We start from the raw sequence: 114,152 nt of genomic DNA, 5'->3' as shown, positions 1-114,152 counted from the left end.
GGGTAAATGACACTTTCGCGCTGCCCCGAGAGTTCTATGATCAAGGTATTCGCCGTTACGGATTTCACGGGTTGAGCTATGAATTTGTAACCGAAGAACTCATGCGTCGCTATCCAGACCTCAAAGACAAGCGGATCATTATCGCTCACCTAGGGAACGGTGCGTCTATGTGTGCGATCAAAAACGGAAAAAGCCGCGCGTCTTCGATGGGCTTCTCGGCTCTTGATGGCCTACCGATGGGAACCCGCTGCGGACAAATTGATCCCGGAGTAATTCTCCACCTCATTGAGCAAAGAGGAATGACCCCACAGGAGGTTACGCATCTTTTGTACCATCAAAGTGGTATGAAAGGTTTGTCCGGAATTTCCGGTGATATGCGTAAGCTACTGGCGTCTGATGCGTCGGCAGCCAAGGAAGCGTTGGATTATTATGTATTCCGTGCCCGACGGGAAATTGGGGCTTTAACCGCAGTTCTTGAGGGCCTTGATGCCTTTGTTTTTTGCGGAGGTGTTGGAGAAAACTCCGCCGTTCTTAGGCAACGTATAACCAGCGGTCTTGGTTATCTCGGCCTCTTCGTAGACCCCATTAGAAACGCCCGAAATTCTTCGCAGATCGGTACAGGACCCGTTCAAGTATTGACGATCCCAACAGACGAAGAATATGTGATTGCTCGCGCGGCGGTGCAATCTTTAAACAGTCTCTAATCAAAGGTCTTTGGTTCATCTGGGACTATTTCCGCATCCTGAACGTCTTCCTCTGCATCCAAGTCGTCGTTACGAATACTCTCGGTAATGAGCGCCAACATTGAAGCAGAATTTGTTGATTCACTTTCGGGTTCCGATGGCGTTTTCCAACTCAATGTATCAATGCTATTGCATTTGGTACAAACTGGCACCCAAACACCGTGCACTTGCCCACAGTTATCGCAAACCCATGCCTCGCTTCGGGGGGCGGTAACTGCTTTTGCAAGCCATCCCCGAACAGTCGCATCGTCCGCGCCTTCACCCCGTTCAATCGCCGCCATCAATGCCAAACTACGGGAGGACGGTGACGTTTCTGCCAATGTCCCCATTTTTCTCCGCGCCGTGGGAAAGTCTTCCGCAGAAATAAGGAGTTCCGCCAAAAGCATTATCGTCTCGGGGTGGCCTGTGCGCTGTGTGGTGAGGGCCTCAAATCGCTTCAACCGCGCTTTTGCATCTTCGTTTGTATCAATTCGAGCAAAGGCTGCCGCCAAATCGGGATGGGGTTGAGCAGCCCACGCTTTTTTCAACAACCGCGCGGCAAGCTTTGGTTTGCCCTGCTCCATATAGACATCCGCGGCTAAAACGGACGCCGGGATTAAGTCGGGAGATTGTTTTTGTGTGGCAATCGCGGCTTCACGTGCCTCGATCGTTGACTTTTCATCCAAAAGGATACTGACTTCGGACAACGCCAATACAGCGTCGCGTCGCTTATAAACATCTCTTGGAATCGCCCCTGTCTTGAGCTGAGATTTAAGGGTGCGGCGCGCGCCTTGCCAGTCGTGCTTTTCGGTCTGAAGCTGCAACAACGTGTTCTGGGTTTCTGTGTGTCGTGGTTTTAAGGCAAAAGCTTTTTCCGCAAGGGCCAACGCTGTGACTGTATCTCCCTGTGCAAGTTTCTGTTTCATTATCCCACGCACGCCAACGAAACGCGTGCGCTCGTCAGTAAGCAACCGCCTGTAAACTTCCTCAGCTTTTTGAGTATCACCAGAGATTTCAGCGGCCTGCGCCGTCAATAGATTCGTCAATTCGGGCCGGTTTAGATACTTGTCAGCACGCGCTGCCTTCGCCATCGCAACGCGACTTTCACCCGACGAAAGCGCCATCATTCCCTGCGCCAGTGCCTCATATCCCTTACGCTCACGGTTGCGATCGAAGTACCGCGAAATCGCGGTTTCGTCGCCACTCAGGAAACGTATGACGGCCACAATAAGTCCTACGATTTTGATCAGGAGCCACACCAAAACAAGGAGAGCTGCCAAAACGATTGCCGCCTGCAACGGCTGCAACGTAAATTCAGTGTTTGCGACCGCAATCCGAATTCCCTCGTTCGACTCAGCTAATATTCCAGCGCCCAGCGCGAGCGCAGCAATAAGAACCACAAAAGATAGAATTTTAACTAGTGACCAAATCATGAGGGCTCTCTTAATTTTCTGAAATTGAGGAAACGAAGGTTTGGATGGCGGCTTGTGTCTCTAATCGGTAAGTTGCGGACTTCACCCAATCCGCCATTGCTTCTTGGCTCGCTGAAGGGAGGGACGCAATTTCTGAAAGCGCCTCTTGGAGGTTTGCATCCCCAACTGCAGCCTCGGCCCTAGAAAGGATGGCATCAGGATCATCGCCGGCACGCGGTTCCAATGATCTCGCTCCAGTTTGACTGCGCAAAAAGGCGCCCAATCGGTCAATCGCACTCTCGTCCGTCGTTTCATACGCAACTGCAGCAATAGCGGCGCGTGCCGCAGATGGGAACGCTCTCCTCAGGTCCGCCACGGTCGCCACGCCGGAAATCGAAGCGGCTTGCAATTGAGCGGATGCTTCTTTTCCGGTTGCTTTTGTAATATCAGCCAAAGCGGCGTCAAAAGAGTTACCGCCTTCAATCGCCGAATTAATATTGGACATTCCAGCCCTTAATAGAGCCGCATTAGCGATCGCAGTTGCCCCAGCCTGAAGCTCTTCGGCTTGGCTTGTGGCCATAGATATCTTGGCTTCCGCCTCTTTGGCAACGGTTTCAATCTGGGATTTTTGCGCCGCCAATGTTTCACGCATAGCTGTCAATTCCCGCTCGTAAGCAGCTACCGCAGCATCAGATGCATCATTGCTAGAAATCGGGCGTTTCTCAAGGTCGGTTAACCTCACCGAAAGCTGTTCGACACTCGCACTCAATGCATCAAGTTCAGCATTTACTCCTACAACATCCTGCTTGCTTTCTTGAGAAAGCGCCGTCAGTTCAGTGGTGTATTCCGCGCTATCGACTTTGCTTCCCAACGCGCTCGCTTGTGTCTCAATCATTCGTCTGAGTTCAACTATTTCGTTTGATTGGGATGCGATCTTGGCGTCCATTTCACTAGTATCTATGCCCGCGACAGGCCACCCTTCGGGCACGAATTGTGCCACACCAAAGCCAAGTATTGCAGCAACCGCACCACCAACAAACGCGGGAACCCCTGCCCTTTTTTTGGCAACTGGTTCGATATGGTCGTCGGCATCCGGTTTTTCCGAAGCCACGTCTGCATCTGGCTCGATATCTGGAATGACAGCCTCATCCTGCGCTTCAACTTCGACCGTTTCAATATCGACCGTTTCGACAACAGGTTCAGATTCCGCGTTCGTTTCTTCAATTTGTGCGTTTTCGGGAGAAGTCTTATTGGTCACGAAAAGTCCCTTTCTAGCGTCACATTAACAATAGCCATCCGTGACGCATATCACAATCAAGTTAGGTCTACGCGCGCGTTGCGAGGTTCAATCGCAGAAATATCGCGCTACAATTTGAAGCATCATATCTCCGGTTGGTAGTCGAGGTACAACAATATTTTTGCGAAAAGGTGTTGGAAGTTGGCTGGCTACATTTTGACTCAGCGCAACGATCTTTATTTTATGAGTGCGCGCAAGAGGAAGAGCGAGGTTTTGAATTTGTTCAGAAAACAATTCGGCCGTTCGTGGCGAAAACAGCGGAGCCACCACAATATCTTCTCCTTTTAAAAGGGATTGCGCCTTTTGCGTCAACGGCAACGCATTTTGCATGTACACAACTTGCTCTAAACACCTGACCCCAGCAGATTTCAATCGACCGGCAACATCGCCACGCGTAAACGCGCCGTGTAGGTGAACGAGCTCCATTTCTGGCGGGTTAGAGACTATTTTTTGCACGAGAGCTGAGGCTGTTTCGCCGACCTCTCGCACGTCAAAGCCAGCCTTTCTCGCGAATTCTGCCGTGATGTCGCCGACGCAATATGCGGGCCTTCCAGCGCCCGCCCCTGCTCCAATAACTCCGTTTCGGGATGAAAAAATCGCAGCTTCAAACCCCACATCATACTGCAAATATTCGATCTCAATAAGAGGTGAGTAAGTCACGTCCTCTTCAGGCCCAAGATTTAGCCTGTTAGCAAAGTCTTGGGCAGCTTGGATGGGACGTGTAAGTAATAGGGCTGGATGTTTTGAAATCATTGACGAACTACTGGATTGTTTAGATTGAGCGGGAATGTTACCTGCGAATAGAAAGGAGCGCCAATGCCAAAGCAACTCACAGTGCTGGGAATCGAAAGCAGCTGCGATGATACCGCCGCGGCAATTGTACGCCACGAAGTTGGTAGCGCCCCACAGATTTTGTCGCAAGTAGTGGTCGGACAGGCCGACCTTCACAAGGATTTTGGTGGTGTGGTCCCCGAGATCGCCGCACGTGCGCATGTAGAAAAGCTCGATTACTGCGTCCAAGATGTCATGAGCCTTGCAGGTCTCAGCTTTTCTGACCTTGACGCAATTGCCGTAACATCCGGCCCCGGTCTTATTGGCGGTGTCATTTCGGGCGTCATGTGCGCCAAAGGAATCGCAGTAGCAGCGGGCTTGCCGCTGATTGGCGTCAACCATCTTGCGGGGCACGCCTTGACCCCCCGCCTGACGGATTCCCTCGATTTCCCCTATCTCATGCTGCTGGTCTCGGGAGGGCATTGCCAATTTTTGATCGTTCGCAGCGAAAACGAATTTACCCGCCTAGGGGGCACCATCGACGACGCCCCCGGTGAAGCCTTTGACAAAATCGCGCGGATTTTGGCGCTACCGCAACCCGGTGGTCCGAACATCGAGAAATGTGCGCTTTCCGGTGATCCGGCGCGTTTTCGTTTTCCGCGCCCGCTTCTTGATCGGCCGGGATGCGACATGTCGTTCTCTGGGTTAAAAACGGCCGTTCTCCGCGCCCGTAATTCCGTGGTTTCCGACAAGGGCGGGCTTACCAAGAAAGATCAAGCCGACCTGAGCGCGGGTTTTCAACAGGCGGTCACGGCGGTGTTGATAGAGAAAACACGCCGTGCCCTTGCAGTTTACTTGTCTGAAAACCCAAGTGTGCCGGCCTTTGCTGTTGCGGGAGGCGTTTCGGCCAATATGGAAATTCGAGCTGCATTAGAGACTGTTTCTGCGGAAAACGGTGCGCGTTTCATCGCGCCTCCGCTTGCCCTATGCACGGATAACGCCGCGATGATCGCTTGGACTGGGCTTGAGAGATTTCGGGCAGGTCACGAGGATGATATGACACTAGCCGCTCGCCCTCGATGGCCACTCGACACCAAAAGTGGTTCAATGCTTGGGTCTGGCAAGAAAGGGGCCAAAGCGTGAGTATTTCTGTTTTAGGTGCTGGCGCCTTTGGCACGGCGTTAGCGATTACATTGTCCAATGCGCGCACCGACGTTACGCTGTGGGCGCGTGATGAAATCGCAGTGAAGACAATGCAAACGACACGGATGAACGCCGCGCGCCTTCCGAAGGCCCGTTTTCCCAAAACCTTGACCGTGTCATCCGACCTAGAGACGGCATGCAAAGCGGACACCATTCTTCTCGTCATCCCAACCCAGAAACTCGCCGCCTTCCTTCATTCGCATGCGACATTGTTGGATGGAAAAACGCTGGTTGCATGCTGTAAGGGCGTAGACCTCGCAACGGGTTTAGGTCCGGTGCAAACCATTGCGTCAACAATCCCATCGGCTCAGGCCTGTATTTTGACTGGGCCGAGTTTTGCAGTAGATATTGCCGCGGGCCTCCCGACCGCCCTCACACTTGCTGGCCCCAAAAATTGCTTGGAACCGCTGCAAGAAATGCTGTCGACACCTGCCCTGCGGCTCTATTGGACAACCGATACGGTTGGCGCTGAACTCGGTGGAGCCCTTAAAAACGTCATTGCAATCGCGAGTGGCGCGGCCATTGGGGCCGGTTTCGGGGAAAGCGCCCGCGCCGCCGTTATGACGCGGGGGTATGCCGAAATTCAACGCCTTGCGATTGCCCTTGGTGCCATGCCGCAAACCCTTGCAGGCCTTTCCGGCTTCGGGGATTTGGCGCTTACCTGCACATCCACAAGAAGTCGCAATTTTAGTTTTGGGTTTGCACTGGGGGCAGAAACGGAATTTGATTCTGGTTTGACGGTTGAAGGCGCGAAAACCGCCGAAGCTGTCTCTAATCTGGCTAAAAAACATGGTATCGAAATGCCCATCACAAATGCCGTGGCCGCAATTTTGGCTCAACGTCTAACAGTTTCCCAAGCGATGGAAGCCCTCATCGCGCGCCCTTTAAAGGAGGAATAACATGTTCGTAGCCCTAATCGCCAAGGATAAACTTGGCTCCCTCGACGTACGCAAAGCCAACAGAGACGCGCACGTGGCCTATCTTAAGTCCACCGGTGTCGCGCAAGCAGGTCCATTTCTGGACGAAAATGGCGACATGTGCGGCTCGCTTGTAATACTGAATGTTGAAACCATCGCAGATGCACAAGCATGGGCCGACCAGGACCCCTATGCCAAGGCAGGCCTGTTCCAATCTGTTGACCTACAACTTTGGAATCGGGTCATTGGCTAATGGCGTATTGGCTGTTCAAATCAGAGCCTAATGCATGGGGTTGGGACGATCAGGTCTCCAAAGGCGGTGTGGGCGAGGAATGGAACGGGGTGCGCAATTATCAGGCGCGCAACAATATGCGGCTGATGGAAATCGGCGACTTGGGTTTCTTTTATCACTCCCTCAAGGAAAAGGCCGTTGTCGGCATTGTTGAGGTCTGTGCCCTCGCGCATCCAGACAGCACAACCGACGATCTGCGCTGGGAATGTGTGGATATTCGCGCTGTGAAACCTGTAGTAAAACCTGTTACCCTCGCCATGTGCAAAACGGACCCGCGCCTTGAAAACATGGCTTTGGTCAAGAATACGCGTCTCTCGGTTCAACCCGTAACAGAGGCTGAATGGACTATCATCTGCGAGATGGCTGGAGTGACTTTTTAAGGTTTGCGAAGTTTTCCGATTGCAATATGGAATTAAGGTTATATTGAGCGAAGAAACTGGAACTCTGACGGAATTGGACACTGCCTTGACCCATGACAACACTGCCGCAAATTCTGTTTATGCGATCGAACGCTGGGGTAAGGATCTAGTCGGCGTGCTTCCCAATGGCGATCTTGGGCTTCGCAACCCCCTCAAGCCAGACGCGCCTATGGTGAGTTTGCCTGTGATTTTGCAGGACCTCGAAGAACGCGGCGTTCATGCACCCCTTTTGTTGCGAGTAAGCTCGTTTCTGGAAAGCAGTATCCGCGCACTCAACGAAAGTTTTGCCTCCGCGATCAAACGTGCAGGATATAAAAACGATTATCGTGCGGTTTTCCCCGTCAAAGTGAACCAGCAAGCACAGGTTATCAGCCGGATTGTTGAATTCGGCAAGCCATACTCCCATGGCCTTGAAGCGGGTTCCAAGCCTGAATTGGTGATCGCCCTCGCCCAACCTTTGGCGCACGACGCGCTTATTGTTTGCAACGGTGTTAAAGACGCGGAATTCATCCGCCTTGCCATTTTGTCGCGTAAACTCGGGTTCAACACCGTGATTGTTCTGGAAAGCCCGAAGGAATTACAGACCGTTCTTGCCGTGGTTAAAGAATTGGGCGAGGAGCCACAACTTGGTGTTCGGGTAAAACTTTCCAACCGAATTTCTGGGAATTGGGCAGAGAGTTCCGGCGATCGTTCGACCTTCGGGATGCACACAGACCAACTTGTTGACGTTGTTGATAGCCTCAAAGAAGCAGGCCTCATTCACTGTCTCAAATTTCAGCACAGCCATTTGGGCAGTCAAATTCCGGACGTAAATGACGTGCGCCGCGCTACTGGCGAAGCATGCCGTTATTTCGTCGAACTCACACGCGAAGGGGCGCCCCTGACTCACCTCGATTTGGGTGGCGGACTTGGTGTTGACTATACGGGCGAGAAATCAACCAACGAGAACTCGATCAACTATTCGGTCGACGAATATTGCACGAACATTGTTGAGACCGTGTCCTATGCATTGGATGAGGCGAAAATCCCGCACCCAATTCTTGTAACCGAGAGCGGTCGGGCCGTTGTTGCGACCTCGTCGATGCTTATTTTTAACGTCCTTGAGGCCACACTTTACGACTCTCACAACCCAACCGTACCTGCGGCTGAGGATCATCACTTTGTTTCCGACCTTGCTGCGGTTTCTGGCTATTTAGAGCCACAACGCCTTCAAGAGTGCATTAATGATTCCAGCTTTTATCGCAACGAATTGCGGGCCTTGTTTCGGCGGGGATATATTGACCTGCGCCAAATGGCGCGCGCAGAGCGTATTTATCTCCACCTCATGTCCAAGATCAAAAGCCTTGCGCCCGAAGTGGGCACGGCCCCAGATGTCGATGCTCATTTGGAGCAGTTGGCGGATATCTATCACTGTAATTTCTCACTGTTTCAATCGCTTCCTGATGTTTGGGCAATCGACCAAGTTCATCCTTTGGTGCCACTACAAATGCTCAATGTTGCCCCCGACAGACGCGCGGTTTTGTCGGATATCACGTGTGATTCCGACGGAAAAATAGACAAGTTCATCCTTGCGGACGGAATTTCGCCTTCGCTTCCTGTTCATACTCTGGACGAAAGCAAACCCTATTACATCGGTGTCTTTTACGTCGGGGCCTATCAGGAAACTCTGGGCGATTTGCACAACCTATTTGGCGATACCAATGTGGCGACAATCGACCTGCGCGACGACGGAAGTTTCGACCTTTTGCACGAACAGGAAGGCGACACGATTGCCGAGGTTCTGTCCTATGTCGAATACGATCCGCGCGATTGTGTCGATGCGTTCCGTGCAAGGATCGACAACGAGATTTCTCACAAGCGCCTAAATCCCAAAGACCGCAAAACACTTTTGGCGGCTTACCGCGACAGCATTAATGGCTATACTTACTATGAATAACAACGAGACGAGGAGAGACGTCATGGGCAAAACATTAGTAATCGGCGCGGGCGGTGTATCGTCCGCCGCTGTGCATAAAATGGCAATGAATTCGGATGTTTTCACCGAGATCACCTTGGCTTCACGGCGCCTTTTCAAGTGCGATGAGATCGCGGCGGGGGTTAAATCCCGCACAGGCGTCACGATCAAGACGGCCCAAGTGGACGCAATGGATGTTCCTGCCGTTGTGGCTTTGATCCGCGAAACGGGTGCGGAATTACTGGTCAATCTTGCGCTTCCCTATCAAGACTTGGTTCTGATGGATGCCTGTCTTGAAGCTGGAATCCACTATCTGGATACCGCTAACTATGAGCCAGAGGACGAAGCCAAATTTGAGTATCACTGGCAATGGGCCTATCAGGACAAGTTTAAGGCTGCGGGTCTAACCTGCATTCTTGGCTCTGGTTTTGATCCAGGGGTGACCTCGATTTACGCCGCTTGGCTCAAGAAACACAAGTTGGATACCATTCGCCAAATCGACGTCCTTGATTGCAACGGCGGCGACAATGGCAAAGCGTTTGCCACCAATTTCAACCCCGAGATCAACATCCGAGAAGTCACCGCAGACGCGCGTCACTGGGAAAATGGCGATTGGGTGACGAGCCCCGCTATGACCCACAAAGTAGCCTTTGATTTCCCAGAAGTGGGCGAGAAGAACATGTACCTCATGTATCATGAGGAACTCGAAAGCATGAAAACCCACTTCCCCGAAATCGAACGGGCGCGGTTTTGGATGACGTTCGGCGATGCCTATATCAATCACGTGCGCGTGCTTGAGGGCATTGGCATGACGTCCATTGAGCCTATTATCCATAACGGCCAAGAAATTATCCCGCTACAATTCCTTAAATCCGTGTTGCCAGATCCGTCCGATTTGGGCGAATTGACCAAGGGCAAAACCTGTATCGGGGATATTGCGACGGGTCTCAAAGATGGCGTGGAAAAAACCTATTATATCTACAATATCTGCGACCACGAGGAGTGTTACGCCGAAGTTGGAAGCCAAGCGGTTTCTTATACGACCGGTGTTCCAGCCATGATCGGCGCGGCTATGGTTCTCAAGGGAATTTGGCGCGAGCCAGGCGTTTGGAATACCGAGCAGTTGGACCCAGACGCCTTTATGGACATGCTCAACGAACATGGTCTCCCGTGGGAAGTCCATGAGCTTAGCGGCCCTGTGGAGTTCTAAACATGGCTCAAATCATGCAAACACAAGCTGGCGACGCAGGTGCCTTTTCGCATTTTGATTTGTCACGCGTTCCCAGCCCGTGTTTCGTGGTGGATGAGATCGCCATCGCACGCAATTTGGCGATTTTGGCTGAGGTTGCGGATCAATCCGGCGCACATATTCTGTCGGCACTCAAGGCCTTCTCGATGTTCGCCTTGGCGCCGATGGTCCGTCAATATCTGCATGGGACATGCGCCTCAGGCCTCTATGAGGCGCGCCTAGCGCGTGAAGAATATGGTGGCGAAGTTGCGACCTATTGTGCGGGCTACAAAGAGAGCGAGTTCGCTGATATTCTCGCTCTTTCCGACCACATAATCTTCAATTCTGCGGCACAGAAAGATCGCTTTCTGCCACAGGTTAGGGCCTTATCACGAGAGGTTTTGGTTGGATTGCGTATCAATCCGGAACACTCAGAGGGCGAAATTCCAAAATACGACCCCTGTGCGCCAAATTCACGTTTGGGAATGCCAATTTCCCAACTGACGCCTGCATGTTTAGAGGGCGTGGACGGACTGCATTTTCATACGCTTTGCGAACAGGGGTTCGCCCCTCTTGAACGCACATGGTCGGCTGTAGAGGCGCAGATTTTGCCGTATGTTTCGCGTCTTAAATGGCTCAACTTTGGGGGCGGGCATCACATCACACGCGGCGATTATGATCGCACGGCCCTTATTCAATTTATACGTGATTTAAGGGCCAAAACAGGCTTGGAAATATATCTTGAACCAGGCGAGGCCGTCGCCCTTGATGCGGGAATACTTGTCGGCGAAGTTCTAGACTTGCCCACAAACGGAATGGCGCTTGCGATTACCGATATTTCGGCCACATGCCACATGCCAGACGTGATCGAAGCGCCCTATAGACCCGCAATGCTAGACGAGGATCCAAATGGCCACGTCTATCGGCTAGGTGGCCCATCTTGTCTCGCTGGCGATGTGATTGGCGACTACGCCCGCGCAGCCCCACTCGCGATTGGTGATCGGATCGCCTTTCTTGATCAGGCCCATTATTCCATGGTAAAAACAAATACTTTCAACGGCGTAGCCCTTCCCTCGATTGCACTTTGGAATTCCGAAACCGACGAATTGACCATGGTGAAGCAGTTCTCTTACGACAATTTTCGCAACAGGCTATCATAACATGAGCATTTTTCTTGAGAGCGAACTCAGCCCCTCCGAACGCGATGAGACGGCGCTGTTTCGCGTCATTCCGATGCCGTTGGAGAGCACGGTTTCCTATGGTGCGGGCACGCAGGCAGGCCCCGCCGCCATCATCGAGGCGAGCAATGAACTTGAGCGACTTTGCCTAGGGATTGTCCCCTGTTCCGAAGGAATTTTTACCGAACCAGATGTGGATTGCAGCGGCCCCTTGCCCGAAATCATGGAACGCCTAGCACAGCGCACCGAATTCGCCGTTCAGAATGGCAAAATTCCGGTCACTTTGGGAGGCGAACACTCTCTTTCCTATGGTGCGGTGATGGGGGTTGCGCGTGCGCTGAAAAAACCAGTCGGGATTATTCAGATTGATGCACATGCAGATCTGCGGATTGCCTATCAGGGGGAAAAACACTCGCACGCGTCCGTAATGCATTTGCTAAGCGAAGAGGGCATTCAACTGGCGCAATTCGGCGTTCGCGCACTGTGTGAACAGGAAGTTGAAAGTCGGGCGCGGAACAAAGTTTTCTTCGTCGATGCGGAAGAGCTTGTTACCAACAATATCCACGCGATCGACCTGCCTGAAGATTTTCCCGAGCATGTGTATATTTCCTATGACGTGGATGGTTTGGACCCGTCACAGATGCCCGCCACAGGTACCGCCGTTCCTGGGGGACTTAGTTATTACCAGTCACTACAACTGGTTGAACATGCCCTCAAAGGCCGGAAATGTGTGGGGATCGACGTGGTAGAGCTTGCTCCAAATGGCGAAATTGCTTGGGATTTTACTGCCGCCCAGATCGTGTATCGATTGATGGCTGCAGCCCTCAAATAAAAAAGGAGGGCTCCGACCCCTCGGAACCCTCCATCACCCCACGCGCTCCACTTTGCACCACACGTGTTATGTTAGGTTCCTGTCGTCCTGACGGGATAGACCAACCCTAGACCGCCCTGCCCCATGTGGCAAGTATGTTTTTAGGGATAACTGTTAAAATTCAACATGTTATAGTTCTATTAACTAAAAAGGCGCACCCGTAGATGAGAACGCCTTTTAATAATAGCTTCTGCGGATTACCCGTAGACAGCTTCTTTTCCAAAATGTTTTACCAGCAAGTAATACACAACAACGCGATATTTGGTGCGCTCGGATTTACCGTAGGTTTCGATGACGGATTGAATGGCCTCCATCAATTTCGGACCTTCAGCGAGCGAGAGCTTTTTGATGAGGAAATTGTTTTTTACCGTTTCAAGTTCGGAGTCCTGAGAGCCTGCAACAGTTGATGCGTCGGCGTTGTAGATTGCCGGACCACATCCGATGGTCACTTTTGTCAAAAGATCCATATCGGGCGTTACCCCACATTTATTTTTCAAGTCGTCCGCGTATTTCGCAATTAGATCGTCCCGTTTTCCCACAGTCAAACTCCATAAATTTCTGGGCAGCACCCGTTAAAATGAACCTTTTCCGGCCCTACGACACGGTAGCCAAGTCGGGGATAATCACAAAGAAAAAATTTCACCAATTGGACGAGAACGCAAAAAGGCGCCCCAATTTGCGTGGGGCGCCTTAAAATACTGATGAATTATACCGCGACAGCTGTTTTAGTAGCGGTAATGCTCGGGTTTGAACGGCCCATCAACGCTGACGCCAATATAGGCTGCCTGCTCCGGAGCCAATTTCGAGAGCTTCACACCGATGCGATCAAGGTGAAGACGCGCAACTTTCTCGTCCAGATGTTTCGGCAGAATATACACGTCGTTTTTATAGTCGTCTCCCTTCGTCCAAAGCTCGATTTGCGCCAGAACTTGGTTAGTGAAACTTGCGGACATCACAAAGGAAGGGTGACCCGTCGCGTTTCCAAGGTTAAGCAAACGTCCCTCGGAAAGAAGGATCAAACGCGCGCCAGACGGCATTTCGATCATATCCACTTGGTCTTTGATATTGGTCCATTTGTGGTTTTTGAGCGCCGCAACTTGGATTTCATTGTCAAAGTGGCCGATGTTGCCAACGATCGCCATGTCTTTCATTTCACGCATGTGCTCGATGCGGATAATGTCTTTGTTGCCTGTTGTGGTCACAAAAATATCGGCCGTCGAAACGACATCTTCGAGAAGGACAACTTCATAGCCATCCATCGCCGCTTGCAACGCACAAATAGGGTCGATTTCAGTAACTTTGACGCGTGCGCCCGCGCCCGAAAGGGAAGCTGAACAGCCTTTGCCAACGTCGCCATAGCCACAAACAACCGCCACTTTGCCGGCCATCATTGTGTCTGTTGCGCGGCGAATACCGTCAACGAGGCTCTCTTTACAGCCGTATTTGTTGTCGAATTTCGACTTGGTGACGGAGTCATTCACGTTAATCGCGGGGAACGGCAAGTGGCCAGTTTTCACCAAGTCATAGAGGCGGTGAACGCCGGTTGTTGTTTCCTCGGAAACACCTTGGATCGCATCACGTTGCTTTGTGAACCAACCGGGCGAAGCGGCAAGACGTTTTCTGATTTGTGCGAAAAACGCCACTTCTTCGTCGCTTGTTGGGACATCGAGAAGGTTGGTTTCGCCAGCTTCGACGCGCGCACCCAGAAGGATGTACATGGTTGCGTCGCCGCCATCGTCGAGAATGAGGTTACATGTGCCGCCGTCAAAATCAAAAATTTTGTCCGCGTAATCCCAATATTCTTCCAGCGTTTCGCCTTTGATTGCGAAAACGGGTGTACCACCAGCGGCGATCGCTGCGGCAGCGTGGTCTTGAGTTGAGAAAATATTGCACGACGCCCAGCGCACATCGGCACCCAAGGCCACCAAAGTTTCGATCAAAACCGCTGTTTGGATCGTCATGTGAAGCGAACCGGCAATGCGCGCGCCTTTGAGCGGTTTGCTCTCGCCATACTCAGTGCGCAGCGCCATCAAGCCAGGCATTTCGGTTTCTGCGATGTCCAATTCCTTGCGGCCATATTCTGCAAGGGCAATGTCTTTGATGATATAGTCGTTCGCCATGGGGCTGATTCCTCATAAATTTAGTTGAACGCCAGATACCACCACAATCGCGTCTAAGCAACAGAGGCCCAACAAACCCGCGTGATCCAGCACGGCTCAAAACCGAGCATCTTTACTTTTGGCAGGTCGGGGTCTAGCCATAACAAGATTGAGCGCGTGTAAAACAGAGGCAAAACAATGGCAAATCAACCCCGCGCGTGGCAACGCATGCTTTCTGGTCGTCGGCTGGACTTGCTCGACCCAACGCCGATGGATATCGAAATCATTGATATTGCGCATGGCCTTGCGTTTGTTGCACGTTGGAATGGTCAAACCAAAGGCGATTTCGCTTATTCTGTGGCGGAACACTCCCTGCTGGTCGAACGTTTGTTTTGCCGCATTGTGCCAAACGCTCCTGCAAGATGGAAGCTGGCCGCGCTTTTGCATGACGCGCCAGAGTACGTCATTGGCGATATGATTTCCCCCGTAAAATCCGCGGTTGGAACGGGTTACGAAGCCTTGGACACGCGACTTACTGCGGCGATTCATCTTCGGTTTGGCCTGCCCGCGTCGATCCCTGTATCGGTTAAGAAACAGATTAAAAAGGCAGATAAAATCTCGGCCTGGATGGAAGCGACCCAGATTGCTGGCTTCTCAGAACGCGAGGCAGACAAACTCTTTGGCAAACCAGACGCCGCAGTTTTAGAAGGGCTAGCGATTGAATTGCGTTCACCGCTCCTCGCACGCAATGATTTCACCGCGCGTCACGAAGAGCTTCTTGCCGAAATATAGAGCCTAACGCGGCGATCTTTTCGCCAAAATGCGTTGAAGCGTGCGCCGGTGCATGCTCAAGCGCCGCGCGGTTTCGCTCACATTTCGGTCGCATAATTCGTACACGCGCTGGATGTGCTCCCAACGCACCCGATCCGCAGACATTGGATTTTCTGGCGGCGGGGGAAGCGCATCTTTTTTTGCTAACAGCGCTCCAAGAATGTCATTGGCATCTGCAGGCTTTGACAAATAATCCGTCGCCCCGATTTTAACCGCAGCAACGGCCGTCGCAATGGCGCCGTACCCCGTTAAAACAACGATCTTCGCATCTGGCCGCTTTTCGCGTAGCAATTCGACAACGTCGAGGCCGTTGCCATCTTCAAGGCGCAGATCAATCACCGCATAGGCGGGTGGCCGCGCCGTGGCGATCGCGCGCCCAGCGGCCACTGAACCAGCCATTTCAACCACAAACCCGCGTTTTTCCATTGCGCGCGCAAGACGACGCAAAAACGGTTCGTCGTCATCAAGGAGCATGAGAGATTTGTCTTCGCCGATGTCCTGCAATTCACGATCTTTCATTTAAGCGCCCTAATTTTATCTCTGCCCCCCTGTTCTATGCAGAACCGCAAGGCAGGTCAAATATCGTTAAACCTGAATGGATGGAAAATCAGGAGTTTTCGACAAAACACGCGACTCGATTGGCCATTTCCTCTGGTGTATCATCGCGATTGAAATACTCCACGACCCCGTGTTCGGGCAGATAGAGATAGGTGAAGGTCGAGTGATCGACGAGATAATATTCGTCATCGCCCTCGTTCTTTTTGTAATAGGTTTTATAGGCCCGCGACGCCGCTTTTACGTCCTCTTCGGTCCCTGTGAGGCCAATCATACGATCATGCATCACGTCGGTATATTCGGCCAAAACCTCTGGCGTGTCGCGCGCGGGATCAATTGAAATAAAGATCGGAGTGGTCTCGATACCAACTTCATCCAGCAAATCCACCGCTGCCGCATTGCGCGCAGAATCCAGCGGACATACGTCGGGACAGAACGTATAGCCGAAGTAGATAATCGACGGTTTGGTCAAAACGTCAGTGTCGGAAACGCGGGTGCCCGTTTCGTCAATAAGCGAGAACGGCCCGCCAATGGAGGACGTACCACCGGCAATTTTGTTCACACTGCATTGCTCAAACTCGGATTCGCCCGAACTCATTTTCAGATAGGCGGTTGAGCCCAGTAAAATAGCGGCAACACCAACTGCGGCAAATGCGAAAATCCGACCCATTGTTCAATCCTTTTTGGTTTCGCCGCTTGATCGCTGTGTTTACCATGACAATCAACTGTGCAACTTGCCGCACAACATGGGGTGCCAATGATCGAAACACAATCGCTCTTCATCAATCAATCCGCGCGCAGCGATTGGATTCGGCTGCGCACGCTGATTGTCCTGCGCTGGGTTGCGATTGCGGGGCAAATAATTGCAATTTCGGTTGCACGGAGCCAGTTCGACATCCAGCTCGATTTGGGCCTTTGTTACTTAGTGATTGCGGCCTCGGTTATCGCAAATTTAATTGCAATTTTCGTCTACCCAGAGAACAAACGCCTCAGCGAGGGGCAAGCCGTCTTGATGTTGCTCTTCGATATTTCGCAACTCATGCTACTGATTTATTTAACCGGTGGGCTGCACAATCCCTTCGCGCTTCTAATTCTCGTTCCAGTCACAATTTCGGCAACGGTTTTAACCCTCCACTCCACAATTCTTCTGGGCACGGTTGCTTTGTGCCTCACTACCCTTGTCGCTCTGCGGAGCACCCCCCTTCAAAACAGCGCGGGTCGCATTTTTCAGGCCGATCCCTTCCTTCTGTTTGGGTTTTGGCTGTCTATCGTCATCGGCACAGTATTTCTCGCCATGTATGCGCGGCGGGTGACCAGCGAGATTCACTCCATGTCCGAAGCACTTTTGGCGACGCAAATGGCACTGGCTCGCGAGCAGAAATTGACTGATCTCGGGGGGGTTGTGGCTGCAGCAGCGCACGAATTGGGCACCCCTCTCGCGACAATAAAACTCGCGGCCTCCGAGATGCTAGACGACCTTGAGGACGGCTCTGACCTTATGGCCGACGCCTTGCTCATCGGCGAGCAAACAGACCGATGCCGCGAGATTTTGCGTTCCATGGGGCGGGCAGGAAAAGACGACCTCCATATGCGTACTGCGCCATTTGAGGCCGTGGTGCGCGAAGCGGCAGAGCCTCACACGAAACGCGGTCGTGACATTCATTTCAACATCGGCCCTGCCCCAAGTGGTCTGCGCGAACACCCCGAAATTCATCGAAGTCCAGAGATTATTCACGGCTTGAGGAACCTCGTTCAGAATGCGGTGGATTTTTCACAGGCAAATGTTTGGATTGATCTCGCATGGACGAACAACCGCATCCAAATTCGAATTGCGGACGATGGCCCCGGTTTTCCGCCGCATTTGATTGGCCGTATTGGGGAGCCTTTTGTCAGACGCCGCGATGCAGGGGTGAAACCGCGCCGCCCGGGTTATGAGGGGATGGGACTCGGACTTTTTATAGCGAAAACACTTCTTGAGCGCACGGGGGCCGAACTAATTTTTGCCAACGGATCGGACCCCTTTTTAACCGAGCAAGAGCGGCCCCTTAAGTGTGGTGCCGTGATCCAAGTTGTCTGGCCTCTCGATGTTCTTGTTGCGTCTGCGGAGGCAACGCGTGGGCGTCTTGGTGAAAACAGTCTTTTTGTACCAAAAGCATAGCCATAGACTCCTTTTTTAAGAAACCTTAATAAGGCGTTAACCTTTCCGGAGCGAATATCCTCCCGTACCCATCAAATGGAATGATTCCTTGTCTGTGCTCTCTTCAGAAACCCTTTTACTGGTGGCGCTCTCTTCATTTTTCGCCGCGGCATGTGGTGTATTCGGTGTGGGTTACTTTTCCGGTCGTGGAAACAAACAATCACATCGGGCACTCCTTCAAGGGGCGGAAAACTCCTTGGTTTTTCTCTTCGACGACGAAAAATTGGTCGATGCCACGACGCGCGCCCGCGCCTTGTTAAATTCCCGCCCGCAAGGGTCATCAGAATGGCGCCAATTTTGCGTTCTCGCCCAGACCCGCTTCCCGGATTTGCCCCTCGAAATGGCAGAGCTGGCGAGTGAGGGTTCCCTCACAATCCAAGCGAGCGATCCCGCCGACTTTGCCGAAATCCGAGCTGAATGGTGGAACGGTGTGGCCCGAATTGAGCTGGTCGAAGACGCAACCGCAAGCACTGAAACGGTAGTTGACCCTCACAGTATGAATGCCATGAAGCGAGAGTTGGAGACTTTGCGTGGGACGGCCGAAATGTCCCCGTATTACGTCTGGCAGCAGACAGTCGACGGCTTGATTACATGGGCTAATTCGAGTTACTTCACCCTGTCGCAAGAATTTGATGGCAGTGCAGAGAAGCCCGTTCAAACATGGCCGCCCTCGCGTCTCTTCCAATCTGTCTCACTCGCCCAAGGCTCGCCCGAAGGACGGGCACATCGTGTTTCAGTGAAATTCCCCGAAGAGACAAATGGTCGTTGGTATGAAGTTTTCAGCACAACTATTGGCGACGAGTCATTGCATTTTGCAACGAGTGCCGACGGGGTTGTTCGCGCCGAAACCGCTTTGCGGGATTTCGTTCAAACGCTGACAAAAACGTTTGCTCACCTCCCGACCGGATTGGCCATTTTCGATAAAAAACGTCAACTCGCGCTCTTTAACCCTGCCCTCACCGACCTCACGGGCCTTCAGCCTATGTTTTTATCCCTTCGTCCAACGCTGGTTAGTTTTTTGGATAAATTACGCGAAGGGCAAGTGATCCCCGAACCTAAGAACTACAAAGGCTGGCGCGCTCAAATTTCCGCACTTGAGGCCGCAGCAGTCGATGGCACCTACTCTGAGACTTGGACGCTCCCGTCGGGCCAAACATATCGCGTAACGGGCCGCCCTCATCCGGATGGGGCTGTCGCGTTTCTTTTTGAGGATATTTCCGCAGAAGTGTCTCTCACACGGCGGTTTAGGCGGGAACTCGAGATCGGACAGGCCGTTCTCGACAGCTTCCGCGAGGCGATTGCAGTTTTTGCATCTGACGGAATGCTCACGATGTCAAACTCTACCTATACATCCCTTTGGGGTGTCGACCCAGGAACCACTCTCGGCGAAATGAGTGTGGTTGACGCAATGGCGCACTGGCGCGCCAAATGTGAGGACAGCCCATTGTGGTCGTCCATTCAAAGCTACATCGCAACAAATGGATCTCGCGAAGAAAAGAGCTTCAAACTTCGCTTGTTGGAAGGCGGTAATTTGACTTGCCGACTTGCCCCAGTCGCTGGTGGAGGAACCCTTATCGCATTTGCGGTAATAAGCAGCCCTGCACTTACCCCTTTGGAACCCATCGAACCCAAAGCTCTCGACACGGAGGAGGTCCCACACGCGGATAGAGCTTCAAAACCAAAGGAGCCACTTCTTTTCAAAATCGAAGCATGATCTCCCTTGCGGTTGGATGTGGCTGCGTTAAATTCGCTACATGTTACCGTTTTCACATCAAATTTCACTTTCCTCTCCTGAGGAGACAGAAGCGCTCGCCAACCGTCTAGCGCCGCATCTTACGTCTGGGGACACAATTCTTCTTGAAGGGCCTATCGGGTCCGGGAAAAGCCTATTCAGTCGATCCCTCATTCTGTCAATTCTAACCCATCCCGAAGACATTCCTTCGCCAACCTTTACACTTGTTCAGGTTTATGATGGGCCTAAGTTTCAGATCTGGCACTGTGATTTGTATCGCCTAGCCCATCCCGACGAGGCATGGGAACTTGGTCTAGAAGAGGCATTCGACGCCTCGCTTTGTTTGATAGAATGGCCAGATAGGCTCGCGGGGCAAGAACCCAAAGACGCCCTGCACATCACTTTTGTTCCCGAAAACGATGAAGTTCGTCTTCTGAAATTTCAATCTCATTCGGCGCGTTGGAACATTTTGACAGAGGTTTTGAATGCCTGATCGCTTTGCACAACTCCTCTTTAGCCCAAGTGGTGTGACCGTAACGCCTCTCGCGGGTGATGCATCCGGTCGCAGATATGCGCGCTGGCGCCACCCTGCATTTGGCAGCATGATCCACATGGACGCCCGCAATGATCGTCCTGACGGCGTTGCGGACTTTATCAAAATTGATATTCACTTGCGAAGCCTCGGCCTCTCTGCACCAGTTATTTTGGCGCAATCTGAGGAAGAGTTACTCCTTGAAGACCTCGGCGACGAGCTCTTTGCCAATATTTTATTGCAAAAGCCAAAGATGGAGACCGACCTTTACATTGGCGCTGCAAACCTTCTCCTCGAAATTCAGACAGCGCCGACGCCAAAAAATCTACCAACGCTTGATCCAGCAACCATGGCAAGGGCCATTGCTCCGGCTTTTGATGCCTATCTCTTGGGCGCAACCGGAAAGGAAAATCCGAGTGCTCAAAGCGCGATATCCCTCGAATTGGAGCGCGTATTGGTTAGGTCTAATTCAAAAGAAACCAAGCTTTTGTTGCGTGATTTCCACGCAGAAAACCTGCTCTGGCTTCCAGATCGCTTTGGTGTTGCCCGCGTTGGTGTTTTGGATTTTCAGGACGCACACGTGGGACACTCGTGCTATGATCTCGCATCATTGTTGGAAGACGCGCGCCGCGATGTTAGCGAGACGACTCGCAAATTCGTTCTCGACCACTTTCTCGACCATTCAAAGCTTGATCCAGATATTTTCCTTGAGGGATTTTGTGCTCAAGCCGCGCAAAGGAACCTTCGTATTTTGGGTGTTCTGGCGCATCTGTCACTTAACAAAGGAAAGCGGCGATATCTAGAGTTTTTACCCCGTGTCTGGGGCCATTTGATGCGTGATCTAGAGCACCCTAACCTTACCAATTTGAAGGCGATCCTCATGGATACCTTGCCGCCGCCATCGCCCGAGGTGCTTTGCCGTCTGGAGGGTCCAGATGCCTAAATCGATCATGATTTTCACGGCTGGCAAGGGCACACGCATGTTGCCCCTTTCCGAAACCCTTCCAAAACCGATGATTTTGGTGAACGGCAAACCACTCGCCGACTATGCTTTTGCACTCGCGCAGGATGAAAACCTTCAAACCGTGATGAACCTTCATTACCTTCCAGACAGTATCGTCCAACATTTCGGACCAAAAGGCGTTCAGTTCTCGAACGAAAAATCCCAACTTCTTGAGACAGGTGGGGGCCTGCGCAAAGCCCTTCCAATTTTACAGAACGCCCCCGTTTTTACCCTTAATTCTGACGCCATTTGGTCCGGCCCCAACCCGCTGACCCTGTTGCGAAAGACTTGGAATCCTACCCAAATGGACGCGTTATTGATGCTCGTTCCCTTAACTCAATCCTTTGGGCACCACGGAAGTGGAGATTTTTCGTCCGATCAAAATGGGCACCTAACGCGCGGTGGCCCCCTTCTTTATACGGGCGCACAGATCATCAAAACCGACCGCCTTGCGGAAATTTCAGAAACCGCATTTTCACTAAACCTATATTGGAATCTTCTCATGCAAAGCGGCCGCGTTTTTGGCGTTACTTATTCAGGGAAATGGTGTGACGTCGGGCAACCCTCGAGTGTGCCTATCGCCGAATCTCTCCTGAAACGTGCCCACGATGTTTAAGCCGAACATCTATGGCATCGCCCCTGGATGTGATTTCCCGGCGGTACTGGTTCATGGCCTTCTGGACCGATATCGCGACAAGCCTCCAGAAGAACTGGCGCGCGTCCAGTTAGTCGTCAATACCGAGCGGATGAAGCGGCGGGTTGTCAGCCTTTTTGCTGCTCAAGGTGCAATTCTATGTCCAAAAATCGGCCTCGTTACGGACCTCGCGTTTGGGGCCGCGGCGGGTATAGAAAAGGCGGTTTCGCCCCTGAGAAGGCGGCTCGAACTCACCCAACTCATCGCCCAACTCCTTGATCAGCAACCAGACCTTGCCGCGCGCGATGCTCTCTATGACCTTGCTGACAGTTTGGCGACTTTGATGGATGAAATGCATGGCGAAGGCGTGGAACCCTGCCGCATTTCGTCCCTTGATGTGTCTGATCAATCGGGGCATTGGGCGCGTTCCCTTGAATTTATTGGTATCGTTGACCGGTATTTCGACAACACCACCGAACCACTGGACAAAGAAGCGCGCCAACGCCTCGTTATCGAAGCGCTTATTTCTTCATGGCAAGATAATCCGCCCAAAAACCCAATTATTCTTGCGGGTTCAACGGGATCGCGCGGGGCAACCCATAAGTTAATGCGCGCGATTGCGGAGCTTCCCAACGGGGCGGTTGTGCTTCCGGGGTTTGATTTTGACATGCCCGCCGAGGTTTGGTCCGGGCTCGATGACGCCCTAACAGCCGAGGATCATCCGCAATATCGGTTCCACCATTTGTTGCAGTCGTTTGAAGTGACCAGCGACAGTGTTTCACAGTGGAGCCTAACACCTGCTCCAAGCCCAGAACGCAATGCACTCATTTCGCTGGCTCTGCGTCCCGCCCCCGTAACCGACCAGTGGATGTCCGAAGGCAAACATCTACCAAGCCTCGCGTCAGCCTGCGAAAACGTCACTTTGGTCGAGGCCTCCTCGTCTCGCGAGGAGGCGGGAGCTATAGCGCTTAGGTTAAGAGAAGCTGTTGATAAAGGCCAGAAAGCGGCTCTAATAACGCCTGATCGTGTGTTGACGCGACAAGTGACCGCCGCCCTTTCGCAGTGGAAAATTGAACCCGACGATAGCGCGGGCACGCCACTTGCTCTTTCCGCTCCCGGTCGGTTTTTACGCCATATTTCCGCGCTAATGGGGCAGAAATTGACATCAGAGGCTCTCCTCACCTTGCTAAAACACCCGCTGACAAACACGGGAAGTGGGCAACGGGGCGCGCACCTCAAGTTGACACGCGAACTTGAACTCAAGCTGCGCAGATTTGGCCCGCCCCACCCGCACGCGGATGACCTACAACTATGGGCCTCCACGCTGAAGGGCGACGAAAACGCGAGCCTCTGGGCCGAGTGGATCATAGGTTGTTTATTTGAACTTTCGAGTGTTGGGACGCGGAGTCTTTCGGAGCAATTGGATTTTCATCTGGCGATCGCCGAAAGGCTCGCAAACGGCCCCGCCCCACAGCATCAAAGCCAGTTGTGGTTGAAAAAAGCTGGTGAAAGCGCGCACCAAACCGTTGAAACATTGAAGTCTGAAGCGGGCTATGGCGGCGATTTTGCGCCCAGAGATTACGTCGACCTATTTCGATCTGTTTTGGACAAAGAAGTGGTTCGCGATCCGATTCAACCCCATCCAAACATTATGATTTGGGGAACACTTGAGGCCCGCGTTCAGGGCGCCGATCTGGTTATCCTCGCCGGATTGAACGAGGGTGTTTGGCCGGAAACGCCGAAACCCGATCCATGGCTGAACCGGAAAATGCGCGCCGATGCAGGTCTATTGTTGCCTGAACGGCGGATCGGGCTCTCGGCGCATGATTTCCAACAGGCCGTTTGTGCGCCAGAGGTGTGGATTACGCGGTCTATTCGCAGTTCAGAAAGTGAGACGGTTCCGTCGCGCTGGGTGAATAGATTGGTGAACCTATTGGATGGTTTGCCAAAAACTGGTGGCAAAGAAGCCCTTGATCAAATGCGACGTCGTGGGAATACCTATTTGGCCCTCTTCAAAGCACTTGAGACACCAGAAAAACGGATTGAAAGCGCTAAGCGGCCCTGCCCGCAACCACCAGTCCATGCGCGGCCCAAAAAGCTTTCCGTAACCCAGATCAAGACACTTATTCGCGACCCCTATGCCGTTTACGCGCGCCATGTGTTGCGACTCAAACCGCTGGATCCCCTGCGACAAGTTGCGAGTGCGCCACTGCGCGGAACGGTTCTGCATAGTATTTTCGAGGCAGTCGTGCGCGACATCCCCCTATCCAAACTGAATACCGCCTCCCTTATGGCGGTGGCCGACAAAATCCTGGAAGCTGAGGTTCCTTGGCCCGCAGCGCAACGTATATGGCGCGGGAAATTGGGTCGCTTGGCCGAGTGGTTTGTCGCAACGGAGCACGATAGGCAAAGCAAAGCCACGCCAACTTATTTTGAAAAACGAGGCGAATTGAGGCTGGATAGGCTCGATTTCACGCTTTCTGGAATCGCCGATCGCATCGATGTTGCTCCCGATGGGCGCGCCGTGATCTACGACTATAAAACGACGCCGCCCACTGCAAAAGTGGAACATCTCTTCGACAAACAGCTCTTGCTTGAGGCGACAATGCTTGAACGCGGTGCCTTCCTTGGCGTTGCGGAAAACAGTGTTCAACGCGCGAGTTACATTGGCATCGGCTCATCCCCTGAAGAACGCGACGCGAAACTCGAGGAAACTTCTACGACCGACATTTGGGCGGAGCTGCACACATTGATTGAAAGCTATTTCGCACCCGACCAAGGTTATACCTCGCGTCGCGCTACGAGTGTCGTGGCCCACTACGGCGATTACGACCATCTTGCGCGTTTTGGCGAGTGGGAAGAAAGCGACGCCCCCAACCGTGAGGTGGTATCATGATGCGCCGCGATCAAGCCTCAGAACGCCAAGTCCAAGCGGCCAGCCCCAAAGATTCAACGTGGCTCTCGGCGAACGCAGGGTCGGGGAAAACCCGTGTGCTGACGGATCGCGTTGCGCGCTTATTGCTCGATAAAGTTCTTCCCCAACATATTCTGTGCTTAACTTATACAAAGGCTGCTGCCAGCGAAATGCAGAACCGTTTGTTTGCCCGTTTGGGCAGTTGGGCCATGTTAGAGACGGACGAGCTAAAGGCCGACCTCAAAAAACTTGGGTTCGAGGGGCAAGTCGGCGACGCTGAACTGAAAGAGGCCCGCCGCCTTTTTGCCCGTGCAATCGAGGCTCCCGGTGGATTGAAAATTCAAACAATCCACTCGTTTTGCGCTTCACTGCTGCGCCGTTTCCCTCTTGAGGCAGGCGTTTCGCCCCAGTTTGTCGAAATGGATGATCGGGCAGGCAACCTTCTGCGGGAGGAAGTAGTCGATGAAATGGTACTTGCCGGTGACCAATGGACCGTTGATGGCGTCGCTGCATTACTCACGGATCAAGATTTGACCAAGTTCACTGCTGAAATCTCTAAATACGCCGCAAATTTTCCAACCAGTCCGGATGCAGATGATATTTGGGCGCGATTTGAATTGACCGAAGGGTTTTCGCTGCTCGACCTCGAAGAACGCACGTTTTTGCCCGACGACGGTGCCCTCCTAGAAAGCCTAATGCCCTATTTGGAGGCGGGATCATCTAACGACCACAGAACTCACGCACACCTTCGCGGACTCAACTTTTCGACTCTATCAATTTCCGACCTTGCAATACTCGAAGGCACTTTCTTGACTGGTCAAAAGACAAAGGAACCGTTTACCGCAAAGATTGGTGCCGTTCCAACCAAGCCAGTTCAGAAGCAATTCAGTGACAGCATGGATCGGCTGAATAACTTCATGATGCGCATTGAAGATGCACGCGACACTAAAAACAGGCTCTATGCCGCGCGAAAAACCCTCGCACTGCAGGAATTTTCCGCCGCATTTTTACCCCGATATCAGGCAAAGAAACTCTGGAGGGGTTGGTTGGATTTTGACGATCTCATTCTAAAAGCACGCGATCTTTTGACCGATCCCTTAGTCGCGCAATGGGTCTTGTATCGTTTGGACGGCGGAATTGACCACATTTTGGTGGATGAGGCCCAAGACACCAGCCCCGCGCAATGGAGCGTTATTGAAAACCTTGCCCAAGAATTCACCAGCGGTGCAGGCGCGCGTTCAGACCAAACGCGTACAATTTTCGTGGTTGGCGACAAAAAACAGTCAATTTATTCGTTCCAAGGTGCCGATCCGTCCGAATTTGACCGCATGCAAAAGCACTTCGCCGCGCGTTTGACCCAAATTGGCGTGGGCCTCCAGAGTTTGCAATTGGAACACTCCTTTCGGTCTTCCAGTTCCGTTCTTTCTGTTGTGGACCACAGTTTTTCGGCGCGCCAAGGGCACGGCGTGGGTGGCGAAATGACCCATATCGCCTTTAAGGACGCGATGCCGGGCCGCGTAGATCACTGGCCGATCATTGAGAGTGTTTCGGACGAGGATGATCGCCATTGGGCCGACCCCGTTGATCGTCTTTCTCAAAATCACCACAATGTTCAACTCGCGCGGATGATCGCGGGTGAAATTCGCCGGATGATCGATGAAAACGTCACTATTCCGCAAGAAATTGGCATTTCAGGAACCTATGCGCAACGCCCTGTTACCGAGGGCGATTTCCTCATTTTAGTGCAGGGTCGGAGCGGTATTTTTCCGGAAATCATCCAAGCCTGTAAGGCTGAAAAGCTGGCAATTGCGGGGGCGGACAGGTTTCGGATTGGCGCAAGCCTTGCCGTGAAGGACATCACCGCGCTTCTATCCTTCCTTGCCACGTCCGAGGATGACCTCTCGCTCGCCGCGATTTTGCGCTCGCCGCTCTTTGGTTGGAGCGAACAAGATTTGTATGACCTAGCTCAGAAACGGACGCAAAAGTATCTCTGGCGCGCGCTTCAGGAACGTAAAAAGGAATTCCCCGAAACCGTCTCTATCCTCGAAGACCTCCGCGATTCAGCCGATTTTCTTCGCCCCTATGAACTAATTGAACGCTGCTTGACGGATCATAAAGGCCGCATAAATCTGGTTGCCCGCCTTGGGGCAGAAGCCGAGGATGGCATTGATGCCCTTTTAAGTCAGGCGTTGAGTTTTGAGCAGATGGAAATCCCGAGTCTTACGGGTTTCCTCACGTGGCTTCAATCTGAAGAGGTTGAAATCAAACGGCAAATGGACAGTGCAAGCGACCAGATCAGGGTGATGACTGTGCACGGGGCGAAGGGGCTTGAGGCACCAATCGTTATCCTTCCAGACACACATGCACGCGCAAATGTTGTGAAATCTGAGCTTATACCGCTTGAGGATGGGTTGGTGACGTGGAAAATGCGGGCCACCGAAATGCCGCCCAATATGGCCGATGCCATCGACACGAAGAAGGAACTTCAAGCGCAAGAAAAAATGCGCCTTTTGTATGTGGCGATGACGCGGGCCGAAAAATGGCTCATCACCTGCGGCGCTGGCAAGCTGAACAAAGACGGCCTCGCGTGGCACCAATTGATCGAAGAAGGCATGAAGCAAGCGGGCGCGGTGACGCATACGTTTCCGTCAGGGTTAGGACTTCGATATCAGAGCCTATCTTGGGACGATCTGCCGCAATTGCCATCTAAACAAGCTTCGGAAATGCACTCTCCAATCAAGCCTAACTGGGCAATTACTCCCGCACCCGCGCCCATAAAAAATGTCAAACCGCTTTCGCCATCAGACCTAGGTGGCGCAAAGGCGCTCGCAGGCCCAAGCGGGCTGAGTGAGGATGAAGCCAAGGAACGGGGCACGTTGATTCACCTCTTGTTGGAGTACCTTCCTGAGGTTTCAGAGGATGAGTGGCCCGCACGGGCGGAAATTTTGGTTGGTGAGATGTTTACTGAGTTACTGCCTGAGGCCGTGCAATGCTTGAAACACACTGATTTGGCGTTTCTATTCTCGGGCAACGCTCTTTCGGAGGTGAATATATTTGCCACCCTACCCGAATTGGCAAAGGGCAATTATACGACGGCGGAGATCTCGGGCTCGGTCGACAGACTGGTGATTGATGAAACTGAAATACACGTGATCGATTTCAAATCCAACGCCGTCGTTCCCGCATCGGCTGATGACGTGCCCGAGGGATTGATGCGCCAAATGGGCGCCTACTGTTCCGCCCTAAGCCAGATTTATCCGAACCACACACTCCGACCCGCGATTTTATGGACTAAAACCGCGACCCTCATGCCGCTCAGTCACGCGAGTGTGACAGATGCCCTTGCGCGTGTGAACATGCCTTGACGATGCCGCGCCGCGTACCTAGGTTTGAGACCTAACAAATTTCCTCTAGGAGAGAGCCGATGGCTACAGTTGCCGTAACCGACCAAACTTTTGACGCCGAAGTCCGCCAGTCTACCGTCCCTGTTGTTGTAGATTTTTGGGCGGAATGGTGTGGTCCATGTAAACAAATCGGCCCTGCTCTTGAGGAGCTTTCCGCCGAATACGGCGACAAAATCAAAGTCGTTAAAGTAAATGTCGATGAAAACCCACAGTCCCCTGGTCAAATGGGCGTGCGCGGGATTCCGGCATTGTTCCTGTTTAAAAACGGCGAAGTTTTCTCCAACAAAGTTGGCGCTGCCCCTAAAGCAGCATTGAAGAGCTGGATTGACGAAGCACTTTAAGCCTTCTTGAATTCGAGTATTAATTGGGCGTCCGTTTGGGCGCCCATTTTCGTTAAAGTTCCCAGCCACTTTTTCGCATCGCGGCCAAAATGCGCGCTTCTGCATTTTCATTTCCTGCATTGATCGCGGTTTTACGCAGAAACCACAGGAGATAGCTGTCATAACTCTGCGCGGGTTGGTGCACATGTCGAAACGCGGCCTCCAACCCAACGCGACCCACGTTTCCTGCGATGTGGTGAAAATCAATCTGGGCAAACAAAACGGCTGGCTTCTGCAGGAAAAACCCTTTTAGCGCGACCGATGAATTTTGGGTCACAACATAATCGCAGGACGCCAAAAGCGCGTCTGACGGCGTGTCGCTTAACCGAAACCGAGTGTGTTTACCTTCCAAGGCACGCAAACGCGCCAAATCACCTTCAGAATAGGCCTCATTGGGGTGCAGACTGGCGATCACAGAGCGAGTTGCATCAGTGGCAAGTGTTTGTTCAATCATCTCAAGCGGCGAGCAGGATTGAAAGCTTCGGTGTTTCGAAATTTTACCCTGCAATGGCATGAAAATATGCCCCTCACGGGTGACAGGCTGATCGCCAAAATGCCGCTTCCGCATCGAGTTTGCGAACGTTTTTGCCATGTTGGACTCTTGTTTGTCGGCGGGGTAAGGTATACCTGCGACCCGAAAATTCCACCGTTCGGCAACTTTCTCAATGCGCCAAAATGGATAGAAATACGCCCGCCGAAGATTAAGTGCGCGATCATGGAAGGGATCCTCCATGTGAAACAGTGAATACCCTTGAAAATCCTGCGACGCATTTCTATTTTTGGCCGTGTTCAAATGGTAATCGACCGATACCCCAACACTCGACATCGCTGTTTCAATGCGGTTCATGAGATTGTGGGCACCATTTTCAGCGCTTTTTTTAAAGCCCTCTTCGAGGAAGATATGTAGCGTTTTCAAGGAGTCCATGCTGCAGAACTTAGGTCGCCTTCGGAATATTTCCAAGCAAAGAACTTGTGGGATAGCCCCTAGACGGCCATATACCTAGAAACGACGAGGGGTTTTATGTCAGACGATCAATTTCCAGGGTGGCACGGCACCACAATCATCGGTGTGAAAAAAGACGGTAAAGTTGTGATTGCGGGGGACGGACAAGTCAGTCTTGGACCCACAGTTATCAAAGGGACTGCGCGCAAAGTGCGGCGTTTGTCGCCCGGTGGACATGATGTTGTGGCTGGGTTTGCCGGTTCTACGGCGGACGCGTTTACGCTTCTTGAGCGGCTTGAGGCCAAACTCGAAGCAACCCCCGGACAATTGGCGCGTGCTAGTGTGGAGTTGGCAAAGGACTGGCGCACCGACAAATACCTGCAAAAACTCGAAGCGATGCTGATCGTGACAGATGGTACCGATATTTTGGTTATCACGGGAGCGGGCGATGTGTTGGAGCCAGAACATAACGTAGCCGCCATCGGATCAGGCGGGAACTTTGCACTCGCGGCTGCGCGGGCTCTGATGGATTCTGATCTGGACGCCGAAGCGATTGCGCGCAAGGCGATGTCCATCGCGGCCGATATTTGTGTTTATACCAACGGTAAATTGACCGTTGAAACCATCGAAGCTGTATAAATGGCCGAGTTGACCCTAGATGATGTGCGCGCCGCAGTGGCCGCTGGTGTCCTCAACGAAGTGCAAGCGTCGAAATTGATCACCATGGCCCAATCGCGTCAGGGCGTGCGCGATTTCCTCTCCGGAGAAGACGAGCCGTTCGAGTTTTTTCGTGGCTTCTCTGAAATTTTTGTGACCGTCGGCTTGGGCCTGTTATTCTCGGGCCTGCTGGCGATCACATGGCTAATTGGCGGCGGGGTTTTCGTGCCGATAGTGGGCGTCGTCCTCACGGCACTTTTCGCGATCTACTTCACGAAAAAACGCCGCATGAGCCTGCCAAGTATCGCGTTATCTGCCGGATTTGGCTTGTTTCTGGCCGTCTCGACGGTAACTTTCCTTGGGATTTCGGGAGCAACCACACCAAATGCGAGCCAAGGATTAACGATTGGCCTTGTCGGCATGGTGGGCATGGCTTGGTATTTCTCCTATTTCAAACTCCCGTTTTCGATGTTCGTCCTTGGTGTTTTTGGAATTGTCAGCGTCCTTTCTATTGCAGGAATAGTGTCTGACGACCGGCGCTTCATCTTTGATTTACCCACGTCGCTGTTTGATTTGGGCGCAGGATCGGCCATGGCTTATGGATCGCTAATCTTCGGCCTTCTGGCATTTGCGGGCGGTATTTGGTTTGATCTAAAAGACCCCTATCGCATCAGCCGCTACGCATCTTCAGCCTTTTGGCTGCACATATTGGCCGCCCCTGCCCTTGTGAATGTGATCGCGCTATCGCTTTTTAATCTGGGTGGTACCTTGGGCGCATTGCTCACGGCTCTCGCTCTCGTGCTGGTAACAATCTTGGCTTTGATCATCGACCGACGCTCTTTTTTGACCGCTGGAATTGGGTACATTGCGATCCTTATTTCTATGGCCATTCAAAACTCCTCCGACGGCGATATCTCTATCGTTGCTACTCTGCTCTTGCTTGGTGGCGGCATTACAATTCTCGGCACATGGTGGGTGCAAATCCGCGCAACCCTCATGCAAAAGCTTCCCGATTTCCCCCTTAAAAACCGCTTCCCCCCCTACTCGGAGTCCGTATGACCGACCTTACGCCCCGCGAAATTGTATCCGAACTTGACCGTTTTATCATCGGCCAGAGTGACGCCAAACGCGCCGTTGCCGTGGCGCTTCGCAGCCGCTGGCGCCGCAATCAGTTGTCGGACGATCTGCGCGATGAAGTTTACCCTAAAAACATCCTGATGATTGGGCCAACTGGCGTCGGAAAGACCGAAATTTCCCGCCGTCTGGCAAAACTGGCGAAGGCTCCGTTCATTAAAATTGAGGCCACCAAATTCACTGAAGTTGGATACGTTGGCCGCGACGTAGAGCAAATCATTCGCGATCTCATGGATAGCGCTATTACCCAAACCCGTGATTTCATGCGCGAAGACGTCCGCGCAAAGGCCCGCGAAGCCGCAGAAGAGCGCGTGATCGAGGCCATTGCCGGCACCGATGCCCGTGAGCAAACCCGCGAGATGTTTCGCAAGAAACTTCGCTCCGGCGAGTTGGACGACACCATTATTGAACTCGAAGTCGCGGACACTTCGAACCCGATGCAAGGTCTCGACATTCCCGGACAACCGGGCGGTGGCGCGACAATGATGAATCTTGGCGATCTATTCGGGAAAGCCATGGGCGGACGCACCACCCGTAAGAAACTAACCGTCGCTCACAGCTTTGAAGTGCTTCTTGGTGAAGAGGCCGACAAGCTTCTGGATGATGAAATCGTGGTTAAACGCGCGCTCGAAAGCGTCGAAGAAAACGGCATCGTGTTTTTAGATGAAATTGACAAAGTCTGCGCACGCTCTGACGCGCGGGGCGCTGATGTTTCGCGCGAAGGCGTGCAACGTGATCTCTTGCCGCTAATCGAAGGCACCGTCGTTTCTACAAAACATGGCCCTGTTAGAACGGACCATATTTTATTTATCGCATCCGGTGCATTTCATGTGGCAAAACCCAGCGATCTTCTGCCAGAACTTCAAGGCCGCCTCCCTATTCGGGTTGAGTTACGCGCCCTAACCGAAGAAGATTTTGTGCGTATTCTGACTGAGACCGAAAACGCACTAACCCTGCAATACACGGCTCTCATGGCGACCGAAAAAGTGAACGTGACCTTTGCCCCAGAGGGTATCGCTGCGCTTGCAAAAATCGCGGCGGAAGTGAACCGGACCATTGAAAACATCGGGGCCCGTCGACTTTACACTGTTTTGGAGCGGGTTTTTGAGGAGCTTTCGTTTACAGCACCCGACCGAGCCGACGAACATATCGTGGTCGACGCCGAATTCGTTGAACAACATCTTGGTGCGTTGGCAAAATCGACCGATATAAGTCGATACGTCCTCTAGGACTAATAAGGTTCAAAATATGCGCGTTCTTTTTGCCTTATGGTTGGTCGTTTTGTCTGGTTGTGCAATTCAAAACGACCTGAGCTACACTGGTCGCGCCGATGTGGGGGCCGTGGTGCCGATCTACGTGGGCACCACGCGCAATCCTACCAACGATGGAACTTTCAACAGTTCACTCGCGGACGCCACCAATTACGTACGCTATGATGTATCCATTCCACCCCTGCATGAGCCAGGAAAAATTGAATGGCCATTGGGTAAAACACCTAATCCCGAAAAGAATTTTGCGGTTACGGCGAAATACACCTACGCGGACGACACTGCGTTCAAGGCATCCCTGCGTAAGCAAATTATAGAAAAATCGCCCGTAAAAAAGCGCGTGTATGTCTATGTACATGGTTTTTACAACACATTTGGCGACGGGCTTTACCGTGCTGCTCAAATTTCAAATGATTTTTCAGTGAATGCTGTTGTTACGCATTTCGCTTGGCCCAGCACCGGAAGTGCTTTTGGATACGCCCATGATCGCGATGCCGTTTTGACTGCGCGCGACAGCTTTCTGGAATTTCTCGAAACTGTAAAAGACGCGGGCGCTTCTGAAATCGTTATTGTAGCGCACTCGCTCGGGGCCGCCCTCACGATGGAAACCTTGCGCAGCATCGCCATTGAGGACGAAGGCGCAGTCACGCGTATGATCAAGGGGGTCGCCTTAATTGCCCCTGACCTCGATGTCGATTTATTCGTAAGTCAGGCGTCGCGCATTGGGAAACTTCCCGATTTCTTTGTGATTTTCACGTCCTCACGTGACCGCGCTCTGCAACTCTCGGCGCGCGTGTCTGGCGAGACCGCTCGCCTCGGAAATATTCAGGATGTAACGCCAATCGCGCATTTGGAAACAGTTGTTTGGGATATCTCGGCTCTGGATGGAATTCAAAAGAGCAACCACTTGGCAGCCTTCGAAAATCCCGAAGCGCTTGAGTTTATTCAACTCATTCAAGGGCGTGAGGCCGTTCTTTCGGTAAGTGGGAAAACGCTTCCCGGCCCGTTCCCGAGCGTTGCGATTTCAATCAACAACCTAACGCGTATCGTGCTGTCACCCGAGAGCGCTAACAATTAGGGCTTTTCGCTCCGCGATCTTTGCGCCACAAGGTAGGCTCCCTTACAGCAAAGTTATGGTATGACTTACCCCTCTTTTTTACTGGCCAACGCCCGTTGGCTTTCCGCCGGATTTTTGATCGCATTTGTTTCAAGTTTTGGGCAAACGTATTTCATCGCAATTTTCGCGGGCTCAATACGCGCTGAATTTGATCTTTCTCATGGGGCTTGGGGTGGGATTTATCTTATTGGAACGTCTGCTTCTGCCATCCTGATGGTTTGGGCGGGTGGTTTGGTAGACCGTTGGCGTATCCGTACTTTATGCGCGGGTATATTTGCACTGCTGGCGCTAGCATGCCTCGCGATGGCCACGGTTCCAAATGCGACAGCCCTCATCTTCGTGATCTTTGCTCTTCGATTCACGGGTCAGGGCATGTTGGCGCACGCTGCAATGGTTTCAATGGCGCGCTGGTTCGTTGCAACGCGTGGGCGGGCCTTGGCGATTGCTTCGCTTGGCTTCAAAACGGGCGAGGCCGCGCTCCCGATTGTTTTCGTGTTCCTTATGACGTGGATGTCGTGGCGCGGATTGTGGGTTTTGGCTGCAGGCTTGACCTTTATCATTCTTCCAATTGTCCTTGCCCTCCTCAGTAACGAACGAACTCCACAATCCCTCGCCAAAATGGAACATTCCAAGGGGATGAATGGTGTGGATTGGACGCGCAACCAAACGCTGAAGCACTGGCTTTTTTGGCTGATGATCTTGGCTATTGCTGGGCCGCCCTGCTTCATAACGACATTCTTTTTTCAACAGGTGCACATTAGCGAAGTTAAAGGGTTTTCTCATATTAGTTTTGTGGCACTTTTCCCCATTTTCACGGTCGTAAGCTCCCTTTCGATGATCGCCGCGGGTTGGGCGATTGACCGGTTTTCAACGCCCCGCATCTTGGCCGTGTACCTCGTCCCGATGATCGTCGGATTCATACTCGGTGCGCAAAGCGGCACCTTGTTTGAAATGGCGGTCGCTATGTCCTTTTTAGGGCTATCCCAAGGGGCGGCGTCCGTGCTTTTGCCCGCGTTTTGGGCCGAGTTTTATGGGACGCGTAACCTTGGCTCAATCAAAGCAATGGCGGCGGCCGTTATGGTAGCAGCATCGGCGATTGGACCCGGATTATCGGGGGTATTGATTGATCAAGGAATTGATTTTTCAAAACAAATGATTGGAATTGCGATCTATTTTGTCGTCGCAATTGTTGGGGTATGGATCGGAATGTTCCGTGCCACGCCTTTGTTATCTGTGGCGCCGTAGGTACACATAATAGGCGCCACCGCCGCCATGTTTGAGATGGGCTTCGCTGATTTGGAGTACGGCGGAGCGTAGAGGTGGCATCATCAACCACTGTGGTACTTGATGCTTGAGAACCCCATAGGGAACCGGAATTGGGCCGGGCTCATCACGGTACTTGCCCTTGCCCGTCACAACCAAAACCAGACGTCTTCCATCGGCATATGCATCCAGAATAAACCGATTTAGGGCGGGGTGGGCGTTGGCCATTGTCATCCCATGTAAATCCAGTTTTCCTTCGGGCGAGAGCCTGCCTTTTTTCATTTTGCCAAAGGTTTTGTGATCCATTTGAACGGGCGCTTGCGAAATACGGTCCGCGAGACTTGGGAGCAGGGCATGCCCCTTAACATGCGGGATTGCCGTTTCACCAATATGGAATGCCCGTAGCCCTGATTTGTTTATTTTCAACGGTTTGCGCGTGGCTTGCACGGTTCTGTCGCTCAACGATTGTGGTTGGCGGATGGGGTGAAGGGGGTTGGTTTGAATGGCAACCGTTTGCCATAATTCTTCTTCATCCGGCCTTAAGCCGCGAGGTTTTTTCATTCCTGAGCCCCCTCCGGAGCCATGGCAAATGCCAGTTGAATGGGCATCAGAACAACCATCCTGCCACCATCTTTGGTTTGCCCTGCAATTTTCCCCGCAACCTCCCCCGTGCCGAAGAAAATATCTGCGCGTTGAGCACCTTTAATCGCTCCACCTTTATCTTGAGCGACCATAAGCCGCTGAAGGCTTGGGCTGCCTGATTTTTCAATCCAAACTGGCGCACCGAGGGTGGTGTATAGAGGATCAACAGCCAAAGATCGCATAGATGTAAGCGGACGGCTCATCGCGCCGTGCGGCCCCTTGTGCGACGGTAGAGACAGTTTGCGAAAAAAGACATACGAGGGGTTCGACCAAAGAATCTGCTGCCCAAAACCTGGGTTTCGGCCAAACCAATCGCGAATCCGCGCAGCTGAAGCTTGGCTACGAGGTATAATCCCCTGATCAATCATCGTCTGAGCGATGGAGCGATTTGGGTGCCCGTTTTCGCCGCTATAGCCCACGCGGATACTGCTTCCGTCGGTCAGGTTCACACGGCCAGACCCTTGAATTTGCAGGTAATAAACATCGATGGGATTATCGACCCACGCAATCTCAAGACCGCGCAGCGCTCCCGTTTCATCTATCTGTTGGCGTGTGTAATTAAGGAAGGGTTCTTGTGGCCTGCGATACAACGGGTAGCGATAAACACTGTCTTGAAACCGCGCGCCGTTTAATTCGGGTTCAAAATACCCCGTAAAAAGGGTTGGAGTCCCGTTTTCAATTATGACGGGCCGAAAGAACAACTCAAAGAAAGCTTTTGCATCCGGATTCGATTGGGCAAACGCGCAAAGGCTGGCCCATTCCTGATCCTCCATCCGTGAACAGGTCCCTTGATACGCTTCAAGGGCAGCTTGGTGATTGTCCGAATGCCAACCAGAAAGAGAATCAAACGATAGAACACGCGCGGTCGCCTCGGCTGAAGCCTCAGAAACAACAAAGGGTGCCAGAAGCACCCCAAGTCCTATTTTTAGCCGCGATATCACGCGTTATCCGCCCGTTTGTACAAGCTGCCAGTTGGGATCGGCGGCACCTAAGGTCCGAGCAAACGTCCAGACATCTTTCTGACGTTTCACTGTGGTCGCATCGCCCTCAATAATTTCACCCGAATTATCGCGTACAATAGATGTCAATTCTCCGGTAAACTTAATCGTTACTTCACCAACTGAGCTTTTCGGATCAAATTCAGCGCCAACAAGCGCCAAGTCACGCACGCCGATGAACTGCGCTTCGATGGTCAAACCACGATCTTCGCGATCCGCGATAACATCCACAAAGCTCTGATGAACATCTTCAGAAAGATAAGGCGCAATATCGTCCAAATCCCCATGCTCAAAGCCCATTAGAATCATTTCATACGCACCGCGTGCGCCGCCTAGAAACTCTGTAATCGAAAGATTTGGTTCAATCTTTTTCATTTGAGTGATCGCGGCGATTGTGTCGGCGTCGTCCGTGTGATCGACGATGTCTCGATCTGGCCCACCTTCAATCACCGAAAAAGTTGGCCCTTTGACAGCTTTCGGCGCAAGGGTGTCCTCGCGAGGGGGCTCAAACCCGTCGCGTGTCCCAAGCACATCTTTCAGCTTGAGAATTAAAAATATCGCGATTCCAGCCAATACCAGAAGTTGCAGTCCGCCACCGTTCATCGAAACCTCGTCCAAAATGGAAATAGTTGGAAACTTTCCTTGTGAGAACATATGTAAGGTACCGAAGCACTAGAAACAACTGGTGCAAGCAAAGTCTTAGGGGGTCTTATGTGGCTTTTAATCGCTTTTATCGCAATTCCGATAATTGAAATCACACTTTTTCTCGAAGTTGGCGGAATTATCGGGACATGGCCGACAATTGGCATCGTAATTCTGACCGCTGTTGTAGGGTCGTATTTGATGCGGGTGCAGGGTGCGATGGCGCTTTCGTCGCTTCAGGCGTCCTTTCAGGAGATGCGCGACCCCACGGTTCCGATTGCAAACGGCGCGATGATCTTGCTGGCCGGGGCGCTCCTCGTGACGCCTGGATTTTTCACCGACAGCATCGGGATTTTGCTCCTGCTGCCGCCGTTTCGGGCTTTAGTGATCAAATTCGTCGGGTCCCGGATGAACGTTCAGAGCTTTAGCACGTCAGGCTTCTCAAACAATCCGCGCTACAAATCCGACGAAGAGGGAGTCATTGACGGCGATTATGCGCGCGTTGAACCGGATGCGCCCCATATTGACCCGCCTTCAAACGGGACCAAGGATTGAGCGTCGCCCACCAACCTGATACATGAAATTAGAATTTACGATTTTTAGGAGAACTAAGGAATGACCGAAGAAACAACCGGTGCACCAGAAGCGCCAGCGGCGGCGGCACCGACTGCACCCGCGATGCAAGTTTTAGCTCAATTCATCCGCGATCTTTCGTTTGAAAATATCGTGGCGCAGAAAGGTATTACCAGCGCTTCGCAGCCTGATGTGCAAGTTCAAGTGAACCTAGATGCGAAAAAACGGACTGTGGATAAGCAATTCGAAGTTTCCATGAAGCTGAAAATCACCAGCAATGTTAAAGAATCTGGCGAGCCAATGTTCCTTATGGAGCTTGATTACGGCGGAATATTCCACATCGACAATGTGCCAGAAGATCAACTGCACCCGTTCTTGTTGATTGAATGCCCACGGATGTTGTTCCCTTATGTGCGCCGCATTGTTGGCGACGTTACACGGGATGGTGGCTTCCCACCGCTAAACCTTGAAACGATTGATTTTCTTGCTCTTTACCGTGCCGAACTTACTCGTCGCGCACAAGCTGAAGCAGCGGCGAGCCCCGCTCCAGTTTCCTAAATCAGAGCTTTTTCCAAAGCGCGCCGTCGCCTATTTTGTTGATAAATTCAACATGGGCGGCGGCTTCTTCCTCGGTTAGGCGGCTTGGCAAAGCTGTTTCTCGCCGCTTCGGACGCCAAGAATCTCCATTCGAACCGTCATTCTGCGATTGCTCGCTGGTTTTTAGGGCGAAATCAGGCTGACGACCGCCAATAAGCTCCAAATACACTTCCGCGAGGATCTCAGAGTCAAGAAGTGCGCCGTGAAGGGTGCGCGACGAATTATCGATGCCAAATCGACGGCACAGCGCATCGAGGGAGGCGGGCGATCCGGGAAACCGTTTGCGCGCAATTGCCAGAGTATCCAGCGCTTGTGACATCGGTAGGAGAGGGCGGTTAACCCAGCCCAATTCGGCGTTCAAGAACTTCATGTCAAAAGCCGCGTTGTGAATGACCATGCGGTCATTGCCAACAAAATCCACGAAATCCTGCGCGATATCCGCAAAAACTGGCTTATCTGAAAGGAATTCAATCGACAGGCCGTGAATCTCGAACGCCCCCTGCGGCATATCCCGTTTTGGGTTAATATATTGGTGATATGTCCGGCCTGTTGGCAATTGGTTCATCAGTTCGACAATGCCAATTTCAACGAGGCGGTCGCCCTCTTCAGGCTTAAATCCTGTGGTTTCTGTGTCGAGCACGAGTTCACGCATGGAACGTCCCTTTTTTTATCCGCTTTACAATATCAGCAACGATTTGCCTTGTCTCGTCGATGTTCAGGGTAGGGATGACGATATCTGCACGCGCACGTTTTTGCGCATCGGGCATTTGTTTGGAGAGGATTGTGTTGAATGTATCTTCGCTCATCGTGCCACGAGCCAAAACCCGTTTGCGCTGAATTTCTGACGGGACTGAGACCACAGCAACCGCGTCCATCTGCATTTGTGTACCGTTCTCAAACAAGAGAGGGATATCCAAAACGATGATGTTGGCGGTATTTTGTTCAACAAAGGCTTGCCGATCTGAAGCTACAAGCGGATGCACAATCGCTTCGATGCGGGACAGGGCCTTAGAGTCTGTGGCAATCCACTCCTTCAAGCGGTCCCGGCTTACGGCACCGTTTACAACCGCCTTAGAATGGATTTCGGACAAGGGTACAGCGGCCAATCCGCCCTTTTGATACAGGCGCGCAACTGCCGCATCTGCATCCCAAACGGCACACCCCAAGTCAGCAAACATTTGGGCGGTTGTCGATTTACCCATGCCTATTGAGCCGGTTAGACCAAGTATGAAGGGATTTTTCACGCTTCTAGAACTGCGCGGCGCAATTCATCGTCAACTTCGGGGCGCACGCCAAACCACCGCTCAAACGCAGGGGCGGCTTGATGCAGGAGCATTCCCAAGCCATCCACGGTGTGGCATCCCATTAAATCGGCATCATCAAGGAATTTGGTGCGCAGCGGGGTATAAACAAGGTCGGTTACGACCGTACCTTTGCGCAACCCGTCTAGAGGAATTCGAAACTCAGACCCACCCGTCATCCCTAACGACGTCGTGTTTACGACGGTAGCGGCATCTTCGAGCATGTTGCCCGCCTGAACCCAATCAACCACGGTCACCTTTTGCCCAAACTCACTTCGCAACGCTTCTGATCGGTTTTTGGTGCGATTGGCGAGGAGAATTTCCGGAACGCCAACCTCAAGCAAGCTGGCAATCACCGCGCGCGCCGCACCACCAGCCCCGATAACGGCTGCGGGGCCGAGTTTTGGTTGCCACGTGGGTGCGCCCTGTTTCAGGTTTTCGATAAAGCCGTACCCGTCGGTGTTATCAGCATGAACTTTGCCATCTTTGCGAAAAATCAGAGTGTTGGCTGCGCCGATGAGCGACGCGCGATCGGTAACAAGGTCGGCGAATTCCAGAACGGCTTCTTTATGGGGGATCGTCACATTAATCCCAACGAACCCAAGCTTGGGCAAGGTTTGGATCGCTTCCCCAAGGTCCGCGCGTTCAATGTGCATCGGGATGTACTGCCCCGCGATCCCATATTTTTTGAGCCAATAGCCGTGAAGGGCAGGGGAGCGGCTGTGAGCAATAGGGGCGCCAATGACGCCGGCGAGGGGAATTCTGGTCTCGCTCATGAAGGAAGGTCTCCGCGTAGGGTTAGAAAGGACAGGACTTGGAGTAGGGGCAGGCCGAGAACGGTGAAGTAGTCGCCCTCAATACGGGTAAACAGGCGCACGCCTTCTTTTTCAAGCTGATATCCGCCGACACAGTGGCGAATTTCTTCCCAGTTCCGCTCTACATAGGACTCTATATAGGTGTCGGATAAAGTGCGCATTTGCAGGCGGACAACGCCCACATGCCGCCACAAGGGTTTCCCGTCGAGATAGATGACAGCCGCCGAGAGAAGTTGATGTTTCTGACCTGACATGGCTCGCAATTGTGCAATGGCCTCGTCCTTGGTCGTGGGCTTGTTGAATATGGCTCCCTTAAAGTCGAGAACTTGATCGCATCCAAGCGTCAGCGCATCTGGATTTTTCTGACTGACCTTGCGGGCCTTATACTCGGCGAGAGCATCGGCAATATCCCTTGGTGCTGCTTTTTCGGCAACAAGAGCGGCTTTTATCGCCTCTTCGTCCACACGCGGCTTTTGCGCGGTAAATTCAACACAGGCGTTCGTGAGCATCTCAGCACGAATTTGTGAGCCTGAGGCCAAAATGAGTGGAGAGGGCATGTGGACGATCCTGTGGGCGAATCCCCCGTTTAATCAGGGGTTGAATTGTTGATAACTGGGGCTCTTCTCGAAAACAGGCAATCTCACTGAGTTTGTCAAGGTTCACAAAGCATTTATGCACTGTGGATGAGGATAACTTGTCGCGGTGTACAACTGAAAAATGCAAGAGATGTCTACATTCTATACTCAAGCTATCCACATTTTAACTTCTCAAATGCTACTAATTATATGGCGCAATGGGACTTACCCACAGGCAAGAACGCTTAGACTATCAAAGAATCTGAACTTGTATGAAACTGGGGAGAAATCAATAATCCACAGAAAGAGCGACCCCTACTTAATCATCATCCTTCTATAAATACTTTATTATTATTATAGGGAGGATATGAAACCTCGAGGTGCCCATGTTTGATATTCTCCAGTCGATTTACCCTTGGGTGAAATCCCTGCATGTAATTTCGGTTATCGCTTGGATGGCTGGAATGTTCTATTTACCACGATTATATGTCTATCATGTCGAAAGCGTTAAGAAGGGCAGTGAAACAGATGCGCTTTTTCAACTTATGGAGCGACGCCTTCTCAAGGTCATCATAAACCCAGCAATGATCGCCACATGGGTGTTTGGAATATTACTCGCGCTTACCCCAGGTATTGTTGATTGGAGCGCTGTATGGCCCTATGCGAAGTTTGCGAGTGTTTTGGGATTAAGTGGCGTGCATGGAATGCTATCAAAGTATCGCCGCGCCTTTGAAGCTGGCGAAAACGTAAAATCCGGTCGGTATTTTCGGATGCTGAATGAAGTTCCGACGGTTCTAATGGTTATTATCGTCGTATCAATTATTGCGCGCCCATTCTAAAATATTGACTTAAGCAAAGATGCGTCCTATTTAGCCCCTAGGCGGCCGTCCGGCCGTTTGCTTTCTGTATCCATAACCTAAATGCCCGCGTGCCAAATCTTTGGCCGGACAAGGACGTACCCCCCATGAGTGAGAACACCCTTAATCTTTCTGAACTTAAGGCGCTTAAGCCCAAAGACCTGTTGTCTATGGCGGAAGAGCTTGAGATCGAAAACGCCTCTACTATGCGCAAGGGCGAGATCATGTTCCACATTTTGCGCGAACGTGCGGATGATGATTGGGAAGTGTCGGGCGACGGCGTTCTTGAGGTTTTGCAGGACGGATTCGGATTTTTGCGCAGCCCAGAGGCAAACTATTTGCCCGGCCCAGATGATATTTACCTGTCTCCAGAGATGATCCGCTCGTTTTCCATGCGCACCGGCGACACGGTAAATGGGGTTGTGAAGGCTCCCGGCGACACAGAGCGTTATTTTGCGATGACAAAAGTGACGTCAATCAATTTCCAAGAGCCTGAACGCAATCGTCACAAAATCAACTTTGATAACCTGACGCCGCTCTATCCTGATGAGCGTTTGATCATGGAAACCGACGATCCAACCACAAAAGACCGCTCTGCGCGGATCATTGATTTGGTTGCGCCGATTGGTAAAGGTCAACGTTCGTTGATTGTTGCGCCGCCACGGACCGGTAAAACGGTTTTGTTGCAGAATATTGCGTCTAGCATCGAGAAAAACCATCCTGAGTGTTATTTGATCGTTTTGCTGATCGATGAACGCCCAGAAGAGGTGACGGACATGCAGCGTAGCGTGAAAGGCGAGGTTGTTTCCTCAACTTTTGACGAGCCTGCAACGCGTCACGTCGCCGTTTCCGAGATGGTGATTGAAAAAGCCAAACGCCTTGTCGAACATAAACGTGATGTTGTGATCCTGCTGGATTCCATCACCCGCCTTGGTCGCGCCTTTAACACGGTTGTACCGTCCTCGGGTAAGGTACTGACAGGCGGTGTTGACGCGAACGCCTTGCAGCGCCCTAAGCGCTTTTTTGGTGCCGCACGTAACATCGAGGAGGGTGGAAGCCTGACCATTATCGCGACTGCGCTTATTGACACGGGCTCGCGTATGGACGAGGTCATCTTTGAAGAATTCAAAGGCACGGGTAACAGCGAGATTGTTCTCGATCGCAAGGTGGCTGATAAACGTGTCTTCCCTGCGATGGATATTCTGAAGTCTGGTACGCGCAAAGAAGAACTTCTGGTGAATAAAATAGACCTCCAGAAAACCTTTGTTCTGCGTCGCATTTTGAATCCAATGGGCACAACCGATGCCATTGAATTCCTGATTTCCAAGCTGAAACAGACCAAAACAAACTCCGACTTCTTTGATTCGATGAATACCTGAGCCTTTTTGGTTTTCATCACTTATTGTTTTAAAACAATGGGTTGTATATATGGACACGATCTACGCACTTGCGTCGGCGTCGGGTAAAGCTGGCGTCGCAATCGTTCGGATTTCCGGACCTGATGCGCATTCGGCGCTTACCCATTTTGGTGCGCGCATTCCAAAAATGCGGGAAGGCGTAGTTCGGAAACTCGTCGATTCTCAGAAGGTGCTTTTGGACGAAGCCTTGGTTTTGTGTTTCGCGGCGGGAAAAAGTTTTACCGGCGAGGAGATTACCGAATTACATTTGCACGGCTCGCAAGCAATTATCCGCGCGGTTTTGAAATCCCTTTCTGAATTTGAGGGTTTTCGCCTCGCAGAACCTGGAGAATTTACCCGTCGCGCCTTGGAGAATGGCTGTTTGGATTTAGCCCAAGTCGAGGGCTTAGCAGATCTGATCGATGCAGAAACCGAGATGCAACGCAGGCAAGCGTTGAGAGTTCTATCGGGTGCGCTGGGCGCAAAAGCGGAGGAGTGGCGTCGGAAACTTATCCGTTCGGCGGCTCTACTCGAAGCGACGATTGATTTTGTCGATGAAGATGTTCCGATTGATGTAACGCCAGAAGTGCTTGAACTAATTAATGGCGTTCAGGAAGAGTTGAAAGCCGAATCCGCAGGAAGCCATATTTCTGAGCGTATTCGTGAGGGGTTTGAAGTGGCTATCGTCGGCCCACCCAATGCTGGAAAATCTACATTGCTGAACGCACTGGCGGGCAGGGATGCTGCGATCACTTCAGAATTTGCTGGCACAACGCGGGACGTTATCGAAGTTCGGATGGACCTTGAGGGGTTGGCGGTTACGATTTTGGATACAGCGGGTTTGCGCGAGACAGAGGACTTTGTCGAAGGTATTGGCATTGAACGGGCCATTGAGCGTGCCAACAGTGCCGACTTGCGCGTACTTTTATCTGTAGACAATTCTGGCTATCCAGGGTTAATTCAGCACCCCGATGATATTCTCATTTCTGGTAAGGCTGACCTTTCTGGGAATGGAGGTGTTTCAGGAAAAACGGGGCAGGGTGTTTCTAGTCTCGTTCACCAAATATCGCGTATTCTATCTGAACGTGCACAAGGTGCAGTAACCGCGACCCATGAACGGCATAGGATTGCGATTGAGCATGGAATTGGGGCTTTAGAATCGGCGCGAGCTGAGGTATTGCAAGGGTCTGAACGGGCCGAATTTGCAGCTGAAGAACTTCGGTCTGTGGTGAGACGGCTTGATGCGATTGTTGGCCGTGTTGATGTTGAACATCTGCTGGATGAGATATTTAGCAGTTTTTGTCTTGGTAAATAGGGAGTGTTTCACGTGAAACATTCGGATTTTGATGTAATTGTTGTTGGTGGTGGACATGCGGGCACAGACGCTGCGCATGCATCAGCACGTATGGGCGCCCGAACTGCGCTGGTAACGCTTAATTTGAGTGGGATCGGAGTTATGTCATGTAACCCCGCGATCGGTGGTTTGGGAAAGGGGCATTTGGTTCGCGAAATCGATGCTCTCGACGGACTCATGGGGCGCGTTGCCGATAAGGCAGGGATCCAATTTCGATTGCTCAATCGCGGTAAGGGCCCTGCTGTACAAGGACCGCGCGCGCAAGCGGACAGAAAAATTTATCGTACCGAAATGCTTAAAGAAATTCAGGCAACCCAGAATTTGACGGTGGTCATCGGAGAGGCAATTGATTTTGTAATGGATGGCCATAAAGTGGCTGGCATTGTGCTTCAGGATGGATCCGAACTCTCATCAAAGTCGGTTATTTTGACTACGGGTACATTCCTCCGCGGAGTCATTCATATTGGCGACGTGCGTCGGCCAGGTGGACGTATGGGAGATAAACCCAGTGTTCAGCTTGCAGAGCGAATGGACTCATTTGGGTTGCCGTTGGGACGCCTAAAAACAGGCACGCCCCCTCGGTTAGATGGGCGATCTATCAATTGGGATATTCTTGAAAAACAGCCGGGTGACGATGAGCCAGTTATGTTTTCGTTTCTTTCCAAAAGGGTGTCCGCGAAACAAATATCTTGCGGCATTACCCATACCAACGAAAAAACGCATGATATCATTCGCGAAAACCTGGGTCGTTCCGCGATGTATGGCGGCCATATTGATGGCGTAGGTCCACGATATTGCCCGTCAATCGAAGATAAAGTCGTTCGCTTTGCCGACAAAAAATCGCATCAGATTTTCTTGGAACCCGAAGGTGTTGACGATTTCACGGTGTATCCGAATGGAATCTCGACTTCATTACCTGAAGATGTGCAAGAGGCGTATGTTCGATCGATTGTTGGACTTGAAAAGGTTGCAATCCTTCAGCCTGGGTATGCGATTGAATATGATTACGTAGACCCATTGGCGTTAAAACATACATTGGAACTTAAGGATGTACCGGGACTTTTCCTTGCTGGGCAGATAAATGGTACTACTGGGTATGAGGAAGCGGCGGCACAGGGTCTTGTTGCGGGTTTGAATGCAGCAAGGCGAGCCTTTGACAACGAGGAAGTAATTTTCAGTAGGGCGGAGTCCTACATAGGCGTCATGATCGATGATCTTGTGACGCTTGGTGTTTCTGAGCCTTATCGAATGTTTACTTCGCGGGCAGAATTCAGGTTGTCTTTACGCGCTGACAACGCCGATCAGAGACTCACGCCTGTTGGTATTGAACTCGGATGTGTCGGAAATGCTCGTCGAAGTGTTTTTGAAGCTAAAATTGAACGTTTGAAAGCGGCAACTATCCGGTTGGAAAAAATGTCAGTTACATCGAGGGCGATCGCCGAACTTGGAGTTAATATTAATAAGGACGGTGTCCGTAGGTCGGGATCAGAAATGCTTTCGATTGCGGGTGTCAATTTCGAGCATTTGGTTTCTCTCCAACCGGATCTGATCGATATTGACGATGAAATACAGATTCAAGTTGCCCGCGACGCGTTGTATTCGGTATATATTTCTCGGCAACAAAAGGATGTCGAGGCTGTAAAGCGGGATGAAAACCTTAGAATTCCAGAAAATATAGACTTCGCGTCATTAGCAGGTTTGTCCAATGAAATTAGGGCTAAACTAATTGAAATTCGACCTCAATCGATTGGCCACGCGAGTAGAATTCGAGGGATGACCCCCGCAGCATTGACGTTGGTCTTGGCGCGTGCAAGGCAGTTAGATCGGAAAAAGGCCTGATGGATCAAGAGGGCCGGAAAAACTTTTCACAGCATTTCGATGTTTCACGTGAAACAATGGACCGATTGGATAATTTCGTAGCACTTGTTGAAAAGTGGAACCCTAAAATAAACCTGATTTCAAAAAAATCAGTGGATGATATTTGGGGTCGCCACGTTCTAGATAGTGCGCAAGTGTTGGAATTTGGCAATAAGTCCGGAAAATGGGTGGATATAGGTAGCGGTGGGGGGTTTCCTGGTATTGTCGCCGCCATTCTTGCATGTGACGTGTCGCCGGAATTGAAATTCGTTTTGGTAGAAAGCGATCAGAGAAAAGCAGCCTTCCTAAGGGCCGCAGCGCGAACGGCGGATATTAGCCTCGAAATTATTGCCCAGAGGGTGGAAAATATCCCTTCTCTTGAAGCACAGACACTTTCAGCCCGCGCATTAGCTCCATTGGATAAACTTTTGGAATTTGCTAATCTGCATCTGGCCCCGAATGGGGTTGCGCTTTTTCCCAAAGGGGCTTCCTACAGGTCAGAAGTTGAAGATGCCCGTAAAAGATGGAATTTTGAACTGGAAGATATTTCAAGTAAGACAGATAGTGACGCAATGATATTGAGAGTTGGAGCTATCACAAATGTCTAACGCTTTGAGTCACAGTCAGCCCAAAATAATTGCGATAGCAAATCAAAAGGGCGGCGTTGGAAAAACCACTACATCCATTAATTTGGGAGCAGCACTGGCTAAAACTGGCTACAGGGTGCTTCTAGTTGATTTGGACCCTCAGGGAAATGCTTCGACGGGTCTAGGAATTGGAAGCGAAAAGCGAATTTCTACGACCTATGATCTCTTAGTTCATGATGCGTCCCTTTCAGAAGTTATTCAGGCTACGGCCGTCGAAGATATGGATATAATCCCTGCGACTACAGATCTAAGTTCTGCGGATATTGAGCTTTTGGCTAATGAGAAGCGCAGTTTTCTGCTTCACGATGCGTTACGGCAGCCGGCAATTTCCTCATACGACTACGATTATGTTCTTATTGATTGCCCACCGTCACTGAATATACTAACCGTGAATGCAATGGTCGCCGCGCACTCGGTACTCGTTCCCCTACAAAGCGAATTTTTTGCGTTGGAAGGGTTGTCTCAATTAATGATGACCGTACGCGAAGTCCGGGAAACCGCAAATTCCGGTCTTCGTATTGAGGGTATTGTACTGACAATGTACGATAAAAGAAATAATCTATCGCAAATGGTGGAAGCAGATGCGCGGGAAAACTTGGGCGATCTTGTGTTCAAAACGGTCATTCCACGAAATGTTCGGGTCAGCGAGGCACCATCTTACGCGATGCCTGTTGTAGATTACGATCCGAACTCCAAGGGGAGCTTGGCATATTTTGAAGTCGCGCGAGAGCTTGTTTCAAGGCACAACAGTTTAAAAACAAAGGTTTAACACATGGTGCAAAAAAAAAATGAACGGCGCGGTCTTGGGCGTGGACTTTCTGCACTCATGGCGGATGTAAACATTCCTGCGCCGCAAGATGAGAAAGAAGCACCAGTTAGGGCCGAGCAAACGATTCCAATTGAGCTTATTGAACCAAATCCAGATCAGCCACGTCGGCATTTTGACGAAGAGGCGCTTCAGGACCTGGCTAGATCGATCACGGAAAAGGGCGTAATTCAGCCACTTATCGTTCGTCCGAACCCAAGAAAACAGGGTTTGTATGAGATTGTCGCTGGTGAACGTCGCTGGAGAGCCTCTCAGATCGCGCAGCTGCATAAAGTCCCGGCAATTATACGCGAGCTGGACGACACAGAGGTGTTGGAGGTTGCTATTATCGAGAATATTCAACGTGCTGACTTGAATCCGGTCGAGGAAGCCATTGGGTATCGGCAATTGATGGACAGATTTGGGCATACACAGGAAAAAGTGGCGTCAGCCCTTTCGAAAAGTAGAAGCTATATCGCAAATCTCCTTCGGTTACTTCAACTTCCAGAGGATGTTTTGGCCCTACTTCGTGACGGCTCGCTGACCACAGGTCATGCGCGCGCTTTGATTACGGCCCCGAATGCTTCTGAATTGGCTAAAAAAATTGTAGCTGAAGGGCTATCCGTTCGCCAAACCGAAAAGCTCGTAAAAATTGGGGACAATAGTACTAAGAATCAAAAGTCCCCAAAGGCTTCGAAGGATGCTGACACTGTGGCAATCGAAGGGGATCTTTCGGCGGCGTTAGGGATGGATACAGTGATCGACCATTTGGCAGGAAAAGAGAGCGGTAAAGTCTCAATCAAGTATAAGTCCCTGGAGCAATTAGACGAAATTTGCCGTATATTGTCGTCTACGCGCTAGGCCTGGACCACAAGAAAGCCATTACGCATAGGAGGCAAACAGCCTGAATGCCTAATACTAATGGCTTAAGGTCAAAGAACACCGATAGCGCAAAGGTGAAAATTACCGAGAGAGTTGCATAGATTTTTGCTCTTATATTGATTGATCCATGCTCGTTCCAATCTTGAATGGGGGCTCCCAATTTCGGATGGTAAATGAGCCAGTTGTGGAGATTTTCAGATGAACGAGCAAAAAGAAACGCCGCTAGAAGTAGAAACGGCACCGTTGGCAGAAGGGGTAAAGCTATTCCGATAATTCCAAGCGTTAGTGCCGCGATACCCAGTATCAGCCATACGGTCTTCAATTAAACATCCGCCAATAACGCGCGTAGAACGGCGTTGAGTATTACACGCCCTTGTTTCGTGGCTCTGAGACGTTCGCCGTTGTTAACAAGCATTCCCATATCGACCAAGTCGTCAATTTTTATGCGACTTAGAGTTTTCTTAGAAAGCGACGCAAATCGATCGAGAGAAATTCCTTCCTCCAACCTAAGCCCCATCATTAGCATCTCTGTTGCTTGCTCTAGCTGGGGAATTGTATCTCTCAGTGATTCACCAGTGCCACGCGTTTCGACGCTAGTCAGCCACTTTTCAGGCTGCCGAAAAGTTTCGACCGCGAATTTTTGCCCCCCGAGAGTTAAGCGACCATGGGCACCGGGCCCGACCCCAACGTAATCTCCATAGCGCCAGTAAATGAGGTTGTGGCGGCTTTCAGACCCTATTCTGGCATGATTAGACACTTCATAGGCCGACAAGCCAGCGGCGTCACAAAGTTCTTGTGTGACAAAAAACATGTCAGATGCGAGGTCATCCGATGGAAGACCGCGTAGACCTCCGCGCGCTAGTCTATCTCCGAAGGCGGTACCGTCCTCGATCGTAAGTTGGTACAGAGAAAGGTGATCTATGGACAATTCCAGCGCTTCTTTCAATTCGGCCTTCCATTGATTTAGTGTTTGATCCTGACGGGCATATATCAAGTCAAAACTCACTCTATCGAAATTTTGTCTAGCAATATCAAATGCTTGCTTGCCTTCTTGGACGGAATGAAGGCGCCCCAAACGTTTTAAGTCTATGTCATTCAGAGCCTGAAATCCCATAGATATACGGTTCACACCGCCATCCCGAAAACCAATAAATTTCCCAGCTTCAATTGAAGTGGGGTTGGCCTCCAGTGAAATTTCTATGTCATTTGCCATAGGCCATAGGTGCTTAGCGCGCTCGATAATTGCACCGACGACTTCAGGGTCCATCAAGCTCGGCGTGCCGCCGCCAAAGAAAATTGTATTTAGAATGCGTGGTCCGATTTCGGCGGAAACCCTGTCTAATTCAGCCAAATAGGCTCTAAGCCAACGTTTTTGATCTACCTCAGCAGAGACGTGGCTGTTGAAATCGCAATAGGGGCACTTGGATTGGCAGAAAGGCCAATGGACGTAGAGTCCGAAACCGCCGTTCTGCCAATCTTCCATATCAAACTTTCATCGCCGTTACTTCGATTTCAATCTTCATTTCCGGTTTGATCAAATCGGAAATAATCATGGTTGCCGCAGGGCGCACTTCGGACAATGCCGCGCCGAGCTCTGGTAGCAATTCGTCTATCAATGCAGCGTCTGTGAGGGTGTATTGAACGCGTACGATATCTGACATTTCAAAGCCGCCTTCGATCAAGGCCGCGCCGATGGTTGCGAAGCAGTTACGGGCTTGTTCGGCCACGCTGTCTGGCATCACCATCGTTGCATAGTCGTATCCCGTCGTGCCGGATACAAAGCACCAATTTCCCTTCACGATGGCGCGAGAATAGCCAAAGGTTTTTTCAAAGTCGGAACCGGTCGAAATCCGCTTCATACAGAAGTCTCCAGAATTTTTTTAAACTTTGCAAAGGCATTGGCACGATGGGACATATCGTTTTTCTTAGCGGGGTCCATCTCGCCAAACGTCTCGAATTCGCCGTTTGGGGTAAAGATGGGGTCGAATCCAAACCCGAGTTCGCCGCGTATTGGCCATGAGAGCGTGCCGTCGACTTTGCCCGCAAAGATTTCGTCGTGACCATCAGGCCACGCCAAGCAAAGCGTGCAGTTGAAAGCGGCGCTCCGTGGGTGCGGCGCGCCATCGGCCTCTAACATGTCCCAAACCTTTTTCATCGCCATCGGAAAATCGCGGCCATTTGGTGTTTCGGCCCAATCGGCGGTGTAAACACCAGGTGCGCCATTAAGGGCTTCGACTGACAATCCGCTATCATCCGAAAGCGCAGGTAGGCCTGATGCTTTGGCTGCGAAATGCGCCTTAATCCGCGCGTTACCTTCGAACGTGTCTTCAGTCTCCGCAGGCTCCTCAAGGCCAAGTTCACCTGCGGACACAACTTCGATGCCATAGGGCAGAAGCAGCGCTGCAATTTCCCGCAACTTTCCCGCATTATGGCTCGCAAGAACGACTTTTTTCTCGGTCAAACTGCGCATTAACTTGTGGCTGCTTTTTGAGCGGCGACGAGTTCGTCGACACCTTTTTGAGCCAAGTCCAACAGGCCGTTCAATTGCTGGCGTGAAAAGACCGAACCCTCGGCTGACATTTGGATTTCGATAAGTTTACCAGAGCCGGTCATAACAAAATTTCCGTCCACGCCCGCTTCGGAATCTTCAGGATAGTCGAGATCCAAAACCTCTTGGCCGGCGTAAATACCACAGGAAATGGCGGCAACCGGATCAGTGAGGGGGTCGGAAATGACGTCGCCAATTTTCATCAACTTGTTTACAGCAAGTTTTAACGCCACCCAACCGCCAGTGATTGACGCACAACGGGTTCCGCCGTCGGCTTGAATGACGTCACAGTCGATTGTGATCTGACGTTCGCCCAAGGCAACACGATCTACACCCGCCCGCAGGGAGCGGCCGATCAGCCGTTGAATTTCTTGCGTGCGTCCCGATTGTCCTTTTTTTGCTTCACGTTGCATACGCGTGTTAGTGGCGCGTGGAAGCATGCCGTATTCGGCCGTTACCCATCCAAGGCCAGAGTTTTTCATGAAAGGCGGTACACGCTCATCAATCGTCGCGGTGCAAAGCACATGCGTATCGCCGCACTTAATCAGACAGGAGCCCTCTGCATGCTTGGTGACATTGGTTTCGATCGAAATCGAACGCATTTGATCTACATTTCTACCAGAGGGGCGCATGGGAAAATCCTTTATTATGGGCGTGTCCAGATACCCTGCTTTCCTTAGATTTTGCAAGGGCGATTGACGTTCTCCCATAAACCCATCTAATGTAGATCGCCAACTATTGTTGGCTGAATGCGGGAGACTATGAATACACAATCCGAAATTCTTAAGGATATGAACGCGAGAAGTCGGGAGGTTTTCCGTCGGGTTGTTGAGGGGTACTTGAACAATGGCGAACCCGTAGGTAGCCGCACTTTGACGCGGAGTATGACCGAGAAAGTATCGGCTGCGACTATTCGTAATGTGATGCAAGATCTCGAAATTTTGGGGTTGCTCGGCAGTCCTCACGTCTCTGCGGGTCGTATTCCTACGCAATCGGGCCTGCGAATGTTTGTAGATGGGCTTCTTGAGGTTGGCGACCTTGCGACCGAAGACCAGCGGCGCATTGACGAAACCCTAGGAAGCAACGAGCGCGATATGACAAGCATGTTGGATCGGGTCGGTTCCGCACTTTCGGGCCTAACGCATGGGGCGAGCCTTGTTTTGTCGCCAAAACATGAAGCGCCGATTAAGCATATTGAATTTGTCAGCCTTGGGCCGGATCGTGCGCTGGTTGTTCTCGTTTTTGCCGACGGACACGTCGAAAACCGCGTTTTCACACCCCCGCACGGGCAAACGCCGAGTTCGATGCGCGAAGCGGCAAATTTCCTCAACGCAGTCGCCGAAGGCAAGACACTGAGTGAACTTTCGGCCGTTATTTTGCGAGAAATTTCATCGCGACGGCAGGAACTCGACGTTCTCGCACGCGCGATGGTCGAGGACGGTTTGGCGCAGTGGGTGAATAAAGGTGAACGGCATGAGCGCCTCATCGTGCGCGGTCGGTCGAATCTTCTTGAGGGGGAGGTCGATGAAAAGGACTTGGAGCGTATACGTTCGCTCTTTGATGATCTCGAACGCAAGCGGGATATTGCCGATTTTCTTGAATTAACCCAAGAAGGCGAAGGTGTTCGCATCTTTATTGGCTCGGAAAACAAATTATTTTCACTTTCGGGTTCCTCTTTGGTGGTTTCACCGTATATGAACGCTGAGCGAAAAATTGTGGGCGCGGTAGGGGTCATAGGACCGACGCGCTTAAATTATGGACGTATTGTGCCGATTGTGGACTACACGGCGCAACTTGTTGGTCGCCTGATTTCAGATCAAGGCTAAGGAAAAGTAAGATGGCAGAGCCTAGAAACGACGAATTTTTAGATGATCCAGAGGCCGTGGAGGCCGAACTTTATGCGGACGATATTTTGGAGGCGGACGCTGAGGCGGACGAGCTTTCAATTGTTACCAAAGAACGGGACGATTTCCGGGATCGCTTTATGCGCGCCCTTGCGGATGCGGAAAATGCGCGCAAACGGTCGGACCGCGATCGCCGGGAAGCAGAGAATTACGGCGGGTCTAAATTGGCACGCGATATGCTACCGGTTTACGATAATATGAAGCGCGCACTTGATGCGATTGATGAAGGCCAGCGGGCAACGAACGCGGCCCTTTTGGAAGGTATCGAGTTGACGATGCGCGAGCTTCTTAACGTATTCGCCAAACATGGAATTGAACGGATTTTGCCAGAAGTTGGCGAGAGATTTGATCCGCAACGCCACGAAGCGATGTTTGAAGCGCCCGTTCCAAACACGGTTGCTGGCGACATCATTCAGGTGATGGCCGAGGGCTTTATGCTTCATGATCGGCTCTTGCGTCCGGCTCATGTTGGCGTGAGTTCACAGCCTAAATAATTGAAAAACCATTGAAGTTTAGGGCGCGACACTTAGCTGGGTCGCGCCTTTTCTTTTAGGACATATAGTGCTTGAAGCGCTTCTCTCGGCGTCATTTCATCTGGATGAATATCCGCCAATGCCTCCTCTATTTCGCTCGAGTTTTGCACGATCGGCGGAGGGGTGGGCTGGATTGAAAACAACGGAAGATCGTCAATAAACGCCCTTTGTTTGCCGCCCTCCCGTTCGCCTTTTTCCAACGCATCCAAAACAACGCGTGCACGATTGACGACGGACTCCGGAAGACCTGCAAGCTTGGCGACCTGAACCCCGTAAGATCTATCCGCGGCGCCTTTTTTGACCTCGTGCAAAAATATGACGTCGCCCTCCCACTCCTTCACGGTGACTGTCGCGTTTTCCACCCCCTTTAGCTTGTCCGAAAGAGCGGTCATTTCATGGTAATGCGTGGCAAACAGCGCGCGGCATTTGTTTGCGTCGTGTAAGTGTTCGAGCGTTGCCCAAGCGATGGAAAGCCCATCATATGTTGCCGTGCCGCGCCCGATTTCGTCCAAAATAACAAGCGCGCGGTCGTCTGCTTGATTGAGAATCGCAGCGGTCTCGACCATCTCGACCATAAACGTTGATCGCCCCCGCGCAAGGTCGTCACTGGCGCCAACGCGGGAGAAAATCTGGCTCACAAGGCCGATTTTAACACCGTCCGCAGGAACAAAACTGCCCACCTGTGCGAGCAGCGCAATAAGGGCATTTTGGCGAAGGAACGTCGATTTACCCGCCATGTTCGGACCTGTCAGTAGCCAAATCTGCGCGCCATCAGCCTGCGTTGTCAGTTGGCAATCATTAGCCACGAAAGGCGCGCCGCTTTGCTTGCGTAACGCACGTTCAACGACGGGATGCCGTCCTGCGACAACCTCAAAACACCGGCTATTGTCGACCAAGGGTTTGCACCAGTTCTCGCCAGTCGCAAGATCCGCAAAAGACAGCGATAAATCAAATTCTGAAAGCGCCGACGCGGCGTTTCCTATGGGGCCGGATTCCGCAAGAATCGACTGTGTTAGGCTAGAATAGAGCCGCTTTTCAATTTCCAACGCGCGTCCACCAGCATTCAGAATTTTGGTCTCCATTTCTGAAAGTTCTAGGGTCGTGAAACGGACCTGGTTCGCGGTTGTCTGGCGGTGAATGAATTTTTCCGAGAGAGGAGCCGCGAGCATTTTATCCGCATGCGCCGCCGTTGTTTCGATGAAATACCCAAGCACATTATTGTGCTTGATTTTTAAGGCGGATATCCCCGCAGTCTCGATATACTCAGCTTGAAGCGCAGCAATAACGCTTCGCCCTTCGTCCCGAAGCTTTCGTGCTTCGTCTAGGTCTTCGTTATATCCTGGTGCGATAAAGCCCCCATCACGAGCAAGGAGCGGCGGTTCTGCAACGAGAGCCTGTTCGAGAAGATCAATTAGCGCAGTGTGATTTTTAAATGCGTCCGCTGCCACCTGGAGTAGTTCGGGTAGGGTCGACGGCAAAGATTTCCCGATCTGCTCCGCTTGGTTCAACCCGTTGCGAATGGCCGCCAAATCTCGAGGGCCACCGCGCTCAAGGCTGAGGCGCGAAAGGGCGCGGTCCAAATCGGGTGTGCGACGAAGGGCTTCGCGGATGCTGTCGGCCACAGCGCCGTTTTCAAGTGTAAAGGATACGGCGTCTTGTCGGGCATGAATGGTTTTGAGGTCGGTGGATGGGGCCGAAAGACGACGCGTCAGAAGGCGTCCCCCTCCTGCGGTGAGGGTGCGATCAACTGCAGAAAGCAGAGAACCTTCGCGTCCCCCCGACATGCTTTGCGTGATCTCGAGATTTCGACGGGTCGCCGCATCGATCTGCACCGTTCCACCGGCTGTCTCTTTTTGCGGGGCGCGAAGGAGAGGGAGCTTGCCCTTTTGGGTGATCTCAAGATAGTCGATAATCGCGCCAAGAGCCGATATTTCAGCGCGGGTAAAGGCTCCAAACGCATCCAGAGAGCCAACCTTGAAAAGCGCCAAAATGCGTTGTTCGGCGGCGGAGCTATCGAAACTGGCTCGGGAAAGCGGCGTGAGCGAAAGACCAAAATCAGTCTCTAATTCGAAGTAATCCTCAATATTTGACTCAGAAACAACCAGTTCGGACGGCATCAAACGTGCCATTTCCGGCCCCAATCGAGTGGCGTTTGTTTCAATCACATGCAGCGCACCCGTTGAAATATCGACCCAAGCCAAGGCTGCCTGATCCCGAACCTCAGAAAAAGCGGCAAGGTAGTTGTGTTTGCGCGCGTCCAACAAGCTGTCTTCAGTCAGGGTTCCTGGCGTGACCAGCCGCACGACATCCCGCCGGACAATCGCCTTATACCCGCGTTTTTTGGCTTCTGTCGGGCTTTCCATTTGCTCGCAAACTGCGACGCGAAATCCCTTTTTAATTAGGGTATGAAGATACCCTTCAGACGCATGTATCGGGACGCCACACATGGCAATATCATTGCCTTCATGCTTTCCGCGCTTGGTAAGAGCAATATCCAGCGCCGCGGCCCCCGCAATCGCATCATCAAAGAACATCTCATAGAAATCGCCCATGCGATAAAACAGCAGCGCGTTCGGATATTGCGCCTTCAGATCAAGATATTGCGCCATCATCGGTGTCACAGTTGTATTTGCAGTGCTCACGGCCTCGTCCCCAGATAATTCTGGCCCAACTCTACAAAGCCAGCCGTCCTTACGAAAGGCGAATGTTGACCCTTGGCGCGAAGTTCTATTGGATGAAAGTCTTGCAAAAGGATACAGGCCCAAATGTCCACAAAAATGACAATCACAGACGCCGACGCACTCGCATATCACATGGAGCCCAGACCGGGAAAATTTGATGTCTCGCCGTCTACCCCTATGACCACCCAGCGCGATCTATCCTTGGCGTATTCGCCCGGTGTTGCCGTTCCGTGCGAGGCCATCGCCAAAAACCCAGACGCTGCGTATGACTATACAAACAAGGGAAATTTGGTCGCGGTTATTACGAACGGAACGGCGGTTTTGGGGTTAGGAAACCTTGGCGCCCTCGCGTCTAAACCCGTTATGGAGGGTAAGGCCGTCCTGTTTAAACGCTTCGCGGATGTGAACTCGATTGATATTGAGTTGGACACCGAGGACCCCGAAGCCTTTATCAATGCTGTGCGTTTGATGGGGCCCAGTTTTGGCGGGATTAACCTTGAAGATATTAAAGCACCCGAGTGTTTTATCATTGAACAACGCCTCAAAGAGGAAATGGACATTCCGGTTTTCCACGACGATCAGCACGGAACAGCGGTTATTTGCGCGGCTGGATTGATCAACGCGTTGAAAATCTCTGGTAAGAAAATAGAGGATGTCCGCATTGTTTTGAACGGTGCTGGAGCTGCGGGTATTGCCTGTTTTGAGTTGATAAAATCCATGGGTGCGCAGCACAATAATTGCATCATGTGCGACACAAAAGGTGTTATTTATCAAGGCCGTACCGAGGGTATGAACCAATGGAAATCCGCCCATGCGGCCCTAACCGACCTACGAACTCTGGAAGAAGCGATGCAGGACGCCGATATCTTTTTGGGCGTGTCCGCAAAGGGCGCTGTGACCCCAGAGATGGTCGCGAGCATGGCGAAAGATCCCGTAATTTTCGCCATGGCCAACCCTGATCCGGAAATCACTCCCGAAGAAGCCCACGCGGTGCGCCCCGACGCCATTGTTGCCACGGGTCGCAGTGATTACCCGAACCAAGTTAACAACGTGTTGGGGTTTCCGTACTTATTCCGAGGCGCGCTCGATATCCGTGCTCGCGCCATCAACGATGAAATGAAAATTGCCTGCGCACATGCACTCGCGGACTTGGCACGTGAAGAAGTTCCTGACGAGGTTGCGATGGCTTATGGTCGGAAACTTCAATTCGGGCGCGATTATATTATTCCGACGCCGTTTGACCCGCGTTTGATTTATGTCGTGCCGCCCGCCGTTGCAAAAGCGGGGATGGACACGGGGGTCGGGCGACGTCCAATTATCGATATGGTCGGATATGAGGAAAGCCTGCGGGCCCGAATGGACCCAACAGCCCACATTCTGCGCTCGATTAATGCACGTGCTAAGGCCCGTCAGGCCCGTATGATTTTTGCCGAGGGCGACGATATTCGCGTATTGCGCGCCGCCGTTAATTACCAACGATCGGGTCTCGGTAAAGCGCTTGTCGTTGGCCGCGAAAGTGGTGTGGAGGAGCTTTTGGGGTCCGTAGGAATGGGGGATGCTTTCGGCGAGTTGGAGATTGTTAACGCCGCGAACACCCCGCATCTGGATACTTATAAAGACTATCTTTACAATAAGTTACAACGTAGCGGTCATGATCGTCAGGATGTGAACCGACTTGCTTCTCGGGATCGCCACGTCTTCTCTGCGCTTATGTTGGCACATGGGCATGGTGATGGTTTGGTGACAGGGGCGACCCGAAAATCTGCGCATGTTTTGGGGCTTCTCAATCATGTATTTGATGCACGTGCCGAGGATGGTGCCGTGGGTGTGACGGCGCTTTTGTTGAATGGGCGCATCGTGTTGATCACAGATACACTGGTACACGAGTGGCCAGATCAGGAAGACTTGGCAACGATTGCGGAACGCGGCGCAGAAGTTGCGCGGACGCTTGGACTAGAACCCCGCGTTGCCTTCGTGAGCTTTTCGACCTTCGGTTCCCCTGTTTCGGAACGCGCAGAAAAAATGCACCAAGCGCCGAAAGTTTTAGAACAACGTGGCGTAGACTTTGAGTTCGAAGGCGAAATGACCGTCGATGTGGCGCTGAACCCACAAGCTATGTCGCATTATCCTTTCAGTCGCCTGTCAGGGCCCGCCAACGTCCTTGTGGTCCCGGCGCGCCATTCCGCGAGTATTTCGGTGAAGCTGATGCAGGAGATGGCCGGAGCAACCGTAATTGGCCCAATCCTCACCGGAATTGACCAATCCATCCAGATTTGCTCAACAGTGTCCACATCGAGTGACATTCTAAACATGGCGATACTTGCTGCCTGTAAGGAGAAAAAATGACGGTCTTTAATCTAGGATCCATAAACGCGGATCACGTTTATTCAGTACCGCATTTGCCATTACCTGGGGAAACTTTGGCGGCGACGGGTTTTTCGATCGGCTTGGGCGGGAAGGGCACAAACCAGTCCGTTGCCGCAGCGCGAGCGGGTTCGGATGTTTTTCATATTGGTGCCGTAGGTCCTGATGGTGTTTGGGCGCGGGAAAAGCTTGCGGAATTGGGCGTAAATGTGGACGGGGTTTCGCAAATTCAAACACCCACAGGGCATGCAATTATCAATGTCGATGCAAACGCCGAGAACGCGATTGTTCTCTTTCCGGGCGCCAATGTTTCCCTCAGTGAAAGCGAGATTTCACGGGCTTTGGAGGCAGGGAAGGCGGGAGATACTCTATTGTTGCAGAACGAGACATCCCACCAAGCGTTTGCAGCGGAGTTGGCCCAAAAAAAGGGTATTCGGGTCGTGTATTCCGCTGCGCCATTTTCCATTGAAGCGGTGCGGGCAGTTTTGCCTTTTGTTTCGATGCTTGCGATGAACGAAGGCGAAGCAGCACAGCTTTGTGCCGCGTTAGGGACGAATATTGAAAACCTACCAGTCCCAGAGACCCTTGTGACGCTCGGGTCAAAAGGCGCTCAATGGCATGGAAACGGATCAAACTTAAACGTCGAAAGTTTTTCGGTTATTCCTGTTGATACCACAGGCGCGGGGGACACATTCGCGGGGTATTTCGCGGCGGCGCGCGATCAGGGAGCTGACGTCGCGCAGGCCTTGAAGTTGGCGTCAGCAGCGGCAGCGATCAAAGTTACCCGCGCGGGTGCAGCTGAAGCCATTCCCGCACGTGTAGAGGTCGATGTTTTCCTTAGTCAGCAAAGTTAGTGGCCCTGCGCAAACGGCGCGGCGCTACCCCAGAGTGCTAGGACTTTGGCGTCGCGGCCGCATCCTTTGCGGTATTTTTCATAGGCAGTGGACTGCTTCACAGGACCAAAACGTGTAAGAACCCGTTTGTTGCCTTTGTAATAATTCTGGTGGTTCGCTTCGGCCACATAAAAGGTTTTTGCGTTCAATACTGGTGTGACAATCTTTTGTCCAAGTTCCGTTTGAGCTTTGGAAATGGCGGCGTTGGCGATGTCCAATTCCGCCTGATTAGAGACGAATATCGCGGTGCGGTAACTGTCGCCACGATCACAGAACTGACCTCCCGCGTCCGTAACATCGACGGAGCGCAGAAAGAGATCCAGCAATTTGGAACGGTCAATTTTTGCGCTGTCATAAGTGATTTTGACCGCTTCAAAGTGACCGGATCCACCCTTAGAAACGATTTTATAGGTCGGGTTGGCGATAGTCCCGCCCGTATAGCCGGACACCGCCTCTATTACGCCCGACACCGATTCAAAATCGCTTTCGACACACCAAAAACAGCCACCGGCAACCACAAGCGTCTCGCTTTTTCCAGCACTTGCGGGATCGCAGTGAAGGATAAACCCAAGCGTTAAGGCAATTGCCAGAGTGATGGATTTAAAGCTGTACGATAGGTTTTTCATATTGATCTCCTCGTTACCCAATCTTTTTGCTCATTTTGGAATCATTGCAATCCCTTGAAACAGAATGTCACGCAAGCTTGAGCAGTCTTTACTGGATGAAATATGGGGAGTCGGGGTTCTAAAATCACTTAGGTCGAAAAAATGGGCTGCCAAAATCAATTCGGCAGCCCATGACATTATTTAAGTGATTTAACGCGGCGATTGCGCATTGCGATAAGTTTTAGGCGCAAGGCTTGAAGCTGAATGAAGCCCGCTGCGTCTTTTTGATCATAGGCGCCAGCATCCTCTTCAAAAGTCACATGACTCTCGGAATAGAGGCTGTGATCCGACCAGCGGCCGACGGTGCGCGAAAGACCTTTATAAAGCTTGAGGCGTACCGTTCCGGTCACGTGTTCTTGAGAATGGTCGATCGCGGCCTGCAGCATTTCGCGTTCCGGAGAGAACCAGAAACCGTTGTAAATGAGCTCGGCATATTTTGGCATCAACTCGTCTTTGAGGTGCATCGCGCCACGATCCATTGTGATGGATTCAATGCCACGGTGCGCTTCAAGCAAAAGCGTGCCGCCGGGTGTTTCGTAAATACCGCGGGATTTCATGCCAACAAAACGACCCTCAACAAGGTCGAGGCGCCCACAACCATGTTTGCCGCCTAGTTCGTTGAGCTTGGTCAGGATTGTTGCTGGTGACATTTCAACGCCATCAATTGCCGTCGCATCGCCTTTTTCAAAGGTAATCTCAATGAATTCGGGCGTGTTCGGCGCATCTTCGGGGTGAACCGTGCGCTGGTACACATAATCGGGCGCGTCAATGGCGGGGTCTTCGAGGACTTTGCCTTCGGAGGACGTGTGCAGCAAGTTCGCATCAACCGAGAAAGGCGCTTCACCGCGTTTGTCTTTGGCGATTGGGATTTGGTGCAGTTCCGCAAACTCAATGAGCTTGGTGCGGCTTTGTAGATCCCATTCGCGCCAGGGGGCGATCACTTTGATTTCTGGGTTGAGCGCATAAGCGGCAAGTTCAAACCGGACCTGATCGTTGCCCTTACCTGTCGCTCCGTGGGCGACCGCGTCGGCCCCAGTTGAGGCGGCGATTTCGACCAAACGCTTGGAAATCAGTGGACGCGCGATAGACGTACCCAGAAGGTAAAGCCCTTCATACTGTGCGTTTGCGCGGAACATTGGGAAAACGAAATCGCGCACGAACTCTTCGCGCAGGTCTTCGATGTAAATATTCTCAGGCTTCACGCCCAAAAGCTCGGCCTTCGCACGTGCGGGCTCAAGCTCTTCGCCTTGGCCCAAGTCGGCGGTGAAGGTTATAACCTCGCAGCCGTATTCGATCTCAAGCCATTTAAGGATTATCGAGGTATCAAGGCCACCGGAATAGGCCAGAACAACTTTCTTGGGGGCGGTTTTGGGCGCAGACATGATCTTCTCCATATGGGTATCGCCGTGGCGTTACAGGGTTTTGTGCGGTGGGGCAAGTCTAGCGAATGAAAGTGGGAGAATTTCGAAAAGGTTGATGTGCGTTGACCTGAAGGTTTTCGGCCTGATAGAGCTATCTGATTGAAAAATTTTGTTGGAGAGACCATGCTTGGCTGGAAAATGTTTACCCATTCTATAAGAATGGTTTTTAGTGATTTCAAAGCATCCTTGCAGATTTCTGGCGTTCTCTATGCGGCGGTTCTTGCCGCACAATATTTTCTTCTTAAGCCGTTGGTTGAAATGGCCGAAGTAGGAGGCGAATTAACTGCCCCAGTACTCCTCTCGAGTTTGGCTGGTATCATAATTTCCATTGTGGCTGGCCTTTGGATTGCAGTGTCTTGGCACCGCTATGTATTGCTTGGGGAAAATAGCGGCGGGGTATTGCCACCTTTCGAAGGACGCGTAGTGCTCAGTTATTTTTGGCGGGGCATATTGATTGGATTGGTCGGTTTCGTTGTCATGTTTATTATAGGATTTATAGTAGGAGCGATAATGTACGTGCTAAGGCCATTATTGACGTCCCTTGGGCTAAATGCCGAAATGATACTCATATTTCTTCTTTATATTCCAGCCTTCGCCGTATTCTATCGCCTTTCTCCGGTTCTTCCTGCGGTGGCGTTGGGTAAATCTATGTCGTTGAGGGAAGCGTGGAACGCGACGAGTGAATTGCGCGGGGCGATTTTGACGCTCGCGTTTATTGTATTTGCCGTATCAGTCGCGCTTTATTGGTTAACTGGGCTACTTTTCCCCACGGGGCTGATCTCTATGATAATCCAGAATGGTGTGATCGGTTGGATCAGTACGATGGTCGGCGTGAGTATATTGACCACAATTTACGGCATGGCGATTGAAGGACGCGAATTGCCTTAGGGCCTTGCTCTGAAGTGCAATTCGCGCGACATCTTGGGGCATGAACGATTTTTCCCAAAAAGCCCGTGCGGCAACCGAAGCAATGCGGGCGCTCTTTCCCGCGACGCCGTTATTGCGCAATGATCACCTCTCTGCGAAATTCGACGCCGATATTTGGCTCAAACGCGAAGATTTAAGCCCCGTCCGGAGTTATAAAATTCGTGGCGCGTTTAATGCGATGTCCAAGGTGCGGGCCAACGATCCAGCCCAAGAGTTGTTTGTATGCGCGAGTGCGGGAAACCATGCACAGGGCGTCGCGTTTGTTTGCCAGCATTTTGGGGTGAAGGGCGTGATCTATATGCCCGTCACAACACCGTAACAAAAGATTCAGAAGACTGAAATTTTTGGGAAGGATTTCGTCGAAATCCGTTTGGTGGGCGATTATTTTGATGCGACTTTAGCCGCGGCTCAGGTGTATTGCGCACAGGCGGGTGGTCATTTCCTCGCACCATTTGACGATGAGGATGTGATCGAGGGGCAAGCGAGTGTTGCCGTAGAGGCTTTGGCCCAACTCGGTCGTGCGCCTGATATGATGGTTCTCCCTGTGGGAGGAGGGGGGCTTTCTGCTGGGGTTACCAAGTATTTTGCGTCTGAGGCATCCGAAACATCGCTTAAATATATCGAACCCGAAGGTGCAAAAAGCCTAACCGCCGCTCTCAATACCGGAGCACCGGTCACTTTGGGCCGAGTAGATAACTTCGTGGACGGTGCTTCAGTCGCACGTATTGGAGCGTTGAATTTTGTGGCTCTTTCAACGGTTGAGTTGGAAAACGTCTTGTCCGTACCCGAAGATCGCATTTGTTCGACCATTCTTGAAATGTTGAATGTAGAAGGAGTTGTTCTTGAGCCCGCAGGGGCTATGTCTATCGATGCTCTGGGAGATATTGCGGGTGAAATCCGAGGGAAAACAATAATATGTGTGACGTCAGGGGGAACTTTGATTTTGAGCGACTCCCCGAAGTTAAAGAGCGCGCTCAACGGTTTTTGGGAGTGAAAAAATACTTCATTCTTCGGCTTCCGCAAAGACCAGGAGCGCTTAAGGATTTTCTGCTTATGCTGGGACCAGACGACGACATCGCTCGATTTGAGTATATGAAAAAGTCTGCTCGAAACTTTGGAAGCGTGCTTATTGGTATTGAAACCAGAAGCGCCAGGAATTTTCCTATTTTGTTGGGAAAAATGGAAAAGGCTGGGTTTGCATATCGGGATATAACGTCCGATCAAACGCTTGCAGAATTCCTAATTTGATGCGACAGCTATGGCTGATTTGCAAGGAACTCCACTTTGGAGTCTTCATACGCCTTAAATAATCGAGGCAAATCGACTTCCTCTTTTCGCCCACCGGATGCCGCCTTTTCTCCTTGCTGGCAAACTTGTCCCATGAGTGTGAAGCCCAAGTTAAGGGCGCTGCCTTTTAAAAAATGCATCTCTTCTTCGAGGGAGATTGTACCGTTAGTCGACTTCAACCGTTCAATTACCTCATCGACTTCCTCCAGAAATAGGTCGGCTACCTCCTGAAAGTCCTCGATGCCCACTTCTTCTCGAAGTTCATTTACGCGATCCCAATCGATCATTGTCTACTCCAAAAGCTCATCTCTAATTATTGCCGGAACCAATCCTATCGAAGAATATTTATTGGACTAAACTTAATAATACGTAACTGAAATTACTAAATCCTATCGAATTTTAGGCTTCATCGACTGTTAAGCTGCATGTGTCAGGAGGGGAGGTAGAACCCCTAGGAGCGACCAAAAAAATGTCCGCAATTATGTCTAGCAACATAGAAAAAGCCGCCATACCCAAAGCAGTTGAGGGCGCAATAAAACGTATTTTGGTGGTCGACGATAGTCGTGCACAGCGCCGCCTCCTTTCGACGATGTTGAAGCGATGGGGGTTCTCTGTTCTGGAAGCCGGATCTGGCGATGAAGCCCTTGAAATCCTTCAGACTCACAGCGCAGATCTCATTCTAAGTGACTGGATGATGCCGGGAATGAGTGGAGTGGAATTTTGCCAAATATTCCGCCAGTTAGACAAGAAAAAATATGGGTACTTCATCCTTTTGACTTCCAAAAGTGAGAAGGAGGAGGTTGCGCATGGCCTCGAAGTTGGCGCCGACGATTTTTTAACAAAGCCCGTTTCATCCAATGAGTTACGTGCGAGAATCACTGCTGCTGAGCGAATTTTGAGCATGGAGCGCGAGCTGATTGAAAAAAATGCGTTGGTCTCCCGCACTCTAGAGGAAATATCAGCGCTTTATGACACGTTGGATCGTGACCTTATTGAAGCAAAAAAACTCCAGCAGTCCCTAGTGAAGGAAAGATATCGAAGCTTCGAAACAGCTCAAATATCCCTATTGTTAAGGCCTTCTGGGCATGTTGGCGGGGATTTGGTTGGCATGTTTCCTATTAGCGACACAGAAATTGGGATTTATGCAATTGATGTGTCGGGGCACGGCATTACTTCGGCCCTAATGACAGCCCGATTGGCGGGGTATCTTTCTGGCGCCTCCCCCAAGCAAAACGTTGCGTTGGAGAAAAATGGCAAAGGAGGTTTTGCAGCAAGGCCACCAGCTGTGGCGACAGAACTTCTCAATCGCCTATGCCTAGAGGAAATGGATACAGAACACTACTTCACGCTGGTTCTCGCCATTTTGAATTTGGTCACGGGTGAAGTGGTTTTAACCCAAGCCGGCCATCCTCATCCCGCGATTCAAAGGGCGAACGGTACAATAGAGTATGTCGGCAATGGAGGGATGCCCGTAGGGCTTATTGAAGGCGCGACCTATGAAGAATGTCGCGCAACATTGTTGCAAGGTGATCGATTATTGATCCTCTCTGATGGTATTACGGAGTGCCCAAATGCTCTTGATGTGATGCTCGAAGAAGAAGGCTTGGAAGCACTTCTGTGGAGAAACCGACATGTCCAAGGGCCAGCGATGCTAGAAGCTCTCGTTTGGGATTTACAAGAATACGCGGGAGAAAAGGAATTTCCCGATGATGTTTCGGCAGCCATGGTGGAATTCGGCCCCCCACCACCCGTCTCGCTCAATGATCAAGACGACTAACGAAATACCTGTCCCCTTCGTTACCCAAAAGGGACGACGCTTCTCTAATCGTCATCCAATGAGCGGTATGAAAAGGTTCAGTTGGCGCACTCAATCGATAGACGGGCTGGGCTGCGAAGACATGACAAAGTTTTTCTGCCCAGATTTCATATTCGGGCATGAAAACAAATCGTCGAAAAGACCCAATGAATTTTGGGGAAGATATTTTCCAACCAGTTTCTTCACGCACTTCGCGATGCAAGGCGGCAATTCCGTTTTCTCCAAGATCAATGCCTCCACCAGGCAGCTGAAATTCTACGTAGGGTTTGGATTGTAGGGTCACAAGCAGCTTGTTACCACGCGCCAAAATACCATAGGCTCCGGGCCGTAAGACATAGGTTTTTCCCCGCAGTGGCGCTTCTCCGAACCGTCTAATCATCATTCTACCCTTGGACTGTTGATTGCACCCCTTATATAGTCGCTGTAAGCCAACGCAACGAGCGTAAGGAATCCCCATGACTATTGGAAATAAAATTGCTTGGGACGACACAGTCCTCCCTTTTCAACTTGACCGCGCCGACATCCGTGGACGCGTCGCGCGCCTTGATGGCGTGTTGAATTCCGTTTTGGAACAGCACGACTATCCGCCAGCTATTGAGGCGTTGGTTGCGGAAATGACGTTATTGACGGCGCTGATCGGTCAAACGATGAAATCGAACTGGAAACTGTCGCTACAAGTCCGCGGAACTGGTGGTCCTGTCCGCTTGATTGCGACCGACTATTACGGCCCTTCAAAGGAGGGCGATGCGGGACGTGTGCGCGCCTATGCAAGCTATGATGCGGAGAGAGTTGACCCAAATGGCCCCGCCTTCGCGCAGCTTGGTAGCGGATATTTTGCGATCCTGATCGATCAGGGCGCAGGATCGAAACCCTATCAGGGGATCACTCCGATCGCTGGAAATTCTCTCTCGGAATGTGCCGAAACGTATTTCGCGCAATCCGAGCAACTTGCCACGCGGTTTGAATTGATCTTCGGGCGTTCGACAGAAAAGGGCGGCGTTGAAGGCTGGCGGGCTGGTGGTATGATGCTGCAACATATGCCCAAAGCGAGTCCGTTTGCGAAAAAAGATGAGGCGAATGGCGATCAAGGGCTTTTGACGGCAACGGATATGTTGGATCCGGATGAAGAAGACAATTGGAACCGCGCAAACATTCTGTTGGATTCAGTTGAACAGCTAGAACTGATTGGGCCAATCGTGTCACCAACCCAGCTACTGGTGCGGTTGTTTCATGAGGAAGCGCCACGCGTTTATGATCCTCAGCCGGTCGAGTTTGGTTGTACGTGTTCGGCCGAGCGGGTCGCGACAACCCTGTCGATCTATTCGCCGAAAGACCTTGCGTATATGACAAAGGATGACGGGTCTATTACTGCGGACTGCCAGTTTTGTGGCGCGCATTATGTGTTGGATCCAGCTACTGTTGGGCGCGATGTCGTGAAAAATGCGGATGAGGCAAGTGCCTAGAGACCTTCTACAAGCAATTCTGGATGCCGCCTCACGGGGCGGCTCCTCTGACTTTGATCTCAATAGAAATGTCGTTTTGCCCCCGAACCGTCCCTTGCGTGAAGCGGCTGTCCTTGTGCCTGTGATTGAAACTGACCGTGGGTTTCAGCTTATTTTGACCAAACGGGCATCTCACCTTAAGCACCATCCCGGCCAAATTGCCTTTCCTGGCGGGAAGCGCGATGCCGAGGATGACACCCTCGTTACGACGGCCCTGCGAGAGGCGCAGGAAGAAATTGGACTTTTGCGCGACAATGTCGAAGTTTTGGGCCAGATACCACCGCATGAAACCGTCACTGGCTTTACAATGACGCCTGTTTTAGGCCTTGTTAGAGCCGAATTCGTACCAAATCCGGAACAGGGTGAAGTGGCTGAAGTTTTTCGAGTGCCTCTTGCGCATGTGCTTGATATTGAACGCTACCAAGTACAGTCTAGGAGCTGGCGTGGTGTTGAGAGAAATTATTATACAGTGCCGTTCGGACCCTATTATATCTGGGGTGCGACCGCGCGTGTTTTACGGCGCATGGCGGACGGTTTGAACAATGCGCATTGAGGGAAGTTGGCTAGATAATCCAAAGACACAAGCCATTTTTACGATGCTTAAGAGTGGGGGCCATCAGGCGTATTTTGTAGGCGGATGCGTTCGCAATGCCTTGCTGGGGGTTGCGACAAATGACATTGATATCGCGACAGATGCAGAGCCAACCCGCGTTTTAGCGCTCGCGCAAGAGAACGGTATTCGTGCCGTTGAAACAGGTATCGAGCATGGGACTGTTACACTTGTTCAGGGGAAAACACCTTACGAGGTCACCACATTTAGGCGTGATGTCGAAACGGATGGTCGACGGGCTGTTGTAGCGTTTTCGACCAATATTAAAGACGATGCGCGGCGACGCGATTTCACGATGAACGCGCTTTACGCGGATTCAGCGGGGACTGTTGTGGATCCATTGAACGGGTTGCCAGATTTACTTGCGCGTCGGGTTAGGTTCATCGAAAACGCCGAAGACCGCATTCGCGAAGATTATCTCAGAATCCTGCGCTTTTTTCGGTTTTATGCGTGGTACGGCGATCCAAATACAGGAATTGATGCTGAAGGTTTGGCGGCCTGTAGCGCGAATTTGGCTGGAATAGAGACTTTGGCCAACGAACGTATCGGCGCTGAGATGTTGAAGCTTTTGGCGGCCGCTGATCCTGCGCCGGCCGTGGCCGCTATGGCTCAATCTGGCGTTCTAAGCGCGCTTGTTGTGGGTATGGACGCAAAGACACTACCGATTTTGATTCACTTTGAAACTCAAAACGATGTGAAACCAAAATCCATAAGAAGGCTAGCCACCCTTGGCGGGCAGGAGATCGAACAATCGCTGCGTTTGAGCAAGAGAGATGCAAAGCAATATAATACTTTGAGGAATGAGATCGGCTCAACGAGCGGCGCTGCGGCGCTTGGGTATCGGCTTGGTGCCGGGTCTGCTTTGGATGTGCTGCTTTTGCGCAGCGCAGTTTTTGAAACACCACCGCACCCTGATGCCAAATCTGAGGTTGCTCGAGGTGCGGCACAGGTTTTTAATGTAAGTGCGGCGGATTTAATGCCAAACTTATCTGGGGCCGCGCTTGGCAACGCTCTCAGAAAATTAGAACAAGAATGGATTAATTCGGATTTTGTATTGTCGCGACACGCACTTATTGAACGCGTGAAGGATTTTTAATTACAGCCAGTTAATTTGGGAATAAAATGAAACTTGATGAGATGATCGACCCTTTCGCACCAGCGTCTTCACCGCCTCCGCGGAAGCTCGGAAAATTCATTAACTGGTGTTTGTCCGGCAGCTATAAACCTCTGGGTATAGGAGCGGGGATTTCCTCCTTGGCGGGGATTACCGAGGTTTCGACCGCGTTATTTTTGGGGATGGTGATTGATGCAGCGCTCGCTGGAGATCCAAGTAGTTTTTTCTCCGGAAATTCCAGCCTTTTATTGATAGCGCTACTCTTCCTAATCGTTTTGCGGCCAATTCTATTGGGTCTATCGGCTCTTATGCAGTCTGTTGTCATCGCTCCTGGGGTTTTTACGCAGGTATTGACGCGATTAAACCGCTGGACCTTGGGTCAAACGGTGACCTTTTTTGACAATGATTTCGCCGGTCGAATTTCCCAAAAGCAAATGCAGGCTGCGGGGTCTATCACAGAGGTCGTTGTCGAAACCCTCAACACATTAGTGTTCGCCGCAACCTCTGTGATTGGGGCTGCTGTTGTCATTACCGACGTGGATTACCGGATTACATTGGTATTTGGGCTTTGGCTTGTCATGTATTGGTTGTTTCTCCGACACTTTCTGCCACGCGTCAGGGTGCGTGCGCGCGCCCGCGCCGGCGCGCGCACGGGGGTCACGGGGCAACTTGTTGATACAATTTCAAACATCAGAACCGTTAAATTATTTGCGCATGCTGATCACGAAGATCGTGCCGCGATCCAAGCGATGAAGGAGTTTCGCGCAAAGGCCACGCACTTTGGCTATCTTTCTGCGCAATTTCGTTTTGGACTGATGATCATCGCAGGTATTTTGCCCGTTGTGATGGTTGGCGCCACGCTGTTTTTCTGGACTCAGGGCACCGCGAGCGCGGGTGATATCGCCACCACCGGTTCCTTGGCCATTCGGTTTGCCCAAATGACGGGTTGGGTTTCGTTTACGTTAATGGGCGTGTTTTCCCACGTGGGAGAGATTGAAGACGGGATGAACACGCTGACTGTGCGGCCAGTGTTGGTTGATGCGGATACCGCCACAGAGCTCGCGGTTCCAAGGGGAGAGATTCAATTTGAAGGCGTGACGTTTGCCTATGGCGGTAAAACGGGCGGGATATCCAAGACCAATCTTACCATTCACGCGGGCGAAAAGCTGGGGATTGTCGGGGCTTCGGGGGCAGGGAAATCGACGTTGGTTTCCTTGCTGTTGCGGCTCTATGATCCTGAGAAGGGGCGTGTTTTGATTGACGGGCAGGACCTGTCGAAAGTGACGCAGAAAAGCCTTCGGCGCCAAATTGGTATGGTGACCCAAGAGACAGCGATGTTTAATCGCTCGGCCATGGATAACATTATGTACGGCAAGCCTGATGCCGGCGAGCATGAGGTTGTCGATGCGGCCCAACGGGCAGAAGCGCATGGATTTATTCAGGATCTCGTCGACTATAAAGGGCGGGAAGGCTATGGCGCATTCCTAGGGGAGCGTGGCGTGAAGCTCTCGGGGGGGCAACGTCAGCGCGTGGCCTTGGCGCGAGCCATTTTGAAAGATGCGCCAATTTTGGTTTTAGACGAGGCGACAAGTGCGCTGGATTCTGAGGTTGAGGCGGCCATTCAATCGGCGCTTGAAAACGTCATGGAGGGTAAAACCGTGTTGGCAATTGCCCACCGCCTTTCGACAATTGCAAAGATGGACCGCATAATAGTGCTTGATCAAGGGCGCGTAGTCGAGCAAGGAACCCATTCGGAATTGTTGGAGCAAAATGGGATGTACGCCCAGTTTTGGAATCGACAGTCCGGTGGATTTATCGGCATTGAGGAGACGGCAAGGTGAAATTAACAATCGAACGTTTGGGACACTTGGGCGATGGCATCGCTGCAGGCCCCGTTTTTGTTCCCATGACCTTGCCCGGAGAAGTGGTGGAGGGTGATGTCGTTGATGGCAAGATGCCAACGCCGCGAATCCTCACTCCCTCTACTGACCGCGTGAAGCCGATTTGCAGCCACTACAAGTCCTGTGGCGGGTGTAGTTTAATGCACGCGTCGGATGATTTTGTTGCAAATTGGAAACAGGACGTCGTGAAAACAGCTTTGGAAGGGCAGGGCTTGGAAGCCGAATTTCGGCCCATTCAGACCTCACCTCCAGGATCCAGGCGGCGCGCTGGGCTGGCTGGCAAGCGAACCAAAAATGGCGCAATGATTGGCTTTCATACCCGTGGGACGGGGACAATCATTGAGGTCCCAAATTGCCAACTTTTGGATCCGGCGCTCAAAAAAGTCATACCCGGGTTAACGGAATTAACTGTTGCCGGTGCGTCGCGCAAAGGCGAAATCAGCTTCCTTGTTACCCAGTCTTTGGGCGGTGTTGACGTTGTCGCGAAGGGTGGCAAACCACTGGATGAGGCCGCCCGCGTTGAGTTCGCGCAGATCGCTAACCGTCATGAATTGGCGCGCCTCACGTGGGACGATAACATCGTTTGCGAAATAAATGCACCAATCCAAATGTTTGGAAATGCGCGCGTAAATCCTCCCGGCGGTACGTTCCTTCAGGCGACGAGCGAAGGTGAAAAAGCATTGGTTTCTGCTGTGTTAGAAATTGTTTCTGGCTCCAAGCGCGTGCTTGATCTGTTTTCCGGTTGCGGCACGTTTTCTCTTCCGGTCGCGAAGATAGCTGAAGTTCATGCTGTTGAAGGCGACGCAGAAATGGTCGCTGCCTTGGATCAAGGGTGGCGATTCGCGACAGGGCTAAAGCACGTTACAACCGAAGCGCGCGACCTTTTTCGGCGGCCCCTTTTGCCAGATGAATTTAAGGGTTTTGATGCGGTCGTTATCGACCCTCCTCGAGCCGGTGCAGAGGCTCAGATTGCCGAGGTCGCGGTAAGCGGTGTGAAAGCGATCGCGATGGTTTCATGTAATCCCGTGAGCTTTGCACGCGATGCAGTAGTTCTCAAAAACGCTGGGTACGAGATAGATTGGGTTCAAGTTGTGGATCAATTTCGGTGGTCGCCCCACGTGGAAATTGTTGCAAAATTTTCGAAGCGGCGCGCATAGGAAGGCTTTGCGTTGCGCAAAATTTGTAGTATCAGCAAAGAAAAGAAGAACGAGTAGGCAAAAAAATGCGGGCAGTGATCTTTGCGCTTTTAGGCGTAGTGGTATTGATTTTGGCAGGCTGTTCCAGCGCGGTCCAACCGTATACTGGCCCAGAAGTTACCCGCATTGCGGTCTATAAAGACGCGCGAAAAATGTTCCTTTTGAATAATGGCAAAATCCTCAAGTCTTACAATATCGATTTAGGCTTTGCGCCCATCGGTGACAAAGAATTTGAGGGCGACGGCAAGACGCCAGAGGGTTCGTACCGCATCGATCGCCGGAACCCCAACAGCGATTTCTACTTGTCGATTGGGCTAAGCTATCCGAATGTAAATGATGTCGCAGAGGCGCGCGCCCAAGGCAAAAGCCCTGGTGGAGATATCTTTATCCATGGCGAGAGTCGCAACAAAAATTTCCGCGGAACCGATTGGACTTGGGGCTGTATCTCGGTCTCTAATCAAGAGATGGTCGAGATTTACCGAATGGTTAAGCTCAACACAATAATCACCGTCGCCCCTTAATTTTCGGCGAATGTATAATTGAAGTCGCCGAAACTATTGCGGCCCGTCACCATTGCCCACCATATTTTACCGCTTGGTTCTTGGTACCACGAAAAGCCCATGTCCTTAGCTTCGGGATCCAGAATGACGCGGCGGCTGTCGGCGGTACCCATCCATGCGGACAGAGTTTCAAGCTCGGTTTCATATGTCTCTGATATGTTTTCGCCCGCAAGGATTCCGTTGTATCCTGTACGCGCAACGCGATCTAGCGGCGAAGATCCATCAGACCCAAAATGCCACGCGCGGTTTTGAACTGCCATATCGCGAGCATGAGTGGCGGCGGCCGCAGTCAATTTGGAATCCAAACTCAGGGGGGCTGCTCCGGAAGATTGGCGCAGCAAGTTTACAGAGTCCAAAACGGTAAACTCTACTTCACCTGAACTTGGTACTTTATAAATTGGCGGAAGGGGTTTACCATCTGCTCCAATTCGTACCACATTCGTTGGTTCGCATGCGGCGAGCGCAACAATTGAAACGGCCGCAATGAGCACAGATATTTTCATGACATTTTTCCCAAATTCACATCCACTGTCTTTAGCAACGATTTCCCAAGCAATCAAATGAAGTTAAGCGATTTTTGGCCTGATGACGTTTGTTTGAATTGCGACTGCGACTTTAGCGCCATATTATAGCACCTGAACAGAAAAGTGAGTCGAAGTATGCCTGAACAGAAGAATAAGTTTGTGAACCGTCGCAATTTCATCGGTACTTCGGTCGCACTCGCGGGCAGCTTGGCGTTGCCAGCCTATGCGCAAATCGCTGTTGAACCAGAAATTGACGATACGGTACGGCATAATATATCAAGTTTCCGGTCCCTCGACTGGCGGCCGTATTTTTCCGACACGCGCAACGGTGCGATTCTGGTCGACACACAATCGCGGGCTTTGCACTTCTGGTCCGAGGATTTGTCGGTCTATAAATTGTACCCGACATCTGTGCCGCAATCGGACGATCTCACACGTCTTGGGCGTACGTCCATTATCCGCAAAGTTGATGGGCCAAGCTGGTCGCCAACGCCGAATATGTTGAAGCGCAACCCCGAATGGCCGCGTTATATCGGTCCAGGGCCTGATAATCCACTCGGAACGCATGCGCTCTATTTGTCTTGGCAGTATTACCGTATTCACGGCACCCAAGACACACGCAAAATTGGCCGGAAATCGTCCAACGGCTGCATTGGGCTCTATAATGAGAATATCGAGACCCTTTTTGGTCTGACCAAGAATGGAACTCAAGTTCTGTTGATTTAGGTTTCTTTTGGTAGCAGTAATGTACGGCATGGAGGCAGAGAGTTTTCTCTGCCTCTTTTTATTTGGTGACCCAGCCTGCTAGGTTTTCCTGAATGATCGTTGTAAGCGCGGCGATGTGCGATGCATCATCATTCAGGCAGGGAATATAAGTGAAACCTTCACCGCCTGCGTGAACAAAAGCTTCCTTAATTTCCTCATTAATTTCTTCGAGGGTTTCAATACAATCCGCCGAAAACGCGGGTGCAATGACGGCAATGCTTTTGTTTCCCGACTGCGCCTGTCGCGCAACCTCTTCGACTGTCGCTGGCTTAAGCCATTCCTCTGGGCCAAACTTGGATTGAAACGTCGTCATGATTTGGCTTTCGTCCCAACCTAAAGCCTCCCTTAGAAGGCGTGTCGTTTTTTGGCATTGGCAATGATATGGATCGCCCTGTGTCAAATAACGTTCGGGCATTCCATGATACGACGCGAGTAAAATGTCGGGTTTCCTGTCCATTATGTCATACGCTTGCCGAATCGAGCCTGCGAGAGCCTCAATGTATTCAGGGTGGTCGAAATAGGCAGGAACGGTGCGGGCCGCAGGTTGCCAAACTTGTTTGGCAAGGGCGGCGAAGAACGCATCATTTGCGGTTGCGGATGTCGCGCCCGCGTATTGTGGATAGAGTGGGAAGAATAGAATTTTGTCGCAACCGGCGGCGACCATTTCATCCACTTTTGATTGAGTCGACGGATTGCCATATCGCATACAGAAATCGACCATAACGGTGTCGCCAAAAGCCTCAGACAGGCTCTGTTTCAGGGCTTTTGTCTGGTTTTTGGTGATCGTCAGAAGCGGGCTTTCGTTTGCTTCGTGGTTCCAAATACTTTTATACGCCGCGCCCGATGAAAAGGGGCGTTTCGTCAGGATAATGGTTTGAAGCAAAGGCTGCCACTTCCACGCGGGGTAGTCGATCACGCGTTTGTCCGACAGGAACTCCGATAGATAGCGGCGCATAGACCAATAATCGTAATTATCAGGCGTCCCGAGGTTGGCTACTAAAACGCCAATTTTACGGCTCGGCAAGGATGGGTGGTTGGCTGGTTTCATTTACTGGCTCTCCTGTCGCTTGGGCTAGACATGAGGTTTTTAACATGCGTGGTCAATCCGGTGATTTCGTCGCAGGGTTCATGTCTTGCGCGGTATCTCAAATTCTACAGTATTGAGGGCATCCGCAAGGCGCGTCTGAGCAGACCCAGGTCGCAACGGTTTTTGCTGGCTTTCATCGGGTGCCCAACCCGTAAGGAACACGAGTTCAAATGTGGCTCTAATCCTTCCAAAATCCGCCGGAAAGTGCGTGGCGTAGGCCGTGTTTACGGCTTCAAGTTCGCGTCTGGTAATTGGCCGCTTGTGGCGATGCTCAAGGGCGTTTGTTTCTGCCATCTCGCGTAAATCCCGCATGAGATGGAGCGCGTTCCTATAACTCACAGTTTTTGTGACACAATCCGCCACTGGCAACGCAAGGCCCGCGCGTTGTAGCAGGCCGCCCAAGTCACGAATTTCCGCCATGGGCGCAACGCGAGGCGACAGCCCGCCCGTCAATTTCGTCTCAACTTCGGCCCAAACTGAGCGCAACTCGGAAAGTGTTTGCCCGCCAAACATCGCCCCAAGGAACAGCCCATCAGCCCGCAACCCACGGCGACATTGCACCAACTGCCCCACCAGATCGTTCGCCCAATGCAGCCCCATGGCATGAATTACCAAATCATGAGCACCAACCTCCAGCGCTAAAACGTCCTCTTCGGGTACTATTTTTGCGTTTGGGAGTATTTTTTCCCAAATTTGCGGGAATCCCGTCACCAAAGCGGGGTTTGTAAACGATCTGTTAACCTCACTCAGTCTCTCCTCAATCTCATCGGCGGCCACTTGTTGCAAAAACAAGGCGTCCGTTCCTCGGATGCGATTGCGATGCAGGGCGAGAGCTTTGGTGTCGGTAAGTTTTGGGGGTGTGTTGGTCATTTGGCGTCCTTTGCTGGGCGCAATTTAGAAAGGTTTTGATGAAATGCAAAGTCCTGTGCGCCTGTTCTACCCATCTCAATGCATTTCTTGTGGGGATCTTGTCGATTCCGAGGGGGCGCTGTGTGGATCATGTTGGCGAGATACGCATTTCATTACGGGCACAATTTGCGATTGTTGTGGGGTGCCCCTTCTTGGCGACAGTGCACCAGACGAAATTTTGCAGTGTGACGGATGCCGCGATCATCCACATGTTTGGGATCGGGGTCGTGCGGCATTTGTGTATAGAGACACTGGCCGCAAGCTGGTTCTTGGATTGAAGCATGGAGATCGTCAAGAACTTGCCGCACCTGCCTCAAAGTGGATGGCACGGGCGGCAGAGGGTATAGTTGACGAGGATACAATTGTTGTGCCAATTCCCCTACATTGGTCTCGATTTCTGAAGCGGCGATACAATCAGTCGGCGCTTTTGTCGCGCGGGATCGCCACCCAGCTGGGATTGGAGCATTGCCCCGACCTGCTTAAGCGCATGCGCCGAACAGTGAGTTTGGACGGGCTTAGCCCCAAGGAACGCAATGCTACTGTCAGCGGGGCGATTGCTGTAAATCCGAAACGGCAACATTTGATTGATGGACGTCCGATCCTGCTGGTGGACGATGTTTTGACCACAGGGGCAACCTTTGACGCGGCGGCAAGGGCCTGTTTCGCATCACAGGCTTGCGAGGTAAATGTAATAACCCTAGCGCGCGTTGCACAGGATACCTAAGTGTCTGTATAGTTCCGAAAACGAGGGAAATATCATGAAGACCGTCGAGCTATACACTAAAAACACTTGTGGATTTTGTCATGCTGCCAAGCGGCTTTTGTCCAGCAAATCCATTACATTTATCGAATTTGACGTGGCGCGCGATCCGGCAAAACGTCAGGAAATGATTCAACGTGCCAACGGTGGCCGTACGGTGCCGCAAATTTTCGTGGGCGAAACCCATGTCGGAGGTTGTGACGATCTCTTCGCGCTAGAGCAGGGCGGCAAACTTGACGCGCTTTTGGCCAGCTAAATGCGCATCGCCCTTTGCCAGCTAAATTCAAACGATACTCCGGTGAATAATTTGCCGGAGACGGTGGGATTTGTCCGACAAGCAATTGCGCAAGGGGCCGAGTTCATTGCCACACCCGAAGTTACGAATTGTGTTTCAAATTCGCGGGCGCATCAGGTCGCTGTTTTGCAGTTCGAAGAGGATGATATCACCCTTGCCGCGCTCCAACAGGAAGCCAGAAATGCAGGGGTTTGGATTTCCATTGGGTCGCTTGGGATAAAACTTCCCGATGAGACGCGCTTTGCCAATCGCTCGTTTTTGATCAACCCACAGGGTGAAATTGTCGCGCGATATGATAAAATCCACATGTTTGATGTCGAGATTTCACCGACCGAAACCTACAAAGAAAGCGCAGGTTACCGTCCGGGTGATCGGGCCGTCGTTGCCAATACAGATTTTGGCGGGATGGGTCTGACGATTTGCTATGACGTTCGTTTCGCGCATTTGCATCGCGCATTAGCGAAAGCGGGTGCGAAAATCATCCTTCAACCTGCGGCATTTTCGACTGTTTCTGGCGCGGCGCATTGGCATGTTTTGTTGCGCGCGCGGGCCATCGAGACAGGCTGTTTCATCATTGCCGTAGCGCAATGTGGCGATCACCTGCAATCGAATGGCTCCAAGCGTAAAACCTATGGGCATTCGCTCGTGGTTTCGCCATGGGGTGAGGTTCTTGCGGATGCCGGGGACGAGGCTGGCGTTACGATTGTGGATATTGATTTGAGCCAAGTTGATGAGATGAGGCGCAAAATTCCCTCGCTAAACAATGACGTGGCGTTTACAAACCCCACATGAACGACTCTAACAATTCCTTGGCAATATCTCTATTTAGCGAGATTTTCATGGCTGACCAGCTAGCGCGCAGCCGTCTTGCCAAGGCGTTACCCCGTGGGATGGAGCTGTCGCACTTCACTGTCCTCAATCATTTATCGCATGTAAGTGGCGAACGCTCGCCCGCACAATTGGCCAAATCGTTTTCCGTCACGCGCGGCGCGATGTCCAATACTTTGAGCAAGCTAGAAGCCGCAGGACATGTGCATATTCGCCCTGACTGGGATGATGCTCGTCGTAAATTCGTGGCGATCAGCCCATCGGGTAAACGCGCCTGCGAAGCCGCACTTACCGCCATTGCTCCATCGGTCGCCGGATTGGTTGGTGACCTTGGAGTTGAACGAGTGCGCGCCGCTCTTCCGATTCTGCGCGAATTACGCGTCCGGTTGAGCGACGAAAGCTAGACGGGTTTAACGCTTGCGGTCACATAGTTGACCGAGAGGTCTTTGTCCGAAAGCGACCATGTCCACAAAATCGGGTTAAAAACGAAACCCTTGCGATCGACCGGCGATAGGTTCGCGCCTTCGATTAATTTGTAAAGCTCATCTGGTGTGATGAATTTACTAAACTCATGGGTCCCTTTAGGCAGCCAACGCATGATGTGTTCGGCGCCGACAATTGCCATCAGGAAACTTTTCGGATTGCGGTTGATCGTAGAGCAGAGCATCAAACCTCCCGGTTTAAGCAGCGAATGACAGGCTCTGAGAAATCCTTGTGGGTCGGCCACGTGCTCGACAACTTCCATATTGAGGACGACGTCGAATGTTTCGCCAGCGTCGGCTATCGCTTCGGCCGTCGTGTGGCGATAATCTATGGCAAGGCCTTGGGCTTGGGCGTGAACCTGTGCAACGGGGATATTTCCCGCGGCGGCATCCGCACCGACCACAGTCGCGCCAAGGCGCGCCATGGGCTCTGACAAAAGCCCGCCGCCACAGCCGATGTCCAAAATCCGCAAGCCCGCGAAGGGCAGGTCCTGTGTTAAATCCCGATCAAATTCCGCACCGATTTGACGCGTGATGTAATCAAGCCGACAGGGGTTGAGCATATGCAGGGGTTTGAATTTCCCGTTTGGGTCCCACCATTCGGTGGCCATGGCTTCAAATTTGGCGACTTCATTTGGATCGATGGTGTTGGTGGCGGTTTCCATATGTCCCTCCAAGGATTTCATGCGATTTGCCATGGGCAAGGCGGCTCCTGCAACTATATAGTCAATCTATGGACAGAATCTCAGGCCAAAACAGCGCATCCGACTATCTATTTCCGCCGATTGAACCGTTTCATCGGCAAAAGTTGGATGTCGGTGATGGACATGAAATATATGTCGAACAGTGCGGCAACCCTGTTGGGGTGCCTGTTGTGGTTCTGCATGGCGGCCCCGGTGGGGGATGTTCGCCGATGATGCGGCGGTTTTTTGATCCTTCTGTCTATCGGATTATCCTGTTTGATCAGCGCGGTTGTGGCCGGTCGCGCCCGTTTGCCTCGGTTGAAAATAACACGACTTGGGACTTGGTCAGCGACATGGAGAAGATCCGCACCGCGCTGGGTATTTCACGCTGGATCGTATTTGGTGGCAGTTGGGGGGCGACCTTGGCGTTGATTTATGCCCAAACCCACCCTCAGAGCGCTGCTTATCTTGTGTTGCGAGGGGTTTATCTCTCAACGCAGCGCGAACTTGATTGGTTTTATGGAGGCGGTGCTGCGCGTTTTTACCCCGAAGCTTGGGACGCCTTTGAGCGGATTATCCCCCAAGAAGAGCGTGGCGATATGATCGCAGCCTACCATCGACGACTCTTTGGCGACGATATGGCGGTTCAAACGAAATACGCTCAAGAATGGGCTGCTTGGGAAAATTCACTCGCGACAATCCGCTCTAACGGGACTTCTGGTGGCGCACCCGGAGAGTATGCGCGCGCTTTTGCGCGGCTCGAGAACCATTATTTCATGAACAAAGGGTTCCTTGAAATTGACGGGCAAATTGAGCGTGATTTGTCGAAAATCGATCATATTGGTGTTTCAATCGTTCAAGGGCGACAGGATATGGTTTGCCCCCCAGAGGCGGCACAACGTATCGCCGCGCGGTTGCCCAAGTGCGAATTGACCATGGTTGCGATGGCTGGACACGCGATGTCAGAGCCAGAGATTACGCGGGCTTTAACTCGGGTTATGCATGGTTTGGGACCACAAAAAGCAATGCTTGGCCTCTAGGCAGATCTCTATCTTGAACTTCTTACTAAGCAGCTTATTTATAACGAGTATTTATTATATTTTGGAGCTATCACATGGCCGCAGGCGCAGGTTTTTGGAATATCATGGCGAAAAACTATGCCAAGTCCCCGATTTCGGACGAAGCGTCCTATCAAAAAAAGCTTGAAAAAACGCGCGCATGTTTCCGCGCTGGCATGGATGTCTTGGAAATCGGGTGCGGGACAGGGTCGACCGCTCTTTTGCACGCGCCACTTGTGAAGACATATGAAGGTGTGGATTTTTCCAAAAACATGGTGGCGATTGCCAAGGGAAAACTCAAAGGGTCTGGATTGAAAAACCTCACCTTTACGTGCGAGCCGATTGATTCGATTTCGCGCCAACCCAATTCAGTTGACATGGTTTTGGCAATGAATATTTTGCATCTTTTGCCTAACCATAAAGAGGTGATTGGCCACGTTTATGATTTGCTCAAGCCCGGTGGAATGATTGTGTCGAGTTCGGCGAGTCTAAAGAATATGAACCGCGTCATGAAGCCAGTGATGCAAGCGGGTATGCTTATTGGGCTCCTACCGCCCCTTCAGTTCTTTGACACCGCGTACCTTAAAAAAATGCACGAAGAGGCTGGGTTTGAGGTTGTTGAGTTGTGGGAGCCGAAAAAAGGCGTGGTTTTTATCATAGCGCAAAAACCGGCTTAATTCGCTTGAAAGTTGAGTTCTGCAAGGAAGGCCTTGCAGACTCAGATAAACCTGCGTATATGGCTCTCAACAGCGGCGCGTTAAGTTCCAAACTTGATGCCCACCGAACTTCACAACGGGCCGCGCAGCCCGTTTTTTTGTGTCTAACATCAAGGAGCCAAATTGTCTGATCTCGTTGCAAGTTCCGCGATTGATCGCCGTCTCGCCGGCATGATTCAACCCGTCATCGAAGACTTGGGGTATGAATTGGTGCGCGTACGGTTGATGGGTGGCGACGAAAAAACGCTGCAAATTATGGCTCAAAAGGCAGACGGCAGCATGGAAGTGGACGATTGCGCCAAAGTTTCGACCGAGGTTTCGGCGACTTTGGACGTGGAAGACCCGATTGATGGCGTTTACGCGCTTGAAGTTTCCAGCCCCGGTATTGATCGTCCTTTGACACGTTTGAAAGATTTCGACCTTTGGAACGGCTATGAGGCCAAGCTTGAATTGACCGATGCCATTGATGGCCGTCGTCGCTTTAAGGGTATTCTGGCCGGTACGGCAGATGGCGAGGTTTTGATCACCGTCACTGAAGGCACAATTGGCCTGAAGTTTGAGTGGTTGGCTGATGCCAAGCTTATTCTGACGGATGAGTTGATTACGGAAATGCTCAAGCAGCGTAAAGCTGCGGGCATCGTGAACGAAAACGATTTTGACGAGATTGAAACTGAAACTGACGTTTCTGAGGAGCAGTAGACATGGCAATTACTTCAGCCAACCAGCTAGAGCTTTTGCAAACCGCCGATGCGGTTGCACGCGAAAAGATGATCGATCCTGAACTGGTTGTTCAGGCGCTTGAAGAATCTTTGGCTCGTGCGGCGAAATCTCGTTATGGCGCCGAAATGGACATTCGTGTTCACATCGATCGTAAAACAGGCCGGTCCAAGTTTACCCGTGTTCGCACAGTTGTTGCCGACGATATGGTGGAAAACCACCAAGCCGAAGTGACCGTTGCGCAAGCACGTGAATTTCTAGAAGCGCCAGAAATTGGCAACGAAATTATCGACGAAGTGCCCCCCGTAGAAATGGGCCGCATCGCGGCGCAATCCGCCAAGCAAGTGATCCTGCAAAAGGTTCGCGAAGCCGAGCGTGATCGTCAGTTCGAAGAATTCAAAGACCGTGCTGGTACCATCATCAATGGTGTTGTTAAGCGCGAAGAATACGGCAACGTCATCGTGGATGTGGGTGCTGGCGAAGGCATTTTGCGTCGCAACGAGAAAATCGGCCGCGAGAGCTATCGCCCGAACGACCGTATTCGTTGCTACATCAAGGATGTGCGTCGCGAAGTGCGTGGGCCTCAGATTTTCCTCAGCCGGACAGACCCCCAATTCATGGCGGAACTGTTCAAAATGGAAGTTCCAGAGATTTACGACGGTATCATTGAAATCAAAGCCGTTGCGCGTGACCCAGGTTCGCGTGCGAAAATCGCTGTGATCTCGCATGATAACTCCATCGACCCTGTTGGGGCCTGTGTGGGTATGCGCGGTAGCCGTGTTCAGGCTGTTGTAAACGAGCTTCAGGGCGAGAAAATCGACATCATTCCTTGGAATGAAGACGCGCCAACTTTCCTTGTGAATGCGTTGCAGCCAGCCGAAGTTACCAAGGTTGTTCTCGACGAAGAAGCCGAGCGCATTGAGGTTGTTGTGCCTGATGAGCAGCTTTCCTTGGCGATTGGGCGTCGTGGTCAAAATGTGCGTCTTGCGAGCCAACTTACCGGCTTGGACATCGACATTCTAACGGAAACCGAAGAATCCGAACGCCGTCAGAAAGAATTTGCAGCGCGCACCGGTCTCTTTATGGAAGCGCTTGATCTGGACGAATTCTTTGCCCAGCTCTTGGTGTCTGAAGGCTTTACGAACCTCGAAGAGGTTGCCTATGTGGACGTCAGCGAGTTGACCGTGATCGAAGGCATCGACGAAGATACGTCGAGCGAACTTCAAGCGCGGGCACGGGATTATCTCGAAGCGGCCAGCAAAAAAGCGCTCGATACGGCACGTGAGTTGGGTGTTGAGGAATCGCTTATTGAATTTGACGGTTTGACACCCCAAATGATCCTTGCGCTTGCGCAGGACGGTGTCAAAACCCTCGAAGACTTCGCAACTTGTGCGGATTGGGAACTGGCCGGTGGCTGGACGACCGAGAACGGCGAGCGTAAGAAAGACGAAGGTGTTCTTGAACCTTTCGACATGTCGCTCGAAGAAGCACAAAAGCTTGTAATGACGGCTCGGATTACATTGGGTTGGGTTGATCCTGCTGATCTCGCTACTGAAGAAGGCGAAGATGATGCGGATGATTCAGAAGAGGAGGCCGAGGCTTAAGGGCTTCGGATTTCGCAAATGGCGCGCGGCGGTCGAAAAAACGAACGGGAAAACCCCGAACGGCGATGTATCGCAACAGGTGAGGTTCAGCCCAAGGGCGGGATGATCCGCTTTGTTGTGGGCCCGGAAAACAAGATCTATGCGGATATTTCGGGTAAATTGCCCGGCCGTGGAATCTGGGTTCTTTCTGACCGCAAGGCGTTGGCATTGGCAATGAAAAAAGGGCTTTTTGCCCGCGCCGCCAAACAGGCGGTCGTGGTGCCAGAAACTCTAGTAGAAGACATCGAAGCGGCACTTGTGCGGCGGCTGGTGGATCACATCTCGCTGGCACGCAAGGCTGGCCGGGCTGTGACAGGATATGAAAAAGTTAAAGGCTGGCTTGAGACCGAAAGAGCTTCGGTTTTGATTCAGGCTTCAGACGGGTCAGAGCGCGGAAAATCCAAGCTCCGCCCCCCGCACGATCGCGATCTCTATATTGATATGCTTACGGCACATGAATTGGGAATGGCCTTTGGACGGGAAATTGTGATACATGGCGCGCTTGCGACTGGTGGACTCACCAAAAGTGCGGTAGAGGAAGCCAAACGCCTTAGAGGCGTGCGCGCAAATGGCGGTGGAATATCCACCGAGAAGGGTACGAAGACCACATGAGCGATAGTGACGGCAAAAAAACACTGGGTCTGCGCACTGGCGCAGGACGTCCTGGAAACGTAAAGCAGAGCTTTAGCCACGGACGCACCAAAAACGTTGTTGTGGAAACGAAACGCAAACGCGTTGTCGTGCCAAAACCTGGTGCAGGTAAAGCAAATGTAAGCAGCGCGTCTGTAGGGGATCCTTCACGGCGTCCCGCAGGCATCTCTGATGTCGAAATGGACCGTCGTCTTGCGGCGTTGAAACTCGCGAAAGCCCGCGAAGTTGAAGACGCAGCGAAACGCGAAGCCGACGAACTGGCTCGCGCTGAAGAGCGCGCCAAACGTCGTGCGGATATCGACGCCAAAGAAGCTGAAGAGCGGGAACGCGAAGAGCGGATCAAAGAAAAAGCAGCTGAAGAGGACCGCATCAAGAAAGAAGCGGAAATCGCGAAAGAGCGTGCTGAAAGCGCTGCGCAAGCGGCTAAGCCTACGCCACGTGCGGCGGCAACTCCCGCGGGAGAAGCTACGGACACGACGAACACCCATCGTGGGGCTCCGGCGCGTCCATTCTCTGCACCGCGCAAGACGGATCGCGACAACCGCGCCGACAAGCCAGCAGCGAAGGCCGCTGAAGACAAACGTCGCTCGGGCAAACTGACGCTAAATCAAGCGCTTCGTGGTGGTGACAATCGTCATCGCTCCATGGCATCGATGAAGCGCAAGCAAGAGCGCGCGCGTCAAAAAGCAATGGGCGGTCAAGTCGAGCGCGAGAAAATTGTGCGCGATGTTAAAGTTCCTGAGGCAATCGTTGTTTCCGAACTGGCGAACCGTATGGCCGAACGCGTCGGCGAAGTTGTGAAATCGCTTATGAAAATGGGCATGATGGTAACGCAAAATCAAACCATTGATGCGGATACAGCCGAGTTGATCATCGAAGAGTTTGGCCACAAAATCGTGCGCGTGTCTGCATCTGACGTGGAAGACGTCATCGCGGCAGTTGTGGATGATGAGGCCGATCTGGTTGCGCGCCCTCCAGTCATTACGGTTATGGGTCACGTTGACCACGGTAAGACGTCGCTTCTTGACGCGATCCGGAAGTCTAAAGTTGTGGCTGGTGAAGCTGGTGGGATTACCCAACATATTGGGGCTTATCAGGTTACGGCCGAAGACGGCTCGTTGATGAGTTTCCTCGACACGCCTGGTCACGCGGCCTTTACATCCATGCGTTCGCGCGGTGCACAAGTGACGGATATCGTTATCCTTGTGGTCGCAGCTGACGATGCTGTTATGCCACAAACAATCGAAGCCATTCATCACGCGAAAGCGGCGGGTGTGCCGATGATTGTTGCCATCAACAAAATCGACCGTCCGGATGCAGATCCAGACAAAGTGCGTGTCGCTTTGCTGCAACACGAAGTTATCGTCGAGAAAATGTCTGGTGACGTACAAGACGTTGAGGTTTCGGCCATCAATGGAACGGGCCTTGATGATTTGCTTGAGGCGATTTCGCTGCAAGCGGAAATTCTTGACCTCAAAGCCAACCCAAAACGCTCGGCGACTGGTGCGGTTATTGAGGCTCAGCTTGACGTTGGACGTGGTCCAGTTGCGACGGTTCTGGTTCAAAACGGAACTTTGCGTCAGGGTGATATCTTTGTTGTTGGTGAACAATGGGGTCGCGTACGCGCCCTTATGGATGACAAAGGCGATCGTATCAAAGAAGCTGGACCTTCGGTTCCTGTCGAGGTTCTTGGCCTCAACGGAACACCAGAGGCTGGCGATGTTTTGAATGTTGTTGAGACTGAAGCTCAGGCGCGTGAAATCGCAGATTACCGTGCCCATGCCGCTAAAGAGCAGCGCGCCGCCGTTGGTGCCGCGACAACTCTTGAGCAACTTATGGCGAAGGCAAAAGACGACAAGAGCGTTTCCGAGCTTCCGATCTTGGTGAAAACCGATGTTCAGGGTTCGGCAGAGGCAATCGTTCAAGCCATGGAAAAAATCGGCAACGATGAAGTTCGGGTTCGTGTTCTGCACTCTGGTGTTGGCGCGATCACGGAATCAGATATCGGTTTGGCTGAAGCTTCCGGCGCACCGGTTATTGGCTTTAACGTGCGTGCAAACGCATCGGCTCGCAATTCTGCGAACCAAAAGGGCGTCGAGATCCGGTACTATTCGGTAATCTACGATCTTGTGGACGATGTTAAAGCTGCTGCCTCTGGTCTTCTTTCTGCGGAAATTCGCGAAAAGTTTATTGGGTATGCGTCGATCAAAGAGGTCTTCAAGGTTACTGGCATTGGCCGCGTTGCGGGTTGTATCGTTACCGAAGGCGTCGCACGCCGCTCCGCAGGCGTTCGCTTGCTGCGCGACAACATTGTGATCCACGAAGGTACGCTGAAAACGCTGAAACGTTTCAAGGACGAAGTCAAAGAAGTCAATTCGGGCCAAGAATGCGGTATGGCATTTGAAGCTTACGAAGACATTCGTCCTGACGATGTTATCGAGATCTTTGAGCGCGAAACAGTTGAACGCAACCTCGCCTAGTGCTTGTTGTAACCAAAACTTAAGGGCCGATCATTGAGTTGATCGGCCCTTTTTTATGTCTGGATGTGTCTGCGTGGAAAGGAGCTAAAGCCAGTCGCGCAATATAGGGATCAACGGAATGTCCGCAGGTGGCATCGGGTAGCTTCTTAAGTCCGCCGCCTTAACCCATTTGAGCGTTTGCCCTTCTTGAGGGCGCGGCGTTCCCTGCCATTTGCGGCACGCGAAAAGCGGCATCAAAAGGTGGAATTTTTCATAGGCGTGGCTGGCAAAGGTAAGGGGGGCAAGGCAGCTTTGCCAAGTTTCAATCCCAAGCTCCTCAGACAGTTCCCGAATGAGAGCCACCTCAGGCGTTTCGCCTGCTTCGACTTTTCCGCCTGGGAATTCCCACAGCCCCGCCATGGATTTCCCTTCGGGGCGTTGTGCCAGAAGGACCCGACTGTCTCGGTCAATCAAGGCGACCGCCGAGACGAGAAGCACACTCAAGACCGATAATCCGCGTTGATTTCGATATAGCGGTGGGTGAGGTCACAGGTCCAAACGGTGGCCACACCCGATCCGATGCCCATATCAACCGCGAGGACGAGGGAATCGCCCTTCATATAGGTCGCACCTTCTTCCTCGGTGTAGCTCGGGGAAACCCAGCCCTTTTCCGCAACCAATATATCGCCAAACGAGATCGACAACAGATCACGATCTGCAGCGGCGCCAGATTTCCCGACAGCCATAACAACACGACCCCAATTGGGATCTTCGCCTGCAATCGCGGTTTTCACCAATGGGGAGTTTGCGATCGCCATGGCCACGAGATGGGCGTCGGAATCGCTCATGGCACCCGTTACCGCAACTTCGACGAATTTCGTAGCACCCTCACCATCGCGCACAACTTGATGCGCCAAATCGAGCATCACACCGTGGAGGGCCGCTTCAAAGGCAGCTTCGTCGGTAACTTCGGGGCCTTTGCCCGTCGCCGCCAAAAGCAATGTGTCACTTGTGGAGGTGTCGCTGTCGACCGTGATACAGTTGAAGGTTTTGTCCGTCAGGCGGCTGAGGATTTTCTGAAGTCGTGGTTGGGCGATTTTGGCGTCGGTGAAAATATAGACCAACATTGTCGCCATATCGGGCGCGATCATGCCAGACCCTTTGGCAAATCCGCTGATGGTGATGCCGTCGACGGTGGCAAAGGCGCCCTTGGGAAAGGTGTCAGTCGTCATGATGGCACGCGCCGCGCGACTGGCTTCGTTTGGGGATAGGCCTGCCTTGAGTTCAGCGAGTTTGTTGGTGATACGAGCTGGATCCAATGGTTCGCCGATCACGCCTGTAGAGGACATGAAAACACGGTTCTGAGGCACGTTGCAAATCTGTGAAACAGATGCGGTAACGGCATCCACAGTGGCAATACCGCGACCGCCTGTGAAGGCATTGGAGTTGCCAGAGTTCACGACAAACGCCGCCTCTTCGCCGCTGTCTGCGCCGAGCTTGGCCTCGCAATCAAGAACAGGTGCGGAGCGGGTTGCGGAACGTGTGAACACGCCCGCAACCGCCGTGCCCGCGCAGAGGTGAGCAAGCATCACATCGTCGCGGCCTTGATATCGTACACCCGCAGCAATGGCGGCAAAGGTTACACCTTCAATAACCGGAAGATCAGGAAAACCGCCCTTGGGCGCTAGTGGAGAGAGTGTCATAGGTTACTTTCCGACGATTTCTGGGTCTTGGAGAACAGTGGGGTCGATGACCACTTCGGTGCGTGTGATTTCGGCGTTACCCTCGAGGGCTTCGACGGCTTCTGCAAGTGCGCGTTGTTGCAACTCTGCTTCAAGTTCGTCGCGAACGTCCTCAAAAGTTGGGGCGTCTTGTACGCGGCTTTCAATTCGATGAATGACGTGCCAGCCGAATTCGCTCTCAACGGGTGCGGAATAGGTACCGTCTTCAAGCGCGATAACGGCTTCTTCAAATGCCGGAACCATCGCCCCTTTCGAGAACCATCCAAGGTTGCCGCCATTTGGGCCGGACGGACCGGTAGATTTCTCGCGTGCGAGTTCGGCAAAATCACTTCCGGCGTCAAGCAGTTGGACTACAAGATCAGCTTCCTCTTTCTTCTCCAAAAGAATATGGGCCGCATTAAACTCCATCTCGGGTTCGCCGCCGATATATGTCTCGTTGAAAAGCGCCTCAAGTTTTTCTTGCGTGACGGCCGTTGCTAGAACCGCGTCAACGGCGGAACCCGCCATATAGGACCGTGTCTGGTTGTCCATCGCAGTTTGGTCACGAAGGGAAACATTGCCTTTAACGGATTGTGCCAGGATGTTTTGTTGGATCAAGTTTTCCAAGATCCCCTCAAAAAGAACGCCGTCTTCAAGGGTGAGGTATTGCTGTGGCAGCGTTTCACGGGCGATAATCATATGGCCGATTGTGATATCCATGCCATTCACTGTTGCCACAACCGTTCCCCATTCGGGTTTTGGAGGTGTGTCTTGGGCAACAGCGACGCTCGTGGTCGCCAGAAGTACTGCAAAGATACCGATTTTAGTGTGTTTTAACATCAATTCACCCTTAGATTTGTCCATTAGGCCCCCTAACATTGACAGTGTCCGGTTGGACCCTTACATCGCCAAAGTGCCTTGTCGTTTCGTGCCAGTCATTTGGCCCTTGATAAGCCCGCTTTTAAGGCGGATCAAGGCAAGGTTCAAACGAACCAACCAATAGAAGTGTTCAAGCGGAGAATTTATGCTGGGTATCGGAAAAATCACCAAAAAAGTCTTTGGTTCACCGAATGATCGTCTGGTCAAATCGACACGCCCGCTTGTGCAAAAGATCAATGATCTTGAGCCTGAATTTGAAGCCCTGACCGACGAAGGCATCAAAGAGAAAACACTGGAACTGTCCGAGCGCGCTCAAAAGGGCGAAAAGCTCGATGACCTTCTCCCCGAAGCCTTTGCCAATGTGCGGGAAGCCGCGCGACGCGCGTTGGGTTTGCGGGCTTTTGATACCCAGTTGATGGCCGGTATTTTTCTACATCGCGGCAATATCGCTGAGATGAAAACGGGCGAGGGGAAAACCCTCATGGCGACCTTCGCGGCCTACTTGAACGCCTTGACGCGGGAGGGTGTTCACATTGTGACGGTGAATGACTACCTCGCCAAACGCGACGCCGAGTGGATGAGCCAAGTTTACAGTGCTTTGGGTATGACAACGGGTGTGGTCTATCCACAGCAGCAGGATGAAGAGAAAAAAGCCGCGTATAAATGCGACATTACCTATGCCACGAACAATGAACTGGCGTTTGACTATCTTCGCGACAACATGCGGTCCGAATTGGGCCAATTGGCACAGCGCGGCCACCATTATGCGATTGTGGATGAGGTCGACTCCATTTTGATCGACGAAGCACGGACACCGTTGATTATTTCCGGACCTGCCCAAGATCGCAGCGAGTTGTACATTTCCATCGACAAGCTGATCCCAAGCTTGACCGAAGAGCATTTCACGCACGACGAGAAAACCAAAAACGTTACTTTCTCTGAAGACGGTAACGATTTCCTCGAAGCCTTGTTGCATGAGCACGGTATCTTGCCCGCCGAGCAATCGCTCTATGATCCGGAAAGCACGACCGTGGTGCACCACGTCAACCAAGGCCTCAAAGCTCACAAGCTTTTTACCCGCGATAAAGACTATATCATGCGCGATGGCGAAGTGATGTTGATCGACGAGTTTACCGGTCGGATGATGGCGGGGCGTCGTTTGTCTGACGGCTTGCATCAAGCGATTGAGGCCAAAGAGGGCGTCGATATCAAGCCCGAAAACGTCACCCATGCTTCGGTGACGTTCCAGAATTATTTCCGCTTGTATGGCAAACTCGCCGGCATGACGGGAACCGCGCTTACTGAGGCGGCTGAGTTCGCCGAAATTTATAATCTCGGCGTTGTTGAAGTGCCAACAAACCGCCCGATTGTTCGGATTGACGAGCATGACCAAGTGTTCCGGACCGCAAAAGAGAAATTCGCAGGCGTTGTCATCGCTATTGAAGAAGCGCACGCAAAGGGTCAGCCGATCCTTGTGGGGACAACTTCGATCGAGAAGTCGGAATTCCTCTCGGGTCTACTCAAAGAAGCGGGCGTTACACACAACGTTTTGAATGCACGCCAGCACGAAAAAGAGGCGCAGATTGTTGCCGATGCAGGCCGTTTTGGCGCGGTGACGATTGCGACGAATATGGCGGGGCGTGGTACCGATATTCAGCTTGGCGGCAACGCCGACCTACGGCTGGAGCAGGCGCTTGACGCCGACTCAAACACAGATAAAGAGGCGCTTCTAGCCGAGATTGCAGCAGAGAAAGAAAAAGTCAAAGAGGCCGGTGGTCTGTTTGTGTTGGCAACTGAACGCCACGAAAGTCGCCGGATTGATAACCAGTTGCGTGGCCGTTCAGGTCGCCAAGGCGATCCAGGCCGCTCGTCGTTCTTCTTATCTCTCGAAGATGATTTGATGCGGATTTTTGGTTCAGAACGTTTGGACAAAGTTTTGTCGAGCCTCGGGATGAAAGAGGGCGAAGCCATTGTGCACCCCTGGGTCAATAAATCCCTCGAAAAAGCACAAGCCAAAGTCGAAGGCCGTAACTTTGACCAACGGAAACAACTTCTGAAATTTGACGACGTGATGAACGACCAGCGCAAAGCGATCTTCTTTCAGCGCCGTGAAATTATGGAATCTCAAGACCTCTCTGAAATCGTGCAGGACATGCGCCATCAGGTCATTGATGATCTGGTCGACATTCACATGCCAGCGAAATCCTATGCCGAACAGTGGGATACAGAGGGCCTCTATGCTGAGATCCTTAAGAAAATCGGGGTGGATGCTCCGGTGATCGAATGGGCCCGCGAAGAAGGTGTAGATGATTCCGATGTGCGGGAACGTTTGTGTGATGCTGCCGACAAATTTATGGCCGCCAAGGCTGCGGATTTTGGCCCAGAAGAAATGCGCGGGATCGAAAAGCAGATTTTGCTGCGGACAATCGACGGGAAGTGGCGCGAACATCTCCTGACTTTGGAACACCTTCGTTCGGTCGTTGGGTTTCGTGGGTATGCGCAACGGGATCCATTGAACGAGTACAAAACTGAAAGCTTCCAACTGTTCGAGATTTTGCTCGACACCTTGCGCGAAGAAGTCAGTGAGCAACTCGCACGATTGCCCTCGCGCGAAGAAATCGAGACCATGCAGCGCGCACAACTGGAGCAATACAAAGCCCAGCAGCAAGCGGCTGTGGCAGCGCAACAGGCCGCATTGCCGAAAGCGACCACTGAGGGGTTTGACGAAAACAATCCAGAAACGTGGGGCGACCCCGCGCGCAATGATCTCTGTCCTTGTGGTTCTGGTGAGAAATTCAAACATTGCCACGGTAAAATCTAAGAAGCGCGTCGCTCAAGTCTTGGGCGGCGCAATCTCCAGTCATGGCTCTCAATCCCTGTCGCAATCTGAGAATGGCCCAAAGTGCGCCCAAATTCGGCCTCATTTTGGGTTGAATGATAGGAGTCGAGTAAATCGATTGGAGGAAGCCATGCGTTTGAAGGGAAATTTCGTTTACGTGCTTGCGAGCTTTGCCGCAGCGTTTTCCATTGGCTATGCGCTTCAGAACAGTGAGGGCAACAATGCGATTTTTGCACCCTCCGACTCCGATCAAGTGAGCACAGGCGCTGGTGTTTCGTTGGTGGATCCAAAAACGGTCCAACACACGTCTGCCCCTGCAAACGACCCTCACGGGTTGCCTTTTGCTCCCGAGGCGACCATGGCGCATCTTCTATTGAAAAGTTATACGTCGAATGTATCGGCACGGATGCTCGATACCCTCGGCCCCAACCCAGTTAAAAAAGCGCCGACATACAGCGCCTATGGCGTGCCTTGCTCCACCAAGCTCGAAGCTCTAGCGGGCCCGGCGGCAATGATCACAGTGAAGCTTTCGGCGAGCTGTGCGCCAAGCGAAACGTTTGTGCTTCGCCAAGGGGAACTTGCGGTAACGGGGGTAACCACTACGGTCGGTTTGGCCGAGCTTTCACATCCAGCGATGTCAAAAGACCCCACTATTTCTGTCACGTTCGCGGGTGGTCAAAGTGCGGTAACGACCTTGCACGTGAGTGATTTTGACGATTTTGAGCGGGTTGCATTACAGTGGAAGGGCCGCACGGGCTTAGAAATACATGCGCTGGAGTTTGGCGCCGACTATGGCCAAGCAGGACATGTTTGGAAGAATTCTTCTCGAAAAGTTGCTTATGCTACCGGAGCGCTTGGTGGTTTCATGACGCAAATTGGCGAAGGGGATAGTCCCGATTCAATGCACGCAGAAGTATATAGTTTCCCGTCTGGGGCTATTCGCCGTGACGGTGCTGTCCGTCTTTCTGTCGAAGCGGAAATCACTTCCTTTAACTGTGGCCGCGAGATTTTGGCCAAAGTAATGCAACCAAAATCGACAACGGGTGTAGAAGTGGTTGATTTAGGGCTGACAATGCCGGATTGTGACGCCATTGGCGACTTTTTGGTGTTGAATAATCTGCTTCGGGACCTAAAAATCGCTCTGAACTAAATTTTATTTCGGGCATGCGTATGAACATCCTTCGTGCGGCGGTTTGCGCCGCACTTTTCGTATTTACGCCCCTGTTGGCGCACTCCCAAGATGTGACTTTGTCATCTCTTGATGGCGGCGTTACTTTATCTGGGGCTCTGGTCAGTTATGACGGTGAATTCTATCGCGTCGACACTGAATATGGTGTCCTGACCCTCGATGGATCGGGCGTTTACTGTTCGGGGCCCGCCTGTCCGAACCTCGAAGGGTATGTTGCGGAACTTTCCATCGCAGGAGCGCAGGGAGTGGCTGGAATACTGCTCCCGTCTCTTTTTGAACGGTTTGCGCAAAAGCACGGGTATGATGCGGCGCGTGAAGTTACCTCGGACACCGATTTCACGATTGTTCTGGCCCAAAAAGATGGCGGAACGGCGGTCGCTCGTATTCAGTTTGATCTAGGAACTTCCGATTACGGGATGGAGCAATTCCTCGCAGAGGACGCCGATCTTGCGGTTTCCCTTCGGGAGGCTACCGCCGCCGAGCAATCAAAGGCCATTGAAACGGGCCTCGGGAATCTCAATCTTGCGAAAAATGCAAGAATTCTCGGGCTTGATGGCGTCATTCCGATCATCGCAAAAAATAATCCAGTTGCCGCCATTTCTCTTGGTCAACTTTCCAAAGTTTTGTCAGGAGAGATTTCAAATTGGCAAGAATTGGGGGGAATCGACGTTCCCATTGAGCTTCATCTAAGGGACGCTGGCGCAGGTTTGCTCCAAAAAATCTCCAGCGAGATGTTGACGCTAGATCAGCAATTCGCACCGTCCGCACAGCGCCACACCCGCGACGAAGCACTGAGCGACGCCGTTTCTCGCAGCCCCTTTGCGCTGGGTTTGACCGGCCTTTCAAGTTTGGGAAATAGCGTACCTATGTCGCTTTTGGGAGGCTGCGGGTTTCCGTTTCAGGCGACACATGAAGCTGTAAAAACGGAAGACTATCCCCTTACAGCCCCGTTATTCCTTTATGTCCCCAATCGTCGCTTCCCGAAAGTCATCCGCGAGTTTTTTGCATTTTTGTCTACACCAGAAGCCGCCCAAATTGTGGCCGATGATGGTTTTGTGAACCAAACCCCGTTGGAGATACCGATGAATTCACAGGGGGAGCGACTTGCGAATGCAATCCTGCAGGCAGGCAATGAAACCTCGCTTTCCGATCTCCAAGAAATGGTTGCTGAGTTGCGAGACGGACAGCGGGTGACAACAACCTTTCGGTTTGAGCCGGGCTCCTCGCGTCTGGATGCACAGTCACGTGCGAATGTTGAACGCTTGGCCGAGGTCCTTGAGGCGGGCATCTTTGGCGACCGTTCCGTGACATTTGTTGGATTTAGCGATGGAGACGGAGGAGCGGCGGCAAACCGGAAAATCGCGCTTCGCCGTGCACAGGTCGTGGAGACGGCAGTGCTGCGGGAAGCGACTTTGTTTGATCCCAATCGCATGGGCGTCACGTCCAAAGGGTTTGGCGAGGCGATGCCCATGGCCTGTGATGAAACGGAATGGGGCAGCAGGGTCAACCGGCGTGTTGAGACTTGGCTTGGGCCCCTCCGCCCGCCAGAGCAACCTGAACCTCCCTTGGAAGCATCCGAAAATTCTGCTGCTACAGATAGCCCTCAGCCCGAAAACTGAGTTCACGGGATTTTCCCACGATAAGGTGGTCGTGCAATGTGAGCCCCAAAGCCAGCGCCGCGTCATTGATTTGCGCTGTGACTGTGATGTCCGCTTGTGATGGGGTGGGATCACCCGACGGGTGGTTGTGAACCAGAATGATCGCCGAGGCGTTGAGTTCAAGCGCTCGCTTTACGACTTCGCGTGGGTAAACTGGCACATGATCCACGGTTCCGCGCGCCTGCTCCTCGTCAGCAATCAGAACGTTCTTGCGATCAAGAAACAAAATGCGGAATTGCTCGGTCTCGCGGTGGGCCATTGTCGTGTGGCAATAGTCCACAATGGCGTCCCATCCCGATATCACATGTTGCTGCATGATACGGCTGCGCGCGAGGCGCTGTGCGGCAGCTTCAATGATTTTAAGCTCACAAATGACGGACTCTCCAACGCCTCGGATTGGTAAAAGCCGCTCTCTTGGTGCTGAAATCACACGATTAAAGTCGCCAAACGTCTCGAGCAGAAGACGGGCAAGCGGCTTTACATCTTGTCGGGGAATGGCGCGGAACAGGACAAGTTCGAGCATTTCGTAATCGGGGAGGGCAGTGGCCCCGCCAAGGAGGAACCGTTCCCGCAAGCGTTTCCGATGGTCGCGAATATAGCTTGGCTGTTTTTCTTGAGAGTTTTCTTGCCGATGACTGGGCTTTCTACCCTGCGCTTGCGAGTTCCTCGGCTGGCGCACCTCATCCACATCCATATCGAACATGGGCAGGGGTCTTTCGGAAAAGAATCGTTTCAAGTTCATAGGTCTAACTTGAAACGATTCTCTAAAAATTTAGTTAATTTGAGTTAACTCTTCATACCGTCCCAGAAGGTTTTCACTTTGGAGAAAAAGCTACTCTCTTCGGGGCTATTATCGGCCTCAATGCCACCGAATTCCCGAAGGAGTTCTTTTTGGCGACTTGTGAGGTTTACCGGCGTTTCAACGGCCAACTCGATAAACATATCGCCGGTTGGCCCACCGCGAAGTGCGGGCATACCCTTGCCGCGAAGACGCATTTGGCGACCAGATTGGCTTCCCGACGGGATCTTAACCCGACTGCGTCCGCCGTCAATTGTTGGTACCTCAATGTCACCACCAAGCGACGCAGAAACCATACTTACCGGAATGCGACACTGAAGGTTTACCCCATCGCGTTCAAAAATCGTATGATTTTCAACTTCGATAAAGATATAGAGGTCGCCAGCTGGCCCGCCGCGCAAACCGGCTTCACCTTCGCCAGAAAGGCGGATGCGATTACCAGTTTCGACGCCTGCTGGGATATTCACAGACAAGGAACGGTTCTTTTCTGTCCGTCCAGCCCCACTACATTCCGTGCAGGGGTTTTTGATCAATTGACCGGTACCCGAGCACGTTGGGCAGGTGCGTTCGACGGTGAAAAACCCTTGTTGGGCGCGGACTTTACCCATGCCAGAGCAGGTCGGGCACGCAACTGGCTCAACGCCGCTTTCCGAGCCCGTTCCAGAACATTTTTCACAGCCCACAGATGTAGGAACCGTGATCGTTTTCTGCAAACCTGTGTAGGCATCTTCTAGGTTAACGCGCATGCTATAGCGTAAATCGGACCCGCGTTGGGCACGGGTGCGCGGGCCACCGCCGCCACGTCCGCCCATAAAATCGCCAAAAAGGTCGTCGAACACATCGGAGAAAGCAGAGGCAAAATCGCCATTGCCCTGTCCAGGATGTCCCTGACGCGCGCCGCCCATTCCGCCTTCAAAAGCTGCATGGCCATAACGGTCATAGGCGGCTTTCTTTTCGGCGTCTTTCAGGACCTCGTAAGCTGCATTCGCTTCTTTGAATTCGGACTCAGCATTGGGATTGTCGGGATTGCTATCTGGATGTAGCTCTTTGGCTTTCGTACGAAATCCTTTTTTGATTTCGTCCGCTGAAGCACCTTTGGCGACGCCAAGAGTTTCGTAAAAGTCACGTTTTGACATGTTATTATCCCCTTTGGGAACGCAAAAACCGGCCCGACTTGTTTCGGGCCGGTCTTAAAGGCGAGCGCCTTATTAGGAGCGTTTATCGTCGTCCAAGTCTTCGAAATCGGCATCCATGATGTCGTCATCACCCTTGCTACCAGCTTCGTCGACCCCAGAAGGCTCTTCTTGGGCTTCTTCTTGGCTAGACTTGTAGATTGCCTCGCCCAGTTTCATCGAAGCTTCAGTAACGTTCTGAACCCCAGATTTGATTTTCTCGGCATTGTCAGTCTCAAGATCATCTTGCAACGCTGCAATGGAGAGTTCGATAGCTTCGATCGTTGTTGGATCGACTTTATCTTTGTGCTCTTCCATGGCTTTTTCGGTGCTGTGGATCAAGCTTTCGGCTTGGTTCCGTGCTTCGATAAGCTCTTTGCGCTCTTTGTCAGAATCCGCGTTCTCTTCAGCGTCTTTCACCATTGCTTCGATATCCTCGTCTGAGAGGCCACCCGAAGCTTGGATGGTGATTTTGTGCTCTTTGCCAGTGCCTTTGTCTTTGGCGCCCACTTCAACGATACCGTTGGCATCGATGTCGAAGGTCACTTCGATCTGGGGCAGGCCACGTGGCGCTGGTGGAATGTTCTCTAGGTTAAACTGGCCGAGGATTTTGTTGTCCGCTGCCAATTCGCGCTCGCCTTGGAACACCCGCAACGTCACAGCGTTTTGGTTGTCTTCGGCAGTCGAGAAGATTTGCGATTTCTTGGTTGGGATCGTTGTGTTGCGATCGATCAAGCGTGTGAACACGCCACCAAGTGTTTCGATACCAAGCGACAGAGGCGTCACGTCCAAGAGTACAACGTCTTTGACGTCGCCCTGAAGAACACCCGCTTGAATTGCAGCGCCCATGGCCACAACTTCGTCTGGGTTCACACCTTTGTTTGGCTCTTTGCCAAAGAACTTGGACACTTCTTCGATGACTTTTGGCATACGAGTCATACCGCCAACGAGAACGATCTCGTCGATGTCACCAGTCGAGAGGCCAGCGTCTTTGAGAGCATCTTTACAAGGCTTCAAGGAAGCTTTGATCAAATCGCCTACAAGGCTTTCCAATTTCGCGCGTGTCAGTTTGAGCACGAGGTGAAGAGGTTGGCCGGATTTTGGATCCATCGAAATGAACGGTTGGTTGATCTCAGTTTGGCTCGCGGAGGAAAGCTCGATTTTTGCTTTCTCGGCAGCTTCTTTGAGACGTTGCAACGCCATCTTGTCTTTGGTCAGGTCAACGCCGTTCTCTTTTTTGAACTCACCCGCGAGGTAAGTCACGATACGCATGTCGAAGTCTTCCCCACCAAGGAAAGTATCGCCATTTGTGGATTTTACTTCAAAGAGGCCATCGTCAATTTCTAGGATGGTAACGTCGAATGTACCGCCACCAAGGTCATAGACCGCGATGGTTTGTGTTTCTTTTTTGTCCAGACCATAGGCCAGCGCCGCAGCGGTTGGCTCGTTGATGATCCGCAGCACTTCAAGACCAGCGATTTTACCAGCGTCTTTTGTGGCTTGGCGCTGTGCATCGTTGAAGTACGCGGGAACGGTGATAACCGCCTGTGTCACTTCTTCACCAAGATAGCTCTCGGCGGTTTCTTTCATTTTTTGAAGGATGAAAGCGGAGATTTGGCTAGGTGAGTATTTGTCACCCTTAACTTTGACCCAAGCGTCACCATTGCCACCGTCGATCACGTCGAAGGGCAGGTTCGCTTTGTCTTTGGCCAAATGCTTGTCATCAGCGCGACGGCCAACAAGGCGCTTCACACCAAAAATTGTGTTCTCTGGATTGGTGACGGCTTGTCTTTTTGCGGGCTGGCCCACCAGACGTTCATCGTCGGAAAACGCAACGATCGAAGGCGTTGTGCGTGCACCTTCTGCGTTTTCAATTACACGTGGTTGCGATCCATCCATGATGGCGACGCAAGAGTTTGTAGTTCCAAGGTCAATGCCGATGACTTTAGCCATATTGTAGTACCCCTTTTGAGTTAGGCGATGTTGCGGAACGCGGACCCATGCTAGGCATCTCGGCTCCGATTCAATTGGTAACCAGAGTTGCCCCTGATCAAGCTTCTTTGGGTATATAGGGCTGGGTCCTTAGGCCTGCAAGCCGTTGAACCCAAAAGCAGCGAGTTTTTTGTGGAAAAAAACGAGTCATGCCACCTTTTTCAACGGACAATTCTCTAAATTTTTAGCGAACGATGGTGACGGAGGGGTGACTATCTACCAGCGCTCCAACTGATCGACGCATGTTTGCGCGTATAGAACTCTCCCATCAACCCAATCATCGTGAGGGCTATGGTGACTTTGACTGGGTAACTGATGGAACTCACCGTCGCGATGTAATTGATAAACACAAAGCCGCGGCATTGATCGATAACGTGAAAGAGGGGGTTCCAGTCGAAGAGGGAAAGCATCCATCCAGGGAGCGTTTTGGCGAGAAACATTTTGCCGGAGGCGATCATGTTCGCCCGAGCATAGATCGTGGCTGCAAGTCCGATAAAGCCTGGAGCCCAAGGCTTGGCGGCGAGAAACACCATTCCAATTGACACACCAGTCGCCCAGGCCAACAACAACATGGCAAAAGCACCGGCGGGTTGGTTGATCGTGATTGGAGTAATCGCCGTGTGGTATAAAAACAGGACGACACTCACCGACAGAATTTGAATATACAACGCCGCCAAAGCAGACGAGCAAATGGCGACAACAGTGTTCATCGGCGCATGAAGCATCATCGCAGAGGTAGGTCCAGGGGCACCCACAACAGCGCCCATCGCCTTGGTGTGGGTCATGAAAAGGAAAATTCCCGACATGATATACAACAGGAAGTCGCCACGGATGGCGCTTCCTCGCAGGCCTAAAACCGAAAACATCACATAGAATGCAACAACCAACACGACGGTTTGCATCATATTCAATAAGAGGCCGATAAGGGCATTTCCGTGTGATTTCCGAACTTCGCGCACGGTCGAATGGTAAATAAGTTCGAGGATAGCAATGGCTGTGTGAAGGCCTTTGTGTTTTTGCGGTTGTACCTGAAACATATTTTAGCTGTCCTGCCGAGGGCTGTAAGGAATGAATTGCGCTACTATCGCAAGGAATTCTTGCTGTTCCTTTACCATGAGATATTAAGGGGGCGATAAAGAAACACAAGAATACACTGTTTTAGGAGAAACCTCTTGGATTTTGACCACCTTAACCTCGTTTTTCGCCGTCTGGCGCTCGAAGCGGGCGACAAAATTATGGAAATCTACAATTCAGACGATTTTGAGGTTAAAACCAAATCGGACGACAGCCCAGTGACCGAAGCCGACGAAGCGGCGGACGCAATTATTTCCGCAGGTATTCGCGCGGAATTTCCCGATGTGACGCTCGTGACGGAGGAGCAAGCGGACTCCCATGCACAGAAAGCGGACACTTTCATTATTGTGGACCCCCTCGATGGCACAAAAGAATTCGTCCTTCGCCGTGGTGATTTCACGGTAAATATTGCCTATGTTGTTGACGGGAAACCCATTCGCGGCGTTGTCTATGCCCCCGCGAAAAACCGGCTATTCTATACCGGTGCTGATGGGAAATCCGTGGAAGAAACGGGTGACTTCGCCAAGGATAAAGTGGGGCCAACTAAGGCAATATCCGTCTCTAACCCTAACAATTCTGGCTTGATGATCGTTGCCTCCAAATCGCACCGTGATCAGGCGACTGAGGATTACATCAACAAATACGCCATCAAAGACAGCAAGAGCGCGGGGTCGTCGCTTAAGTTCTGTTTGATCGCAACAGGCGAAGCTGACCTTTACCCCCGCGTTGGCCGCACGATGGAGTGGGACACAGCGGCAGGCCATGCTGTTTTGCTCGGCGCAGGGGGCGATGTTGTTCGTTTCGATGACCACACCCCATTGACCTATGGCAAAGCAGAATACGCCAATCCGTTTTTTATTGCCTATGCACCGGGCGTCACGTTGAAAAAGGCTTAAATGAGCACACCCGCCGCAAGCATTATTATCGTCAGCCGCGAGCGCCCCAAGGCTCTCGCGCGCTGTCTTTTGGGGGTTTCTCAACTTAACCACCCAGATTTCGAGGTGATCGTCGTGGCGGACGTGGCTGGGCTGGATGTTGTGGCTGACCTCCCGTTTAGCGCGCAGATTAAGACAGCGTTTTTTGACGAAGCCAATATTTCCCAAGCCCGCAACTTGGGGCTCGCGATGGCCGCCGGAGAGATTGTTGCCTTTATCGATGACGATGCGGTTCCCGAACCGAGTTGGCTGATGCGCCTAACCGAACCATTCGGGGATCCAAATGTGGCCGCCGCCGGAGGCTATGTTCGGGCGCGCAACGGCATTTCGTTTCAGTGGCGCGCGAGCAGTGTTGATACCGCTGGGCGCACGCGCCCTCTGCGGGTCCCAAGTCGGAACCCTATGGTTTTTTCTCCGCCCGAGTGTCAGGCCGTAAAAACCGAGGGTACAAACTGTGCGTTTCGGCGAGATATATTGATGAAAATGGGCGGGTTTGACCCTGTTTTTGCGTTCTACCTGGATGAAACTGACGTGAATATGCGCTTGGCTATTGCGGGTCGATCCACGGCAATCGTTCCACTTGCGCAGGTCCACCATGGGTACCTTCCTTCCAAGCGTCGCAATAGCGAGCGGGTGCCGAAATCTCTGTTCGATATTGGCCGGTCGATTGCGCTGTTTCATCGCAAATATGCCGATCAAGTTGATGCGCAAATGGCGTGGCGTGTGGAGCGTATTGAGCAACGAAAGCGTCTCCTTCGGTTTATGCAAAGCGGCGCGCTAGAGCCAAGTGATGTGCTTGGCTTGATGCGGTCTTTGGAGGCGGGGCATCAATCCGGTTCGAATGCAAAACTGATTTCGCTTCCGGAATTGCCGACCAACGGCGCGGTTTTCGAAAAATTCATGCAGACCCCGTATAACCATCACGTGCTTTCGGGTCGTATTTGGCAAAGAAAACGCCTCCGTAAACAAGCAAAAATTCTTGTATCGGCCAAGAATAGGGTCACATTGGTGGTTCTCAGTCCAACTTCCCTTTTCCACCGTATTACCTTTACCGAAGACGGGTTTTGGGAGCAAAACGGAGGGATTTTCGGCAAGTCGAACCGAAACCAGCCGTACTTCCAAATTTATGGTTTTCGCAGTCGGGTTAGGGACGAGGTAGCGCGCAGCAATCAGTTTCGCGCTTTTTGAGTGACATATATTCCGAGTGGGGAATTTGTGGGTCCTATGGATGCAAAACTGTGTTATCACGCCCCGAATGATGTAGAGGTACATTCCTTTTTTACTTTTAAGCGGTTAAAGTAAGGCCAGCTCGTTTGGCATGAGTGACTGTTTAAAACAATTTTCTGAGTTGAATATGAAACGTAAAGTTACAAAAGCAATCTTCCCTGTAGCAGGACTGGGGACACGGTTTCTTCCGGCGACGAAATCGGTGCCAAAGGAGATCATGACTTTGGTCGACCGTCCGCTGATCCAATATGCAATTGATGAAGCACGTGCTGCGGGGATTAAAGAGTTTATTTTTGTGACGTCGCGCGGCAAAGGCGCTCTGGAAGACTATTTCGACCACGCTCCGCAGCTCGAAAATGAATTGCGCAAGAAGGGCAAAGACGAACTTCTTGAGGTGCTAAAAGACACTAACATGGAGAGCGGCGCGATTGCCTACATCCGTCAACACAAGTCGATGGGGCTTGGACATGCTGTTTGGTGCGCGCGTCGCCTTGTGTCGAACGAGCCTATTGCGGTCATTCTTCCCGACGATGTTATCGCCGCCGAAACCCCTTGTTTGCAGCAGATGGTCGAGGCCTACGAAGAAACGGGCGGATGCATGGTTGCGGCTATGGAGGTACCGCCGGAGAAAACGTCGTCTTATGGGATTTTGGACATATTGGATGACAAAGGTCAGCTCGTTTCGGCTAAGGGGATGGTGGAAAAACCCCCTCTAGGAGAAGAGCCGTCAAACCTTGCCGTTATTGGGCGTTATATTATCACCCCAGATGTTTTGCGAACTTTGAACAAGATGAAGCAGGGTGCGGGCGGTGAAGTGCAACTTACGGACGCGATCGCCGAAGAAATCACCCATGGGCGAGATGTCCATGGGTTTCGCTTCAAGGGGGAGCGATTTGATTGCGGCTCTAAAGCAGGGTTTCTGCAAGCTACGGTCGCGTTCGGTCTTGCCCGCGAAGATTTGCGCGATGAATTGTTGGCCTACATTACGTCGATGATGGCCCGTCGCAAAGCTGCTCAGTTAGGGGCGGTTGGATGACAAATGTTTTGGTCACGGGCGGTGCTGGCTATATTGGCTCGCACGCGTGCAAAGCATTGAAAGCCGCAGGCTATAATCCCGTAACCTTTGATAATCTGTGCACGGGGTGGGAAGACGCCGTTAAATTCGGGCCATTTGAACGCGGAGAATTGACGGATAGGGCCGCGTTAGACAGTGTTTTCGCGCGCTATAACCCCATTGCCGTCATGCATTTCGCCGCGCTTTCTCAAGTTGGCGAGAGCATGTCTGACCCTGGAAAATATTGGCACAACAATGTCGCGGGCAGCTTGGTATTGATCGAAGCGACAGTCGCGGCAGGCTGCAAGAATTTCGTATTTTCATCCACCTGCGCAACCTACGGCGAGCAAGACGACGTAACTCTCGATGAAAATTGCCCGCAAGTCCCGATTAATGCGTATGGCGCGAGTAAACGAGCAATTGAAGATATTCTTGCTAACTTCGGGGCAAGTTACGGGTTGAACCATGTCATTTTCCGCTATTTCAATGTTGCAGGGGCGGACCCCGAGGGCGAAGTTGGGGAGTTCCATCAGCCAGAGACACACCTCGTACCGCTGATGCTCGATGCGATCGACGGAAAGCGGGACGCTTTGACTGTTTTTGGGACTGATTATGATACGCCGGACGGCACCTGCATTCGCGATTACGTTCACGTTTGCGACCTTGTTGACGCGCATGTTTTGGGTCTTAAGTGGCTGGAAGAAGAAAAGGGTAATCGCGTTTTCAATCTTGGAACGGGTGTGGGATTTTCTGTGCGGGAGGTGATCTCGAACTCAAAAATGGTCACCAATCGCGAAGTCCCTTTTTTCGAGGGACCGCGACGGGCGGGGGACTGCACGAAGCTTGTTTCTGGCAGTGTTAGAGCCGAAAAAGAACTTGGATGGACCCCGACGAGGTCAACTTTGGAGGCGATGATTACTGATGCTTGGCGTTGGCACCAAAACGGACACTACACGAAATAATCCTCCTGCAAGATTGCTCGACTTATCTCGTCTCGTGAGCCGTGTAGGGCGTGGGCCACTGACAGGGGTGGATCGTGTCGAAATGGCCTATTTGCATGCATTATTGCGTGATCCGATACCGCTCTTTTCCCTCATACGAATTTCGGGTGGCTTTACCCTCCTAAGCGAGGAGGGCACGCTTGAACTTCTCTCTCGGATGACTGGAAAAACGCCTTGGGGGCGGCACGATCTAAAGAGTGTGTTTCGGTTCAAACAAAGCCCTATTCAGCTGCGCGTGCAGTCAGATTGTCGACGCTTGGCCGTCGCATCCGCCAAGGACGTGCGCCGTTTGGTCGATGTTTTACCGCGTGGGTTTTCCTATTTGAATGTGGGGCACAGCAACATCAGTGATGTGGTGTTTCGCGCTATACAAGCAAACGGCGGACAAATTTCTGTACTCGTTCACGATACAATTCCTTTGGATTATCCAGAATTTCAAAGGGATGGTAGTGTTGAGAAATTCAAACAAAAAATGTCCCGCGTGTCGTTGTTTGCCGACCTCGTGATTTTTAATTCCGAGCAAAGCAAATTGGACGCGACACGCCATTTTTCAAAAATGGGTAGAGTGCCTAAATCTATCGTAGCGCATTTGGGGCTTACGACACCCACGCCACCAGAGGGCGCGCTTCCGCCGGAAATCGACCCCAATAAGGGATATTTCGTGACGGTTGGCACCATTGAGCCTAGAAAAAACCACGCCCTACTGCTGGACATATGGGAAGGGTTGGAAAATAAAACGAATTCGCCGCAATTGGTCATTATCGGGGCGCGCGGCTGGAAAAACGAAGCAGTGTTCAAACGACTGGATTTAAAGCCGAGAAACGTGGTCGAGTTTAATAATTTGTCGGATCGGGCCGTTGCCCAGATTGTGGAGCGGTCAGCGGGCATGCTCTTCCCCTCCATTGCTGAAGGCTATGGGCTTCCTCCAGCGGAGGCCATTCTTCAGCAAACCCCCGTTATTTGCGGAGATTTGCCGGTCTATCGCGAGTTTTTGGGTGATATACCCATTTACGCAGACACTTCAGATCGTTATTTATGGGAGCTAGCGATACAAAAACTTGCGCGTAGAAAGCGAGAAAAAACAGCGTTACAATTTGATCTAAAAAAAATGCCCACATGGGAGGCGCATTTCAATAAGGTCTTAAAGGTCGCGTGATATTGATTTGCAGGTAAGACAAACACTTGTGATGTTTTGGGGAACGTATTGGGCATAGCTACATCATATCGATTGCGTGTTGAGCGCAAAAGGTGGCGCTTGAGGGCGATGCGCAAAAAGAACGAACTGCGCAGTGTTGTGGATCGCACCGCGCTCATAAAACCTGGCGATATCCTGTCTTTCTCGACAATACGAAACGAGAAAATCCGCCTGCCCTATTTTTTGCGTTATTACAGAAACATGGGTGTGAACCATTTTTTCTTTGTTGATAACGACAGCGATGATGGATCCCGTGAGTTTCTTGCCGATCAGCCGGACGTTTCGGTATGGACCACAAAGCACAGTTACAAACGGTCGCGTTTTGGCGTTGATTGGCTGAATCATCTACAAATGAAATACGCGCACGGCCATTGGAGTCTTGTGGTCGATGTTGATGAGTTTCTAGTTTTCCCATTTTGCGATTCCCGCTCCATAAGTGCCCTTACGGATTGGCTTGACGCATCCTCGGTGAAGAGTTTTTCCGCAACGTTGCTAGACATGTATCCTAAGGGACGCATCGACGCCGTTCCGTATCGCTCTGGTCAAGACCCGTTTGAAATTGCGAGCTGGTTTGACAGTGGGAATTACACCTACAAAAAGAACAGCCAGTATGGAAACCTGTGGATTCAGGGGGGGCCGAGGGCACGGTGTTTCTTCCCCGATGCGCCGGAACGCGCGCCTGCGTTAAATAAAATTCCTCTTGTGAAATGGGACAAGAAATACGCCTACAAAAGCAGTAGTCACATGCTTTTGCCGCGCGGGCTAAACCTCGTTTACGACGAATGGGGTGGGGAGAAGGCGAGCGGTTGCCTGATGCACGCGAAGTTCTTGGACACGTTTGGCTCGAAGGCGAGCGAAGAACTTCAGCGCAAACAGCATTACGCCAATAGTCATGAGTACAAAGCTTACGCCGCCAATCTAGCGAAAGATCCCGACCTTTGGTGCAAATGGAGTGAGAAATTCATCAACTGGAGGCAGCTCGAAATTTTGGGTTTGATGTCGAAGGGGAACTGGGCATGAGCGTTGGCATTGTCATGCTTGTTCACGACGACCTGCACCGCGCAGCCCAACTTGCTCGCCATTGGCAGGCCAGCGATTGTCCCGTCGTTATTCACGTTGATAAGTCGGTCGGACAGGAGGGCTATAAGAGTCTCGTGCGGGCTTTGGCGGACCTTGAAGACGTTATGTTTTGTGAACGACATCGGTGCGAATGGGGGCGGTGGTCGTTGGTTGCTGCGTCCCAAACCGCGTCGGAAATGATGCTCGCGAATTTTCCGGAAGTTCGCCATGTATATCTTGCGTCTGGATCATGCCTCCCACTTCGGCCCGTAAGTGAGTTGGTAGACTATTTAAAAGAGCGACCGCGAACGGATTTCATCGAAAGCGCAACCACTGACGATGTCCCATGGACCGTCGGCGGGTTGGATAAAGAGCGGTTTACCCTGCGGTTTCCCTTCTCTTGGAAACACAATCGTCGCGCCTTTGATAAGTACGTTAAGATTCAGCGGCTCCTAAGGTTCAAACGCCGTGTTCCCCTCGGGTTGGTACCACATATGGGGTCTCAGTGGTGGTGCCTAACACGTCAGACACTCTCAGCAATTTTGGAAGATCCAGATCGTGAAAAATATGATCGCTACTTTAAACGGGTTTGGATTCCGGACGAAAGTTACTATCAGACGCTTGCACGTATTTATTCATCTAATATTGAAAGCCGGTCTCTCACACTTTCTAAGTTTGATTTTCAGGGCAAGCCACACATTTTTTATGACGATCACCTACAGCTTTTGCGCCGCTCTGATTGTTTTGTGGCACGGAAAATATGGGCAAAGGCGAACAAGCTTTATGACGCGCTCCTCACGGATTCAGAACATGCGATGAAGGTCGCCGAACCAAACCCAGGTAAAATTGACCGTATTTTCTCCAAAGCAGTGGAGCGTCGCACGCAGGGGCGTGCCGGCCTTGTGATGCAAAGTCGACTTCCAAACGAGGGCTGGGAAAACGGTGTCACTGCAGCCCAATATACTATTTTGGAGGGGTTTTCGGACCTCTTTCTGGACTTTGAGGATTGGATGGCGCGGGCGACTGGTGCGCGTGTCCACGGGCACCTTTTCGGACCTGAACGCGTTGAATATGCGGGGCGCGAGAGAGCCTTTGCGGGATGCCTCTCTGATAGTGCAGAGCTTCGGGATTACGCGCCAGCAGATTTTCTGCGAAACCTGCTTTGGAATACACGGGGTGAACGGCAGGTTTTTCAATTCGGCCCGCGCGATTCTCAGGACATCAGTTGGTTCCTTGCCCGTGACCCAAACGCGAGTGTTACCGTGATTTCCGGAGCATGGTCGGTGCCCTTGTTTAACTCGAATCTGAACTTTTCTGAAATCCGCAAAGTCTCTGCGGAGCAACAGAAAATTGAGGCCGATCATTTGGATATTCTGCGGTCATATTACACGAAGGCGCGCGTTCATATCTATACGATGGCGGATTTTATTCAGTCACCCATGGAGCCGTTGCAAATGATCATTGATGACATAGGATCGCGCTCAAACCGGCGCCTTACAGAGGCGCCACGTATGGTCGATTTGACTGGATTTAGCCAGTTCTTGCAAAACTTGAAAAACCAGGGGATGCACCCCTATTTGATGGGGGATTTCCCCTCTGGGAATGATCCTCGCCATAGCGCTGCGGCCACGCGCAAGCCTTACCTGGTGAAATAGAGCCTTATGAATAGCAATTTTGACTATTTCGTTGTCTTGGCGGAAATGCGAACTGGGTCGAATTTCCTAGAGACGAACATCAATGCCTATGACGGCCTTACCTGTGTTGGCGAGGCCTTCAATCCGCATTTTATCGGGTACCCGAACAGGGATGAGCTGCTCGGTATGTCCCTCGCTGAGCGTGAGCGGGATCCATTAGGGCTTCTCCATAAAATCGTCGACGCCCCCGGTCTGGCGGGGTTTAGGTTTTTCCACGACCATGATCCACGGGTTATCGATCCAATCTTGCAGGACCAAAAATGTGCAAAGATCATTCTGACGCGCAATCCGGTGGAAAGTTACATCAGTTGGAAAATTGCCAAGGCCACAGGTCAGTGGAAACTCACGAATGTCACCCATCACAAAACGGCCAAGATAAAATTTGATGCCACTGACTTTACAGTCTTCCTCGGTCGACTGAAAAGTTTTCAACTGCGCATACTTCATGCACTTCAGGCAACTGGCCAGACAGCGTTTTATATTGGATATGAAGATATTCGTGATTTGGATGTCATAAATGGGTTGGCTAAGTTTCTGGGCATTAAACAGGAATTGGCAGGGCTTTCTAAAAACTTGAAAAAGCAGAACCCGAGCCCACTGCTGGAAAAAGTCTCTAATCCAAGAGAAATGGAATGCGCGCTGCAATCGGCGGATCATTTCGGACTTTCGCGCACCCCAAACTTTGAGCCCATTCGCGGTGCGAGCGTGAATCGGTATGTCATAGCGAATGGTATTCCGCTTCTCTTTATGCCGATGCCATCTGGGCCCAATACGCGGGTCAGAAATTGGCTCACAGAGCTTGGGAACGGGGTTTTGGAAGAGAAATTTACCCAAAAGGGCCTTCGCCAGTGGAAGCGCGAAAACGTGGGTCATCGTAGTTTTACGGTTTTGCGCCATCCCGTAGCCCGAGCGCACGCAGCGTTTTGTCGGACGATTTTAAACTCGGGGCCCGGTTCGTTTCCGCAAATTCGAAAAACACTGAAGCGTGTCCACAATGTGCCTATTCCGGATGATATCAATGCGCCCGCATATAACCGAAACGAACACAGGGCGGCCTTCTTAAGTTTTCTTAAGTTTTTGAAGGCAAATCTCTCTGGGCAAACGGCTCTCCGCAATGACATGGCGTGGTCAAGTCAGGCGTCGATTGTTCAGGGTTTCGGAGTTTTTGCGGCACCTGATATGGTGTTGCGCGAAGACACATTGGAAACGGATTTAGAGTTCCTTGCATTCAGAGTTGGCGTCGAAAACCCTGAATGCAACCCAGAAAGGGAGGATTCTCCCTATTCGTTGGACGATATCTATGATTCAGAAATCGAAACCGCTGCGCAGGAGGCCTATCAGCGCGACTATATGACGTTTGGGTTTTCAGCTTGGCGCGACTAAGCCGCGCGAGCGGGCTGAAGCTCGGTCAAAACGGCATGCAGCGTGGCCGGATCGTCATTTGCGCGCAATTTCTCGCAAATTTTTGCATCACGCATCGTCCGCGAAACAAGCGCCAACGCCTTAAGGTGTTCAACACCCGAGTCGATTGGCGCAAAGAGAGCGAAAACCAAATCAACAGGCTGCCGGTCGACTGAGTCAAAATCGAGGCGACGATCGAGGCGCAAGAAAACCCCTACAACCGAATCCAGACCCCTTAGGCGAGCATGTGGAAGGGCGACGCCGTGTCCAACTCCTGTTGGTCCAAGACTTTCCCGTTCCTGCAACGCATCAACCGCTTCGTTTGCGGGGAAGGCATAGATAGAATGCCCAACCTCTCCCAACTCTTGGAAGAGGCGTTTTTTGCTAGTAACATTTGCGATTACTTTCACCGCTTCAGGCTTAAGTATTCTTGATAAATCCATTTTTGTCACTTCTGCTCGGGACGTCGTCTAGGTGATTTCCTAGCTCGTTGTTGTGGGGTCTATCCAGCCTACGTTACCATCTTCTCGCCGATAAACCACATTTACGCCACTGTTTCCTTCATTTCGAAACACCAGAACGGGAGTTCCCGAAAGTTCCATTTGCATGACCGCCTCCCCTACCGAGAGAGACGCGATTTTCGTCTCCATTTCGGCAATGATCATCGGTTGCAGGTCTTCCGGTTCCAGTTCTTCTGATGCTTCTGATCCGGCGAGGATATACGTGGAAGCTGAGGAAAGTTCAACAGGCTGTGTTCTAACCCGATGATGATCCTTTAAACGACGTTTATAGCGCCGTAATTGCTTCTCTAATTTCTCACCGCATGAATCAAAAGCGGCATAGATTTCATGTGCATGCCCCCTAGCGGTTGCTGTAAGGCCGGTTGAGAGATGTACCGTGGATTCGCAAACATATTCGTTTGCGCTTTTGGAAAATACGATCAGAGCATCGGTCGGACGTTCAGCGTATTTTTTTACAATTTCGCCGATTTCAGATTTGACATGGGTTTGAAGAGCTTCACCGATATCGATTTGTTTTCCACTAATTTGGTACTGCATTTATCCTCCAAGGTTCGAAAATTGGATGCTTCAGCCTAGAATCTAGGCCGTTACGTTCGAGTAAAGAATGGTAGCGTGATGCAAGGTGCGCTATAGGCACTTGTTTTTCGGCTGTATCTTGGCGCCAAAGCCCAAAGGATGGGGGGTTCTTCATACATCCCATACATTGGGCGCTTAATTCGTTTAAGTGTCAATAGGGGTGTGAGGGAGAGCGGCAGCATTCCGCACAAACCCTTGATTCGTTAAGGTTTAGTTAAGAGACGCGGAAGTCTTTCCCGAGGTAAACGCGCCGGACATTATCGTCGCGTACGACGTCATCTGGCGTGCCACTCATCAAAACTTTCCCGTCGTGAAGAATATAGGCGCGGTCAACAATTTCGAGAGTTTCGCGCACATTATGGTCGGTGATGAGCACGCCAATGTTGCGGTCCTTCAACTTACTGACGAGTTCTCGGATTTCCCCAACAGCGATAGGGTCAACGCCGGCAAAGGGTTCGTCCAAAAGGAGAAATTCAGGAGAGGCCGCAAGGCAGCGCGCAATCTCGACACGGCGACGCTCGCCGCCCGACAGCGACAAGGCGGGCGCGCGGCGCAGATGGCCAATAGAGAATTCGTTAAGGAGTTCCTCGAGGCGTTCGCGGCGTTTATGGGAATTTTTGACCGAGATTTCGAGAATCGCGAGAATGTTGTCTTCGACACTGAGCCCCCGAAAAATCGAGTTTTCTTGTGGTAGATAGCCGATCCCCATTTTTGCACGGCGGTACATAGGGAGGAGCGTTATCTCAACCCCGTCGACCATGACTTGGCCGCCTTCTGGCGTCACTAGGCCCGCGATGGAATAGAAACACGTCGTTTTGCCCGATCCATTCGGCCCCAAAAGCGCGATAACTTCGCCCCGCGCAAGCTCCATCGACACATCCCGAATGACGGTTTTGCGGCGGTAACTTTTGCGCAAATTGCGGATCGACAGGCCGTGGTCGCGGCTTTCAGAGGCAAGAGTGAGATTTGGGGGAGTGGCCATACTCTAGTTTTCCGGCTGTAAGATTGTTTTGACGCGGCCAGTCATTTGGGCACGCCCCGTATTGAGATCAACCACCATTTGTGTTGACGACAGCGCGTTATTTCCCTGAGTTAGGATCACATTCCCGCTCATGGTGATTTCTGCATTATCTATCGAATAGACCGCTTCGTCTGCCTCTGCGGCCTCGGGGCCGTTCACCAGTACCACACCGCCGCTTGCAACCATGCGGCTGATTTTTCCGCCAGTTTGATCCGCACCCGTCTTGTATTCCACAACAACTTTGCTCGCGTTCAGGCGCATCTCGCCTTGGCCGATGACCACGTTGCCAACGAATGTGGCGTTGCCCGTCTCTTGATCGACTTCGAGAGCATCGGAAATAACTTCGACGGGAAGGCTCGCGTTGTGTTCATAGCCCCCAAAAGGAATTTGGGTGCCTTGGGCGAAAGTTGAACCAGCAAAGCCAATCAGTAAGAAGATCGCTAGAATAGCGCGCATGTAAATCACCCCGAGTTAACCTTTCGGATCGTATATCAGTTTTACGCCGTCTTTGAAAACCAGAAGATAGTTCTCATTACGTCGAACGAGTTCCATGGATCCAGCGGTGATTTTCCCCCCAGGGCCAACGGCAGAAATCGGCACTGTTGAGGAAAAACGCGCGTCGGATATGGACGCGTCGACTTGCTCGGACCTCACAACATATCCAACTGAACTCACGACACGAACGTTCCCCTCAAGGCGGGCGCTTTGAGTGTCGGTATTTATGACCCCAGTTTCGGACTCAAGAGTAACGATGGCCCCCTCTGGTAACTCGAACTCTGCGTTAAAGCCTTCGGTGGTGATCGTGCTGCGGTCGCCGTTTGGTTGCGGTTTTGCAGAGTTGGCTGAGATTGAGATGGTCGTCCCGTCGCGGGTAATCCCTGAATAGTTGGGGGCCGTGATCCCTTTTTCCCGCGCGAGTTCCTCGACGTTTACTTTCGCGAAAGGGATTGCATTGCCAGGATCAATAGGGCGCGCCAGCAAAAACACGGTCGACAGGAGGGCGAGCGCGAGCAAAGGCAAAGTGATTTTTGCCCAGAAGATGAATATTGAGTATGTATTATTTTTCATTGCTCTTCATCGTGCTCGTTTTTTCCTGCGTTACCACAAGTGATATAGGGAGGAATACACGCTGCGGCCAGTGGCCTAGTGGGAAAAGATGTCTTGATCCGGCCAGCCAGCGAGATCCAAGAGGGCACGTTGCGGTAGAAAATCAAAGCAAGCTTGGGCCAATTCTGCGCGCCCTTCGCGCTCAAGGTTCTTGTTCAATTTGTTGCGCAGGCGATGCAGATACAAAACATCCGAGGCAGCATAGGCGATTTGCGCGTCCGTAAGTTTCGGCGCCCCCCAATCGCTTGATTGCTGTTGTTTGGATACGTCGACGTTCAACAATTCCTGAAGCAGATTTTTAAGGCCGTGACGGTCTGTATATGTACGCACCAGCTTTGAGGCGATTTTTGTACAGTATACTGGTGCTGCCAGAGCGCCAAAGGCGTTGTGCATCGCAGCAATATCAAATCGTCCAAAGTGAAACAGTTTAAGAACGTCTGGGTCGGTCAGAACCTTGCACAGATTTGGTGCTTCGGTTTGGCCCAAGGCGACCTGCACCAAATGCGCGTTTCCGTCGCCCCCTGACAGTTGTACCAAACAAAGACGGTCACGGTGTGGATGCAATCCCATGGCCTCACAATCAATCGCCACCACGGGTCCAAGGTCGAGTCCGTCGGGAAGATCGTTTTGGTATAGGTGATTTGTCATGCTTTCCCGTCCGGTGTTTGCGTGGCGTTGTGGCGACTTAGGAGGATTATCGACCTGTCGGCAAGGGAAAACCAAATGCCGCGGTCTGTCGGGGGTGGTTAGGATTGCTTTGTTTCAGGCATTGCTGATACTTCACAAAGGACGCGTGAATTTACGGAAAGAGATGACATGACGTTCGTGACCCAAGGATTTACAACGTGAGCAGTTTTATTCCCAGCCGTAAAACAGCCCGCGATTTTCGGGACGCACTGGGCCTCTTTGGTACGGGCGTTACGATTGTGACCGTTGCGACTCCGCAAGGGGCCATGGGGATCACGGCAAATAGTTTCGCGTCCGTTTCGCTTGATCCGCCTCTTGTACTGTGGTCGCCAGCCAACGCCTCCAAGCGTGCAGTGCATTTCATTCATGCTGAGCACTACGCCATCCATATTCTCGCCAAGGATCAGCAGGAGTTAAGTGGACGGTTTGCCAAGACCCCACATGCCTTTGAGCCGCACCTATATAGTGAGTGCAAAAATGGCGTGCCCCTCATAGAGGGATGCCTTGCTCGATTTGAGTGTCGGCGCCACGCGATACATGAAGGAGGCGATCATACGATCGTTGTGGGCGAGGTCGAACGTGTGAATGTTGGCGCTGGTGCTCCACTCCTTTTCCATGGCGGGCATTTCGGTACGATCCTCCCCGACGCGTAGCCATTTGGGCAGTTGTAGCTCATTTGCATAGTATGAATCAGTTGAGTCGGGGTCGACTCGTCACTTCAAACCCACGACTCGATTAAAATATGGGGATTGGGGGTGGCTGTGACCCAATTTTCGCGAAGATCACGCAGATTAGCCAGTTTTAGCTCACGCCAGGTATCCGGTAAGTTGTTGTTATAATTTAATTTTCATAATAAAGCATGGTTTTTATGACTTTTTCATAAAAAGGGGTTGCGGGTCTTGGTGGGTGGGACTAGAACCCCTCTACCGGCGGCGCAGAGATGCTCCACTGGGTCACTGGACGGGTCGAGAGGCCAGACGGTG

Annotated in this window: 109 protein-coding genes and 2 pseudogenes (1 of these 111 running past the window's edge); 69 read left to right on the top strand and 42 right to left on the bottom strand. The window is 51.8% G+C overall.

The window, feature by feature from the left end; translation table 11 throughout:
- Positions 1-704, top strand: partial view of an acetate/propionate family kinase gene (locus AB9F26_RS13180; protein WP_335583964.1) — the 3' portion only. The gene continues 454 nt to the left of window position 1, outside the view; the window shows 704 of its 1,158 coding nt (coding positions 455-1,158); its start codon lies off the left edge, out of view; the stop codon is at positions 702-704.
- On the opposite strand, the gene AB9F26_RS13175 is transcribed toward AB9F26_RS13180, so the two are convergent.
- The 3 genes from AB9F26_RS13175 to AB9F26_RS13165 all read right to left on the bottom strand — a co-directional run bounded on the left by AB9F26_RS13175 (position 701) and on the right by AB9F26_RS13165 (position 4,184).
- Positions 701-2,155, bottom strand: coding sequence for a heme biosynthesis HemY N-terminal domain-containing protein (locus tag AB9F26_RS13175; RefSeq protein ID WP_335583963.1), 1,455 nt, complete (start codon positions 2,153-2,155; stop codon positions 701-703). The two genes, AB9F26_RS13180 and AB9F26_RS13175, sit on opposite strands and share 4 nt — an antisense overlap.
- 10 nt (positions 2,156-2,165) lie before the next feature.
- Positions 2,166-3,392 (bottom strand): COG4223 family protein, encoded by a 1,227-nt coding sequence (locus tag AB9F26_RS13170; RefSeq protein WP_369768228.1) that lies wholly within the window; start codon positions 3,390-3,392, stop codon positions 2,166-2,168.
- 87 nt (positions 3,393-3,479) lie between these two features.
- Positions 3,480-4,184, bottom strand: coding sequence for a uroporphyrinogen-III synthase (locus tag AB9F26_RS13165; RefSeq protein ID WP_335583961.1), 705 nt, complete (start codon positions 4,182-4,184; stop codon positions 3,480-3,482).
- Between the two features lie 63 nt (positions 4,185-4,247).
- Between AB9F26_RS13165 and tsaD the strand changes: the two genes are divergently transcribed.
- Genes tsaD through speB form a run of 8 tightly spaced genes read left to right on the top strand, consistent with a single transcriptional unit; the run spans position 4,248 to position 12,225 of the window.
- Positions 4,248-5,345, top strand: a complete 1,098-nt coding sequence (gene tsaD, locus AB9F26_RS13160) for a tRNA (adenosine(37)-N6)-threonylcarbamoyltransferase complex transferase subunit TsaD (protein ID WP_335583960.1) — start codon at positions 4,248-4,250, stop codon at positions 5,343-5,345.
- The gene (locus tag AB9F26_RS13155) at positions 5,342-6,304 is read left to right on the top strand and encodes an NAD(P)H-dependent glycerol-3-phosphate dehydrogenase (protein WP_335583959.1); all 963 of its coding nucleotides are present in this window, start codon (positions 5,342-5,344) and stop codon (positions 6,302-6,304) included. Before tsaD ends, AB9F26_RS13155 begins: the two co-directional genes overlap by 4 nt.
- A 1-nt stretch (position 6,305) precedes the next feature.
- The gene (locus AB9F26_RS13150) at positions 6,306-6,575 is read left to right on the top strand and encodes a YciI family protein (RefSeq protein ID WP_039002912.1); all 270 of its coding nucleotides are present in this window, start codon (positions 6,306-6,308) and stop codon (positions 6,573-6,575) included.
- The gene (locus AB9F26_RS13145) at positions 6,575-6,994 is read left to right on the top strand and encodes an EVE domain-containing protein (protein WP_335583958.1); all 420 of its coding nucleotides are present in this window, start codon (positions 6,575-6,577) and stop codon (positions 6,992-6,994) included. Before AB9F26_RS13150 ends, AB9F26_RS13145 begins: the two co-directional genes overlap by 1 nt.
- A 43-nt stretch (positions 6,995-7,037) precedes the next feature.
- Positions 7,038-8,969 (top strand): biosynthetic arginine decarboxylase, encoded by a 1,932-nt coding sequence (gene speA, locus AB9F26_RS13140; RefSeq protein ID WP_335583957.1) that lies wholly within the window; start codon positions 7,038-7,040, stop codon positions 8,967-8,969.
- A gap of 22 nt (positions 8,970-8,991) precedes the next feature.
- Complete coding sequence (locus AB9F26_RS13135) at positions 8,992-10,197, top strand: saccharopine dehydrogenase family protein (protein WP_335583956.1); 1,206 nt, start codon at positions 8,992-8,994, stop codon at positions 10,195-10,197.
- 2 nt (positions 10,198-10,199) lie between these two features.
- Entirely contained in the window at positions 10,200-11,375 is a 1,176-nt protein-coding gene (gene nspC / locus AB9F26_RS13130; RefSeq protein WP_335583955.1) for a carboxynorspermidine decarboxylase, read from the top strand.
- 1 nt (position 11,376) lies between these two features.
- Positions 11,377-12,225 (top strand): agmatinase, encoded by an 849-nt coding sequence (speB, locus tag AB9F26_RS13125; protein ID WP_369768226.1) that lies wholly within the window; start codon positions 11,377-11,379, stop codon positions 12,223-12,225.
- A gap of 236 nt (positions 12,226-12,461) precedes the next feature.
- On the opposite strand, the gene AB9F26_RS13120 is transcribed toward speB, so the two are convergent.
- Both AB9F26_RS13120 and ahcY read right to left on the bottom strand, forming a co-directional pair.
- Complete coding sequence (locus AB9F26_RS13120; RefSeq protein WP_335583953.1) at positions 12,462-12,803, bottom strand: DUF2853 family protein; 342 nt, start codon at positions 12,801-12,803, stop codon at positions 12,462-12,464.
- A gap of 186 nt (positions 12,804-12,989) precedes the next feature.
- Complete coding sequence (gene ahcY / locus AB9F26_RS13115) at positions 12,990-14,384, bottom strand: adenosylhomocysteinase (RefSeq protein ID WP_335583952.1); 1,395 nt, start codon at positions 14,382-14,384, stop codon at positions 12,990-12,992.
- 177 nt (positions 14,385-14,561) lie between these two features.
- Here ahcY and AB9F26_RS13110 point away from each other — a divergent pair, with 177 nt between their 5' ends.
- The gene (locus tag AB9F26_RS13110; RefSeq protein WP_335583951.1) at positions 14,562-15,155 is read left to right on the top strand and encodes an HD family hydrolase; all 594 of its coding nucleotides are present in this window, start codon (positions 14,562-14,564) and stop codon (positions 15,153-15,155) included.
- Positions 15,156-15,158: 3 nt separating this feature from the next.
- Here AB9F26_RS13110 and AB9F26_RS13105 read toward each other — a convergent pair whose 3' ends face one another.
- On the bottom strand, positions 15,159-15,713 hold the full coding sequence (locus tag AB9F26_RS13105; protein WP_039002900.1) for an ActR/PrrA/RegA family redox response regulator transcription factor: 555 nt from the start codon (positions 15,711-15,713) through the stop codon (positions 15,159-15,161).
- An 88-nt stretch (positions 15,714-15,801) separates the two neighbouring features.
- Entirely contained in the window at positions 15,802-16,419 is a 618-nt protein-coding gene (locus AB9F26_RS13100; RefSeq protein WP_369768225.1) for an SCO family protein, read from the bottom strand.
- An 87-nt stretch (positions 16,420-16,506) separates the two neighbouring features.
- Here AB9F26_RS13100 and regB point away from each other — a divergent pair, with 87 nt between their 5' ends.
- From regB to trxA, 8 genes are all read left to right on the top strand, one after another.
- Entirely contained in the window at positions 16,507-17,907 is a 1,401-nt protein-coding gene (gene regB / locus AB9F26_RS13095) for a sensor histidine kinase RegB (RefSeq protein ID WP_335583949.1), read from the top strand.
- A gap of 235 nt (positions 17,908-18,142) precedes the next feature.
- Complete coding sequence (locus AB9F26_RS13090; RefSeq protein ID WP_369768224.1) at positions 18,143-19,660, top strand: PAS-domain containing protein; 1,518 nt, start codon at positions 18,143-18,145, stop codon at positions 19,658-19,660.
- Between the two features lie 40 nt (positions 19,661-19,700).
- The gene (tsaE, locus tag AB9F26_RS13085; protein WP_335583947.1) at positions 19,701-20,171 is read left to right on the top strand and encodes a tRNA (adenosine(37)-N6)-threonylcarbamoyltransferase complex ATPase subunit type 1 TsaE; all 471 of its coding nucleotides are present in this window, start codon (positions 19,701-19,703) and stop codon (positions 20,169-20,171) included.
- On the top strand, positions 20,164-21,153 hold the full coding sequence (locus AB9F26_RS13080; RefSeq protein ID WP_335583946.1) for a phosphotransferase: 990 nt from the start codon (positions 20,164-20,166) through the stop codon (positions 21,151-21,153). Before tsaE ends, AB9F26_RS13080 begins: the two co-directional genes overlap by 8 nt.
- On the top strand, positions 21,146-21,829 hold the full coding sequence (locus tag AB9F26_RS13075) for a nucleotidyltransferase family protein (RefSeq protein WP_335583945.1): 684 nt from the start codon (positions 21,146-21,148) through the stop codon (positions 21,827-21,829). Before AB9F26_RS13080 ends, AB9F26_RS13075 begins: the two co-directional genes overlap by 8 nt.
- Complete coding sequence (gene addB, locus AB9F26_RS13070) at positions 21,822-24,743, top strand: double-strand break repair protein AddB (RefSeq protein ID WP_369768223.1); 2,922 nt, start codon at positions 21,822-21,824, stop codon at positions 24,741-24,743. Before AB9F26_RS13075 ends, addB begins: the two co-directional genes overlap by 8 nt.
- Positions 24,740-28,126, top strand: a complete 3,387-nt coding sequence (gene addA, locus AB9F26_RS13065) for a double-strand break repair helicase AddA (protein ID WP_369768222.1) — start codon at positions 24,740-24,742, stop codon at positions 28,124-28,126. The genes addB and addA overlap by 4 nt, the downstream gene beginning before the upstream one ends.
- A gap of 59 nt (positions 28,127-28,185) precedes the next feature.
- Positions 28,186-28,506: a thioredoxin gene (gene trxA, locus AB9F26_RS13060; protein ID WP_039002893.1), complete on the top strand. Its 321-nt coding sequence runs from the start codon at positions 28,186-28,188 to the stop codon at positions 28,504-28,506.
- 52 nt (positions 28,507-28,558) lie between these two features.
- On the opposite strand, the gene AB9F26_RS13055 is transcribed toward trxA, so the two are convergent.
- Positions 28,559-29,470 carry a hypothetical protein gene (locus AB9F26_RS13055; protein ID WP_369768221.1) on the bottom strand — a complete coding sequence of 304 codons (912 nt, stop codon included), beginning with the start codon at positions 29,468-29,470 and terminating at the stop codon, positions 28,559-28,561.
- Between the two features lie 96 nt (positions 29,471-29,566).
- On the opposite strand from AB9F26_RS13055, the gene hslV reads away from it, so the two are divergent.
- Genes hslV through AB9F26_RS13030 form a run of 5 tightly spaced genes read left to right on the top strand, consistent with a single transcriptional unit; the run spans position 29,567 to position 34,909 of the window.
- Positions 29,567-30,127, top strand: coding sequence for an ATP-dependent protease subunit HslV (hslV, locus tag AB9F26_RS13050; protein ID WP_039002891.1), 561 nt, complete (start codon positions 29,567-29,569; stop codon positions 30,125-30,127).
- A complete protein-coding gene (locus AB9F26_RS13045; RefSeq protein WP_369755383.1) occupies positions 30,128-31,204 on the top strand; it encodes a hypothetical protein in 1,077 nt (358 codons plus the stop codon).
- Positions 31,201-32,508 carry an ATP-dependent protease ATPase subunit HslU gene (gene hslU, locus AB9F26_RS13040; protein WP_335583940.1) on the top strand — a complete coding sequence of 436 codons (1,308 nt, stop codon included), beginning with the start codon at positions 31,201-31,203 and terminating at the stop codon, positions 32,506-32,508. Before AB9F26_RS13045 ends, hslU begins: the two co-directional genes overlap by 4 nt.
- Before the next feature lie 19 nt (positions 32,509-32,527).
- Positions 32,528-33,625, top strand: coding sequence for an alpha/beta hydrolase (locus AB9F26_RS13035; protein WP_369768220.1), 1,098 nt, complete (start codon positions 32,528-32,530; stop codon positions 33,623-33,625).
- A 60-nt stretch (positions 33,626-33,685) separates the two neighbouring features.
- Positions 33,686-34,909: an MFS transporter gene (locus AB9F26_RS13030; protein ID WP_335583939.1), complete on the top strand. Its 1,224-nt coding sequence runs from the start codon at positions 33,686-33,688 to the stop codon at positions 34,907-34,909.
- On the opposite strand, the gene AB9F26_RS13025 is transcribed toward AB9F26_RS13030, so the two are convergent.
- Genes AB9F26_RS13025 through AB9F26_RS13015 form a run of 3 tightly spaced genes read right to left on the bottom strand, consistent with a single transcriptional unit; the run spans position 34,892 to position 37,170 of the window.
- On the bottom strand, positions 34,892-35,488 hold the full coding sequence (locus tag AB9F26_RS13025; protein ID WP_335583938.1) for a Smr/MutS family protein: 597 nt from the start codon (positions 35,486-35,488) through the stop codon (positions 34,892-34,894). The two genes, AB9F26_RS13030 and AB9F26_RS13025, sit on opposite strands and share 18 nt — an antisense overlap.
- Entirely contained in the window at positions 35,485-36,510 is a 1,026-nt protein-coding gene (locus tag AB9F26_RS13020; protein ID WP_369768219.1) for a murein transglycosylase A, read from the bottom strand. Before AB9F26_RS13020 ends, AB9F26_RS13025 begins: the two co-directional genes overlap by 4 nt.
- A gap of 3 nt (positions 36,511-36,513) precedes the next feature.
- Complete coding sequence (locus AB9F26_RS13015; protein ID WP_335583936.1) at positions 36,514-37,170, bottom strand: Tim44/TimA family putative adaptor protein; 657 nt, start codon at positions 37,168-37,170, stop codon at positions 36,514-36,516.
- A gap of 108 nt (positions 37,171-37,278) precedes the next feature.
- Between AB9F26_RS13015 and AB9F26_RS13010 the strand changes: the two genes are divergently transcribed.
- On the top strand, positions 37,279-37,764 hold the full coding sequence (locus AB9F26_RS13010) for an FxsA family protein (protein WP_335583935.1): 486 nt from the start codon (positions 37,279-37,281) through the stop codon (positions 37,762-37,764).
- Positions 37,765-37,824: 60 nt separating this feature from the next.
- Entirely contained in the window at positions 37,825-38,340 is a 516-nt protein-coding gene (gene secB / locus AB9F26_RS13005) for a protein-export chaperone SecB (protein WP_039002881.1), read from the top strand.
- Between the two features lies 1 nt (position 38,341).
- Here the strand turns inward: secB and dnaQ are convergent, their stop codons facing one another.
- From dnaQ to AB9F26_RS12985, 4 genes are read right to left on the bottom strand one after another with little or no spacing between them, the layout of a single operon-like run.
- Complete coding sequence (gene dnaQ / locus AB9F26_RS13000; RefSeq protein WP_039002880.1) at positions 38,342-39,031, bottom strand: DNA polymerase III subunit epsilon; 690 nt, start codon at positions 39,029-39,031, stop codon at positions 38,342-38,344.
- The gene (coaE, locus tag AB9F26_RS12995; protein ID WP_369768218.1) at positions 39,024-39,623 is read right to left on the bottom strand and encodes a dephospho-CoA kinase; all 600 of its coding nucleotides are present in this window, start codon (positions 39,621-39,623) and stop codon (positions 39,024-39,026) included. The genes dnaQ and coaE overlap by 8 nt, the downstream gene beginning before the upstream one ends.
- The gene (locus AB9F26_RS12990; protein ID WP_039002877.1) at positions 39,620-40,456 is read right to left on the bottom strand and encodes a shikimate dehydrogenase; all 837 of its coding nucleotides are present in this window, start codon (positions 40,454-40,456) and stop codon (positions 39,620-39,622) included. Before AB9F26_RS12990 ends, coaE begins: the two co-directional genes overlap by 4 nt.
- The gene (locus AB9F26_RS12985; RefSeq protein WP_369768217.1) at positions 40,453-41,052 is read right to left on the bottom strand and encodes a nucleoside triphosphate pyrophosphatase; all 600 of its coding nucleotides are present in this window, start codon (positions 41,050-41,052) and stop codon (positions 40,453-40,455) included. Before AB9F26_RS12985 ends, AB9F26_RS12990 begins: the two co-directional genes overlap by 4 nt.
- A 404-nt stretch (positions 41,053-41,456) precedes the next feature.
- Here AB9F26_RS12985 and hemJ point away from each other — a divergent pair, with 404 nt between their 5' ends.
- The 7 genes from hemJ to AB9F26_RS12950 all read left to right on the top strand — a co-directional run bounded on the left by hemJ (position 41,457) and on the right by AB9F26_RS12950 (position 48,848).
- Positions 41,457-41,909, top strand: coding sequence for a protoporphyrinogen oxidase HemJ (hemJ, locus tag AB9F26_RS12980; RefSeq protein ID WP_335583931.1), 453 nt, complete (start codon positions 41,457-41,459; stop codon positions 41,907-41,909).
- A gap of 125 nt (positions 41,910-42,034) precedes the next feature.
- Positions 42,035-43,306 carry a transcription termination factor Rho gene (gene rho / locus AB9F26_RS12975; protein WP_335583930.1) on the top strand — a complete coding sequence of 424 codons (1,272 nt, stop codon included), beginning with the start codon at positions 42,035-42,037 and terminating at the stop codon, positions 43,304-43,306.
- A gap of 49 nt (positions 43,307-43,355) precedes the next feature.
- Positions 43,356-44,639, top strand: a complete 1,284-nt coding sequence (mnmE, locus tag AB9F26_RS12970; RefSeq protein ID WP_335583929.1) for a tRNA uridine-5-carboxymethylaminomethyl(34) synthesis GTPase MnmE — start codon at positions 43,356-43,358, stop codon at positions 44,637-44,639.
- 12 nt (positions 44,640-44,651) lie between these two features.
- Entirely contained in the window at positions 44,652-46,517 is a 1,866-nt protein-coding gene (gene mnmG, locus AB9F26_RS12965; RefSeq protein ID WP_335583928.1) for a tRNA uridine-5-carboxymethylaminomethyl(34) synthesis enzyme MnmG, read from the top strand.
- Positions 46,517-47,143 carry a 16S rRNA (guanine(527)-N(7))-methyltransferase RsmG gene (gene rsmG / locus AB9F26_RS12960; protein WP_335583927.1) on the top strand — a complete coding sequence of 209 codons (627 nt, stop codon included), beginning with the start codon at positions 46,517-46,519 and terminating at the stop codon, positions 47,141-47,143. Before mnmG ends, rsmG begins: the two co-directional genes overlap by 1 nt.
- A complete protein-coding gene (locus AB9F26_RS12955) occupies positions 47,136-47,951 on the top strand; it encodes a ParA family protein (RefSeq protein ID WP_039002868.1) in 816 nt (271 codons plus the stop codon). Before rsmG ends, AB9F26_RS12955 begins: the two co-directional genes overlap by 8 nt.
- Before the next feature lie 3 nt (positions 47,952-47,954).
- On the top strand, positions 47,955-48,848 hold the full coding sequence (locus tag AB9F26_RS12950; RefSeq protein ID WP_335583926.1) for a ParB/RepB/Spo0J family partition protein: 894 nt from the start codon (positions 47,955-47,957) through the stop codon (positions 48,846-48,848).
- Here AB9F26_RS12950 and AB9F26_RS12945 read toward each other — a convergent pair.
- The 5 genes from AB9F26_RS12945 to rph are packed head-to-tail and all read right to left on the bottom strand — an operon-like array spanning position 48,838 to position 52,049.
- Positions 48,838-49,191: a YbaN family protein gene (locus tag AB9F26_RS12945; RefSeq protein ID WP_369768216.1), complete on the bottom strand. Its 354-nt coding sequence runs from the start codon at positions 49,189-49,191 to the stop codon at positions 48,838-48,840. The two genes, AB9F26_RS12950 and AB9F26_RS12945, sit on opposite strands and share 11 nt — an antisense overlap.
- Positions 49,192-50,352 (bottom strand): radical SAM family heme chaperone HemW, encoded by a 1,161-nt coding sequence (gene hemW / locus AB9F26_RS12940; protein WP_369768215.1) that lies wholly within the window; start codon positions 50,350-50,352, stop codon positions 49,192-49,194. It lies immediately after the preceding gene.
- A 1-nt stretch (position 50,353) separates the two neighbouring features.
- The gene (locus AB9F26_RS12935; protein WP_039002862.1) at positions 50,354-50,728 is read right to left on the bottom strand and encodes a RidA family protein; all 375 of its coding nucleotides are present in this window, start codon (positions 50,726-50,728) and stop codon (positions 50,354-50,356) included.
- Positions 50,725-51,339, bottom strand: coding sequence for an RdgB/HAM1 family non-canonical purine NTP pyrophosphatase (gene rdgB, locus AB9F26_RS12930; RefSeq protein WP_369768214.1), 615 nt, complete (start codon positions 51,337-51,339; stop codon positions 50,725-50,727). Before rdgB ends, AB9F26_RS12935 begins: the two co-directional genes overlap by 4 nt.
- Complete coding sequence (rph, locus tag AB9F26_RS12925; protein WP_039002935.1) at positions 51,339-52,049, bottom strand: ribonuclease PH; 711 nt, start codon at positions 52,047-52,049, stop codon at positions 51,339-51,341. Before rph ends, rdgB begins: the two co-directional genes overlap by 1 nt.
- A gap of 129 nt (positions 52,050-52,178) precedes the next feature.
- On the opposite strand from rph, the gene hrcA reads away from it, so the two are divergent.
- Positions 52,179-53,243: a heat-inducible transcriptional repressor HrcA gene (hrcA, locus tag AB9F26_RS12920; RefSeq protein WP_039002859.1), complete on the top strand. Its 1,065-nt coding sequence runs from the start codon at positions 52,179-52,181 to the stop codon at positions 53,241-53,243.
- Positions 53,244-53,254: 11 nt separating this feature from the next.
- Positions 53,255-53,815: a nucleotide exchange factor GrpE gene (locus tag AB9F26_RS12915; RefSeq protein WP_039002857.1), complete on the top strand. Its 561-nt coding sequence runs from the start codon at positions 53,255-53,257 to the stop codon at positions 53,813-53,815.
- Between the two features lie 32 nt (positions 53,816-53,847).
- On the opposite strand, the gene mutS is transcribed toward AB9F26_RS12915, so the two are convergent.
- Positions 53,848-56,466, bottom strand: a complete 2,619-nt coding sequence (mutS, locus tag AB9F26_RS12910; protein WP_369768283.1) for a DNA mismatch repair protein MutS — start codon at positions 56,464-56,466, stop codon at positions 53,848-53,850.
- Positions 56,467-56,619: 153 nt separating this feature from the next.
- Between mutS and AB9F26_RS12905 the strand changes: the two genes are divergently transcribed.
- The gene (locus tag AB9F26_RS12905) at positions 56,620-58,881 is read left to right on the top strand and encodes an NADP-dependent malic enzyme (RefSeq protein WP_335583919.1); all 2,262 of its coding nucleotides are present in this window, start codon (positions 56,620-56,622) and stop codon (positions 58,879-58,881) included.
- Positions 58,878-59,753, top strand: a complete 876-nt coding sequence (locus AB9F26_RS12900) for a ribokinase (RefSeq protein ID WP_335583918.1) — start codon at positions 58,878-58,880, stop codon at positions 59,751-59,753. The genes AB9F26_RS12905 and AB9F26_RS12900 overlap by 4 nt, the downstream gene beginning before the upstream one ends.
- Here the strand turns inward: AB9F26_RS12900 and msrA are convergent.
- Complete coding sequence (gene msrA / locus AB9F26_RS12895) at positions 59,750-60,418, bottom strand: peptide-methionine (S)-S-oxide reductase MsrA (RefSeq protein WP_335583917.1); 669 nt, start codon at positions 60,416-60,418, stop codon at positions 59,750-59,752. The genes AB9F26_RS12900 and msrA overlap by 4 nt on opposite strands.
- Positions 60,419-60,594: 176 nt before the next feature.
- On the bottom strand, positions 60,595-61,839 hold the full coding sequence (locus AB9F26_RS12890) for an argininosuccinate synthase (RefSeq protein ID WP_335583916.1): 1,245 nt from the start codon (positions 61,837-61,839) through the stop codon (positions 60,595-60,597).
- Between the two features lie 162 nt (positions 61,840-62,001).
- Between AB9F26_RS12890 and AB9F26_RS12885 the strand changes: the two genes are divergently transcribed.
- Both AB9F26_RS12885 and ilvA read left to right on the top strand, forming a co-directional pair.
- On the top strand, positions 62,002-62,766 hold the full coding sequence (locus tag AB9F26_RS12885; RefSeq protein WP_369768213.1) for a hypothetical protein: 765 nt from the start codon (positions 62,002-62,004) through the stop codon (positions 62,764-62,766).
- Between the two features lie 40 nt (positions 62,767-62,806).
- A pseudogene (gene ilvA, locus AB9F26_RS12880) lies at positions 62,807-64,053 on the top strand (threonine ammonia-lyase IlvA).
- 8 nt (positions 64,054-64,061) lie between these two features.
- Here the strand turns inward: ilvA and AB9F26_RS12875 are convergent.
- Complete coding sequence (locus tag AB9F26_RS12875) at positions 64,062-64,379, bottom strand: Hpt domain-containing protein (protein WP_335583913.1); 318 nt, start codon at positions 64,377-64,379, stop codon at positions 64,062-64,064.
- A gap of 182 nt (positions 64,380-64,561) precedes the next feature.
- Here AB9F26_RS12875 and AB9F26_RS12870 point away from each other — a divergent pair, with 182 nt between their 5' ends.
- Entirely contained in the window at positions 64,562-65,869 is a 1,308-nt protein-coding gene (locus tag AB9F26_RS12870; protein ID WP_335583912.1) for a fused response regulator/phosphatase, read from the top strand.
- Here AB9F26_RS12870 and AB9F26_RS12865 read toward each other — a convergent pair.
- The gene (locus tag AB9F26_RS12865) at positions 65,850-66,287 is read right to left on the bottom strand and encodes an NUDIX hydrolase (RefSeq protein ID WP_039002928.1); all 438 of its coding nucleotides are present in this window, start codon (positions 66,285-66,287) and stop codon (positions 65,850-65,852) included. The genes AB9F26_RS12870 and AB9F26_RS12865 overlap by 20 nt on opposite strands.
- 76 nt (positions 66,288-66,363) lie before the next feature.
- On the opposite strand from AB9F26_RS12865, the gene AB9F26_RS12860 reads away from it, so the two are divergent.
- The 6 genes from AB9F26_RS12860 to AB9F26_RS12835 all read left to right on the top strand — a co-directional run bounded on the left by AB9F26_RS12860 (position 66,364) and on the right by AB9F26_RS12835 (position 72,752).
- Positions 66,364-67,371, top strand: a complete 1,008-nt coding sequence (locus AB9F26_RS12860; protein WP_335583911.1) for an Hsp33 family molecular chaperone HslO — start codon at positions 66,364-66,366, stop codon at positions 67,369-67,371.
- Positions 67,355-67,963 (top strand): CoA pyrophosphatase, encoded by a 609-nt coding sequence (locus AB9F26_RS12855; protein ID WP_052274901.1) that lies wholly within the window; start codon positions 67,355-67,357, stop codon positions 67,961-67,963. Before AB9F26_RS12860 ends, AB9F26_RS12855 begins: the two co-directional genes overlap by 17 nt.
- Complete coding sequence (locus AB9F26_RS12850; protein WP_369768212.1) at positions 67,953-69,116, top strand: CCA tRNA nucleotidyltransferase; 1,164 nt, start codon at positions 67,953-67,955, stop codon at positions 69,114-69,116. Before AB9F26_RS12855 ends, AB9F26_RS12850 begins: the two co-directional genes overlap by 11 nt.
- Before the next feature lie 26 nt (positions 69,117-69,142).
- Positions 69,143-70,975, top strand: coding sequence for an ABC transporter ATP-binding protein (locus tag AB9F26_RS12845; protein WP_369768211.1), 1,833 nt, complete (start codon positions 69,143-69,145; stop codon positions 70,973-70,975).
- Complete coding sequence (locus AB9F26_RS12840) at positions 70,972-72,192, top strand: class I SAM-dependent RNA methyltransferase (protein WP_369768210.1); 1,221 nt, start codon at positions 70,972-70,974, stop codon at positions 72,190-72,192. Before AB9F26_RS12845 ends, AB9F26_RS12840 begins: the two co-directional genes overlap by 4 nt.
- 65 nt (positions 72,193-72,257) lie before the next feature.
- Entirely contained in the window at positions 72,258-72,752 is a 495-nt protein-coding gene (locus AB9F26_RS12835) for a murein L,D-transpeptidase family protein (RefSeq protein ID WP_369755412.1), read from the top strand.
- Here the strand turns inward: AB9F26_RS12835 and AB9F26_RS12830 are convergent.
- Positions 72,749-73,294 (bottom strand): CAP domain-containing protein, encoded by a 546-nt coding sequence (locus AB9F26_RS12830; RefSeq protein WP_369755413.1) that lies wholly within the window; start codon positions 73,292-73,294, stop codon positions 72,749-72,751. The genes AB9F26_RS12835 and AB9F26_RS12830 overlap by 4 nt on opposite strands.
- 156 nt (positions 73,295-73,450) lie before the next feature.
- Between AB9F26_RS12830 and AB9F26_RS12825 the strand changes: the two genes are divergently transcribed.
- Complete coding sequence (locus AB9F26_RS12825; RefSeq protein ID WP_039002839.1) at positions 73,451-74,041, top strand: L,D-transpeptidase; 591 nt, start codon at positions 73,451-73,453, stop codon at positions 74,039-74,041.
- A gap of 58 nt (positions 74,042-74,099) precedes the next feature.
- Here AB9F26_RS12825 and hemH read toward each other — a convergent pair whose 3' ends face one another.
- On the bottom strand, positions 74,100-75,128 hold the full coding sequence (hemH, locus tag AB9F26_RS12820; RefSeq protein ID WP_369768209.1) for a ferrochelatase: 1,029 nt from the start codon (positions 75,126-75,128) through the stop codon (positions 74,100-74,102).
- A gap of 78 nt (positions 75,129-75,206) precedes the next feature.
- A complete protein-coding gene (locus AB9F26_RS12815) occupies positions 75,207-76,037 on the bottom strand; it encodes an SAM-dependent methyltransferase (protein ID WP_335583904.1) in 831 nt (276 codons plus the stop codon).
- Positions 76,038-76,080: 43 nt separating this feature from the next.
- Here AB9F26_RS12815 and AB9F26_RS12810 point away from each other — a divergent pair.
- The 5 genes and pseudogenes from AB9F26_RS12810 to AB9F26_RS12790 form a co-directional block, all read left to right on the top strand.
- Positions 76,081-76,260, top strand: a pseudogene (locus AB9F26_RS12810) (double zinc ribbon domain-containing protein); the annotation flags it as partial.
- Positions 76,261-76,314: 54 nt separating this feature from the next.
- Complete coding sequence (locus AB9F26_RS12805) at positions 76,315-76,800, top strand: phosphoribosyltransferase family protein (RefSeq protein WP_335584053.1); 486 nt, start codon at positions 76,315-76,317, stop codon at positions 76,798-76,800.
- A 34-nt stretch (positions 76,801-76,834) separates the two neighbouring features.
- A complete protein-coding gene (gene grxC, locus AB9F26_RS12800; protein ID WP_039002835.1) occupies positions 76,835-77,092 on the top strand; it encodes a glutaredoxin 3 in 258 nt (85 codons plus the stop codon).
- The gene (locus tag AB9F26_RS12795) at positions 77,093-77,923 is read left to right on the top strand and encodes a carbon-nitrogen hydrolase family protein (RefSeq protein ID WP_335583903.1); all 831 of its coding nucleotides are present in this window, start codon (positions 77,093-77,095) and stop codon (positions 77,921-77,923) included. It begins immediately after the preceding gene.
- Positions 77,920-78,363: a MarR family winged helix-turn-helix transcriptional regulator gene (locus AB9F26_RS12790; RefSeq protein WP_039002833.1), complete on the top strand. Its 444-nt coding sequence runs from the start codon at positions 77,920-77,922 to the stop codon at positions 78,361-78,363. The genes AB9F26_RS12795 and AB9F26_RS12790 overlap by 4 nt, the downstream gene beginning before the upstream one ends.
- Here the strand turns inward: AB9F26_RS12790 and ubiG are convergent.
- On the bottom strand, positions 78,360-79,139 hold the full coding sequence (gene ubiG, locus AB9F26_RS12785) for a bifunctional 2-polyprenyl-6-hydroxyphenol methylase/3-demethylubiquinol 3-O-methyltransferase UbiG (protein WP_369757708.1): 780 nt from the start codon (positions 79,137-79,139) through the stop codon (positions 78,360-78,362). The genes AB9F26_RS12790 and ubiG overlap by 4 nt on opposite strands.
- Positions 79,140-79,174: 35 nt before the next feature.
- Here ubiG and pip point away from each other — a divergent pair, with 35 nt between their 5' ends.
- From pip to infB, 6 genes are all read left to right on the top strand, one after another.
- Positions 79,175-80,164: a prolyl aminopeptidase gene (gene pip / locus AB9F26_RS12780; RefSeq protein ID WP_335583901.1), complete on the top strand. Its 990-nt coding sequence runs from the start codon at positions 79,175-79,177 to the stop codon at positions 80,162-80,164.
- 74 nt (positions 80,165-80,238) lie between these two features.
- On the top strand, positions 80,239-80,859 hold the full coding sequence (locus AB9F26_RS12775; protein WP_335583900.1) for a class I SAM-dependent methyltransferase: 621 nt from the start codon (positions 80,239-80,241) through the stop codon (positions 80,857-80,859).
- 210 nt (positions 80,860-81,069) lie between these two features.
- Complete coding sequence (rimP, locus tag AB9F26_RS12770; protein ID WP_369755443.1) at positions 81,070-81,597, top strand: ribosome maturation factor RimP; 528 nt, start codon at positions 81,070-81,072, stop codon at positions 81,595-81,597.
- A 2-nt stretch (positions 81,598-81,599) separates the two neighbouring features.
- Positions 81,600-83,219: a transcription termination factor NusA gene (gene nusA / locus AB9F26_RS12765; protein ID WP_335583898.1), complete on the top strand. Its 1,620-nt coding sequence runs from the start codon at positions 81,600-81,602 to the stop codon at positions 83,217-83,219.
- A gap of 18 nt (positions 83,220-83,237) precedes the next feature.
- Complete coding sequence (locus AB9F26_RS12760) at positions 83,238-83,870, top strand: RNA-binding protein (protein ID WP_335583897.1); 633 nt, start codon at positions 83,238-83,240, stop codon at positions 83,868-83,870.
- A complete protein-coding gene (gene infB / locus AB9F26_RS12755; RefSeq protein WP_369755422.1) occupies positions 83,867-86,389 on the top strand; it encodes a translation initiation factor IF-2 in 2,523 nt (840 codons plus the stop codon). The genes AB9F26_RS12760 and infB overlap by 4 nt, the downstream gene beginning before the upstream one ends.
- An 84-nt stretch (positions 86,390-86,473) precedes the next feature.
- On the opposite strand, the gene AB9F26_RS12750 is transcribed toward infB, so the two are convergent.
- Genes AB9F26_RS12750 through AB9F26_RS12740 form a run of 3 tightly spaced genes read right to left on the bottom strand, consistent with a single transcriptional unit; the run spans position 86,474 to position 88,953 of the window.
- A complete protein-coding gene (locus tag AB9F26_RS12750) occupies positions 86,474-86,872 on the bottom strand; it encodes a (deoxy)nucleoside triphosphate pyrophosphohydrolase (RefSeq protein WP_335583895.1) in 399 nt (132 codons plus the stop codon).
- Positions 86,869-88,071, bottom strand: coding sequence for a bifunctional glutamate N-acetyltransferase/amino-acid acetyltransferase ArgJ (gene argJ / locus AB9F26_RS12745; RefSeq protein WP_335583894.1), 1,203 nt, complete (start codon positions 88,069-88,071; stop codon positions 86,869-86,871). Before argJ ends, AB9F26_RS12750 begins: the two co-directional genes overlap by 4 nt.
- Positions 88,072-88,074: 3 nt before the next feature.
- Positions 88,075-88,953, bottom strand: coding sequence for a peptidylprolyl isomerase (locus AB9F26_RS12740; protein ID WP_369755424.1), 879 nt, complete (start codon positions 88,951-88,953; stop codon positions 88,075-88,077).
- Positions 88,954-89,113: 160 nt separating this feature from the next.
- On the opposite strand from AB9F26_RS12740, the gene secA reads away from it, so the two are divergent.
- From secA to AB9F26_RS12725, 3 genes are all read left to right on the top strand, one after another.
- Positions 89,114-91,789: a preprotein translocase subunit SecA gene (gene secA, locus AB9F26_RS12735; protein WP_335583892.1), complete on the top strand. Its 2,676-nt coding sequence runs from the start codon at positions 89,114-89,116 to the stop codon at positions 91,787-91,789.
- Between the two features lie 148 nt (positions 91,790-91,937).
- Positions 91,938-92,957 (top strand): hypothetical protein, encoded by a 1,020-nt coding sequence (locus AB9F26_RS12730; RefSeq protein WP_335583891.1) that lies wholly within the window; start codon positions 91,938-91,940, stop codon positions 92,955-92,957.
- A gap of 20 nt (positions 92,958-92,977) precedes the next feature.
- Entirely contained in the window at positions 92,978-94,615 is a 1,638-nt protein-coding gene (locus AB9F26_RS12725) for a phosphate ABC transporter substrate-binding/OmpA family protein (RefSeq protein ID WP_369755426.1), read from the top strand.
- Here AB9F26_RS12725 and radC read toward each other — a convergent pair.
- From radC to AB9F26_RS12705, 4 genes are all read right to left on the bottom strand, one after another.
- Entirely contained in the window at positions 94,587-95,396 is an 810-nt protein-coding gene (radC, locus tag AB9F26_RS12720; RefSeq protein ID WP_369757709.1) for a DNA repair protein RadC, read from the bottom strand. The genes AB9F26_RS12725 and radC overlap by 29 nt on opposite strands.
- A 44-nt stretch (positions 95,397-95,440) precedes the next feature.
- On the bottom strand, positions 95,441-96,589 hold the full coding sequence (dnaJ, locus tag AB9F26_RS12715; protein WP_369755428.1) for a molecular chaperone DnaJ: 1,149 nt from the start codon (positions 96,587-96,589) through the stop codon (positions 95,441-95,443).
- A 72-nt stretch (positions 96,590-96,661) separates the two neighbouring features.
- Complete coding sequence (dnaK, locus tag AB9F26_RS12710) at positions 96,662-98,578, bottom strand: molecular chaperone DnaK (RefSeq protein ID WP_039002822.1); 1,917 nt, start codon at positions 98,576-98,578, stop codon at positions 96,662-96,664.
- 251 nt (positions 98,579-98,829) lie between these two features.
- Positions 98,830-99,654 (bottom strand): ABC transporter permease, encoded by an 825-nt coding sequence (locus AB9F26_RS12705; protein ID WP_369755429.1) that lies wholly within the window; start codon positions 99,652-99,654, stop codon positions 98,830-98,832.
- A gap of 135 nt (positions 99,655-99,789) precedes the next feature.
- Here AB9F26_RS12705 and cysQ point away from each other — a divergent pair, with 135 nt between their 5' ends.
- The 8 genes from cysQ to AB9F26_RS12665 all read left to right on the top strand — a co-directional run bounded on the left by cysQ (position 99,790) and on the right by AB9F26_RS12665 (position 109,239).
- Positions 99,790-100,587 (top strand): 3'(2'),5'-bisphosphate nucleotidase CysQ, encoded by a 798-nt coding sequence (cysQ, locus tag AB9F26_RS12700; protein ID WP_335583885.1) that lies wholly within the window; start codon positions 99,790-99,792, stop codon positions 100,585-100,587.
- Positions 100,588-101,814 carry a glycosyltransferase family 2 protein gene (locus AB9F26_RS12695; protein WP_335583884.1) on the top strand — a complete coding sequence of 409 codons (1,227 nt, stop codon included), beginning with the start codon at positions 100,588-100,590 and terminating at the stop codon, positions 101,812-101,814.
- Between the two features lie 166 nt (positions 101,815-101,980).
- Positions 101,981-102,889 carry a UTP--glucose-1-phosphate uridylyltransferase gene (locus AB9F26_RS12690; RefSeq protein WP_335583883.1) on the top strand — a complete coding sequence of 303 codons (909 nt, stop codon included), beginning with the start codon at positions 101,981-101,983 and terminating at the stop codon, positions 102,887-102,889.
- Positions 102,886-103,869, top strand: a complete 984-nt coding sequence (gene galE / locus AB9F26_RS12685) for a UDP-glucose 4-epimerase GalE (RefSeq protein ID WP_369755432.1) — start codon at positions 102,886-102,888, stop codon at positions 103,867-103,869. Before AB9F26_RS12690 ends, galE begins: the two co-directional genes overlap by 4 nt.
- 82 nt (positions 103,870-103,951) lie before the next feature.
- The gene (locus tag AB9F26_RS12680; protein WP_369768208.1) at positions 103,952-105,064 is read left to right on the top strand and encodes a glycosyltransferase family 4 protein; all 1,113 of its coding nucleotides are present in this window, start codon (positions 103,952-103,954) and stop codon (positions 105,062-105,064) included.
- A gap of 108 nt (positions 105,065-105,172) precedes the next feature.
- Positions 105,173-106,123, top strand: a complete 951-nt coding sequence (locus AB9F26_RS12675) for a glycosyltransferase family 2 protein (RefSeq protein WP_369768207.1) — start codon at positions 105,173-105,175, stop codon at positions 106,121-106,123.
- Positions 106,120-107,817: a beta-1,6-N-acetylglucosaminyltransferase gene (locus AB9F26_RS12670; protein ID WP_335586929.1), complete on the top strand. Its 1,698-nt coding sequence runs from the start codon at positions 106,120-106,122 to the stop codon at positions 107,815-107,817. Before AB9F26_RS12675 ends, AB9F26_RS12670 begins: the two co-directional genes overlap by 4 nt.
- 6 nt (positions 107,818-107,823) lie before the next feature.
- Complete coding sequence (locus AB9F26_RS12665) at positions 107,824-109,239, top strand: nodulation protein NodH (protein ID WP_369768206.1); 1,416 nt, start codon at positions 107,824-107,826, stop codon at positions 109,237-109,239.
- On the opposite strand, the gene AB9F26_RS12660 is transcribed toward AB9F26_RS12665, so the two are convergent.
- The 6 genes from AB9F26_RS12660 to AB9F26_RS12635 all read right to left on the bottom strand — a co-directional run bounded on the left by AB9F26_RS12660 (position 109,236) and on the right by AB9F26_RS12635 (position 113,130).
- Positions 109,236-109,700 carry a PTS sugar transporter subunit IIA gene (locus AB9F26_RS12660; protein ID WP_039002921.1) on the bottom strand — a complete coding sequence of 155 codons (465 nt, stop codon included), beginning with the start codon at positions 109,698-109,700 and terminating at the stop codon, positions 109,236-109,238. The genes AB9F26_RS12665 and AB9F26_RS12660 overlap by 4 nt on opposite strands.
- A gap of 39 nt (positions 109,701-109,739) precedes the next feature.
- On the bottom strand, positions 109,740-110,315 hold the full coding sequence (gene hpf, locus AB9F26_RS12655) for a ribosome hibernation-promoting factor, HPF/YfiA family (protein ID WP_039002812.1): 576 nt from the start codon (positions 110,313-110,315) through the stop codon (positions 109,740-109,742).
- A 253-nt stretch (positions 110,316-110,568) separates the two neighbouring features.
- Positions 110,569-111,336, bottom strand: coding sequence for an LPS export ABC transporter ATP-binding protein (gene lptB, locus AB9F26_RS12650; RefSeq protein ID WP_039002811.1), 768 nt, complete (start codon positions 111,334-111,336; stop codon positions 110,569-110,571).
- Between the two features lie 3 nt (positions 111,337-111,339).
- Positions 111,340-111,831, bottom strand: coding sequence for an LptA/OstA family protein (locus tag AB9F26_RS12645; RefSeq protein ID WP_335586932.1), 492 nt, complete (start codon positions 111,829-111,831; stop codon positions 111,340-111,342).
- A 15-nt stretch (positions 111,832-111,846) separates the two neighbouring features.
- A complete protein-coding gene (gene lptC, locus AB9F26_RS12640) occupies positions 111,847-112,443 on the bottom strand; it encodes an LPS export ABC transporter periplasmic protein LptC (protein ID WP_335586933.1) in 597 nt (198 codons plus the stop codon).
- Positions 112,444-112,518: 75 nt separating this feature from the next.
- Positions 112,519-113,130 (bottom strand): ribonuclease D, encoded by a 612-nt coding sequence (locus AB9F26_RS12635; protein WP_039002807.1) that lies wholly within the window; start codon positions 113,128-113,130, stop codon positions 112,519-112,521.
- A gap of 197 nt (positions 113,131-113,327) precedes the next feature.
- On the opposite strand from AB9F26_RS12635, the gene AB9F26_RS12630 reads away from it, so the two are divergent.
- Positions 113,328-113,822 (top strand): flavin reductase family protein, encoded by a 495-nt coding sequence (locus tag AB9F26_RS12630; protein WP_335586935.1) that lies wholly within the window; start codon positions 113,328-113,330, stop codon positions 113,820-113,822.
- Positions 113,823-114,152 lie beyond the last annotated feature (330 nt).

Origin of the sequence: Falsihalocynthiibacter sp. BN13B15 (genome assembly GCF_041205415.1) — a bacterium.
Classification (GTDB): Bacteria; Pseudomonadota; Alphaproteobacteria; order Rhodobacterales; family Rhodobacteraceae; genus Falsihalocynthiibacter; species Falsihalocynthiibacter arcticus.
Note: the sequence above shows the minus strand (reverse complement) of the source record. Positions and strands in the feature narration are given on the sequence as shown.

Excerpts from the sequence above, each read along its gene's own strand:
- AB9F26_RS12670 (WP_335586929.1), top strand. The coding sequence starts at position 106,120 with ATGAGCGTTGGCATTGTCATGCTTGTTCACGACGACCTGCACCGCGCA.
- ubiG (WP_369757708.1), bottom strand. The coding sequence starts at position 79,139 with ATGGCAAATCGCATGAAATCCTTGGAGGGACATATGGAAACCGCCACC.
- secA (WP_335583892.1), top strand. The coding sequence starts at position 89,114 with ATGCTGGGTATCGGAAAAATCACCAAAAAAGTCTTTGGTTCACCGAAT.
- nusA (WP_335583898.1), top strand. The coding sequence starts at position 81,600 with ATGGCAATTACTTCAGCCAACCAGCTAGAGCTTTTGCAAACCGCCGAT.
- AB9F26_RS12985 (WP_369768217.1), bottom strand. The coding sequence starts at position 41,052 with ATGCCCTCTCCACTCATTTTGGCCTCAGGCTCACAAATTCGTGCTGAG.
- AB9F26_RS13015 (WP_335583936.1), bottom strand. The coding sequence starts at position 37,170 with ATGAACGGTGGCGGACTGCAACTTCTGGTATTGGCTGGAATCGCGATA.
- msrA (WP_335583917.1), bottom strand. The coding sequence starts at position 60,418 with ATGAAAAACCTATCGTACAGCTTTAAATCCATCACTCTGGCAATTGCC.
- AB9F26_RS12905 (WP_335583919.1), top strand. The coding sequence starts at position 56,620 with ATGTCCACAAAAATGACAATCACAGACGCCGACGCACTCGCATATCAC.
- AB9F26_RS12830 (WP_369755413.1), bottom strand. The coding sequence starts at position 73,294 with ATGAAAATATCTGTGCTCATTGCGGCCGTTTCAATTGTTGCGCTCGCC.
- hpf (WP_039002812.1), bottom strand. The coding sequence starts at position 110,315 with ATGCAGTACCAAATTAGTGGAAAACAAATCGATATCGGTGAAGCTCTT.
- AB9F26_RS12795 (WP_335583903.1), top strand. The coding sequence starts at position 77,093 with ATGCGCATCGCCCTTTGCCAGCTAAATTCAAACGATACTCCGGTGAAT.
- AB9F26_RS13075 (WP_335583945.1), top strand. The coding sequence starts at position 21,146 with ATGCCTAAATCGATCATGATTTTCACGGCTGGCAAGGGCACACGCATG.
- AB9F26_RS12855 (WP_052274901.1), top strand. The coding sequence starts at position 67,355 with ATGAGGCAAGTGCCTAGAGACCTTCTACAAGCAATTCTGGATGCCGCC.
- AB9F26_RS12955 (WP_039002868.1), top strand. The coding sequence starts at position 47,136 with ATGTCTAACGCTTTGAGTCACAGTCAGCCCAAAATAATTGCGATAGCA.
- AB9F26_RS12860 (WP_335583911.1), top strand. The coding sequence starts at position 66,364 with ATGACTATTGGAAATAAAATTGCTTGGGACGACACAGTCCTCCCTTTT.
- AB9F26_RS13010 (WP_335583935.1), top strand. The coding sequence starts at position 37,279 with ATGTGGCTTTTAATCGCTTTTATCGCAATTCCGATAATTGAAATCACA.
- galE (WP_369755432.1), top strand. The coding sequence starts at position 102,886 with ATGACAAATGTTTTGGTCACGGGCGGTGCTGGCTATATTGGCTCGCAC.
- ahcY (WP_335583952.1), bottom strand. The coding sequence starts at position 14,384 with ATGGCGAACGACTATATCATCAAAGACATTGCCCTTGCAGAATATGGC.
- argJ (WP_335583894.1), bottom strand. The coding sequence starts at position 88,071 with ATGACACTCTCTCCACTAGCGCCCAAGGGCGGTTTTCCTGATCTTCCG.
- AB9F26_RS12935 (WP_039002862.1), bottom strand. The coding sequence starts at position 50,728 with ATGAAGCGGATTTCGACCGGTTCCGACTTTGAAAAAACCTTTGGCTAT.
- AB9F26_RS12690 (WP_335583883.1), top strand. The coding sequence starts at position 101,981 with ATGAAACGTAAAGTTACAAAAGCAATCTTCCCTGTAGCAGGACTGGGG.
- dnaQ (WP_039002880.1), bottom strand. The coding sequence starts at position 39,031 with ATGCGTGAACTCGTGCTCGACACAGAAACCACAGGATTTAAGCCTGAA.
- dnaK (WP_039002822.1), bottom strand. The coding sequence starts at position 98,578 with ATGGCTAAAGTCATCGGCATTGACCTTGGAACTACAAACTCTTGCGTC.
- AB9F26_RS13025 (WP_335583938.1), bottom strand. The coding sequence starts at position 35,488 with ATGAAAAAACCTCGCGGCTTAAGGCCGGATGAAGAAGAATTATGGCAA.
- AB9F26_RS12990 (WP_039002877.1), bottom strand. The coding sequence starts at position 40,456 with ATGAGCGAGACCAGAATTCCCCTCGCCGGCGTCATTGGCGCCCCTATT.
- AB9F26_RS13175 (WP_335583963.1), bottom strand. The coding sequence starts at position 2,155 with ATGATTTGGTCACTAGTTAAAATTCTATCTTTTGTGGTTCTTATTGCT.
- radC (WP_369757709.1), bottom strand. The coding sequence starts at position 95,396 with ATGAACTTGAAACGATTCTTTTCCGAAAGACCCCTGCCCATGTTCGAT.
- hslV (WP_039002891.1), top strand. The coding sequence starts at position 29,567 with ATGTCAGACGATCAATTTCCAGGGTGGCACGGCACCACAATCATCGGT.
- hslU (WP_335583940.1), top strand. The coding sequence starts at position 31,201 with ATGACCGACCTTACGCCCCGCGAAATTGTATCCGAACTTGACCGTTTT.
- rho (WP_335583930.1), top strand. The coding sequence starts at position 42,035 with ATGAGTGAGAACACCCTTAATCTTTCTGAACTTAAGGCGCTTAAGCCC.
- hemH (WP_369768209.1), bottom strand. The coding sequence starts at position 75,128 with ATGAAACCAGCCAACCACCCATCCTTGCCGAGCCGTAAAATTGGCGTT.
- AB9F26_RS13165 (WP_335583961.1), bottom strand. The coding sequence starts at position 4,184 with ATGATTTCAAAACATCCAGCCCTATTACTTACACGTCCCATCCAAGCT.
- AB9F26_RS13080 (WP_335583946.1), top strand. The coding sequence starts at position 20,164 with ATGCCTGATCGCTTTGCACAACTCCTCTTTAGCCCAAGTGGTGTGACC.
- AB9F26_RS12845 (WP_369768211.1), top strand. The coding sequence starts at position 69,143 with ATGAAACTTGATGAGATGATCGACCCTTTCGCACCAGCGTCTTCACCG.
- AB9F26_RS12870 (WP_335583912.1), top strand. The coding sequence starts at position 64,562 with ATGTCCGCAATTATGTCTAGCAACATAGAAAAAGCCGCCATACCCAAA.
- mutS (WP_369768283.1), bottom strand. The coding sequence starts at position 56,466 with ATGATGGCGCAATATCTTGATCTGAAGGCGCAATATCCGAACGCGCTG.
- AB9F26_RS12705 (WP_369755429.1), bottom strand. The coding sequence starts at position 99,654 with ATGTTTCAGGTACAACCGCAAAAACACAAAGGCCTTCACACAGCCATT.
- AB9F26_RS12725 (WP_369755426.1), top strand. The coding sequence starts at position 92,978 with ATGAACATCCTTCGTGCGGCGGTTTGCGCCGCACTTTTCGTATTTACG.
- AB9F26_RS12835 (WP_369755412.1), top strand. The coding sequence starts at position 72,258 with ATGCGGGCAGTGATCTTTGCGCTTTTAGGCGTAGTGGTATTGATTTTG.
- infB (WP_369755422.1), top strand. The coding sequence starts at position 83,867 with ATGAGCGATAGTGACGGCAAAAAAACACTGGGTCTGCGCACTGGCGCA.
- AB9F26_RS12665 (WP_369768206.1), top strand. The coding sequence starts at position 107,824 with ATGAATAGCAATTTTGACTATTTCGTTGTCTTGGCGGAAATGCGAACT.
- rdgB (WP_369768214.1), bottom strand. The coding sequence starts at position 51,339 with ATGCGCAGTTTGACCGAGAAAAAAGTCGTTCTTGCGAGCCATAATGCG.
- AB9F26_RS13100 (WP_369768225.1), bottom strand. The coding sequence starts at position 16,419 with ATGGGTCGGATTTTCGCATTTGCCGCAGTTGGTGTTGCCGCTATTTTA.
- AB9F26_RS12695 (WP_335583884.1), top strand. The coding sequence starts at position 100,588 with ATGAGCACACCCGCCGCAAGCATTATTATCGTCAGCCGCGAGCGCCCC.
- rph (WP_039002935.1), bottom strand. The coding sequence starts at position 52,049 with ATGCGCCCCTCTGGTAGAAATGTAGATCAAATGCGTTCGATTTCGATC.
- AB9F26_RS12885 (WP_369768213.1), top strand. The coding sequence starts at position 62,002 with ATGCTTGGCTGGAAAATGTTTACCCATTCTATAAGAATGGTTTTTAGT.
- hemW (WP_369768215.1), bottom strand. The coding sequence starts at position 50,352 with ATGGAAGATTGGCAGAACGGCGGTTTCGGACTCTACGTCCATTGGCCT.
- AB9F26_RS12875 (WP_335583913.1), bottom strand. The coding sequence starts at position 64,379 with ATGATCGATTGGGATCGCGTAAATGAACTTCGAGAAGAAGTGGGCATC.
- trxA (WP_039002893.1), top strand. The coding sequence starts at position 28,186 with ATGGCTACAGTTGCCGTAACCGACCAAACTTTTGACGCCGAAGTCCGC.
- AB9F26_RS12865 (WP_039002928.1), bottom strand. The coding sequence starts at position 66,287 with ATGATTAGACGGTTCGGAGAAGCGCCACTGCGGGGAAAAACCTATGTC.
- AB9F26_RS12740 (WP_369755424.1), bottom strand. The coding sequence starts at position 88,953 with ATGGACAAATCTAAGGGTGAATTGATGTTAAAACACACTAAAATCGGT.
- AB9F26_RS12645 (WP_335586932.1), bottom strand. The coding sequence starts at position 111,831 with ATGCGCGCTATTCTAGCGATCTTCTTACTGATTGGCTTTGCTGGTTCA.
- AB9F26_RS12760 (WP_335583897.1), top strand. The coding sequence starts at position 83,238 with ATGGCGCGCGGCGGTCGAAAAAACGAACGGGAAAACCCCGAACGGCGA.
- AB9F26_RS12900 (WP_335583918.1), top strand. The coding sequence starts at position 58,878 with ATGACGGTCTTTAATCTAGGATCCATAAACGCGGATCACGTTTATTCA.
- AB9F26_RS12850 (WP_369768212.1), top strand. The coding sequence starts at position 67,953 with ATGCGCATTGAGGGAAGTTGGCTAGATAATCCAAAGACACAAGCCATT.
- AB9F26_RS12815 (WP_335583904.1), bottom strand. The coding sequence starts at position 76,037 with ATGACCAACACACCCCCAAAACTTACCGACACCAAAGCTCTCGCCCTG.
- addA (WP_369768222.1), top strand. The coding sequence starts at position 24,740 with ATGATGCGCCGCGATCAAGCCTCAGAACGCCAAGTCCAAGCGGCCAGC.
- mnmE (WP_335583929.1), top strand. The coding sequence starts at position 43,356 with ATGGACACGATCTACGCACTTGCGTCGGCGTCGGGTAAAGCTGGCGTC.
- AB9F26_RS13055 (WP_369768221.1), bottom strand. The coding sequence starts at position 29,470 with ATGGACTCCTTGAAAACGCTACATATCTTCCTCGAAGAGGGCTTTAAA.
- AB9F26_RS13035 (WP_369768220.1), top strand. The coding sequence starts at position 32,528 with ATGCGCGTTCTTTTTGCCTTATGGTTGGTCGTTTTGTCTGGTTGTGCA.
- lptB (WP_039002811.1), bottom strand. The coding sequence starts at position 111,336 with ATGGCCACTCCCCCAAATCTCACTCTTGCCTCTGAAAGCCGCGACCAC.
- rsmG (WP_335583927.1), top strand. The coding sequence starts at position 46,517 with ATGGATCAAGAGGGCCGGAAAAACTTTTCACAGCATTTCGATGTTTCA.
- hemJ (WP_335583931.1), top strand. The coding sequence starts at position 41,457 with ATGTTTGATATTCTCCAGTCGATTTACCCTTGGGTGAAATCCCTGCAT.
- lptC (WP_335586933.1), bottom strand. The coding sequence starts at position 112,443 with ATGAAAAATAATACATACTCAATATTCATCTTCTGGGCAAAAATCACT.
- AB9F26_RS13110 (WP_335583951.1), top strand. The coding sequence starts at position 14,562 with ATGGCAAATCAACCCCGCGCGTGGCAACGCATGCTTTCTGGTCGTCGG.
- AB9F26_RS12635 (WP_039002807.1), bottom strand. The coding sequence starts at position 113,130 with ATGACAAATCACCTATACCAAAACGATCTTCCCGACGGACTCGACCTT.
- grxC (WP_039002835.1), top strand. The coding sequence starts at position 76,835 with ATGAAGACCGTCGAGCTATACACTAAAAACACTTGTGGATTTTGTCAT.
- AB9F26_RS13030 (WP_335583939.1), top strand. The coding sequence starts at position 33,686 with ATGACTTACCCCTCTTTTTTACTGGCCAACGCCCGTTGGCTTTCCGCC.
- dnaJ (WP_369755428.1), bottom strand. The coding sequence starts at position 96,589 with ATGTCAAAACGTGACTTTTACGAAACTCTTGGCGTCGCCAAAGGTGCT.
- AB9F26_RS12915 (WP_039002857.1), top strand. The coding sequence starts at position 53,255 with ATGGCAGAGCCTAGAAACGACGAATTTTTAGATGATCCAGAGGCCGTG.
- AB9F26_RS13145 (WP_335583958.1), top strand. The coding sequence starts at position 6,575 with ATGGCGTATTGGCTGTTCAAATCAGAGCCTAATGCATGGGGTTGGGAC.
- speB (WP_369768226.1), top strand. The coding sequence starts at position 11,377 with ATGAGCATTTTTCTTGAGAGCGAACTCAGCCCCTCCGAACGCGATGAG.
- AB9F26_RS12680 (WP_369768208.1), top strand. The coding sequence starts at position 103,952 with ATGGCCTATTTGCATGCATTATTGCGTGATCCGATACCGCTCTTTTCC.
- pip (WP_335583901.1), top strand. The coding sequence starts at position 79,175 with ATGGACAGAATCTCAGGCCAAAACAGCGCATCCGACTATCTATTTCCG.
- AB9F26_RS12775 (WP_335583900.1), top strand. The coding sequence starts at position 80,239 with ATGGCCGCAGGCGCAGGTTTTTGGAATATCATGGCGAAAAACTATGCC.
- AB9F26_RS13150 (WP_039002912.1), top strand. The coding sequence starts at position 6,306 with ATGTTCGTAGCCCTAATCGCCAAGGATAAACTTGGCTCCCTCGACGTA.
- hrcA (WP_039002859.1), top strand. The coding sequence starts at position 52,179 with ATGAATACACAATCCGAAATTCTTAAGGATATGAACGCGAGAAGTCGG.
- AB9F26_RS12890 (WP_335583916.1), bottom strand. The coding sequence starts at position 61,839 with ATGTCTGCGCCCAAAACCGCCCCCAAGAAAGTTGTTCTGGCCTATTCC.
- secB (WP_039002881.1), top strand. The coding sequence starts at position 37,825 with ATGACCGAAGAAACAACCGGTGCACCAGAAGCGCCAGCGGCGGCGGCA.
- AB9F26_RS12675 (WP_369768207.1), top strand. The coding sequence starts at position 105,173 with ATGCGCAAAAAGAACGAACTGCGCAGTGTTGTGGATCGCACCGCGCTC.
- addB (WP_369768223.1), top strand. The coding sequence starts at position 21,822 with ATGTTTAAGCCGAACATCTATGGCATCGCCCCTGGATGTGATTTCCCG.
- AB9F26_RS12950 (WP_335583926.1), top strand. The coding sequence starts at position 47,955 with ATGGTGCAAAAAAAAAATGAACGGCGCGGTCTTGGGCGTGGACTTTCT.
- AB9F26_RS13135 (WP_335583956.1), top strand. The coding sequence starts at position 8,992 with ATGGGCAAAACATTAGTAATCGGCGCGGGCGGTGTATCGTCCGCCGCT.
- AB9F26_RS12730 (WP_335583891.1), top strand. The coding sequence starts at position 91,938 with ATGCGTTTGAAGGGAAATTTCGTTTACGTGCTTGCGAGCTTTGCCGCA.
- tsaD (WP_335583960.1), top strand. The coding sequence starts at position 4,248 with ATGCCAAAGCAACTCACAGTGCTGGGAATCGAAAGCAGCTGCGATGAT.
- nspC (WP_335583955.1), top strand. The coding sequence starts at position 10,200 with ATGGCTCAAATCATGCAAACACAAGCTGGCGACGCAGGTGCCTTTTCG.
- tsaE (WP_335583947.1), top strand. The coding sequence starts at position 19,701 with ATGTTACCGTTTTCACATCAAATTTCACTTTCCTCTCCTGAGGAGACA.
- regB (WP_335583949.1), top strand. The coding sequence starts at position 16,507 with ATGATCGAAACACAATCGCTCTTCATCAATCAATCCGCGCGCAGCGAT.
- AB9F26_RS12790 (WP_039002833.1), top strand. The coding sequence starts at position 77,920 with ATGAACGACTCTAACAATTCCTTGGCAATATCTCTATTTAGCGAGATT.
- AB9F26_RS13105 (WP_039002900.1), bottom strand. The coding sequence starts at position 15,713 with ATGAAAGATCGTGAATTGCAGGACATCGGCGAAGACAAATCTCTCATG.
- AB9F26_RS12825 (WP_039002839.1), top strand. The coding sequence starts at position 73,451 with ATGCCTGAACAGAAGAATAAGTTTGTGAACCGTCGCAATTTCATCGGT.
- AB9F26_RS13045 (WP_369755383.1), top strand. The coding sequence starts at position 30,128 with ATGGCCGAGTTGACCCTAGATGATGTGCGCGCCGCAGTGGCCGCTGGT.
- rimP (WP_369755443.1), top strand. The coding sequence starts at position 81,070 with ATGATTCAACCCGTCATCGAAGACTTGGGGTATGAATTGGTGCGCGTA.
- AB9F26_RS12660 (WP_039002921.1), bottom strand. The coding sequence starts at position 109,700 with ATGGATTTATCAAGAATACTTAAGCCTGAAGCGGTGAAAGTAATCGCA.